Here is a 112742-nt window from a genome sequence, read left to right as displayed (position 1 = left end):
GCGCGAATCCGGCTGAAGGCCAACGCGATCGTCGACGAGCAGATCATCGACGCCCTCTACCGCGCCTCCCAGGCCGGGGTGCCGGTGGACATCGTGGTGCGCGGCATCTGCGGGCTGCGGCCCGGGGTGGCGGGTATGAGCGAGAACATCCGGGTGCGCTCGATTCTCGGCCGCTTCCTGGAACATTCGCGTGTTCTGCACTTCGAGGCGCAGAACGAGTACTGGATCGGCAGCGCCGACATGATGCACCGCAACCTGGACCGGCGCGTGGAAGTGCTGGCGCAGGTGAAGGATCCGAAGCTGACCGAGCAGCTGGGCCAGGTGTTCGACTCCGCACTGCACCCGGCCACCCGCTGCTGGGTGCTGCAGGCCGACGGCAGCTGGGCCGCCCAGCCCGGACCCGACGTCCCCGGCGATCAGATCCGCGATCACCAGGAGCACCTGATGCGGCTGCGACGTCCGGTGCACCAGTGAGCCCGGCCCACTTCGATCCTGCCGCCGATTTCGCCGACCCCCGCGTCGCCGCCAATATTCTGGCGGCGGGCGCGGTGCTGTGGCGTCCGGCGGCGGATGGCACGCTCGAGATCGCCCTGGTACACCGGCCCAAATACGACGACTGGTCGCTGCCCAAGGGGAAATTGGATCCCGGCGAGACGCCGGTCGTCACGGCCGTGCGCGAGGTGGCCGAGGAAACGGGCCTGAATTCGCGCCTGGGCCGCTATCTGGGCCACGTGACGTATCCGGTGACCGGGCATCGCAAGCTCAAGCGAGTGGACTACTGGGCCGCCCGGGTCCTGGACGGGGCGTTCGAATCCAATCCGGAGGTCGACGCCCTGGACTGGCGCCGTCTCGACACCGTGATGGACGCCCTGTCCTATCCCATGGACCGCAGCATCGTCCGGAACTTCCTCCGCCAGCCCGCCGAAACCGCCACCCTGCTGCTGGTGCGGCACGCCAAGGCCGGTCGCAGCGACCGTTTCGCCGGTGACGACGATCTGCGCCCGCTCGAAAAGGCCGGTCGCGCACAGGCTCGCGCCCTGGTGCCGAACCTGCTCGCCTTCGGCGCGGCCGAAATCCTCTCCGCCCCACCGGACCGCTGTGTCCAAACTGTGACCCCGCTGGCGGAAAAGCTGGGCGTGGACGTAGAACTCGAACCGCTGTTCTCCGAATCCGGTTATGCGGCAGCACCCGATGCCGCCCGCAAACGCGCCCGCGACCTGGTCTCCGCCGACACCGTGCGGGTGATCTCCAGTCAGGGCAAGGTGATTCCGGATCTGCTGGAGTGGTGGGCCGCCGACGACGGCGTCAGCCTGCCACCGGCCCGCAACCGCAAGGGCAGCGTCTGGGTGCTGTCCTTCCACGACGGCCGTCTGATCGCGGCCGACCATCTCGACCGCGCTCTCACCCCGGCCGATCTCCCCCGGGCCTGACGGCTTTCCGGCCCGTCGGCGGGCGTTTTCCCCCGCCGGCCGACGGCCCGGCCCCGGCGAGAACCCTTGGAACGCCGCCGTACCGGCCCCTGTCCGGCCGAATCCATCCGGCGCACTGCCGATTTCCGCCGGGCGTACCGCCGATTCCATCCCCATCGAACCCCCGATCCACCCCCTCACACACATGCGAGACGGCCCGGCGATGCCGGGCCGTCTCACGTGTTGTCCTGCTCGAAAACCCCCGTCAGCGACGGGTTGTGGCCTCGCTACCGGCGAGCGGTGCGCTTGGCCGCGGTCTTCTTGGCGGGAGCCTTCTTGGCCGTCTTCTTGGCGGTGGCCTTCGCAGCGGTGGCCTTGACGGCCTTCTTGGCGGCCGCGGTCTTCTTGGCAACGGTGGCCTTGACCGCAGTCTTCTTCGCGACCGTCTTCTTCGCCACCGTCTTCTTGGCCGTGGCCTTCTTGGCGGGCGCCTTCGAGGCGGCCTTCTTGGCCGTGGTCTTGGCCGGCGCCTTGGTGGCGGCCTTCTTGGCCGCCTTCTTGGCGGTGGTCTTCTTGGCGGCGGCCTTACCCGAAACCGGGGCGGCCACACCGCGCTTCACGGCCGGGCCGCTCGAAGCGATCTTCTGCTTGCCGGCAATGATCGCCTTGAACTGAGCGCCGGGACGGAACGCCGGCACCGAAGTCGGCTTCACCTTGACGGTTTCGCCGGTGCGCGGGTTACGAGCGACCCTGGCGGCCCGCTTACGCTGTTCGAAGACACCGAATCCGGTGATGGTGACGCTCTGACCTTTGTTCACAGCACGCACGATCGTGTCGACCATCTGCTCAACTGCAGCAGTAGCGGTGCGCCTGTCAGTACCCAACTTCTCGGTCAGAACATCGATCAGTTCCGCCTTGTTCATTGAATCCTCCGCAGACTAATGGCCCGTCGTCGGACCGACTAGGTACCACGGTAAACCCTTTCCGGGCAAGAGTCTATGTGCCACGCGGAAATACATGACGCATGGCACACGCTCAGCTACCTGGTTTGAGGGGGTTCAGCTAACGCCCATCAATGATTACGTCTGCGAAATACGGGCCGGAATGGTGGCGGGTTTCCAAGTCGGCCTTGCGTTTTCGAACCGGTCGATCTCATCACTGTGCCGCAGAGTGAGCCCGATGTCGTCCAGCCCTTCCAGCAGGCGCCACCGGGTGTAGTCGTCAATATCGAACGGCAACACGACCGTTCCGGCCGACACCGTTCGCGCCTCGAGGTCCACCGCCAATTCCAAACCCGGCTGTTCCTCGAGCAACTTCCAGAGCAATTCCACATCGCTCTGCGCCATCCGGGCCGTCAGAAGCCCGTCCTTGCCCGCGTTCCCGCGGAAGATGTCGGCGAAGCGAGACGAGATCACCACCCGGAACCCGTAGTCCTTCAAGGCCCAAACGGCGTGCTCACGTGAGGATCCGGTACCAAAATCCGGACCAGCGACCAGCACACTACCCCGGTTGAAGGGCTCGGTGTTCAGAATGAAGTTCGGATCCGTCCGCCACGCCGCGAACAGGCCGTCCTCGAAACCCGTTCGGGTAACGCGCTTCAGATACACCGCCGGGATGATCTGGTCGGTATCGACATTGGATCGGCGCAACGGAACGCCGATCCCCTTGTGGACCTTGAAGGCTTCCATCGGTGATTCTCCTGAGTCTGTGGGGGCAGCGGCATCTGGGCCGCTACCGGAATGTGATCAGTTCAGATCCGCAGGTGAGGACAGGGTTCCGCGCACCGCGGTGGCCGCGGCGACCAGCGGCGAGACCAGGTGTGTGCGACCGCCCTTGCCCTGTCGCCCTTCGAAGTTCCGGTTCGAGGTGGCGGCGCAGCGCTGACCGGGGGAAAGCTGATCCGGGTTCATACCCAGGCACATCGAGCATCCGGGCTGGCGCCATTCCGCGCCCGCGGCGGTGAAAATCTCGCCCAGACCCTCTTTTTCCGCCTGCAGCCGCACCCGCATCGAGCCCGGCACGATCAGCATGCGTACACCGTCCGCGACCTTTCGGCCCGTCAGAATGTCTGCGACCGCACGCAAATCCTCGATCCGGCCATTGGTGCACGAACCCACGAAAACCGTGTCCACGGTGACGTCCCGCAGCGGAGTGCCCGGCCGCAGGTCCATGTACTGCAGCGCTTTCTCGGCGGCCGCGCGCTCGTTCTCGTCGACGATCTGCTCCGGATCCGGCACCGAGTCGCCCAGCGGCGCACCCTGTCCCGGATTGGTGCCCCAGGTGACGAAGGGGGTCAGCGCGGAGGCGTCGATATGGACCTCCGCGTCGAAAACCGCGCCCTCATCGGTCTTCAGAGCGTCCCAGGCGGCCACGGCGGCCTCCCAGTCCGCGCCCTCGGGCGCGTGCGGGCGGCCCTTCAGGAACTCGTAGGTGACCTCGTCGGGCGCGACCATGCCCGCGCGGGCGCCGGCCTCGATCGACATGTTGCACATGGTCATCCGGGCCTCCATGGACATGCCGCGCACCGCCTCGCCGCGGTACTCCAGCACGTAGCCCTGGCCGCCGCCGGTGCCGATCTGCGCGATGACCGCCAGGATCACGTCCTTGGAGGTGACGCCCGCGGGCAGCTGCCCGTCGACATTGATGGCCATGGTCTTGAACGGGCGCAGCGACAAAGTCTGCGTCGCCAGCACGTGTTCCACTTCCGAGGTGCCGATGCCCATGGCCAGCGCACCGAACGCACCGTGGGTGGAGGTGTGCGAATCACCGCACACCACCGTGGTTCCCGGCTGGGTCAGGCCCAGCTGCGGGCCCACCACGTGGACGATGCCCTGATCGATATCGCCCATCGGGTGCAGGCGCACACCGAATTCCTCGCAGTTCTTGCGCAGGGTCTCGACCTGCAGGCGCGACACCGGATCCGCGATCGGCTTGTCGATGTCGATGGTCGGGACGTTGTGGTCCTCGGTGGCGATGGTGAGATCCGGGCGGCGCACCGGGCGACCCGCGGCGCGCAGTCCGTCGAACGCCTGCGGGCTGGTGACCTCGTGCACCAGGTGCAGGTCGATGTAGATGAGGTCGGGTTCGCGATTCGCGCCCTCGCCCGCGCCGCGGACGACGACGTGCTGGTCCCAGACCTTCTCCGCCAGAGTGCGTGGCCGGTCGGCCATAACTGCTCACCTCTCGATTGACATATCCACGCCCGGTGGTGTGCGCGGTGACTGGCGTCCGAGCTGGGAGCGGCTGGTTTGCATTTCCCAACATGCGAGACGCTAATATCGTTCTATGAGACAGCATAGCGGTATCGGGGTTCTGGACAAAGCGATGGCCGTCCTGCACGCCGTAGCCGAGCAACCCTGCGGCCTCAATGAGCTCTGCGCACGCACCGGACTGCCCCGCGCCACCGCACACCGCCTGGCCGTGGGCCTGGAAACCCACCGCATGCTGGCCCGTGACAGCCAGGGTCTGTGGCGGCCCGGCCCGGCCCTGTCGGAGCTGGCGACAACCGCCAGCGACCCGCTCCTCGACGCCGCCGCCACCATCCTGCCGCGCCTGCGCGAGATCACCGGCGAGAGCGTGCAGCTCTACCGGCGCGACGGCAATGCCCGCGTCTGCGTGGCCGCCATGGAGCCCGCCGCGGGCCTGCGCGACACCGTGCCGATCGGGGCGCGCCTGCCGCTCACCGCGGGCTCGGCCGCCAAAGTGCTGCTGGCCTGGGCCGATCCCGAGATGCAGCGCACGGTCCTGCCCGAGGCCGTCTTCGGCGAGCGGGCCCTGGCCGAGGTGCGCCGCCGCGGCTGGGCGCAGAGCGCGGCCGAGCGCGCGGCCGGCGTGGCCAGCGTGTCCGCGCCCGTGCGCGACGCCGCGGGCGGCGTGGTCGCGGCCGTCTCGGTATCCGGACCCATCGACCGCATGGGCCGCCGGCCGGGCGCCCGCTGGGCCGCCGATCTGGTGGCCGCCGCCGACGCCCTCCACAAGCGCCTCTGACGGACTTTGCGGGTCCGGGGCAACCCTGGGGGTGGCCACTGCCGTCACGACAGCCCCACGGGTCGCTCAGCCACCCGCCCGCAGTTGCTCGACTTCCCGACCGCAGCCCTCGCCGGATTCCGGCGGGGGCTGCGCTGGTTCCCGGGGCCCGGAGGTGCCGTTTCCAGGGCCGGATCGGCCGCTCCGGCTGTGAGCCAGGTGGCAGGAAATGGCCACTGTGACTGCGCTCATACGCCGTAAATTACAGTCGGCCCATGGGAGTTAATCAACGCGCGCAGATCGTGATGTCCGACCAGGAGATCACCGAATTCATCGAGCGCAGCCGCATCGCCACCATGGCCACGCTGGGCGCCACGGGCGCACCGCATCTGGTCGCCATGTGGTACGCGGTGATCGACGGCGAGATCTGGTTCGAGACCAAGGCCAAGGCCCAGAAGACGGTGAATCTGCGCCGCGATCCGCGCATCACCGTGATGATCGAGGCTGGCGACACCTACGACCAGCTGCGCGGCATTTCCATCGAGGGCCGCGCGGAGGTCGTCGACGACCCCGAGGCGCTGTTCAAGGTGGGAATCAGCGTCTGGGAGCGCTACACCGGGCCGTACAGCGACGAGGCCAAGCCGTTCGTGGAGGCCATGCTGAACAAGCGGGTGGCCGTGCGCGTGGTGCCCGAGCGCACCCGCAGCTGGGATCACCGCAAACTCGGCCTGCCCGCCATGCCGCTGGGCGGCAGCACCGCTGGTCAGCAACCGTAGGCACGGCCGGCCGGCAACCATGGAGGCCGTTGCCCGGCAACCGTGGTCATACAGAAAAGCGAAGGCCCCCAGCCGTTCGGCTGGGGGCCTTCGCTTTGTAGTCCCGACGGGATTTGAACCCGCGCTACCGCCTTGAGAGGGCGGCGTCCTAGGCCGCTAGACGACGGGACCAGGATGAGATTTCGGCAGACTTTGCGGTCCGCCGAAGCTTCTCGAATTCGAGAGCCGAAGCTCTCGCAGCTGGGGTACCAGGACTCGAACCTAGAATGGCTGAACCAGAATCAGCTGTGTTGCCAATTACACCATACCCCATTGACCTGGGCTTTCGGGTTCCTCCCGGGGGAAGCTCCCGACCGCTTTCCGGCCGAGAAGAAGATTAGCAGCATCCCCCGGAAGATACACAAACCGGCTGGTCAGAGGCCGGTTTGTGCATCATTTCGGACTACCCGCGGGCCTTCGCGCAATCGATCTCAGGCGATCCCGGCGAGCTCAGGCGATGCCGGCGAGCGCGGACCGCATGCGGTCCATGGTGAGCTCGCGGCCCAGCAGTTCCAGCGACTCGAACAGCGGCGGGCTGATGTGGGATCCGGTCACGGCCACGCGCACGGGCGCGAAGGCCTTGTTCGGCTTGAGGCCCAGTTCGTCGATGAGCGCGGCTTTGAGCGCCTCCTCCAGGGGCGTGACGGTCCATTCCGAAACGCCTTCAAGGGCTTTCACCGCCGCCTGCAGCACCGGAGCGGCATCGGGGCCCAGATTCTTTTTCTCCGCGGCGGGGTCGATGGCGAACTCTTCGGGCTTGATGAAGAGGAACTTCAGCAGATCCCAGGCTTCGCCGAGCACCTTGATCCGGGTCTGCACCAGATCTGCCGCGGTTTCGAACAGCTTCTCGTCGATCTCGGCGCCGATATGGCCGTGTCCGGTAAGGAACTCGCGCAGCCGGTGAGCAAAATCACCGGGCGTCAGCCTCCGAATATGTTCGGCGTTCAGCGCATCGGCCTTCTTCTGGTCGAATCGAGCCGGATTCGAATTCACCTTCGAGATATCGAAGGCTGCCACCATCTCGGTCATCGAGAACAGGTCATGATCATCGGCGATGCTCCAGCCGAGCAGTGCCAGATAATTCAGCAAACCCTCGGGAATGAACCCGCGGTCGCGGTGATGGAAAAGATTCGACTCCGGATCACGCTTGGACAACTTCTTGTTGCCCTGGCCCATCACGAAGGGCAGGTGACCGAACTCCGGGGTGAACTCCGCGACGCCGATTCGTTTCAGCGACTCGTAGAGCGCGAGCTGCCGGGGAGTGGAGGACAGCAGATCCTCGCCGCGCAGAACGTGGGTGATCTTCATCATGGCGTCGTCGACCGGGTTGACCAGCGTATAGAGCGGATCGCCATTACCCCGGGTGAGCGCGAAATCGGGGACCACGCCCGCGCGGAAGGTGGTCTCGCCGCGCACCAGGTCGTTCCAGGTGAGGTCCCGGTCGGGCATGCGCAGCCGGACCACCGCCGGGCGGCCCTCGGCCTTGTAGGCGGCGATCTGCTCGGCGGTCAGGTCGCGGTCGAAGTTGTCGTAGCCGAGCTTGGGATCGCGGCCGGCGGCCTTGTGCCGGGCCTCGACTTCGTCAGGGGCGGAGAAGGATTCGTAGGCCTCCCCCGCCGCCAGCAGTCGCTGCACCACATCGAGATGAATGTCACGCCGCTGCGACTGCCGGTACGGGCCGTAGGGGCCGCCGACCTCGGGGCCCTCGTCCCAGGTGAGGCCGAGCCAGCGCAGGGCGTCGAGGATGGCGTTGTAGGACTCCTCGGAATCGCGTGCGGCGTCGGTGTCTTCGATGCGGAAGACGAAGGTGCCGCCGTGGTGGCGCGCGTAGGCCCAGTTGAACAGGGCGGTGCGGACCAGACCCACATGCGGTGTGCCGGTGGGTGACGGGCAGAAACGAACCCGGACGTCAGTCATGGCTCTCTTTCGTTCAGCGTTTGGCGGCAACGGGATTGGACAGGGTGCCGATGCCGGAGACGGTCACCGACACGGTCTGGCCGGCCTGCAGCGGGCCGACGCCCTCCGGGGTGCCGGTGAGGATGACATCGCCCGGGAGCAAGGTCATTACGGCGGTGACCCACTCGATCAGCTTCGGGATATCGTGCAGCAGAAGTGAAGTGCGGCTGCGCTGCTTGACCTGGCCGTCGACCTCGGTGACGATCTCCAGATCCGAAGGGTCCAGCGCGGTCTCGATCCAGGGGCCGAGCGGGCAGAAGGTGTCGTAGCCCTTGGCCCGGGTCCACTGGCCGTCGTGGCGCTGCTGGTCACGGGCGGTGACGTCATTGGCGACGGTGTAGCCCAGGATCACCTCGTTGGCGCGGGCGGCGGGCACGTCCTTGCAGGGGCGGCCGATGACGATCGCCAGTTCGCCCTCGTAGTCGACCTGAGAAGAGCTGGGCGGCAGGATGATCGGAGCGTTGGGGCTCTGGATCGAGGTGCTCGGCTTCATGAAGATGACCGGGTCGGCCGGGGCCGGGCCGCCCATCTCCTCGGCGTGCGCGGCGTAGTTCTTGCCGATGCAGATCACCTTGCTGGCGAGGATCGGGGCCAGCAGGCGTACGTCGGCCAGCGGCCAGCTGCGACCGGTGAAGGTCGGGGTACCGAACGGGTGTTCGGCGATCTCCCGGACGACGGCGTCGGAACCGTCCCCTTCGATGCTGACGAAAGCGACTCCATCTGGGCTGGCAACTCGACCTAGGCGCATGGTTGGCATCCTATCGACCGGCCTCGACCTGCCCGAACGCGCCCAACCGCGGGGCGGGACCGGAGCCGTGGGCGAGGGCGGTCCGGGCGGGGGCGGTTCCCGCCGGGCGGAGTGGCATCCCGGCCCGCATCGCCCCGATCCGAATGTGGAAAGCCCTTATACGCAAGCGAACTCGGGTCCCGCGGGTGGACTCACAGATTCAGTGGGCGAGTGTGAGCAAACTGACAGCTCGTCCCAGAAATCGTCTTGCGCATCACGTGTACGGTGAGATTCGATGTTCACAGAGTAGGAAATATATTCCATATATTGAGACAGAGGTGAGGGCGATGGCCACCGTGACACAGATCGGGACAACACGACGGTGGACCATGCTGGCGCTCGGCGTCTTCGCCCAGAGCTCCAGCGCCGCGCTGGTGCACGGCACCGCCTTCCTGCTGCCCGCACTGACCCAGCGTGGAATGCCGCTGGCCACCGCCGGTCTGCTGGTCGCCATGCCCACCGTCGGCCTGGTCTGCACGCTGATCGCGTGGGGCTGGATCGTCGATCATGTGGGCGAGCACAAGGCCCTGGTGGCCGGTCCCGCGCTGATGTTCGCGGCGGGTGCGGCGGCGGCGACGGTCTCGAACTATGTTGCGCTGGGCGCATTGCTGTTCCTGGCCGGGGCCGGAGCCGGCAGCACCAATGCCGCCAGCGGGCGGGTCATCGTGGGCTGGTTCCCGCCGGATCAGCGCGGGATGGCCATGGGCATCCGGCAGGCCGCCCAGCCGCTGGGCGTGGCCGTCGGCGCCATGACCATCCCGGCCGTCGCTGCGGCACACGGGTTCTCGATGGCCGTCCTGGTCCCCGCGGCCATGGCGGGGGCGGCCGCGGTCGGCTGCCTGTTCGGGATCGTGGATCCGCCGCGGCCCGAATCCGCCGGGGGCGCAGGGCGTCCCGCCAACCCGTACCGCGGCGACTCCACGCTGTGGCGCATTCACGGGGTGTCGATTCTGCTGGTGATCCCGCAGGCCACCATTTGGACCTTCGGCCTGCTGTGGCTGCACCGGGATGTCGGCATGTCGCTGCCGGCGGCGGGCGCGCTGGTCACCGCCACCCAAATCCTGGGCGCGGGAGGGCGAATCGGCGCGGGGATCTGGTCGGATCGGGTGGGCAGCCGGTTGCGGCCGCTGCGCACGGTGGCGATCGCGGCCGTAATCTCCATGTCCGCCTTGGCCGTAGCGGCCTGGACATACCAGTGGTGGGCGGCCGTCCCGATTCTGGTCGCGGCCTCGGTCATCACGGTGGCCGACAACGGCCTGGCCTTCACGGCGGTGGCGGAGATCGCGGGTCCCTATTGGTCGGGTCGCGGGCTGGGTATCCAGAACACGGGCCAGAACCTGGCGGCGGCCGTGATCGCCCCGGCCTTCGGCGCATTGATCACCGCGGCCGGTTTTCCGATCACCTACCTGCTGGCGGCGGTGGTGGCGCTGGCGGCAGTCCCGTTGGTGCCCAGGGGTTCCCGGTGACCGGCGCATCGCCCGCAAATCCGGAAGAGCTGTGCCCGTTAAGTTTTCGCATCCGAATAAAAATCTGCGATATGCCTCACTGGCCCAGGAGGTTTCAATGAAACCCCTCCCAGGATTGCATTTCGGCGACGAGGAGGGAACGGACGAAGCGTGTGAAGTAGTCCGGTTTCGACGATTCGCCGGGTGGTACGGACCGGCGAATCACCTTGTCGGGCTCGATATCCGGGCTGTGAACAAGGAAAGCCCCCGTTCCCGCGGTCGCGGGAACGGGGGCTTGACCGTGGAAGGCTAGAGCGAGGCGGCGATCCGGTCGCCGACCTCGACGGTCGAGGCGGCGCCCGAGCGCGACGCCAGATCCTTGGCGACGGCGGCCTCGATGCGGGCGGCCTCCTCAGGCTTGCCGAGGTGGTTCAGCAGCAGGGACACCGAGAGGATCGCGGCAGTCGGGTCGGCCTTGGACTGGCCCGCGATGTCCGGGGCCGAACCGTGCACCGGCTCGAACATGGACGGGTTGGTGCCCGAGGCGTCGATATTGCCGGAGGCGGCCAGGCCGATGCCACCGGAGACGGCGGCGGCCAGGTCGGTGATGATGTCGCCGAAGAGGTTGTCGGTGACGATCACGTCGAAGCGGCCCGGGTCGGTGACCATGTGGATGGTGGCGGCATCGATGTGCTGGTAAGCGGTTTCGATGTCCGGGTACTCCGCGCCGACCTCGGCGACCGTGCGCGACCACAGCGAACCGGCGAAGGCCAGCACATTGTTCTTGTGCACCAGGGTCAGGTGCTTGCGGCGCTTGCGGGCGGTCTCGAAGGCGTAGCGGACCACGCGCTCGACACCGAAGCGGGTATTGGTGGAGACCTCGGTGGCCACCTCGTGCGGGGTGTTGACGCGGATCGCGCCGCCGGTGCCGGTGTAGGGGCCCTCGGTGCCCTCGCGCACGACCACGAAGTCGATGTCCGGGTTGGCCGCGAGCGGGCTGGTGACGCCCGGGTACAGCTTGGACGGGCGCAGGTTCACGTGGTGGTCCAGCTCGAAGCGGGTGCGCAGCAGCAGGCCGCGCTCGAGCACGCCGCTCTGCACCGACGGGTCGCCGATGGCGCCCAGCAGGATGGCGTCGTGCTGCTTGAGCTCCGGGATGACATTGTCCGGGAGGATCTCGCCGGTGGCATGGAACCGCTTGGCTCCCAGGTCGTATTCGGTCTTCTCGACACCGGGCACCACCACGTCGAGCACCTTGAGGGCCTCGGCGATGACCTCGGGACCGATACCGTCGCCCGGAATGACAGCCAGTTTCATGAAATCCATGCTCCGTTCGATAACACGCGCGGGTGATCCTCTCCGCGCTGGCAGGAGAGTCACCGGCCACCATAGCGGGTACGACCGCAACCCCTTTCACCAGGGCGAATCGCTCCCAACCAGTGGGATCACCGGCCGCTCGCACCGGGTTGCGCCGGCGGGCTACGGCGGCACGCGTGGGCTAGGGCCGGATTCCCGCGCGGCGGCACTCCTGTTGCACGCGCAGGGCGAGAGCGTCCTGCTGCCCCGCCACCGTCCGGCACCAGTCCTGCGCCTGCGTGCCACACGCCCGCTGCTGCTGACCACCCATCGTCCCGGCGGAAAGCACCGCGACACAACCATTCTCGGAGCGCGAGTAATCCGGCCGATGATCGAGCACCGCCCACGCCACCACCCCCGCCACGATCAGCGTGACGACGACAGCGCTCCCGATCAGCAGATTGCGCCGCTCCCGTGCGGACAGCGGCTCGGTCGGCGGCGTCTTTCCTCGCATTCATCAATCATGGCGGCGTCGATAGTGTTCGGTGGATGTTCGACAATCTCCGACTCGAGCGCAAACTTCATCGCCTGGAACGCAAGATCGATCTCATCATCGAGCATCTGGGTATCGCCGATCCGGGCGGCGCCATCGACTACCTCGCGATCGACGATCTCCTGCAGCGCGGCAAGAAGATCCAGGCCATCAAGCTGTACCGGGACCAGGACCCGACGGCCGGTCTGGCCGAGGCGCGCGACGCGATCGAAGCCCGGGATCGCCGGCCGGGTCGCTGATACCTCCCCCTCGAACCCATCGGGCCCCTTCCACTGTCCGTGGAAGGGGCCCTCATCGCGTTGCGCGAGGTCTATCTCAGTCCAGGTTGACCAGGGCGACCTTGGCCGCGCCGACGGCCTCGCCGATGGAGTTCTGGACCTCGGCCGGGACCTCCTTGTTGACGCGGAGGATGACGGTGGCGCCTTCGTCGTTCAGGTCCTGGGTGAGCTGGGCGGCGAGGATGTCGATGCCCGCGTCGCCGAGCTTGGTGGCCAGGCGGCCGAGCTGACCGGGCTTGTCCTCGTAGGCGAGCACGGCCAGGTTCAGGCCCTCGGCGCGCATGTCGTAGTTGCGGCCGTTGATGTTGACGATCTTCTCGACCTGGGCAGGCTCGGTCAGGGTGCCGGCCACGTTCAGGGTGCGGCCGTCGCCGAACACGGCGCGCAGGTCGACCAGGCTGCGGTGGGTCGGGCTCTCGCTGTGGGTGGTGACGGAGGCCTCGAGGCCGCGCTCCTTGGCGAGCGACGGGGCGTTGACGAAGGTCACCGGGTCCTCGATGAGGGCCGAGAACACGCCGCGCAGCGCCGAGAGCTCGAACACCGCAACATCTTCCGAGGACAGCTCGCCGCGCACCTGGACCTCGATGGAGACCGGCAGCTCGTCGGCGAGGGCGCCCAGCAGCGCACCCTGCTTGCGGACGATGTCCAGCCACGGGGCGACGATCTCGTTGACCGCGCCACCGGTCACATTCACCGCGCCGGGCACGAACTCGCCGGCGAGGGCGAGCTGCACGGACTTGGCGACATCGGTGCCGGCGCGGTCCTGGGCCTCGGCGGTGGAGGCGCCCAGGTGCGGGGTCACCACGACCTGCGGCAGGTTGAACAGCGGGCTGTCGGTGGACGGCTCGGTCTCGAAGACGTCGATACCGGCAGCGCGCACGTGGCCGGAGGTGATGGCATCGGCCAGGGCCTGCTCGTCGATCAGACCGCCGCGGGCGGCGTTGACGATGATGACGCCCTTCTTGGTCTTCGCGAGCGTCTCCTTGTTCAGCATGCCCTTGGTCTCAGGAGTCTTGGGCAGGTGAATGGAGATGAAGTCGGCGCGCTCGAGCACCTCGTCCAGGGTCAGCAGCTCGATGCCCAGCTGAGCGGCGCGGGCCGGGGAGGTGTAGGGGTCGTACGCGACGACCTTGGTCTCGAAGGCGGCGAGACGCTGCGCGAACAGCTGGCCGATGCGGCCCAGGCCGATGACGCCGACGGTCTTGCCGAAGATCTCGACACCGTTGAACTTGCTGCGCTGCCAGGTGTGCTCACGCAGGGTGGCGTCGGCGGCCGGGATCTGGCGGGCGGCAGCGAGCAGCAGGGTGACGGCGTGCTCGGCGGCGGTGTGGATGTTGGAGGTCGGCGCGTTGACGACCATGACGCCGCGCTCGGTGGCCGCGGGCACGTCGACATTGTCGAGGCCGACGCCGGCCCGGGCGACGATCTTGAGGTTCTTGCCGGCCTCGAGCACCTCGGCATCGACGGTGGTGGCCGAACGGACCAGCAGCGCATCGGCTTCCGGCACGGCCGCGAGCAGCTCGGGGCGGTTGGGGCCATCGACCCAGCGCACCTCGACACCGTCGCCGAGCGCGTCGACGGTCGACTGGGCGAGCTTGTCGGCGATCAGAACAACAGGACGGCCTGCTTGGCTCACGGTGGGGTACTCCTGAGGAAGGGTTCCGGGATTTACGGGCGATAGCTTAGTGCGCTGGGATCCGGGGTGTTTTACCGCCTGGTAGGCAACTGCCATCAAACCTGTGAACTGCGGGTTTACCCGTAGCGTGTGTCGGAGATCCCGGAAGCGACTCCGGGAGGACGGCTCGGGCGGTAACTTCGGCCGTCAGCATCGGATCTGCCACTACGCCGTCGGTCCAGATCAGCGCCAGTGACTGCAGCGCTTCGATATTCACAGTGACAGCCCCGATCCCGTTTCTCGCGTGGATCTTTCGGTGCGTCGGTTCTCACCTGCGGGTTCCACGCCGGCGGCTGGCAGGTCGGCGTACCAGCAGGCTGGGGTGTCGGCGGCCTGGTCCGCGGTGGCGATCATGATGTCGGCCAGGGCGTAGCCGAGAATAGGGCATTGCCGAGAAGGTGTCTCAGCGAAAATGCAACCTCGACCTTCGGCTGACTTCGGCGGACTTGCGCGCTCGGGAGGCGCAATTCAGGGCGTTGAGACACCCTTCACGGATAGCCGAAAGCCCGGCCTCGGAGCTACGGATTCCGAGACCGGGCTTTCCAAAGTCGAGTAATCGACGTCAGCAGTTCCTAGCGGCCGAAGGAGCCGGTCCACAGGGTGGACAGGATGCCGTGCAGCGCGGCCGAACCGGTGTCGAGCAGGCCGTTGAGGGCAGCGGAACCGGTGTCGATGATAACGGGGATCATGAAAATACCTCTTCTGAATTCCGTACGAACTTTCTGACGTGAAGCCTATCGAGCCGGTTTCACTGCCTGTTACGGCGGAATTACGTTATGTGACCGGCGTCACACCCTTGCGATTCTGTGGTCCCATTCATATGAATGTCGAATTCCCACCATATAACGCAGCTATCACGCCCCTATTTCTGGGGGCCTCGGCGCGCGGAAAAACGCATGGACCAGCGGGATCCCGGGGCGCTAACGTCGACCGTCATGACCCTGCGCTCGATCCCCGCTTCCATGGACCCGGCGGTGGTCGCCACGATCGACGGCGAACTGGACCGGATCGTGCGCGAACATCGCGTCGGCGTGCTGCTCGCCATCGAGAGCGGCAGCCGCGCCTGGGGCTTCCCCTCCCCCGACTCGGACTACGACTGCCGCTTCGTCTATCTCCGGCCGCCGGACGGCTACCTCACCCCCTGGCCCGGTCGCGATGTCATCGAGACGCCTTTGGTGGGCTTACTCGATGTCAATGGCTGGGACCTCGTGAAGGCGCTGCGACTGCTGGTGAACGGGAACGCGGTCCTCATCGAATGGCTCATGTCGCCGATCGTCTACCGTGGCGACGCGCAATTCCGGGACGAATTGCGCGCACTGGCCGACGAAGTCGCCGACCGCAACCGGGTGGCCCGGCACTACCTGCATCTGGGCCGCCGGCAGTGGCGCCTCTTCGACACCAATCGTTCGCTGAAAAAGGTGTTCTATTCGTTGCGGCCGGCCATGGCATTGCGCTGGCTACACGAATACCCGGATAAAGCAGTGGCGCCGATGCATTTGCCGACCCTGCTCGACGAATGCGACCTTCCCGACGATTTCACTACCGCAGTGAAAGAACTGACGGAGTTGAAATCCCGCACGCGGGAAATGGGCGCCGGCAGCGTGCCCGAACCGATCGCGACGTTCATCTCCACCGAATTCGAGCGAGCCGCCGCGGAATTCGTCGGGGACAATGCGGCCCATCGGCAACATGCACAGGCTCTATGCACGGAATTCTTCCGAAGGCGGCTGCACGGCTGACAGAATCCTCCCCAGCATCACACAGCGGCGGCCGCCCCGGTCATCTCGGGCGGCCGCCGCGCTGCGTGTTCGGCCGGATGCCGCGTCTCAGTAGTCGGCTCCCGCGATAACCCGCACGATCAGCGCCTCGGGCCCCGGCTTGGTGCGCCGCACCTCGAACTCGACCCGCTGCCCCTCCACGAGCGACCGGAAGCCCTCGCCCTCCACCGCGGTGTACTCCACGAACACGTCCGGTCCGCCACTGTCCGGGCTCAGGAACCCGAACCCCTTTTCGCTGTCGAACCACTTCACCGTGCCGTGCACCATTACCAAACCTTCTCGATCCGACCGGACTCCCACGCCCCCGCGCGTGCCGCGGTCCATGGTGTCACGCCCCCGGCCCACACGGTCGGCCGCCACGCCCGCCCCCGGCCACCGGCGTGGCCACGACGAGCCCGCGGCCCTACCTCCCAATCGAATTCCGCTGCCCCCGCGTATCACTCACCCGTCGCGCAGCAGGTGCCCGGACCGGCCCTTCTTCGGCCCGGGCACCGCGCCCCGCGTCGTGCCCTGCCGCGTCACGCGGGCCGTGCCCCTTCGGCCCGGCGCTGACAGTGCGTCGCGGGTGATCCCGACGGTCGTCCTCAGCCGGCGCGCATGTTTCGGGGCGGGGTGTTTTCGTCGGCTTCGGGATCCCGCATGGCGTAGACGCGTTCGAGGAAGTCGCGGTGGGCTCGGAGGGTGGCGTCGAGGAGTTCGCGCCAGGTGCGGCGGTCCACTCGCTGGTCGCTGACCAGGGAGGAGAGGGACGCGGGGCCGAGCTTGTCGATGTGGTCGACGATGAAAGTGAGGCGGCGGCGCGGGAATTGGGCGCCGATGCGGGGATTCTCGTCGAGGAAGTGATCGAGTTCGTAGAGATAGTTGACGGCGCGGTTGTACTCCTCGTCGGTGAGGTGGTAGTCCATGCGCTTGATCTCGACGATCCACAGTTCGCCGGAGTCGTGCAGCAGGACGAAGTCGGGTTCGCGCTTCTCGCTGCCGATGGACGTGGTCACCAGCGGCGTGCCGAATTTCTGTGCGTACCAGCGTTCGAAGCTGGCGCGCACGCGTTTGAGGGATTCGTTCATGCCCAGCGGGGTCCACTCGGGGGCGAGCAGCCAGGGGGCGGATTCGATGAGTTCCTGGAAGGGTCGTTCCAGGGAGCGGCGGTCGTCGATGAGCGAGCGCAGCCGGTTCACCACGGCGACACGCTCACTGGCGATCTGGCCCAGCGAGTAGATCTCGGCCACCCGGGCCCGCTCGAACAGCGCGACCACGACGTCCAGTGCGGGGTCGGCGTCCTCGGCGATCTCCTTGAGCGTGTCGAGCAGGCTGCGCTGCGGGCCCAGCGACAGCGCCAGCCGCAGCATGTTCTCGATGTGCGCGGGATCGTCCATCGAGGCACGATCCTTGTGCGCCACCAGGATTCGCGCCGCGTCCAGGACAGAGTCGCGGAACACGCGGTCGCCGGGCGCGATGGCGTCGAGGGTCTCGTGAATGCGGGAGCGCTCGACGAACTCCTCCCAGACCCGGCGGCGGATGGATTTCTCGCCGAGCCTGCCGATCTCCTTGATCAGCGCCCGGCCCCACTGCGCGAGCGCCTCACCGCGCGGGGAGCTCCACATGATGTCCTGGCGGTCGGAGCGGACGAGATCGTCGTCATCGTCGAGCCAGTCGACGTGGATGGCGCCGACCAGATAGGAGCGCAGTTTGAATTCGCCGGTGAATCCGGCGGAGATGCCGAAATCCCTTGTCTGCGCGACGATCTTGCCGCGCGCGTAAATGCGGACCCCGGCCATCGCCTCGTCCCGGTAGGGCTGCTTCGAATAGGCGATCCAGCCCGTCACCGGCAGGAATTGCCGCCCGAATCGCACCGGCACCCGGCCGGCGTCGATCCGGGTCTCCTCCATGACGTCGATCGGCAGCTGGCTGAGAATGAAGCTCTCCGGGCCGATGGCATTGCGCACCTCCACCCGCCAGTCCGCACGCTCGATGCCGAAACGGGCGGCCAGCTGCCGGTTCAGTTCGGTGCCCGTATTCACTCGCTTGCGAAAGAAGTTCCGCAGGATGACGGTGGTGCCCCGTTGGGAGGTGAAGGTGCCGTCCAGACGGCCCGGGCGGGGGAAGTAATCGCTTTCGGTGTCGGAGAGCATGTCGTCGAGGTCCATCACAATGTGGGAGACGATCCACCCCAAGGGTGTTCGGTCCTCGTCCCGGCTGCCGGCCGTGATCACCTCGATGGTGCGGCAGATGCCGAAGGCGGCCAGCTTGCCGATTCCCTTGCGCCCCATAACCGGCCGCCGCCGTTCCCGGGACAGATCGGACCCGGTGCGCACCCGCCGGTCGGACCCGACCATCAGGTAGTGCTCGTTTATCTCCTCGGCGGTCATCCCGTGCCCGTTGTCGGAGACGACGATCTCGTACACCGGTTCGTCTGCGGCCCTGACGGTTCCGGCCAGCATCGCGCCCCACGGCAGCACGACCTCCACCTCGGTGGCGTCGGCATCGTAGGAATTGGCGATGAGTTCGGCCAGGACCGCCGAGACCCTGTCGTAGAGCCGAATGCCGAGTTTGTCGATCGCCAGCCGGCTGATGCGCATCGTGTACTTGTGGTCGTCGCGATCATGCGCGCCCACACGCACTTCCGGATACATGTCAGGCCCCCATTGCCCTACCGGCAGCCTTCGTTCAGCTACCTCTGAATTCGATGCAACGCCGATTGATTAACAGCAGGCTGAACATTTACCGACCGCTTAGTCACGGTGTGATTCCAGGATTCACCAACCGATAGCCCACGGCAACGGCAAGGTCTCGGTTACCTACGCGAGTGTGCGAGCGCCCCTTGATAACCCGCTCCCTGGCGTTCACCCCACACGCCCGCCGCCCCGTTCCCACTGGCGTGGGACCAATCGGCGAGGCCGATGTCCGCCCCGAGATCCGGATGTCGGCCATCGAGCAGATGAGAATCCCCACCATTCCAGAACCCGGGCGACGACAACCAATTGGCTTCGGCCTCGGCCAATTCGGCCGATCGAAGGTCGGATGAGCGGCGTCCGCACCCCCGGCGGCGACTCCTCGCCCCGCAGCGCATCCGTCGTTCCAGGCATATCTGCCGCGGTCGGCACGAGGGCGACCGAACGACGATTGGCGACCACAGCACCCGCTCGGTCGTGCCGTACGACATCGTGCCGCACGACATATCGGAGAGGCTCGAGCAATACACGTCTCGAACAATTGCGTGGTCGCCGTGCGGTCCGCGGCATCACTGTCGGTAATAGTGCGACCGTGCTCGCGCCACCGAGCCAAGAGACGCCGCGAGCTGCGAGGTGAGGCCACGCTTCAGAACATATCCGCCGGGTGTTGCGCTCTGGGCCTCGGTGATACTGCTGCCTCGCTCACGCCTCCGAGCCGAGCGATGTGTCCGGCGACGGTGCGGCGTCGGGCAGGGCGGATACGCCGAGGGTTGTGCGGGGACCGGTGGTGAGGGCAGTCGGATGACAGGTCAGGCGGATGCGGGGCAGAATGCGGGGCGGCGGCGGGCGGCGTCCGCTGTGACGCGAGACAAAGGGGTACCGGGTGGCCAGTAGTCAGACCATTGCCGCACGTCAGCGCTTCTTCGGGGAGGCGGCGGTGGACCCGGTGAGCGGGGCGGTACGGGAGGATCAGGTGCTGGTTTCCTGGTTCGGGTGTGCCAGTTTCGCGGTGGCCATGGGTGGCGTGGTGTTTCTGCTGGACGCGTGGGTGCCGCGCGGGGCGACGTCCGGGTATGTGCCGACCGGACCGGAGGAGGTCGCGGCGCTGGATCCGGCGGCGATCTTCATCGGGCACGGGCATTTCGATCATGCGGCCGATACGGGGGCGATCGCGCGGGCGAGCGGGGCGGTGGTGCACGGGACAGCCGAGCACTGCGCGACGGCTCGCAAACAGGTCGACGGGGCCGAATTGGCTTGTCAGGAACTGGGTTCCGGCAAGTCCGCGCCGGGTGACCGCTACGACTTCGAGCTCGCGCCGGGGCTTTCGGTGACCGCGGTGCGCCATCTGCACTCGGCGCGGACACCGCGGCACGAGGGCGCGGATGCCTCCGCACCCGTGCGACCCAAGCCCTGCCTGTGCGATATCCGCGCCTATCCCCCGGGGCTGGCCGACGCCGGACACCTGGCGCGCAATCTGCTCGCGCCGGAGGGCGGAGTTCTGCTGTACCAGTTCCGGCTCGGCGATTTCGTGCTGACCTGGCACGATTCCTCCGGCCCGCTGCTGGACAAGGCGCCGCACGTTCTGGATGTGCTGCGCGCGCTGCCCGCCTCGGACGTGCACATCGGCGCGGTGCAGGGGTACAACCAGTTCACGAATGGGCTGCGGGACCCGCGCAGCTATATCGAGGCGCTGCGGCCGAAAGTGTTCGTACCCAACCATCACGACAACTGGCTGCCGCTGATCACCGCCCGGGGTGAGGCGTTCCGGACGCCGCTGCACGAGGAGGTGGCGCGGATACCGGAGGGTGAGCGGCCGGAGATCCGGATGCTGCTGGACCGCGACGACTATCTTGCGCCAGGGCGGCTGGCATTCGACCTCGCACCGCAGGACTGATCGGCTGGAGTCCAGGGCTGGTCGGCCGACAGGCGTACGGCGAATGGTCTACATCAACGGGCTGCGCTGCAGCCCGGTCAGAGTGGCGTTGTGTCGATCAGCCAGGGCCCGTCGATCAGCGGAGGCGGAGAAGCATTGTGATGCTGGTGGTTCCGGCCGGATTGATCTGCTCTGATCCCGGGACGTCGACGAAGGCGAAACGTTCGTAGAGTCGCCGGGCCGGATTCTCCAGGCGGACACTCAGACTCACGGCGTCGTACTGCTCGCGGGCGGCGTCGAGGAGTGAGGTCATCAGCTTCGTCCCGAGTCCTGTGCCACGGCCCTCGGGTGCGACACCGATTGCCAACTCTGGAGTGTCGTCATCGACGTAGCCGAAGGCGGCGTTCTCGGCGGTGAACCTGCGCAGCCAGGCGGCGCCCAGCAGCACCCCGTCGGTCCCTCCAACTACACCGAGATCGCCTGCCGCGCCCCAGTCTTGGACGTAACGCGCCACATTCGGCTGATCCATCAGTTGTTCGGGCGAGGTCAGGCCGCGGTCATGGGCGTGCGAAGCCTCGAACAGCATGGCCCACAGAAACTTCTCGTCGGCCACTTCGGCCGGCCGGGCAAATACCATGCCTCAGCCGACCACGAATTCCGCTGATGTTCCAGTGAATTCGTTGATCGTTCCGGCGCCGTCACGACTGTCGCCGATGTACCGAATGCGATAGCGGCCCGAAGGGGCAGTGTCGGGCACCGTCCACTGAATGGCGATGGTGGAGGCCGCGGGCTGGCCGTCCGGTCGGGACCAGTGCAGTTCGGTGCACCAGTCGTTATCGTCGTAGACGCGCCGCCAGTCGTCGCCGGAGCCCTGCTGGACCTCGAAGTAGGTGCCGTCCAGGTGGAAGTTGTTATTGGGGTGAGCGCCGACGAACTCCACCGAAACCGTCTGTCCTGCCGCGTAGTTCGCGTCCGGCTGGGTGAGGACATCACCGTAGGCGCGTCCGGCGTGCGGCAGGTCTGCCGGGACCGGCGGCAGCAGGTTCGGCTGCAATCCGAAGGCCCAGTCGAGCGGGGCCGGGCCGCGGCCGAGGTCGATGCGCGCCGCCAAAGCCTTTGCCAGCCGGTCGAATTCCTGCATGTGAGCGGAGAGTGTCCAACGCCCGTACAGGGTTTCGCCGCCCTCGTACTGCTGGGAGGCGTATTCCTCAGGGGTGGTGACGTATCCGCAGTAGCCATTGGCGTAGCCCTGCAGCAGCACGTTCTCCAGCGGCACGTTCAATGCCCGCGCCACCAGTCGCCGGATTCGCAGCCCCGACACGACCGTGTACTCCGACGGCCCCGAGGCCAGCACGAGATCGCCGATGCGCATCAGCTGCAGCGGCACGATCTGCGGCACCCACGGCCGCGGCGGCAGCACCCCCAGCGGGGCGAGAATCATCTTGGGCGCCTGTACATCTCGCATCCAGTCCTCGATCGGCGAGTTGAGTCCGCCGAGCGCGGCCACCATCGGATTGGCGTCGCCCTCCTGCAGGAACGACAGCTGCGAGTTCCAGTTGTCCTCGGTGCTGGTCGCCATGGCCGCCGCGCCCATCATGGCGGGCGAAGTACGGGCCGGCTTGCCATCCGGGGTGTAGTCGCCGTCGATGGCGGTGTCCGCGAGGTTCACGTAGTGCAGCACCGAATCCACGCCGGCACTGCCCATCGGCGTCGCGGCGTCGAAAGCCTTTCGGCCCGCCTGATATTGGCGCTCACCGATAATGGCGCAGTTGGTGCGATTGTCCTCGGTCGGTCCCGACGGATGCATGGGCCGAATCCACAGATTGGGCGTCATATCGCCGGCGTTGGTCTGCGGGAAGGCGGCCACGAACGACGGCGCGCCGTCCAGGTGCCGAACACCCATCTCGTCGTGCTCCCAGCGATAGCTGGCGTATCCCTTGTTGTCCGCCGAGATGAGGGTGTTGCGATCGGTCAGCGAGGTGCCGTGCGTCGCGAACCAGGTGATCGCCCCGACATCCTTACCGCCCTGCCGGAATCGCAGCACGGTGACCTGTGGATCGATGGCATCCGGAAACGCCGCCTTGTCCTCACCCGGATTGGCCTCGAACGCCACCCGCGACCGGTTCACGCTGGCATCGTGCAACTCTCCCCGCCCGAGCATGATCGACCCCGGCCCGAGATTCTCGTGCGCCGCAACGATCGCCTTCACGATCCCGTTCACCTCGGCATCATGCGAGTTCTGCTGAAACCCCATGGCCGCAAGGGAATACGCATACTCCCGCGCGGTACCACCACACGAGTTGTGGTTGTGCGTCGCATTGAGATTGACGTTCCGCTCGGTGTACAGATCCCCGAACCGCCGCTGAAGTTGCTGCATCACCACCAGATGCACCGACTGGAACAAGCAGGCATTGTCGGTATTCACGAACGCAACCCGATCCCCCGTAGCCTGATCCACCACGACGTAGGCCCGCGCATAACACCGCGTCAACAGCCCAGTAGTGACCTGATCGGCCTCGGAGTACCCCATCATCCCCTGCCCCGCAGGGGCCCCGGTGATATCCGCGATCCCCACCCCGACAAGGTAATCCTGCCCCGCAGCCCGATGCCTGATAGGTTGCGCCCCAACCATATTGGCACCGAACGCCGCCGCACCGGCCCCCACGCCGCCCACCGCAGCCCCCACCAGCACAGCCCGCCGGGACAGAGTCATCGCATCCTCACTTCCACACCCGCGACAATGCGAACCAGCCCGCACCCGCCAAAGAGTGAACCTGTTTCATTTCAGGTTTCCCGCAGACTAGTCGGTCACTTGACCAATTTCTAGCCATAGGAGCCGAACCGCGCCCGCCACCCTATCGCCAGCCGCCGCCTCACACCGCCGCACACGCCGGTTCCGCCAGGTCAACCCATGTTTCCTCGACTCCAGCAACCAACAGCACCTACTCCCATCCCCGAAAGAGTTTGAGCAGACGAAACCTCACCGGCACCGCGCCGGCCCGCCTCGTCGACGATTCCCGAGCAACCGCCGGCCGGTTCATCCGCAAGTGAAATGTCGGCACACTCGAACCAACTGATTTCCACAGCCGCACCACCATCCACAGACCCGACATAATCGCAGCTCGCCGTCACGGTTCTGCCCGGGCACAGTGACACGCTTGCCCGATGATTCGTACACGCAGCGAACTCCTCGCGGAGGGCATCCCGGTCGGCACGATCAACGACCGCTGTCGCCGCGGCGTCTACAGACGACTGCTCCCTCGTACGTATTGTCTCGGCGCGCCAACCACTCTCGATAGATGCCATGCGGTCATCGCCTGGCAGCCGCGCGCGATCCTCAGCCATCGCACCGCCGCCTGGTTGCACGGACTCCTTCCTGATGAGCCGGCCCGCGTGGAGGCGACCATCCCCAAGGATTCCGACCGCAGCACCCCGGACTGGCTGCGGCTCTACCGCCGCCGCCTCAGCGCCGAATGGATCGATGAGCGCTACGACCTGCCGCTCACGACAGCGACCTTGACCGTGTTCGACTGCGCCTCGGTCCTTCCTGAGCGTGAGGCCGATGCGCTGATCGATCTGCACGTGGGCCGGCACGTGTCCGGGCCGGCCTTGCTCGAATTGTGCGAATCCCACCTGCATGGGTCTTCCACTGTCCGTAGACAACTCCGCGAGGCCGCAATCCACGCGGCGTCGGAGCCGGAAGGCCTGTTCGCGCGAGCCCTGAACCGCCGGGGCATGCGCCTGCTCTGCAATCACCCGATCGGCCCGTACCGCTGCGACTTCGTCGACGAACGATCGCGCACCGTCATAGAGATCGACGGCCGCGAATTCCACAGCGAGTCGAGGGCCTTCCGTCACGACAGGCGTCGACAGAACGAACTCATGCTCGATGGGTGGCTCGTGCTGAGGTACGCCGCAGCCGATGTGTATCAATCGGTCGACAGATGCGTCGACGAAGCCACGGCAGCCATCAGACGCCGCAGACGGTAACCCAGTCAGACCCCGCACTTTCCCCGTCACCCACCACCATTTCGACCGGAAATCACCCACTAGTGCGAGCCTGCACCGGCCACATCACGCGGTCTCAGCAGCCAACTCGATCAGCCGCGCCCGCACCAGCTTCGGCCGCTCATCGACGATGAAATGCCCACACCCCTCCACCATTTCGAGCGTGTAGTCATCCGCCCGCGCCGTCTCCGCCGCAGCCATCGAGTAATGAATGGCCACATCCTCAACCCCGAAGACCGCCCGAATCGGCACCGTGGCCCGCCGCATCTCCGGCCTTCTCACCGCCGCCGGCATTTCCTTCAACAGAAATGTCCGATACGTGTCGGTCGCAGTCCGAGCCACCACCGGATCCCGGAACCGCTCGGAGAACACCCGAATCGTCTCCCGATCCATTCCGCTGTAAGCCCCGAACAGCCACTCCAAATACCGAGTTTGACGCAGCAGTGGCACACCGACGCTCGCCATCAACGGCTGATAGGTCAACAACCGCCAAGCATGCCGCGCCACCACTCCCTTCGGCGCCCATGGATGAACCATGTTGAACACGAGATACCCCCTGAACCGCCGAGGCTCCCGCAAGATCATCCGATACCCGATCCATCCTCCCCAGTCGTGCCCCACCAACAGCACGTCGTCAGCCAGCCCCATCACGTCCATCAAGGCCAGCAGATCCGATACGACATCTTCCTTGGCCCACCGATGCGGCGCAGCCCCCGACCACCCATACCCCGGCAGATCCGGCGCGATGATCCGCAAACCCTCAGGCGGATCCGCCAACAAGCCCCGATAGACATAGTGGTGCTGCGGCCACCCATGCAGAGCGAGCACCGGCCGCCCCTCCCCCGCCTCGGTCACATGAAACCGAACCCCACGCGCATCGATGTAGCTACGTCGCACATTCGGGATAGCCGGAACTTCCTGATCAGCACCCATAGCCCACGTTAACCCGCGATCCGATCCCAAAGAAGTACCTCGGCGGACTACAACCCTTCTTCGATCGAGCCGGCAGGACGGACGTGCATACCGCTTGCAACCCCGCGTATGAATGCGTCCCACGCATGGGGACCGAAAACCAAGACCGGCCCAGCAGCATTCTTCGAATCACGAACTCCAACAGAGTCGTCCGAGAGGAAGGCAACCTCGACACAGTCCGCCTTGTCAGCACTACGACTGCTCTTGAACCAATTGGCTCTGGATAGATCGGCAGTCACGCTGAGAACTCCTTCGCCACCTGCCGCAGCAGGGTCCTGCTTGCCGTCTCGTCCAGCGACGCCCGCTGGAGGCTCCCCAACACCCGATAGTACCGACGCACGTCGTCGTCCTTCTCCAAGTACATGCATCCGATAAACGACTCCAGATACACCACCGGCGGCCACACCGGCTCACCCTTAGCGTCAGTGTCGAACTCTAGAATCGCGAACTGGCCCACCGGATCTCCCAGCGGAGCTCCCGCCTCGAAAGGAAGGACTCGCACCCCGACGTTGGCCAACTTCCCAATCTCAGCGAGATGCCGCAGTTGCCCTGCCATGATCCCGGGTCCACCAACGCGGCTCCGCAGCACCGATTCATGCAGTACGACATCGAGGGCAGTCGCCTGATACTTCCTTGTCACAATGGCCTGGCGTCGACGGCGCAGCTCAACCCGACGATCATGCTCCACCGGACCCTCTTCCGGCTTCCCCTGACGAATTAGCGCCCGCGCGTAGTCTGCCGTCTGGAGCAGCCCGGGAACCAAGGCGGGTTGATATGTGCCAATCCGGCGAGCCGCGGTCTCCAGCCCGACGTAGACATCGAAGTTGGCCGGTATCACGCTGCCGTACTCGTGCCACCAACTCGTCTCGGCAGCCTGCCGAAGCAGCCCAACCATCGCCTCAGCGGCGTCCCCGGCCAGCTCAAGAACGTCGCAAATCGCCTGCAGATCCCGAACTTTCAGCCGCGTAGGTATGCCGCTCTCCAACCGCTGTAGCACCGACGTACTGACATCCGCAGCCTTCGCCACCCGATCCTGTGACATCCCGAGCGCGCTCCGCGCCTCCCGCAAATACCGCCCAAGCTGCCGCCTCGGCAAGGTCGAGCCGGTCTCCGACATGACGCGCTTCCTCATCAACATGCACCCGTACTGGGTGACGCGGACGCCCAAACTGCCAGCGGTCCAGGGCTTTCGACGAGAAGCCACTGGTTTACCCAGTTCAGGGTAACCACCCACCCACTCGAGTGATGCACTTTCTACATAACCCATCCCAACACCGAGGAGCCCACCATGTTCGACCAACTCACCATCGGAGCCTGGGTAATCACCACAGCCGACTGCCCAGTCCGATTCGTCCCCAACCCCCAGGAACACCGCGTCACCCTCGTCCTCGGCGACACCCACCGCGAGTTCGAGATCTGCCTGGACGCAACCACTCTCGCCGCGATCCTCCACCAGGGTCCGAAGGCCCTGGCCAGCATCTCAGCAAGCTCAGCAGACACAGCGCACTGAAACGTATCCATTGAAGATCAACTTTTCGGCCGCGGTCCATGCCAGACTTCCTCCATGAACAGGGATGCCGAGGCCATTCTCCGCGAGGAGATCTTCCGACACCTGGAGGAATTGGTCGGAGACACCGGAGTCGTTACCCGCGAACAACTGTGGGACTTCACCCTGAACGGCGCGACTCACCGCCTCATCGACCGCAACCGCGGCATTCGCAACCCAAAGGACATGCTGGCCACCCTGTCGATCCTGTCCGATCCCAAGGGCAAGTATGCCGATGAAGAACTACAGGACTCCCTCTTCGCCTACGCGTACCGCGAAGGCAGCGTGAACGGCGACAACAAGAAGCTCCGGGCTGCTCTGGACCTCGACCTACCGCTCCTACTACTCCGGAAGATCGCCGACGGCGTCTTCGTTCCGGTGCCGCGGGTCTACGTCGTCGCCGACGACCAAGAGAACCGGCAGTTTCTGATCGCGCTAGATAACAGCCTCCGCCTGGTCGACAACCCGCTCGAACTCCAGCCCCTGGAACGCGAATACGTCGAACGAGTGACCAAACAGCGACTGCACCAACCCGAGTTCCGAGGCCGAGTCCTCCGCGCCTACGAATGCCGCTGCGCCGTCTGCCATCTCAAGCACGCAAAGCTCCTCGATGCCGCCCACATCATCGCCGACGGGAAACCCAACGGCACCCCAACCGTCGATAACGGGCTGAGCCTCTGCAAAATCCACCACGCAGCGTACGACGAGAACTTCCTCGGAATAACCCCCGACGGTGAGATCCGAATCAATCGTGCGCTGTTGGAAGAGGTCGACGGACCGATGCTTCGCCATGGCCTTCAAGAGATGCACGGCCGATCGCTCCTCATCCCGGCAAAACGCCAAGAACGCCCGTCTGCGGATCGCTTGGCCATCCGTTTTGAAGAGTTTCAGCGCGCTAGTTAGCTCAAGATCCAGATCATGCTAATCGGCGGTGCACGACCGCTCACCTCGAACAACCTTCGATCCACGCTATCCGGGCGCAGCCTCGATTCAGGGTCTAATGTCTTCCTAGCCAGCAAGATTGGCCCATTCGGCTGTGGCCGGTTCCGCGGTCAAGGACGATGAGCGGTGATCAATGCATGCAGCTCATCCGGGCGGATCCAACGCGGTGGCTGATGGATCATCCGGTGGCAATTCGCGCATACCAATATCAGATCGACAGTCCGGGTGTTGGTCTCACCCGACACATGGAGGGGTACCACATGGTGACATTCGATATACCCTTTGCCGCGCACACCGTAGACCGCTTCGAAGTCGAACTTGCAAACCTCACAAAACACACGGTTGTGATGACGTAGGAACTCGTCGATCTTCTTTCGACGTAGTTTCGGATCTCGCTCGCGACGGGTGCGAAGTGCCGTGATGAGCCTGCCTTCTCGACCCGAATCCTCGTCGTCGAGCGCATTAGCTTCCGCGGCCACAGCTTCATCGAATCTGCCCGCGACAGCTGCTTCCCAAATCGCTCGAGCTACGGAGTCCATCTCGGTCGGCGAATCGATGAAGTCTTGCAAGACGACCTTGTCGAGCTTGCCGCCTCGAGTCGGTTTGCCGGCGTGGCCCGGGCGGCTGGTGGCGATGTCGGTTGTCTTGCGAGACACGCTGTTGACATTGCGGAAGCTGTCCGGCCGGATGCTCGTCGGGTGAATCGGCAGGGAGCGCAGGAGGTTTGACAATTCAGCTACTCGCCGATCGTCCTGACGCAACTCGCGCCAGCCATTCTGCACAACCAAATCGCAGGCCAGGATCAACTCGTCCCGGGTCCATGCCGGACTGCGAACCATGTGACCCAACGTAGCTTCACAAAACGCAGCTGGCAAACAGTCCAGTCTGATTTGAGGATGTTAGAGATCAGGCGTACTCGGCAATGTGTAGTTGCCGCATGCACCGAACGACCAGGTCCGCCGGCGAGCCCTGGCCTTCCGCCGGGCCGTTCTCGACGGCCCAAAGCTCAAGGGCCACACGGATTGCGCCGGCGGCGGCCGCAGCGGTGAGACGGAGTCGGAATGGATCCGACTGTGGGCCAGCCAGTTTCAGGAGGACGGCGTTGAGGTCTCGTTCGCTCTCCAGGTTGATGCGGTGCCAGATGGCGCGGAGGGCCGGGTCGGTTTCCATAGCTTGGAGGAGGCCTCGGGTGATCTCCAGATCCTCCGGGCTATCGCCGAGGGTGAGGGAGCGGACGGCGGCGGCTTCGAATTCTTCAGGGGTGGGGAGACGGTGGGGGCCTGCGGCTATGTCGGCGAGCCAGCGTTGGGCTCCCGCGGCGAGCATGGGCTCGACTGCCTCTTCCTTCGTGCGTGAGTACCGGTAGAAGGTGCGGAGGGCTACGCCGGATTCGGCGGCTATTTGGTCTGCCGTGACCTCGGAGGTGCCGTGTTCCGCGAACAACCGGGCTGCGGTTCGGGCTATGTCCATGCGGGTTTCTTGTTTGCGGCGTTCGGCGAGGGTGGGGCGGGGCGGGGCGGGTTGGGCGGACATTTTTCACCTCCTTTGGGCGGGCTCGTTGGGACAATCCTAGTTGACGGGATGACACGATGGCATGACGTGCCATGTAGGCGTAACGTGACAGGAGAGGCTGAGAACCTACGTAAGGAGAACCGCAATGGAGCGTTTTGACGGCCGTCGAGTAGTGATCACCGGGGCGGGGTCGGGGATTGGGCGGGCTACCGTGCATCGGATCCTGGCCGAGGGTGGGCAGGTTGTCGGGGCGGACGTGAATGAGGCCGGGCTGGCGGAGACTGCCAAGCAGGCTGCGGAGAACGGGAATGGGGATCGGCTCACCACGCTGGTGGTGGATATCGCTGATGAGGAGTCGGTGAAGGCCGGTGTTGCTGCTGCGGTCGAGGCGATCGGTGGGATCGATGCGCTGATCAATGCGGCCGGCATTCTGCGGTCGGCGCATACGCATGAGATGCCGCTGGCTGATTTCAACAAGATCATTGCCATCAACCTGACCGGTACGTTCCTGATGATTCGGGAGGCGCTGCCGAAGCTGCTCGCCTCGGACAAGGGCGTGATCGTCAACTTCACATCGACGTCCGCGTTCTTCGCGCACCCGTATATGTCCGCGTATGCCGCGTCCAAGGGCGGCATCATGTCCATGACGCACGCGCTCGCTGCGGAGTACTCCAAGCAGGGCCTGCGCGTGGTTGCTGTTGCGCCCGGTTCGATTTCGAGTGACATGACCTCCGGCCGTGGCCCGGGGCTGCCGGCGGATGCCGATCTGAGCCTGTTCATGAAGCTTGCGCCGGGAATCGGGCAGGGTTTCGCGTCACCGGATACCGTGGCGGGCGTGGTCGCGATGCTGGCGTCGGATGACGGTGCGTTCATCACCGGCACCGAGATTCGGATCGACGGCGGCACGCACTACTGAGTCATCTCGGCTCCTGAGTCACCTCATACCAACGAGTCGCCTCAACTACCGAGTCTCCATCACCGAATCGGCGCCACTACCGAAATATGCCGAACTCGGTCGCATTTGGAACGGCCCGGCGGGAGAATTCCTGCGGGGCCGTTGCTGCGCAATGGGTTTCAGGGGCCGCTCAGGGTCCACGTCATACATGAGGACCATTCGGCCCTGAATTCACAGGGAATCCGTATCGCAAACCAGTACCGGTCGGGCACAGTTGCTGACCATGAAGTCGACATCTCTACGCCGGATCACAGCCCGTGTGGCTGTCGCCGGTGCGATCGCCCTGGTTCCCCTTGCGGCAGTGACCATTCCGGCCTCCGCGGACGTTCCGCTGGACAACGCGCCCAGCGATGTGGCGTGGCCGCACCACCAGGACGGCTGGTGGGATCGCGACGATTGGCGCCACCGCCACGACCGTGACGACTGGAACCGCGACCGCGACGACTGCAACCCGGGCTGGTGGCCCAACCGCGGCAACGGCTGGTGGCGCAACGCGCTGCCGGATAGCTTCGGCAGCTGGTAAACCCGAGACACGACCACACCTCGCGCGATCCCCCTCACGCGTGAACAGCGAAGGCCTGCCAGGAGAAAGCCTGGCGGGCCTTCGCGGCTGAAATCCCGGAACCCTCAGGCCGTCACGGCGCTTGCAGGCTCTCGAACGTGACCGCAAGTGTGACCGGGGAATCGAGAACCAAGCCGGTTCGGTGGACGTGATGCGGTTCGTACCTCAGACCCGACCAGTCCAGACGGTATTCCTCGATGCGGTCGATGATCTCCCAGCTCTTGTCGAAATGCACGATGAGATAGACGGGAATTCTCGCGCGTGCGTAGAGGACCCGTTTGATACCGATATCCGTATCGACGGTTTCCTTCGAGGCCACCTCGATCACGAGCTGAATGTGGTCTCGCACGGTGTTGACGTCGTATGGCTCGCAGTCACGAACCATGATGTCGGGGTATCGGACATTCAGCCGACGGTCGGCACGCTGATCTTCGGAGTCCGGAAGTCGAACCGCGACATCGGAATCCACCACGAGGCACGGTCCTGTCGGGTGGCGCGCGGCTTCGATCAAAGATGCCAGTCGACGCACCACTCGGCTGTGTGCGCCGCTCTGGGACATCAGTCTGACCAGTCGACCGTCCACGATCTCGATATCACCGGCGGTTTCGCCGAACGCATCCGGTTCGGCGGCGAGAAACTCCTCGGCCGTCAGATAGCGGCTCTCATCTGCGGGCGATACGGTCACCGGCACCTCTCAGATCAAGCCAATGAATATCGAGGACATCGATATCGTAGTCCGCAGTATGCCAACGACCTGGTGACATGAAACGACCCGCCGGGCACTGGGTCCGGCGGGTCGCAGTCGCGAAACCCTTAGGCGGTTTCGGTGATCGGGCGATCGACCCAGCTCATCAGGCCGCGGAGCTTGGCGCCGGTGACCTCGATGGGGTGCTCGGCGTTGGCCTTGCGCAGGGCCTCGAGCTCCTTGTTGCCGCCCTCGACGTTGGCGACCAGGCGCTTGACGAAGGTGCCGTCCTGGATGTCGGCCAGGATCGCCTTCATGCGCTCCTTGGTGCCGGCGTCGATGACACGCGGGCCCGACAGGTAGCCACCGAACTCGGCGGTGTCGGAGACCGAGTAGTTCATGCGGGCGATGCCGCCCTCGTACATCAGGTCGACGATCAGCTTGAGCTCGTGCAGGACCTCGAAGTAGGCCATCTCCGGCGCGTAGCCGGCCTCGACCATGACCTCGAAACCGGTCTTGACCAGTTCCTCGGTGCCACCGCAGAGCACGGCCTGCTCACCGAAGAGGTCGGTCTCGGTCTCTTCCTTGAAGGTGGTCTTGATGACGCCGGCGCGGGTGCCGCCGATGCCCTTGGCGTAGGACAGCGCCAGCGCCTGGCCGGTGCCGGTCGGGTCCTGGTCGATGGCGATCAGGGCCGGAACGCCCTTGCCGTCGACGAACTGACGACGCACCAGGTGGCCCGGGCCCTTCGGGGCGACCATGCCGACGGTGACGTTGGCCGGAGCCTTGATCAGACCGAAGTGGATGTTGAGGCCGTGGCCGAAGAACAGCGCGTCGCCGTCCTTCAGGTGCGGCTCGATGTCGTTGGTGAAGATCGAGGCCTGCGCGGTGTCGGGCGCGAGGACCATGATCACGTCGGCCCACTCGGCGACCTCGGCCGGGGTGCCGACGGTCAGGCCGGCCTCTTCGGCCTTGGCACGGGACTTCGAGCCCTCCTTGAGGCCGATGCGCACGTCGACGCCGGAGTCGCGCAGGCTCAGCGAGTGGGCGTGGCCCTGGCTGCCGTAGCCGATGACCGCGACCTTCTTGCCCTGGATGATCGACAGATCGGCATCGTCGTCGTAGAACATCTCGACTGCCACTTTGGGTGCTCCTTCTTGGATTCTGTGATTAAGCGTGGTGGATCCCGGCCGAAAGCATGCCGGGATGGCGGGCGGATGGCCGCCGCGGCGGCCGGTTACTAGCGAGTCGCGGTGATGGACTTGGGTCCACGACCCACCGCGACGACTCCGGACTGCACGATCTCACGGATCCCGTAGGGCTCCATCATGCGCAGCAGCGCGTCGAGCTTGGAGCGGGTGCCGGTGGCCTCGATGGTCAGCGCGTCGGGCGACACGTCGATCACCTTCGCGCGGAACAGGTTCACGGCCTCGATCACCTGGGTGCGCACGCTGGCGTCGGCGCGCACCTTGACCAGGATCAGTTCGCGGGCCACGGAGCTGTCCGTGTCCTGCTCGACGATCTTGATGACGTTGACCAGCTTGTTCAGCTGCTTGGTGACCTGTTCCAGCGGCAGATCCTCGACCGTGACGACGATGGTCATGCGCGAGATCTCCGGGATCTCGGTGCCGCCCACCGCGAGCGACTGGATATTGAAGCCACGCCGGGAGAACAGGCTGGCCACGCGGGCCAGCACGCCCGGCTTGTCCTCCACCAGCACGGACAGGGTGTGGGTGGTCGTCATTCCTCGGTCCCCTTCTGGGAGGCACGCTCGTGGGCGGCCAGCGAAGCCTTCTCGTGTGACATCGCCTCGTGGATCACGGCGGGCTCGGCCGCCGACTCGTCGTCGTCGAACAGCGGGCGGATGCCACGCGCGGCCATGATCTCGTCGTTGGAGGTGCCGGCGGCGACCATCGGCCACACCTGCGCGTCCTTGCCGACGATGAAGTCGATCACCACGGGCCGGTCGTTGATCGACTGCGCCTCGCGGATCGCGGCCTCCACGTCCTCTTCCTTCTCCACGCGAATGCCGTGGCAGCCCAGCGCCTCCGCCAGCTTCACGAAGTCGGGGATGCGCAGGGTGTGGGTGCCCAGGTCGGTGTTGGAGTAGCGCTGCTCGTAGAACAGGGTCTGCCACTGCCGGACCATGCCCAGGTTGCCGTTGTTGATCAGCGCGACCTTGATCGGCACGCCCTCGACGGCACAGGTGGCCAGCTCCTGGTTGGTCATCTGGAAGCAGCCGTCACCGTCGATGGCCCAGACCTCGCGGTCCGGCATGCCCATCTTGGCGCCCATGGCGGCCGGCACGGCGTAGCCCATGGTGCCCAGACCACCGGAGTTCAGCCAGGTGCGCGGCTTCTCGTACTTGATGAACTGCGCGGCCCACATCTGGTGCTGGCCGACGCCGGCACAGTAGATGGCGTCGGGACCGGCCATCTGGCCCAGCTTCTCGATGACGAATTCCGGCGACAGCGAACCGTCGGACGGGGTCTTCCAGCCGAGCGGGTAGCTCTCGCGGACACCGCTCAGGTAGTGCCACCACTCGGTCAGATCCAGCAGCGGAGTCTTGCCCGCGGCGGCCGGATCGGCCTTGAGGGTCTCGATCAGCTCGGCGATGACCTCGCGGCAGTCGCCCACGATCGGCACGTCCGCGTGGCGGTTCTTGCCGATCTCGGCCGGGTCGATGTCGGCGTGGATCACCTTGGCGTTCGGCGCGAACGAGTCCAGCTGGCCGGTGACGCGGTCGTCGAAACGCGCGCCCAGGGTGATCAGCAGGTCCGAACGCTGCAGTGCCGCAACGGCTCCCACGGTGCCGTGCATACCCGGCATGCCCATGTTCAGGGTGTGGGTGTCGGGGAACGCGCCGCGCGCCATCAGGGTGGTGACCACCGGAATGCCGGTCAGCTCGGCCAGTTCCAGCAGTTCCTCGTTGGCGTCGGCCTTGATGACACCGCCGCCCACGTACAGCACCGGAGCCTTGGCATCCATGATCATCCGGGCGGCCTCGCGCACCTGCTTGCCGTGCGGCTTGGTGACCGGACGGTAGCCGGGCAGCTTCATCTCCGGCGGCCAGGAGAAGGTGGTCTGCGCCTGCAGCACATCCTTCGGGATGTCGACCAGCACGGCGCCCGGGCGGCCGGTGGAGGCCAGGTGGAACGCCTCGGCGATCATCCGCGGGATGTCGATCGGGTCGGTGACCAGGAAGTTGTGCTTGGTGCACGCCATGGTGATGCCGGAGATGTCGGCTTCCTGGAAGGCGTCGGTGCCGATCAGCGAGCGGCCGACCTGACCGGTGATGGCCACCAGTGGCACCGAGTCCATCTGCGCGTCCGCGATCGGGGTGACCAGGTTGGTCGCGCCCGGACCGGACGTGGCCATGCACACACCCACCTTGCCGGTCGCCTGCGCGTAGCCGGTCGCGGCGTGACCCGCGCCCTGCTCGTGGCGGACCAGCACGTGGCGGACCTTGGTGGAATCGAACAGCGGGTCGTAGACGGGAAGAATCGCACCGCCCGGAATGCCGAATACCGTGTCGACGCCGAGCTCCTCGAGGGAACGGACGACCGACTGCGCGCCGGTGACCCGCTCGGGCGGGACCTGGCGGCGGTTCGGAGTTGCGGCCGGAGCCGCGGTCGGCTGAGTGGCCGAAGGCGCGGGCCTGCGGGCCGAGGGCCCGGGCCGGGCGGTAGGTGCGCTCACCGTCTTGGTTCCTTACTGCTTGTCGTTCCAGTTCATGGACTTGCCTGAACACAAAAAAGCCCCCGACAGCCAGTGGCTGTTCGAGGGTGGCGCGTCGCAGCTGCGAGCTGACGTAAATGACCTACAGTCGTCGGCTCAGCGCTGGACGCGCCGGCCGATTACGAGCAACTCGGTTCGATTCACGCGCTCGACGGTATGCGCGCGTGAGTCGTCCAGTCAAACAGCTGACCTATTGGGTCTCATTATGTGAGACAGTGCGGTTGATCGGGTCCGTTCACCGTGATGCAAGGATGGGGGTGTGTCCTCACAGCATCAGTCCGTGCCACCTGCTCGATCGTCCCACACGCCCGAGTCCGAATCCGACGCGGGTCGCGTGATCCGTGTCCCCCGGCTCGCTCACCTCGGGGTGTTCATCCTGCTGTTCTGCGTGGCGTTCGCGTTCTTCGGGTGGCCGCAGGTGCTGTGGATCCTGTTCGCCATCCCGGCCGCCGTGGTGGTGTGGATCGAGCGGACCCGGACGACCGTCTCGGACAATGGCGTCGACACGCGCACCATGTTCAGCGGGCGGCACATCGACTGGGCCGATGTGCGCGGGCTGCGCATCCCCAAGCGGGGGTACCTGCAACTGCATCTGGCCGACGACTCCGATGTGACACTGCCCGCGGTCGGATACAACCGGCTCGCGGATCTCGTCGCGGCCTCGGGCGGGCGCATCCCGGATCCGTTCTTGGAGCCCGAAGAGGATGAGGGCGAAGACGGCGACACCGCGGCCGAATCCACCGAGGCTGTGTCCGAATCCGCCGACGCTGTGTCGGAAACCACGGAGCGCGAGGCCGAAACCACCGAGCCGACGGCCGAATCCACCGAGCACGAGGCCGATTCCGGCAAGTCGTAAGCGTTTCGGGAGTGCAGAGTTCTTACCGGCGGTGATCGAGGTCATGGCGCGGGAGTAACGTTGAGGCCCGCCGGAGAACGCCGCGAGACGTATTTCTGGACAGTCGCTCAACAGCCCACTGCGACACGACCCGAGGACCTGACCAATGCCACCGCTTCGCTCACGCACCACCACCGCCGGCCGTAATGCCGCGGGCGCACGCGCTCTCTGGCGCGCGACCGGTCTCACCGACTCCGACTTCGGGAAGCCGATCGTCGCCATCGCGAACTCCTACACCCAGTTCGTCCCCGGCCACGTGCACCTGAAGGACGTCGGCGAGATCGTGGCCGAGGCGGTCCGGGCGGCCGGCGGCGTGCCGCGCGAGTTCCACACCATTGCCGTGGACGACGGCATCGCCATGGGCCACGGCGGCATGCTGTACTCGCTGCCCTCGCGCGAGATCATCGCGGACTCCGTGGAATACATGGCCAACGCGCACACCGCGGACGCGCTCGTATGTATCTCCAACTGCGACAAGATCACTCCCGGCATGCTGAACGCCGCCATGCGGCTCAACATCCCGGCCGTGTTCGTCTCCGGCGGTCCGATGGAGGCCGGTAAGGCCGTGGTCGTCGGCGGCGTGGCCCAGGCCCCGACCGACCTGATCACCGCCATCTCCGCCAGCGCCTCGCCGAACGTCACCGAGGACGGGCTGACCGAGGTGGAGCGCTCCGCCTGCCCGACCTGCGGCTCCTGCTCGGGCATGTTCACCGCCAACTCCATGAACTGCCTCACCGAGGCGCTGGGCCTGGCGCTGCCGGGCAACGGCTCCACGCTGGCCACCCACGCCGCGCGCCGGGCGCTGTTCGAGAAGGCCGGCCGCGTCATCGTCGATATCGCCACCCGCTGGTACCGCGATGACGACGCCTCGGTGCTGCCGCGAAACGTGGCCAATGCCAAGGCCTTCCGCAACGCGATGGCGCTGGATGTGGCCATGGGCGGTTCCACCAACACCGTGCTGCACACCCTCGCCGCCGCGCAGGAGGGTGAGATCGAGTTCGATCTGCAGACCATCGACGAGATCTCGCGTTGCGTGCCCTGCCTGTCCAAGGTGTCGCCGAACTCCGACTACCACATGGAGGACGTGCACCGCGCCGGCGGCATCCCGGCCATCCTGGGCGAGCTGCGCCGCGCCGGCCTGCTCGAGACCGATGTGACCACGGTGCACACCGCGTCCTTCGACGAGTGGCTCGACACCTGGGACATCCGCTCCGGCAAGGCTTCCGACGAAGCCGTCGAACTGTTCCACGCCGCGCCCGGCGGGGTGCGCACCACCGTGCCATTCTCCACCGAGAACCGCTGGTCCTCGCTCGACACCGACGCCGAGGGCGGCTGCATCCGCGACAAGGAGCACGCCTACACCGTCGAGGGCGGGCTGTGCGTGCTGCGCGGCAATATCGCCCCGGACGGCGCGATCCTCAAGACCGCCGGTATCGACGAGGACCTGTTCACCTTCGAGGGCCCGGCCGTGGTGGTCGAATCCCAGGAGGAGGCGGTCTCGAAGATCCTGGGCAAGGAGATCAAGCCCGGCGACGTGGTCGTGGTCCGCTACGAGGGTCCCTCCGGTGGCCCGGGCATGCAGGAGATGCTGCACCCCACCTCGTTCCTGAAGGGCGTCGGCCTGGGCAAGGTCTGCGCGCTCATCACCGACGGCCGCTTCTCCGGCGGCACCTCGGGCCTGTCCATCGGCCACATCTCCCCGGAGGCGGCCAGCGGCGGGTCCATCGGCCTCATCGAGAACGGTGACCGCATCCGCATCGACGTGCACACCCGCGCGCTCGAATTGCTGGTCCCCGAAGACGTTCTCGCGGAGCGCCGCGTGAAAATGGAAGCGTCCGAACGGCCTTGGCAGCCCGTGAACCGCGAGCGCCCGGTGACGACCGCGCTGCGTGCCTACGCCGCGCTCGCCACCTCCGCCGACAAGGGTGCCGTCCGGCGCGTGCCGTAATCAAGAAAGCAAGGGAATGACAATCGAATACATCGGCAAGGCCGACTCCATGCTTGCCGACTACACGGCCATGCTCCAGCGGTCGGACGCCCGCAATGCCGAAGCGAAGGCGCTGCTCGCCGAGGCCGAGGAGCTGGCCGCCGAGGTGCGGGAACTCGACCACGCCGAGTTCATGGCCACGCCGGATGAGCAGGTACGGATCAACCAGCACCGGGCGATGCTGCACCAGGAGATCGACAGCAAGTCCGGCCGGGTCCTCCAACTCCATCAAGAGACCTTCCAGGAATGGGAATCCTGGACCACGCGTCAGTGGTGAAAGGTGGATGGGGGCAAGCCCCCACCACCTTTCGAGGAGAGGATTGCGGGGCAAGCCTGCAGCCTCGAAGGGGCTCGCGGGATCTTCCAGATCACACCTGAACGTCCCGCGGAGCCTCCCGCGCAACCGGAGGATGCAGGGTCTCGCCCACGCTGCTGAAGCGCGCGGGATTTACCACGGCCCATGCTGTACAGGCCGAGTTCCGGCGCGGGCACACCGTTCGAGGGTTTTCGCGCGGACCATACGACCAAGCGGCCGTATCGATCTTTCGGGATCGGTACGGCCGCTTGGTGGTTCGGGGGTCTCGGGGGTTAGTTGAAGGTGATGCCGGATAGGGGGTTGCCGCCGTGGAGGTAGGTGTAGGCGAGGATGGCGGCGGCTAGGGCGGCGGCGATGGCGGCGAGGGAGCCCCACAGGGGTCTGGTGGCCCAGCCTCGGTTGCGGTCGAGGGAGAGGCGGCCGGGGCCGGTGAGGATGAGGACGGTGGCGAGCGCAGCGAGGACGGATTCGAGTTCTACCGAGTTGCCCTTGGCGGAGTATTGGAAGCCGGGGACCATGGACTGCTTCCACATCCAGGCGTCGAGGATGATGGCGAGCAGGGCGCCGGCCGCCAGGGGGGTCGCCACGCCGAGGGCGACCATGATGCCGCCGCCGAGTTCGCCGGCGATGAGGAGGGGGGCGGCGAGGTCCACATGCTTCCAGCCGCCGTTCTCCATGGCGGTTCTGATGCCGTCGTAGCCGGGGCCGTGGAACCAGCCCGCGGCCTTCTGCAGGCCGTGGTAGACGAAGGTGCCGCCGATGACCAAGCGCAGCAACAGCAGTCCGAGGTCCAGCGTGCCGCGGCGGTCGTCGCGGCGGCGGACCCGGCCGTTGCTGTCGGCGGGGCTGGGCGGTGCCGGCGGGATGCTGGCGAAGGAGTAGGTCGGGGACGGCTCGGTGGTGGTGCCGTCGGCCGCACCGGGAATGGCGTTCTTGACCTGGTTGTAGAGCGGGACCTCGGGGTCGAGGCCCAGTTCCTCGTCGGTGCGGGGCAGCTTCTCGGTGGTTTGGACGCCGGACGGGGTGGCGAACTGTTCGGTCGGCGAATCGAAGGGGCTCCGGACCGGTTCACCGGCCGGTCGCGGAGCAGCGGGCGGCAGATCGCCCGCCACGGCGGACGGCTCGTTCGGCTTGTCTGTCACGCGGGCCAGACTATTAGCCAGAACCGCTCGGCACACAGCAGAACACGGGCGTGTCCACCGTCCGATTCACGCCACGGCGAAGGAAGGGACACCCCGTCCGAGCGTGGACGGCAGGTTTTCCGTAACGTCTCAACCATGAGTTTGGTTGCCGCAGGCCGTGCCGGGGTGGGTGCGCGGAGAGTTGTGCTGGGCGTGACGCTCGGCGCCGTGCTGCTGTCCGGCTGCGCCCGCTTCGATGATCGTGCCTCGAGCCCGTTCACCACGGAGCCGACCTGGCAGGACGCCGAGCCCAGCACCACGACGCCGAAGGTGCCGCCGACCAATGCCAAGCGCCCCGATCTGCCGTGCGTGGATCCCGATCTTGCGGTGGTGGTCTCGTGCCTGGACACCACCGCCGGCCTGGTCGCGCTGCCCGACGGCGGGAGCGCGCTGGTGGCCGAACGCACCACGGGGCGCATCCTGAAGGTGGTCGCCACCGACGAGGGTGAACCGCCCGCGCCCATCGAGATCGCCCGGCTGGATGTGGATCCGGCCGGCGACGGCGGTCTCACCGGCCTGGCGCTGTCGCCCACCTTCACCGAGGACGGGCTGATCTACGCGTACGTGACCACCGGGGGCGACAACCGGGTGGTGCGCATCTCCACCGACGGTGGCGCGCCCAAGCCGATCTTGACCGGAATTCCGAAGGGGGTCAACGGCAATCGCGGGTCCATCGATTTCGCCCCGCAGAACCGCATGCTGGTGCTCACCGGTGATGCCGGTAACCCGTCGCTGGCCGCCGACACCAACTCGATGGCCGGCAAGCTGCTCAGCGTCAGCTCCCCCGCGCCCGGCTCCTCCGCCGATGTGGTGGTGACCGGTATCGGCGTGGCGGGCGGGGTGTGCTCGGACGGCAAGGATTCCATCTGGATCACCGACCGCACCGCCACCGAGGACCGGTTACAGCGGGTCGGCCCCGACGGTGTCGCGGTGAAGGCCTGGACCTGGCCCGACCACCCGGGCGTGGCGGGCTGCGCCGCCGCCTCGGACGGTGTCGCGATCTCGCTGACCAACCAGCGGGCCCTGGCTCTCGCCACGGCCGACAAGAACACCCACGCCGTCACCGCGGCGCCTTCGCTGCTGGCCCAGGACAAGTACGGCCGCCTCGACGGCGCGACACTGGGCGGCGACGGCAATATCTGGGTCGGCACCGTGAACAAGCCCGACGGCAATCCCAACCAGTACGACGATCGCGTGGTGCGGATCCCGCCGCCGTCCGCGGGCCAGGGCAACGGACCGGACTAGCCACCGGCTTCCCCTGCGGCGCACAGCAACAGCTGTGCGCCGCAGCGTTTTTCGGGGAGTGCGAGTTCCGCCGGGTGCCGCCATCACTGCCACTACCGGCCAGTGCCAGCCATTTTCGAGTGCCGATACTGGCCCGTGCCCCCACGGATCCGGGGCCGGTTGCGATCTTCACGCCCGGGTCGAACGCCCCATACCGTGGATTGGGCAAATGGCCAGCAACACTGGAGGGACGTGATAGGGAATATCGACGGTGGCGGCAGCGTCGATCTGGGTTCTGCGGCTTTGAATTTCGCCGACGTGGTGACCTCGATCATGTCGAACATCACCTACCTGCTGCAGTCCTGGGGCAGCGTGTAGTCGAGAGGACACCGGATGCCGGTCGGGCCCGAGCCGTTCACACGGCAGGGGCGACCGGCATTTGCAGTTCCACGACCCACCCGTCCGAGGTCGGGTCCTCCGGCGCGTTGAGGTAGACCTCGCGGATGGGAGCATTGGGGGCGTAACGGTTCTCGTCGGCCCAGCGCCCCATGGCCTCGAAGGACACGCACAGTTCGGCCAGCTTCCCGCGATGCACCAGGGTCGCGGCCTGCGGAATCTCCGGCAGCAGGTGCAGGTCGAAGCTGCTGCCCGGCGCGGCGGTCCCCGCGACCTGGTGCGCGACGTGCACGCGCAAACCTTCTTCGAGCTCTTCGTAATACACGACGGGCGCGCCGGTGATGGTGAGCCCGGCCTCCGGGATCAGTTTCCCGAGCCGGGCGTAGATCCGCTCGATGATGGGCCCGACCGCAGCCTCCCCGGATTCGGCCGCGACCTCGCTCATTTCGGCGACGAGCGTGGCGGACAGCGGTTTCACGATGATTTCCTGCTCGGGCATGACGCCCTCCTTCTGGATGCGCAGGAGCCTCGCCTCGACGCTCGCGAGCCGTGCGGTGTCCGCGGCCACCTGATTGGCCAGCTGCGCGCGACGCAGTTGCAGCATGCCGTGCAACCGCTCCGCGGACAGCTGCCCATCGAGGAGCTCGGCCACCTGGTTCAGGGTGAAGCCGAGTTCCTTCAACGCGACGATCCGGTTGAGCCGTGCGAGCTGTTCGGCCGAATAGAACCGATAGCCGCTGCACGGATCCACCTCGGACGGCGGCAGCAGTCCGATCTCGTCGTAGTGGCGCAGCATTCGCACCGACACCGATCCGAACCTGGCGAAGTCTCCGATACTGAACATGACCCCTCCAGGTTTAGGACCTCACACGGTGTGAGGGTCAAGCCCATGATCACTCGAGAGCTCGGGGCGCGCGGCTGATGCCGCGCGCCCCGATTCCGAGAGTGGGTGGAGTCAGGACTGTGGCGCACCGCATCGATCGTGCGCCACAGGCTGTTTCGGAGGTGTCAGCCCTCGACTCCGCAGGCCGCGAGGACCAGTTCGCGGACGCGGGCGGCGTCGGCCTGGCCGCGGGTGGCCTTCATGACGTCACCGACGACCTTGCCGGCCGCCTGCACCTTGCCGGAGCGGATCTTCTCGGCGATGTCCGGGCTGGCGGCGAGGGCCTTCTCGACCTCGGCCTGCAGCGCGGAGTCGTCGGAGACCATGCCCAGGCCCTTGGCCTCGACGATCTGGGCCGGCTCGCCCTCACCCGCGAGGACGAAGTCGACGACCTGCTTGGCGACCTTGTTGTTGATTGTCTTGGCCTCGACCAGCCCGGCCACCTCGGCGACCTGCTTCGGAGTGATGGGCAGGTCCTCGAGCGCGACCTCGCGCTCCTTGGCCTTCTCGGTCAGGTAGGCGACCCACCAGGAACGGGCGGCGTCCACGGAAGCGCCCGCGTCGACGGTCGCGATGATCAGGTCCAGCGCACCGGCATTGACCAGGTCGCGGAACACCTCGGCGGACAGACCCCAGTCGGACTGGATGCGGGCGCGGCGCAGCCACGGGTACTCCGGGATGGTGCCGCGCAGTTCCTCGACCCAGGCGGCGTCGGGCGCGATGGGCTCGAGGTCCGGCTCCGGGAAGTAGCGGTAGTCCTCGGCGGTCTCCTTGATGCGACCGGGCGAGGTGGTGCCGTCGGTCTCGTGGAAGTGGCGGGTCTCCATCAGCACCGAGCCGCCGGCGGCCAGCACCGCACCCTGGCGGCGCATCTCGAAGCGCACCGCGACCTCGACGCTCTTGAGCGAGTTCACGTTCTTGGTCTCGGTGCGGGTGCCGAATTCCTTGGCGCCCTTGGGCATCAGGGAGACGTTGGCGTCGCAGCGCAGCGAGCCCTGCTCCATCTTCACGTCGGAGACGGCCAGGGACTTGAGCACCTCGCGCAGCGCGGTCACGTACGCGCGGGCCACCTCGGGGGCGCGTTCGCCCGCCCCCTCGATGGGCTTGGTGACGATCTCGATGAGCGGCACGCCGGCGCGGTTGTAGTCCAGCAGCGAGTGCGAGGCGCCGTGGATGCGGCCGGTCGCGCCACCGACGTGCAGCGACTTGCCGGTGTCCTCCTCCATGTGGGCCCGCTCGATCTCGACCCGGAAGGTCGAGCCGTCATCGAGCACCACATCCAGGTGCCCGTTGGTGGCGATCGGCTCGTCGTACTGGCTGATCTGATAGTTCTTGGGCTGGTCCGGGTAGAAGTAGTTCTTCCGCGCGAACCGGCCCCACGGGGTGATGGAGCAGTTCAGCGCCAGCCCGATGCGGATCGCGGACTCGACGGCCTTCTCGTTCACCACCGGCAGCGAGCCCGGCAGGCCCAGGCACACGGGGCACACCTGGGTGTTGGGCTCGGCGCCGAATACGGTCGGGCAGCCGCAGAACATCTTGGTCGCGGTGCCCAGCTCGACGTGTACCTCCATGCCGAGCACCGGTTCGTACCGGTCGATGACATCGGAGTAGTCCATCAAGTCCACGGTCGCTGCGCTCATGCGCTCCATCCTATTTACTCGCCGATCAGTCCACGGCGATGGCCTCCACGATGGGCAGCCGCGCCGCGCGCAGGGCGGGCGGGATGGCCCCGAGCAGGGACAGTCCGAGCGCGATGACGGCGTAGGCCACCAGCAGTGGGCTGGGCTGATAGCGAATGTACATGGCGATGGCGTGCCCGAGCGCGATGGTCGCCAGGTAGTGCACGGCCGAGCCGATCGCCAATCCGAGTGCCGCGCCGGTCACCCCGATACCGGCGGCCTCGGTGAGCACGGTGCGCAGCAGGAAGCGGCGGCTGGTGCCCATGGCCCGCAGCACCCCGAGTTCACGGCGACGGTCCAGCACCGACAGCATCAGCGTATTGAGCAGCGCGACCGCCGAGACCACGACCACGATCCAGAGGATGGCCGCGCTGATCGAGGTGCCCTGCCGGACACTGGACGAAATCGCGGTCACCGCATCGCGTCCGGTGCTGACGTGGATATCGGCGGGGACCGCGGCGCGCACGGCCGCCATCACCGCGGCATGGTCCGCGCCGGGCGCGAAGTCGATGCCGATGATGGTCTCGCCCGGCCGCTGGTACCACTCGCGCATGATGTTCAGGTCCAGCGCCACCACGCCCGCGATGGCGGAGAAGTAGGGCACCACCTTCAGCACCTGCACCCGGTGCTCACCGGTCGGGGTGGGCAGGGTCAGGTCGGACCCCTCGTGCACGCCGAGCGAGCGGGCCACATCCCGGGAGATGACGACGCCCGCACCGGCGGCCATGCGCGCCTGGTCGGCCTGGCTCACGCTGTCCAGCACCGAGGTCCGGGCCACGCCGCCCTCGAAGGCCTGCAGCATGACGCGGCCGCGGCCCAGGGTCGCGAAAGCCATTTGGGCCGAACCGACTCCGCCGACGCCGGGGATGGCGCTCAGTTTCTGCTTCAGGTCCGGCGGCAGCAGCGGGCCGGTGGGGAACTGCTCCATGGCGGTCGGGCTGACGAAGACGTCGGTGCGGGCCAGGCCCTCGAAACTGTCGGTCGCGGCGCCGACCATATTGCGGCTGGCATTGCCGATGGCGACGATGGCGGTGACGCCGATCGTGACGGTCATGACGGTGGCCCAGACCCGGCGCGGCGCCCGTTCGATGGTGGTCGCGCCCAGGGCGCCGGGCGCGCCGAAAAGCCGGGCCACCGCGGCGACCACGCGCACGATGGGCTCGGTGGCGGCGAAGCACAGCACGACCGCGCCGGCGATGGACAGCGAGATCGCCCCGATCGAGAGCCGGCCCAGATCCGCCTCGGCCACGACCACCGCACCCGACACCATGATCAGACCGAGAATCGCGGCGACCCAGCGGATCACCGGCTTCACGCTGTCGGCCGCGCCGACGCCGACGGGGGCCAGCGCCTCGATCGGCGCGACCTTGTACACCTGCCGCGCGGCGATCGCCGCCGCGGCGACGCTGGCCAGCACGCAGGCCAGAATCGCCACCGGCACCGCGTAACCGGGCACCTCGTACTCGGTGCGCGACTCGACGGAGTTCACGATGGCGGCGGGCAGCTGCCGGATCGCGGTGCGGCCCATGAAGATTCCGATGATGGATCCGCTGATCGCGCCGAACAGGCCGAGGATCGCGGCCTCGGCGAGCAGATCGCGCACCACGGGACCGCGCTTGCCGCCCATGGCCCGCAGCAGCGACAGCGTCGGGCGGCGTTGCGCCACGGCCATGCTCATGGCGTTGTAGATGAGGAACGAGGACACGATGAGCGCCGAGGCCGAGGAGGCCAGCGTCGAGTAGCGCACCAGCATCACCGCGCCGCCGGCCTGCGCGGTCCGCAGATCCGGATCGGCGACCACTGCCCGGCCGGCGATCGCTTTGGTGAGGCCGGAACGCAGTTGGCCCACATCGGTATTCGGTGCGGCGATGATCTGCACCGAGTCCAGCCGACCCTCCCGGCCGGTGATCTTCTGCGCCACCGGCAGCAGCGCGATCGCGATGTGGCCGCCGTTGATCTTGGCGGCGGTCGAGTCGTCGATGACGCCCGCGACGGTGGCCGTCACGGTGCCGAGCTGGAACTTGTCACCCTCCTGATAGCCCATGGCGGAGCCGACCAGGACACCGTTGGCGACCGTGAGCAGTTTGCTCGCCTGATCGGTGACCGTCCCGCCGAGGTCACTGCCCAGCTGGGCGGCGGAGGGGTCCGCACCGACCAGCAGGGCCCGTTTGTCGTCGGCCCCGATGGACTGCCGCACCATCGGCACCGCCGTGCCGACCCCGGGCACGGACCGGATCTGTTGCAGCAGCTGCTGATCGAAGCCGGCATCGGTGATGCCGCTGATCTCCAGCACCGCCCTGCCGCCCAGGCTGTGGGTGAGCTTGTCGACCGAGCCGGTGATGGAGCCGGAGATGCTGAACACCGAAACCAGCAGTCCCGCGGACACTCCCATCACCACCATGGCCATGGCGGTGCGGCCGCGGTGGGCGAAGAGCTCACCGATATTGAACAGGCGAAGCCGATCCAGCGCGGCGCGGATCATGCGTGCACCGCCCCGGCGTCGGCGGCGGTGACATCGCCGCCGGCGGCGGGCGCCGAACCTTTGCGGCCCGGCTCGGGAACGGTCCGCACCTCACCGTCATCACCGCGCTCGACCCGGTCGATGGACCCGATCTGCCCGTCGCGCAGGTTGATCACCCGGTCGCAGTAGCGCACCGCACCCATGTCGTGGGTCACCATGACCACGGAGTTGCCCTCCTCGGTGATGTCGGCGAGCAGCTGCAGGATCGAGGCGCCGGTCTTGGAGTCCAGGTTGCCGGTCGGTTCGTCGGCCAGGATCAGCGGCGGATCCATGATGAGCGCCCGCGCCACCGCGACCCGCTGCATCTGACCGCCGGAGAGTTCGGCAGGCCGGTGCTCGGCGCGCTCGCTGAGCCCGACCAGGTCGAGCAATTCCAGCGCGCGCGGCTTTGCCTTGCGTAATCCGGTGCCGTCCAGCAGTTTCGGGATGGCGACGTTCTCCCAGGCGGTCAGCGTGGGCAGCAGATTGAAGAACTGGAAGACGAAACCGACGCGGTGCCTGCGGAATTCGGATTGCCGGTCGTCGTCCAGGTCGCCGATCTCCTTGTCCTGGAATCGAATCGACCCGCTGTCCGGGGAATCCAGCGCGCCGAGCAGGTGCAGCAGGGTGCTCTTGCCCGAGCCGGAAGGACCGACGATGGCGGTGAACTCCCCCGTATCGATCCGCAGGCTGATCCCGTCCAGAGCGCGCACGGTCTGCTCGCCCACCCGGTATTCCTTGGTGACGTCGGTCAATTCCAGCATTGGTCGTTCCCCTCTGCAGATCAATACCAGCCGGTGTCTATCAGCTGGCCAGCGCTCGCGCACGCGGACGGCCGAAATACAGCCGGTCGGTGTCGTAGGTGTCGAGGATCGCGCGCAGGGCCGGCTGTTCGGCGCACAGCTCCGCGTACACCTCGATCGCCAAAGCACCCTTCTCCATTGCGTTTTCCATCTTCACGGTCAAATGGTTCTCCCAGCGATTGCGCAGTGCGAGCAGTACCCCGTCAGGGTCGCCGAACAGGCGCTGCAGCTCCGGGAGATTGTCGAACAGCTTGGGATCAGCTGGATTTCGTGCTGCCCGATCGAGAACGATGTGCAGGATGTCGGTACGAGCGTGTAGGTCTGCCCAGGACATGGCGCCAACCTTCCATTGAATTGGGTCCCAGCGTTGTATGCACCCGGGCTTTGTGGGCGGGCGCGTGTGCCGTTGCCCCAAAACTACGATCGCTCCGATACCCCTGTCTTCGTGCCGCGGACGCGACTTGACCTCCTACTCCGGTAGGAGACGTGCCCCTGCCGCCGGACGATGTACGCGGTCTGCTTCGACGGATAGCCTTGCAGAATGAACGTGACCAGCGCCACCCCCGAGGCGGTCGGGCACGCGTTGCAGGAATTACGGGAGTGGCTGCACGAAGCCGGTGTCCGGTCCCGGCGGTTCGTGCGCAACCCGGTCCGCGAATACCGGCGCTGGGTGGAGGAGACCGGTTTCGACTACCCGGTCTCGATGGTCGTGCTGGTGGACGTGATGCTCTACACGTTCAGCACGATCGCCTTCGCCCAGCGGGTGGCCGCGGGCTATTTCCCCGGCTTCCTCGCCCTGGCCGCGCTGCTCATCATCTATCTGACCGGGCCGCCGTGCGTGGTGCTCAACCTCCCGCCGCGCCCGGTCCTGCTCGCCTCGCTGACCATGGCCGGGGTGGCCCTGTTCCTGATGCAGCCGGTGCCGCTGGATGTGGCACCACTCATCCTGATCGTCGTGACCGGCGAGGTCGCGGCCATCACCCGGACATCCGTGAGCACGGTCATCGGCCTGGGCATGATCGCGGAGATCATGTTCTTCGGATACGTCGGGCACATCGACGGACTGACCTGGTTCACGCTCGGCATCCTCTTCGGGTGGTTCACCGGGCAGCTGCTGAACTACCAGCGCCGCTACCTGTATCAGGAACGCGACTACCAGGAGGTCCGCGCCCTGCAGGCCGCCGGCGAGGAGCGCCGGCGCATCGCCCGTGAGGTGCACGATGTCATCGCGCACTCACTGAGCGTCACCCTGCTGCACGTGACCGCAGCCCGGCACGCGCTGCAGACCGACCGCGATGTGGACGAGGCGATCGACGCGCTCGCCGACGCCGAGCGGCTGGGCAGGCAGGCCATGGCCGACATCCGCCGGACGGTCGGGCTGTTGGACGGGCACCATGCGCCCCAGACGCCCGAACCCGGCCTCGATGACATCGAGGATCTGGTATCGGACTTCCTCCGCGCGGGCATGGCGATCGACTTCCGCTCGGAAGGCGATCGCGGGCAGGTCTCGGCCGCCCTGGGGCTGGCGCTGTACCGGATCTGCCAGGAATCCCTCGCCAATATCGCCAAGCACGCCCCCGGCGCACAGGCTCAGGTTCGAATGATGGTCTGCGCCAGACATATTGATGTCACCATCACGAATACCCTGCCCCCCGGGGCACTGCTGCGGCCCGGTCGCGGCATGGGCATCTCGGGCATGCGCCAGCGCCTGGCCGTCCTCGGCGGCACCCTGACCGCGGGACCCCACGACGACGGCTGGCGGGTGTCCGCCCGGATCCCGACGACCGGGCAGATGCCCTGTATCGCCGCCGCGGAACAGAATCTGCGCTCCGTACTGCTGTCCATGACCCAGAAGACCCCGCAGGAGGGTACGTGATCGACCGATCCGACGACGAGCCGATCGGCGTGCTCGTCGTCGACGATCAGGAGCTGGTGCGCGGCGGGCTGCGCCGAATCCTGCGCCGCCGCGACGGTTTCACGGTGAGCGAGTGCGCGGACGGGGACGAGGTGCCCGCGGCCGTCACCGCGCACCGCCCGGACGTGGTGCTGATGGATCTGCGGATGAGGCGGATCGGCGGCATCGAGGCCACCCGGACGCTGCGAACGGTCGTGGACGCGCCGCCGGTGCTGGTGCTCACCACCTTCGACGACGACCAGTTGCTGTCGGGCGCGCTGCGGGCGGGCGCGGCCGGTTTCATCCTCAAGGACTCCCCCGCCGAGGATCTGATCCGCGCGGTGCGGACCGTGGCCACCGGCGGCTCCTGGCTGGACCCGACGGTCACGCCGCGGGTGCTGACCACCTATCGCTCGGCCCGTCCCACGCCGGCACCCGGCGGCGATCGCCTGTCCGAGCTGACCGTTCGCGAGCTCGAGGTGCTCGAGCTCATCGGCCGCGGCCGCCTCAATGCTGAGATCGCGCGCACACTCGGTATCTCGGAGGTAACGGTGAAGAGCCACGTGGGACATATCTTCGGGAAGCTCGGGTTACGCGACCGGGCAGCGGCCATCGTCTTTGCGTTTGACCACGGCGTAGTGGCACCGGGAGAATCCACCTCCTAGAGGGGTGGGTCGCGGGTCCTCGTCTGCTTCCCTCCTGAGAGTTGGAGGTTGGACGGGGTGGATGCACCGCCATCGCGGGCCGGAAGCAGGTTCGGGCCGTACGAGTTGCGCTCGCTGCTGGGCAGGGGCGGTATGGGAGAGGTCTACGAGGCCTACGACACCTCCAAGGATCGGGTCGTCGCCCTCAAGCTGCTACCGGACGAACTTGCGAAAGATCCCTCCTACCAGGAACGTTTCCGCCGGGAGTCGCAGGCGGCGGCACGGCTGGCGGAGCCGCACATCATCCCCATCCATGACTGGGGCGAGATCGACGGTGTGCTCTACATCGATATGCGGCTGGTGCGCGGGCAGGATCTGCGCTCGCTGCTGAACCAGTACGGCGCGCTGCCGCCGCTTCGGGTCATCGGGATCATCGAGCAGATCGCCGCGGCGCTGGACGCCGCGCACTACTCGGGGCTGGTGCACCGGGACGTCAAACCCGCGAACATCCTTGTGACTGATGCAGATTTCGCATATCTCGCGGATTTCGGCATCGCGCGCACCGAGGGCGATTCCACCATCACCGTGACCGGCACGGCCGTAGGGTCCTACGCCTACATGGCCCCCGAGCGCTTCGACGCCGGGCCGGTCTCCGGGCGCGCCGACATCTACTCGCTGGGCTGTGTGTTGCACGAGTGCCTCACTGGCGCCAAACCCTTCCCGGCGCACAACATGAGCGTGCTGATCCGCGCGCATCTGTCGGAGCCGCCACCGCTGACGAGCATGCTGCGCGGCGGGATTCCGGCCGCGCTGGATGCCGTGGTGGCCAAGGCGCTGGCCAAGGATCCGAACGACCGGTTCTTCACCGCGGGCGAATTCGCCCGGGCCGCGCGGGCGGCGCTGGCCGGTGGTCAGCCGGTGCCCGCGCCCGCGGGGCAGCCCCGGCCGGGCCGGACCGTGCCGCCGGGTCCGCCGGTCGGACCGCCACCGACGACCGTGCTGCCGACCGGCGCGCCCGCCGGGCCGCCGACCACGGTCGTGCCGGGCGGGACGCCCGCCGCGGGCCGCAATGCCGATCCCACTGTGCGGCACTCCGATCCCGCTGTGCGGCAACCTGATCCCACTGTGCGGCAACCCGGTTCCGGGCTCGGCCTGAACACCGGGGCGATCCCGGCCTACATCACCGGATCCTTCCCGGCCGCCGAGGAACCTTCGCCCACAGGGGATCTGCCGGTCATCCTGCCGTCGGATCCGACCCGGGTGCGGGTCAGCGATTTTCACTACACGCCGCTGCCGGCCGACGCCCACCAGCAGGCGGTCTGGGGCCATGCCCAGGCGCGGCAGCGGGATTTCCCGTACGCGCCGGCGCCCGATCCTTCGCTGTACCCGACCGCGGATCACCCCATCGTCCAGCCGCCGCCCCGCAAGCCCGGAAAACGGAGCAAGGGCAAGTCGATCGCGGCGCCACTGGCGATCGGCGTGCTGGTGGTCGCGGTGGCCGCCGTTGCCGGTGCGGTGGGCTGGCAAGTCCTGGACCGCTCCGGCAACGAAGCACCCATAACGACGGCGGCACAGGGTGTTCCGGGCACTACCGCCCCGCGGTCGCAGCAGGCGGGCCCGGCGGCGACGACCCCGGCGCCCACCACAGTGCAACTGCCGGCGGGAGCGACGTCGTGTCCACCGGTGTATGCGGCGCTCGGCGGTTACGCCAGTTCCGCGATCGGAAACACGGTCACTACCTGCCCTTTCGCGGAAGAGGTGCGCCGAGCCTATGCCGACGCGGCTTCTGGTCGGCAGGCTTCGGCAGTTAGTGTGATGGCAGTGAGCCCGGTGACCGGCCGGTCTTACACGATGAACTGCACGGCCGCAGGCAAATTGGTGACCTGCGTCGGTGGCGAGAACGCGGTGGTGTATGTCTATTGATCCAATTCCAGCCTGTCGCAAGGGGTTTGTGCGCGGGCTGGCGCTGGCGGCTGTCCTGGCCGTTTCCGCTTGTAGCCCGAATCTCGGTGCTGTACAGCGTCATTCGGCGCAGTCCGATGAGATCAAGCCGGTCGGCGACAGTTCCGCGCTACCGGTCCCGAGCATGATCGGACCGGATTTGCCGGAGCTGTTCGGGCTGCCGAAATCGGTCGCGTTCGCAGCGGATTTCAACGATCTGCAGGCCACCCTGGACGGCCGGGTCGGCGTGGCGGTGATGCCCGTCGGCGGTGGCGACATGACCCAGCTGGGTGAGTGGACCACCGGCATCGCCTGGTCCACCATCAAGGTGCCGCTGGCGCTCGCCGCGCTGCGCCACGATCCGGTGGGCATGCGCTCCACCGCCGAGGCCGCCATCACCTTCTCCGACAACGATGCGGCACAGACGCTCTGGAACTCGCTGGGCACCGGCAGCGAGGCCGCCGACGCGGTCGAGGCGGTGCTGCGCGAGGCCGGCGACGCCACCACCGACGTCGCCGCGCGCCACACCAAGCTGGCCGCGCTGGAGTCCGACGATCTGCTCGCCTTCGGCGCCACCGACTGGTCGCTGGCCGATCAGGTCCACTTCGCCTCCCGGCTGCCCTGCCTGCCGCGCGCCAATTCTGTGGTCTCGCTCATGAGTGAGATCACCCCCAGCCAGAGCTGGGGTCTGGGCCGGCTCATCGGCGCGGAATTCAAGGGCGGCTGGGGTCCCGACGACGACACCGGCAAGTACACCGTCCGCCAGTTCGGGCTGGTCCCGACGCTGAACGGACCGGTGGCGGTGGCGCTGGCGGCCGAGCCCACCTCGGGCAGTTTCGACGACGCCACGGACATGATGGACAAGCTCGCGCTGCTGGTCGGCGACCATCTGCCCGACCTGCACGGCGGACTCTGCTCGCGCTAACACATTCGGCGCGTATTCGTTTCAAAACGCCCAGCGTGCACCCCCAATCGGGCATGAGCCGGTGAAAAACGTCCATACCCACCGGGTTTGACCACCAGTGTCCCGACCCACAACAATCCTTGCGATTGACGGGTCCAGGTGCGTCCGCTAGGAACAGGGAACGCACCGGACACCGGGGCAGATGGAGGTTACGGGGTGCACGCACCGTGTTCGCGGAACGCTGACCAGCGCGACGCACTGGACAGCACACGCGATGCGGGGTACAGATCCCGTTGGCGCGGACGGCGGCTCGCGCGGGGATGCGGAGCGCTGGCCGTGCTGGTCGGGGCGCTGACCGCGTGCAGCAGCAAGCCGGTGCTGGTCCCGGACAAGACCACCGTGGCCGCGGCCGCGCCCAGCGCCGCCAGCCCCACCACCGTCATGGCGCTGCCGGGCTCGCTGGCCTGGGACTTCACCAATGACCTGAAGCCGTCGCTGGCCGGCAAGGTCGGGCTGGCCGTGATGCCGGTGGGCACCGATCGGGTGCTGGCCCTGGGCGATTGGAGCTCCGGGCCCGGCTGGTCGACCATGAAGGTCCCGCTGACCCTGGCGGCGCTGCGCAAGAGTGCGGGCAACCAGGTGGCGGCGGTCAACGCCATCGAATACTCCGACAACTCCGCCGCCGACACCCTCTGGCAATCGCTGGGGACCCCCGAGGTCGCAGCCCAGACCGTCCAGGACGTGCTACGCGAGGGCGGCGACACCGAGACCACGGTGCCCGCCACCCGCGCCCGGGCCGACTACTCCGCGTTCGGCCAGGCCGAATGGTCGCTGGCGAATCAGTTGAAATTCGCCGCCAAACTCCCCTGCCTGGCGCAATCCGACGACGTCACCTCGCTGATGGGCAAGATCAGCTCCACTCAGCGCTGGGGGCTGGGCAATCTGGACGGCGCCATCTTCAAGGGTGGCTGGGGACCCGATCCCAGCGGCAACTACCTGGTCCGGCAATTCGGACTGATCCCCGTGGACGGCGGCCAGATCGCCATCGCGGTTGCCACCCAGCCCAATTCCGGCTCCTTCGACGAGGGCACCACGATCCTCACCAAGATCGCCACCCTGATCGGCAAGCACCTCGACGAACTCAAGGGCGGTACCTGCACCGCCGGCTAGCGGAAACCGTAACCCGCGGTTCACGGGGGCGGGGATCACAGGCCGCCGATCTAAGGGCAAGATGGGGATCATGCGCATCGGAGTCTTGACCGGAGGCGGAGACTGCCCAGGCCTGAATGCCGTGATCCGTGCTGTCGTTCGTACCGCGAACGGCCGCTGGGGGGATGCGATCGTCGGCTTCCAGGACGGCTGGCGTGGCCTACTCGAGGATCGCAAGATCCAGATCCTCAACAATGACCGCACCGATCGGCTGCTCACCAAGGGCGGCACCATTCTGGGCACCGCGCGCACCAATCCGGACGTGCTGCGCGCCGGACTCCCCCGCATCAAGCAGACCCTAGACGACAACGGGATCGACGCGCTCATCCCGATCGGCGGCGAGGGCACGCTGACCGCCGCCTCCTGGCTGGCCGACGAGGGCGTGCCGGTGGTGGGCGTCCCCAAGACCATCGACAACGACATCGACTGCACCGATACCACCTTCGGCCACGACACCGCCGTCTCCATCGCCACCGAGGCCATCGACCGGATCCACACCACCGCCGAATCCCACCAGCGCGTCATGCTGGTCGAGGTGATGGGGCGGCACGCGGGCTGGATCGCCATCAACTCCGGCATCGCCTCCGGCGCGCACCTGACGCTGGTGCCCGAGGTGCCGTTCGACGTGGACGAGGTCTGCGCCATGGTGAAACGCCGCTTCCAGCGCGGGGATTCGCACTTCATCTGCGTGGTGGCCGAGGGCGCGCACCCCGATCCCACGTCCATGAGCCTGCGCGACGGCGGCATCGACGAATTCGGGCATGTGCGGTTCACCGGCGTGGCCCAGCAGCTGGCGCCGGAGATCGAGCGGCGCATCGGCAAGGAGGTCCGGGTGACGGTGCTCGGGCATGTGCAACGCGGCGGCACCCCGACCGCCTACGACCGCGTGCTGGCAACGCGTTTCGGCGTGCACGCCGCGGAAGCCGTGCACGCCGGGCGATTCGGGCAGATGGTGGCGCTGCGCGGCACCGAGGTGGAACTGGTGCCGCTGTCGGAGGCCACCAAGCAGCTCAAGCTGGTGCCGCAGGATCGGTACCGCGAGGCGGCCGCCTTCTTCGGTTGAGCCGGCTCGCTCCGAGTCGAAACACACTGCGGCATACGGCCCTCGCGCCTGTCGGTGCGAGGGCCGTTTCGCGTTGCGGGAGCCGGATAGACCGCAGCCCCGGACTCAGTCGCGCAGGACTCGACCCAGTAGCGGCGCTGGGCTCGGTCGCGCCGCTGAACTCAGCTGAACTCAGTCGCGCCGCTGGGCTCAGTCGCGGTGCTGGGCGTAATGGCGGGCGGCGCGGGCGCGGTTGCCGCAGGCGACCGAGCACCACTCCTGGCGCGGATGCGATTTCAGGAAATAGCGCACGCAGCGCGGGGCCGGGCAGACGCGGATCTGGGCGGCCTGGGTGCCGGAGAAGAACTCGATGGTGGCGTCGGCCAGACCGGCCATGACGGTGGCCAGGTCGTCCGAGGTCAGCAGCCGGTGGTCGGTGTGCGGACCGGTGTCGTCCCACGCCAGCAGCCGTAGCGCGGGGGCCGCCGCGCGGTTGACGGCGGCCAGTGCGTCCGGGAAGGCCGGCAGCACGGCGGCGTCGGCGGAGCTGGGTGGTTGGGGCGCAACGTATTCCGCGAACAGCGCGCGCACGTTCTGCCGCAGGTCCACCAGGGCGGCGCGCTCGTCCTCGGTGGGCAGGTACGCCTCGAGGTCCAGGTACACACCGACATTCGCGGCATTGGCGACCAGCCACTCACGGGTGGATTCGGGGGTGCCGAAGGCGTCCGTGAGGCCACGGCTGGTGGCGCGGATGGTGTTCGCCAAACGGAGTGCCAAGGGATCGACCATGGTCACATTCTAACGGGTATTGCGTTTTCGTTCCATGATGTTCTAACGTGTGAAAGCACAATCTTCCGTTAGAAAAATGAGGACGCCATGATCACCCCGATCGACAACGCACCCCTGCTGGACGAGGTCAAGAAGCGGATGGGCCGGGTGCCGAACATGACCAAGGTGATGGCCAACGCGCCCGTGGTACTGGAGGGTTACCTCGGGCTGTCCGGCGCGCTGAAGAAGGGCACGCTGCCGGCCCCGACCTCCGAGCGCATCGCGCTCACCGTCGGCGCGGCCAATGACTGCGGCTACTGCGTCGCGGCGCACACCTTCACCGGCAAGCGTGTCGCCAAGCTGAGCGACGCCGAGGTGGAGGCGGCCAAGGGCGGCGCCTCCGCGGACCCGAAAGAGGCTGCGGCCGTTGCCTTCGCCCGCGAACTGACCGAGAGCCGGGGCAAGGCCGATCCGGCCGCCGCACTGGCCGCGGGGTGGACGCAAGAGCAGGTACTCGAAATCGTCGCCCTGGTCGCCCTGCAGACCCTGACCAACTACGTCAACAAGGTCGGCGAGACCGAAAACGACTGGCCCGCCGCCTGATCTGTCCTATTCCTGGCGCGATCGGACCCCTCGGGGACCCGGCGCGAATCCTTAAGGTCGGAAATCATGAACGCCGTCAAGAACACCAGCCTCGTCGACGCGCAGGTGCTGCGCAGCCTGCTCCGCAACGGCATCGTCATCCGCGCGGTGGCGCTGGCCGTCGCCACCATCGTGCTGCTCGCCATCCACCACCCGACCTGGGTGCCCTACTCGGTGAGCGCCTACGCCATCTGGAACGCGGCCGCGATCACCCTCAACTCCGCCCGTGCCGCCACCGCCCGCACGGCCTGATTCCCGTTGCCGCCACCGGATTCCGCCGGGCCGAGGTTCAGTCGTCGAACCGCCCGGCGGCCAGGGCGGCGGTGAACCGATCCCAGTCCGCCGGCGGGAAGATCAAGGCCGGACCGCTGGGGTTCTTACTGTCCCGGACTCCGACGCCACCGGAGAGGAAGGCGACTTCCACGCATTCCTTCGCACCGGTACTGCGGACGCTCTTGAACCACCGGACGCCGGGTTCGACGCTCACGTCGCATACTCCTTCGCTGCCCTCCGCAGGAGGTCTCTGCTGGTCGTCTCGTCCAGCGCGGCGCGCAGAATCGCTTGGTAGGCCTCGCGGTATCGGTCGACCGCGGCCTGCTTCTCCAGGTAGAGGTCGCCGAGGAAGTTCTCCAGATAGACGACCGTGGGTTCGACAGGCCGGTTGCCCGCGTCCCGGCCGAAATCCAGGATCACGAACGGGCCGACGGTGTGGCCGATCGGTACGCCCGCCGAGAAGGGTAGTACACGAACAGCGATCGTCGGCAGTGTCGACATGTCCGCGACGCGTCGCAGCTGCGCGGCCATTACGCGCGGGCCGCCGACAACGCGGCGTAATGCGGTTTCGTGCACCACGACCTCGAAGGAGGCCGGACTTCGCTTGCGCGTCAAGAGGCTTTGACGACGCGTCTTCAACTGCACGCGGCGGTCCAGTTCGTCATGCGCAGCATCCGGCCAGTAATCATTGATCAGAACCCGGGCGTACTCAGCGGTCTGGAACAGTCCCGGGATGATCTCCGGCTGATAGGAGATGAGGGCGCGGGCCGAAGCCTCCAGGCCCACATACATATTGAAACCCTCGGGAATCAGATCGCCGTATTCGTGCCACCAGGACTTGACGCCGGCCTGTTGCGCGAGGCCGGTGAGCGCCGAGCTGAACTCGTCGTCGAAGTCGTAGATTCGGCACAGTTCCCGGACATCGAGGATTCGGATCTTCTCGGCATTACCGGTTTCCAGCCGCTGCAGCTTCGATTCGCTCCACTCCATCAGCGCCGCCGCCTCAGCGATCGTCATATTGCACTGCATCCGGCCTTCCCGCAGGTATCGCCCCAGTTGACGACGCGGCAGAGTCGAACCATGCTCCGACATCGAATCCTCCCCCACGAAGGCGGTTTTCGGTCACTGCGAATGATGCTCCCACGCGATATGAATGCTGACCTGGCGCTTTCGGAAAGTTTCCCACCGCGCCGGGGCTGCGATTGTCGGTTCGCCGAAACGGTGCTGGACTGGAGTCGCGCCCGGTGAGAACCGGAGCCCTGATATCTCTGGGCCCACTCGTCCCCGAGCCGGGCGCACCCAATCCCTCCCCGACCGCTCCGCGGTCGCTCGGTATGACCAGGCGTGACAAGGGATCCGAATGCGGTGTGGCACCTCACGAATCTCGGTAGGCTTGACGAGGCCCGGCGCGGATGCGCCGCATGCCGAGCACCAGCGCCGGACCGCGAATTGTCCAGCCTCCTGCGCTGCCCCCGGTGGACACCATGATGTATCTGTTCGACTGCACGATGGACCCCGGCGACCTGGCCCTGCCCCAGGCCCATCAAGCCATGCAGATCCACAAGTTCTGCACCGTGGACAACTGCCTGGTCCGCCGCCGCGCCCGCCAAATCCTGGTCGACAAGGGCCAAATGGTCCTCGGCCCCCGAGCCGACCCGAGCCCCGCGACCGAAATTCGATGGGCCCCGTAGCCCGACCTACGCCCGCACCTACCCCGACACCACGACAACGGCGACGATCACCAGCAGCACCAGCGCCACCACCGCCAGCCCCAGCACCACCACCGCGGTGAGCTGCGACGCCTCCGCCCGCTGCGACGTCGGAATCAGCCCGGGTCGCACCTGATTCCCCGGATAGGGCGGCACACCGTACCCAGGCCCACCCTGCGCCATACCCCCATAACCGCCATACCCCGGCATCCCGGCACCTGGGCTTCCGGAACCGGGCATGTCGGCCACACCGCCCGAAACCTGCTCGTACGCAGCGAACTCAGACGACGCCGAGTCGAACGTCGGCCCGCCAACGCTCTCCGCCCCGCCGCTGCTCCGCGCTCCGCTGACACCATCCGTGCCACCGGAGATGCTGGTCTCACCGGGCACGAACGCCCCCGAATCCCGATGCCGCGACACTCCGCCCGATTCATCCTCAGCGCCACCAGAATCCGCCGCGCCTACCCCGGCAGCACCGGACTCCACTTCTCCGGCGGCAGTACCGGACTCCATCTCAGCAGCGGCACCTGACTGCGTCCCTCCTGCAGCACCGGAATCCGTCCTCGCCGACTCCGATGCCTCGTCACGGCGGATCGGTTCACCGACCCACATCTCACCCGCACCGTCCATCACACCCGGTGGCGCACCAGCCGACTCCCCCTCCCCCACAGCCGCTGTCGGCTCGGTCACCGACCCACCAGGTGTGGCCGGCGGCACTACCTCCGTCCCGACGGGCTGCGCAAGCTCTGTCACCGGCTCGACGAGGATCTCCTCGAAGCCAGCCGACCCGGCGACCCCTCCGAGACCCCGCTCCCCCGAATCCGATTCGCCCGTTCCACCGGCAACCGACGGCTCCGAACCGCCGCCTCCCGCCGAACCCGGCGAATCCTCATCCGCCGCTGCGGATCCCGCTCGCTCCGGCCGGTCGGTATCCGACACGGGCCCGGCCGCACCCCCGGTCGAGAACTCCTCGGGCTGCCCCGCCGAAACCACCGGCTGCGGCACGACATCCGTCGGCCGCTGCGACGCATTCTGCGCATCCACATCCGCCAACCGATTCGCCCACCCGGCATCCGTTGGCTCGACATCCGGTGCCGCCTGCGGCGCTCGCGGCTGCTGCGAAATCTCGGGCGCGGGGGGCTGCGGTGCCGGCGCGGGGTAGGAGGACTGGTATGGGGGCGGGGGGTAGGCCGGGGCGGCATAGCTCGGGGCGGCAGCGGGCGCGGGGGCTGGTGGCTGCGGACCCGCCGACTGTGCCGGAGGCGGGTAGCCGGGGGCGCTGACGGGCTGCTGGGAGGCGGGAGGCGCGGACTGTGGTTGCGGCGCTGGGTAATTGGGCGCGGGCGGTTGCTGCGGGGGTGAGGGATAGGCCGCGGGCTGGGGTGGCAGAGCCGTGGCGGGGTAGGGCTGGGGTGGGGCCGGGTAGGCCTGGCCGGGGTAGGGCTGGGGAGCGTAGTTCGGTTGGGGGGCGGGGAGATTGGGGTAGGCGGGGTGGAGGGGCTGCTGGTGGACTGGGTGCTGGGCCGGCGGCCCGGAGAGGGCGCGGCGGGCGGCCTTGGCGAAATCGGTGCAGGTGGGGAAGCGGTCGGCGGGGCGTTTGGCCATGGCCTTGGTCAGGACGGCGTCCATGGCGGGCGAGAGGCCGGGGCGGCGCAGGGAGACGGGAGGCGGGAGGAGCTGGAGGTGGCCGCGGATGAGTTCGGCGGGGTGGGGCGAGTCGTAGGGGCCTGCGCCGATCAGGAGCCAGTAGAGGGCGCAGGCCAGGGAGTACTGGTCGGTGGTGGGGTCCAGGTGGGCGCCGGTCATCTGCTCGGGCGAGGCGTAGGCGAGGGTGGCGGTGAACATGCCGGCCTGGGTGAGGTGGGTGGAGTCCTCGCGCAGGCGGGCGATGCCGAAGTCGGTGAGAAAGACGCGCTCGCCGTGGCCGGCGACGGCGCGGGCCAGAATGATGTTGGCGGGCTTCACATCCCGGTGCAGCACCCCCATGCCGTGCGCGTAGTCGAGGGCGCTGGCCACCCCTTCGATCACCTGTACGGCCCGCTCGGGCGGCAGCGTGGCGACATTGATGCCGGCGGCGTCCACCCCGTCCACGTACTGCATGGAGATCCACAGCATCTCGTCCTCGGTGCCGCGGTCGTACACCTCGACGATATTGGGGTGGTCCAGCCGCGCGACCAGATCCGCCTCGCGTTCGAACCGGGCGCGAATCTCCCTGTCCGCGTACAGTTCCCGGTTCAGCAGCTTCAGTGCCGTCAACTTGCCCAGGCGGGGATGCCGGGCGAGATAGACCGAGCCCATCCCACCCTGTCCGAGCAGTCGTTCGATGGTGAACCCGGCGAACACGTCACCGCTATTCAGCACTGGCTACGACCCCCTTCCGGTGACGTACAAGTCCGTGAGCCTACCCGTCGAAACCCTGTCCGGGCAGGTCAGCCCGGGGTCACCAGTCCGGATTCGTAGGCCAGCACCACCGCCTGCGCCCGATCGCGCAGGTTCAGTTTGGTGAAGACCTTCGACACGTGCGTTTTCACCGTTTGTTCTGCGACAAAAAGGCTTTCGGCGATCTCGGCATTGGACATGCCGCGCGCCACCAGCTCCAGCACCTCACGCTCGCGCGGGGTGAGCACCGACAGCTGCGGCGCGGGTGCGCGCCGGGCCCGGCGACGCGTGACATCGGCGATGAGCCGGCGCGTCACGGTCGGCGCGAGCAGCGCGTCACCGGCGGCCACCACCCGCACCGCGCGCACCAGTTCCTCGGCGGGGGCGTCCTTGAGCAGGAACCCGCTGGCACCGATGCCCAGGGCCTCGTACACGTAGTCGTCGATATCGAAGGTGGTGAGCATGAGCACCCGCACCGGCGGTTCGAACCCGGCGGAGAGAATGGAGCGGGCGGCGTCGAGCCCGTTCATCTCCGGCATGCGCACGTCCATCAGCACCACGTCGGGGCGCAGCCGTTTCGCCTCGGCCACAGCGATTTTCCCGTCCGGCGCGTCCCCGACCACGCTGATGTCGGGCTGCGCCGCGAGCAACGCCCCGAACCCCTGCCGCACCATCGCCTGATCGTCGGCGATCAACACCGTTATCGCCACAGTCCCACCTCACGCACGACACCGAGTTTGCCATGCCCCGACCGGAACGGCCCGCGCGACGACGACTTCGCACCCCCCATCGCGGGTGCCCGGCCGGACCCGGCCCGGTGACCCCAACCCCGGACTCAGTGGCCGGAGCCGAGCGTCTCCGCGCTGGCCGCGGCACTCAGCACGGGCGCCAGCGGCAGCCGGGCCTGCACCTCGAACCCGCCGTCCGGCCGGGGCCCGGCGGTGAGCACGCCGCCGACCGCTGCCGCACGGGTCTGCATACCGGCGATACCGCTGCCGGGCGTGCCCGAGTGATCACCCGGCCGCACCGCGATCGGCCGATCATTGGCGACGGTCAGGGTCAGCTCGCCCGCGCAGGCGAGGTCCACGCGCACCGCCGCCCCGGGCGCGTGCCGGGACGCATTGGCCAGTGACTCCTGCACGATCCGGTAGAGCGCCAGGCCCGTGGTCTCGGGCACGGTGTCGAGGCTACCGTCGACGGTCCAGGTGAGCGGCACTCCGGCGCGCTGCGCGCCCTCGAGCAGACCCGGGATGTCGGCGGCCGAGGGCTGCGGCGCGTGCTCGGGCAGCTGCCCGTCACTGCGCAGCACGCCCAGCATGCCGCGGATCTCGTTGAGCGCCGCCCGCGCGCCGACGCCGATGGACTCGAATTCGGCTCGGGCATCGGCCGACAGCCCGCTGATCCGATACGGCGCGGTCTGCGCCTGCACCACCACCATCGACATGTGGTGCGCCACCACATCGTGCAGGTCGCGGGCGATGCGCGCCTTCTCCTCCAGGATGGCGCGGCGGGCCCGCTCCAGCTCGGTCTCCTCCTCCGACTTGAGCAGCGCCTGCCGCGACAGCACCACCCACCGGATGAGCAGGCCGAACACCACCAGGCCGGTGATGGCCAGCGGCCAGCCGAACCCGGATTCGGCGAAGCTGTCCCCGGTCTGGGCCATGGCGGTGGCGAACAGCAGCGAGGTCGCCACCCACACCACGGCCACGATCCGGATGGGGGCGCGCACGGCCACCGCGAACACCAGGGCGAACAGCACCAGGATGTGCACCACCTGGAACGGGATCGAATTGCCCGGCTGATGCGGCACCGCGAGCGCGATCATCAGTGCCGAACCGGCCGAAACCGCCCATCCCAGTGGCGGATTCACCCGCAGCAGCAGAATCGGGAACGCGGCGAAGCCCGCGATGAACGGCGCGGCCGCCGCCGGAACCTTGTGCGTCAGATGCAGCGTCGGCCAGGCCACCGCGATGAAGACGATCGCGAGCAGGACCGTGAACCCGTCGAACACCTGCCGCGCCCGTGCGACACGGGCCTGCCCAGACATATTTCCGACCATGCCCTCGACGGTAGAGACTCCGCGCCGCCCCCACCTCATACCCCTGAGTGATCTCCCACCCCCTACCCCGGTACGAGACGTCGGCACGCCTCCCCCGCCTCGCCCACCGCGGAACCGCCCCGCAGGCTGAGGCCCCGGTCGGAGCCCGATTCCTAGCGTCGAGATCCATGAGAGCGTTCCCGACTTCCCGCCGGATCTCGACCCGTTCCACCGCACCCGTAGCGGCTGCCGGCCGCGCAGCGGACACCACGTGAGAGACCTCGCGCCCCGCGACCGCTGACCTACTGGCGGCCGATGACTCGACGAGTGCCATGTCCCCCGGCCCTGGCGTGTCAGGCCACGACCGCCGGGCCCGGCAGCGCCGATATGGTGCGCTCGCGGCGGCCGCGGCGGCGATGTGCTCGGCCGGTGTGGCTTTCGCCCCGGGCGCTGGGGCCGTGATCAGCGGGCCGGACACGCCCGAGAACGCCGCCGCCCGCAGCGGAATCCTGGAATCGGTTGCCGAGCAGCCGGATCCCGCGCTCATCCCCGAGGATTTCGTCACCACGGCCGGATACCGCCCGGTGGTCGAGGCGGGCATGCTCATCAACCCGAACGGTGACTGCTCCTCCCCTGTCCCGCTGCCCGCCGAATTCGATCCGGCCTGCAAATCCCACGATCTCGGCTACGACCTGCTGCGCTACGCGGCCGCGCACGGCCAGACGCTCGGCCCGTGGGCCCGGCAAACCGTGGACGCCGCCCTGGAACGACGCATGCACGCGGCCTGCGACGCCCGCGAGAACCCGGTCTCGCGCGCCCAATGTCAGGTCATGGCCAGCGTGGCCACCACCGCCGTGGACCTGAACTCCATCCGCCAGGACTACGGCAACCCCATCTACGAGCCCTTCTTCGAGCACTCCGGCTACGCCCCCTCCCCGGCCACCCTCACCCTCGCGGGCCTCGGACTCGCCGCTGGACTGGCCACGGCGACAACCATTCTCGTGCGCCGCACACGCGACCGCCGGACCACCCTCGCGCATTTGCGCGGTCCCGACGCACTCGATGGCATGGCGGTGGCACTGTGACCCGCCCACCCGAGACCACCGGCGCCCGCGAGGTCGAGCGCTCGCTCCCGTCGGGACACCGGGACGAACCACCCACTGCGGCAGATCAACTCGGATTCGTCCCGACTCATGCGGTGGATCAGGCAATTCCTGCTGCCAGCCTCCCACCCCACGGTCAGGAAGGCCCCGGCGGCGACGTGCGTGCGGAAGTGGTCCCCACGGCGAACGGAGAGCCGACCGGACCTCGGGCGGGAGGCCCCGCTGCCGTGTTCCGGGGTGCGCCTCGAATGTGGCTCGGGCGGGCGAAATTCCATGTCCCACGAGTGGGGACCAGTGCCGCGGTGGCGGGCGGAACCATGATCTCGCTGGCGCCGGGGCTGCTACCGCGGACACCGTCGGCGCAGGCGATCCTGACCGCACTCGTGGTGCTGATCGGATTGGGGCTGGCGGCGATCATCCGAACGGTACTGCGGTGGACGCGGTTCGGGATCGAGCATCTGACACGCGGCCGAGTTCCGGCGCTGATCGCGGGGATGGTGCTCGTCGGGGCCGCGATGGGCTACGCCGAACATTGGCAGAACACCTTGCGCGCCGCCATGGGAGTCGCGGGTATCGGACCCGGGTACTGGGTACGGTGGCTGACCTGGACCGTGCCGCTCGTCGTCGCCGTGGTCACCCTGGCGCGCGGAGTGGGCTGGGCGGTGCGGAGATTGGGGCGGGTGCGCAGTATCGCGGCGGGGGTGGCGCTGCTGGTGGCGGGGCAGCTGGTGGTCGTGCCGACCGTGGTGGAGTGGCGTCGGGCGGCCTATGCGGCGGCCAATTCGTATGTGGATCCGGATTTGGTGCAACCGGATTCGCCGACGCGGTCGGGTAGTCCGGTGTCGATGGCGAGCTGGCCGTCGCTGGGGGCGGAGGGCCGCCGGTTCGTGGCGGGGGCTCCGGCGCGGACCGTGCGGGTGTACGTCGGGTTGAACTCCGCGCCCGATCTGGATTCCCGGGTGGCGCTGGCGATCCGGGAGCTGGAGCGCACCGGCGGACTGCAGCGCCGCAATCTGGTGGTGACGGTGCCGACCGGTTCGGGCTGGATCGACAGCGATGCGTCCAAAGGTCTCGACGCCCGCTTCGGCGGCGATGTCGCCCTGGTCGGTCTGCAGTACTCCGATGCCCCGAGCTGGGTCACCTTCGTCTTCGGCCGCAGCGCCGCCGAGCAATCCGCCCGCGCCCTGTTCCGGGCCGTGGAGCAGCGGATCGCGGCGCTACCGGATCCGCCGAAGCTCTATATCTACGGTCAGAGCCTGGGCGCGCTGGGCGGCAGCGCCGTCTTCACCGATGCCGCCGACCAGGACCGCCGTGTCTGCGGCGCGCTCTGGGCGGGCCCGCCCGCCGGGCAGGTGCAGCACGGCCGCGCGGCGGTGCTGGCCAATGCCTCCGATCCGGTGGTGCATTGGTCGCCGGCGCTGCTGTGGCGCGCACCGGATCTCACCGGCACCCGCCCGGACGCGCCGGTACCGCACTGGCTTCCGGTGATCAGCTTCCTGCAGACCACCGCCGACCTGCTGGGCGCGCTCGACGCCCCGCCCGGTCACGGTCACCGCTACGGCGCCGACCAGGGCACGGTCATGCCGGACTGCTGAGCGGCGCCGCGGAATTCGCGGGTGAAGTCGGCGGCCAGCCGTTCGATGGCGGCTGCCGCGTCGAGGCCGGCGCGCCAGGGCGCGGGGATGGCGTGCACCCCGAGCCGGGCCCCGAGCAGCGCGCCGCAGACGGCCCCGGTGGAGTCGCTGTCCCCGGAATGATTCACCGACAGCAGCACGCCGTTGCGGAAGATCTGTTCCGGTGTGCCGCCCACGTTTTCGGCACATACCGCCGCGCACACCCCCAGCGCCAGCGCCTCGGACCCGATGACGCCGGTGCCCAGCGGTTCCAGTAGTCCGGGCGGCGGCATGGGCCGGCCCCGGAAGGCCACGGTGTCGGCCAGCCGCACGGCCGCGTCGAGTGCCTGGGTGGTTTCCTCGTGATCGCGGTTGCGAACCAGCTGCGTCCGAGCCTGTTCCACCGCCGCCCGCACGTCCAGTCCCCGGCAGAGCCCGTACACGATGGCCGCGAACGCGCCCGCCGGCAGCCAGCCGCTCGGATTGCCGTGGGTGAGTGCCGCCGCGTCACAGGCCAATTCGAAGGCGTACTCCAGCGAGGGCATGAACCCGCACGACGCGGATCGCACGGTGGCCGCACAGCCCTTGGAGTCGTTGATCGGATGATCGCGGGTGCCCAGCGGAATTCCGGGCTGCTGCCGCGCCGCCACCCGCAGCATGGCCGAGATGGTCGTCTGTGTCGGCCCCCGATAGGTCATCAGCTCCGGGTATCCGGTCAGCCCGCTCTGCAATGGCACCGGCTGTTCCGGCACCGCCGCCTGTCCCTGCCCGCGCAGCCACACCAGCAGGTTCTCCTGGATCATGCCCACCGCGGCGGCGGTGCCGCGCTCGCGTGCCCGCGCGCTGCGGATGAGCGCCTCCATGGTGAACAGCGCCAGCTGCGTCTCGTCGGAGATGCGGCCCCGATAGCCGCTGCCCGCCCCGGTGACGCCCTGGATCCCGTAGCGCTGCTGGATGTTCGGCAGCAGCATGGTCTCGATCGGCGCGCCCAGCGCGTCTCCGACGGCGCCGCCGAACAGGCAGCCGAGCACGGTGTCCGGACGCGGTAGCCGGTCCGCGACCGGCCCGCGCGGCCGCCGCACCAGCGACACCGGTTCGGCCACCGTCTCCCAGGCGGTCTGCGCGAATTCGAAACAGGTGTCGTAACGGTCGCGCGGATCCTTGGACAGTGCCTTCCGCAGCACCGCGTCCAGTTCCGCGGGCAGCTCCGGCCGCAGCAGGCTCACATCGGGCGGCGGGGATTGCAGATGCCCGAGCATGACGGTCGCGATATTCGGTGCGTCGAACGGCCCGCGCCCGGTGAGCAGCCGAAACAGCGTGCACGCCAGGGAATACTGGTCCGAGCGCGGCCCCATGGGCGCCGAGGTGAGCTGTTCCGGCGAGGCGTAGGCCAGGGTGGCATTGAGCATGCCGGTGCGGGTCAGGTGCGCGGTGTCGTCGAGCACCCGGGCGATGCCGAAGTCGCTGAGCAGCGCCCGCTCGGCGAATCCGGCGCCGATGCCGCCGGAGCGGGACAGCAGGATATTGGCGGGCTTCACATCCCGGTGCAGCACGCCGCGCCCGTGCGCGTAATCCAGTGCGGCCGCGGTCTGCACGACGATCTCGACCGCCCGGTCGGGGCTGAGGTCGTAGGGGTCGATGGAGGCGCAGTCGACTCCGTCCACGTACTGCATGGCGATCCACAGCTGCTCGTCGTCATCGCCGCGGTCGTAGACGGTGATGATGTTGGGATGGTCGAGCTGGGCGATGACGTCGGCCTCGCGTTCGAACCGGAGGCGAGTCTCGTTCTCGCCGAACATCTCCCGGTGCAGCAGTTTGAGCGCGATGAGCCGCGGGAGCCGAGGGTGGCGGGCAGCGTAGACCGAACCCATTCCGCCACGGCCCACTTCGCGCTCGATCACGTAGCCCGCGAAGACTTCGCCGCGTCGCAACATCCCCAAGAAAACCCTTCACACACGCCGAACCGCTGCCAGCCTACCGGTCTGGGCCGACAGGCCGCAGGCATTGCCCGATCGGCCGGACGCCGATCGAGCGGAACCCGACAAGTCCGGCAGTGAGAGTCGGGCAACCGGACGGACAGCGCAGGGTCCGGGCCGGTGGACAGGAACGGCCCCCGCCGGTGGATACCGGCGGGGGCCGAATTCGCTTGTGGGACCGCCTCGATCAGGCTGTCGCCATGGCCTGGATCAGGCTGCCTTTATGCCTTCGCGCTCAGGCGATGGGCCCGCGGGCCGCCTCGTAGGCCGCGCCGACCCGGTAGAGCCGGTCGTCGGCCAGCGCCGGAGCCATGATCTGCAGACCGACCGGCATGCCGTCGTCCGCGCTCAGCCCGGACGGCACCGACATGGCGCAGTGCCCGGCCAGGTTGGTGGGCAGCGTGCACAGATCCGAGAGGTACATGGCCAGCGGGTCGTTGACCTTCTCGCCCAGCTTCCACGGGGTGAAGGGGCTGGTCGGCGAGACCAGCACGTCGACGGTCCGGTAGGCCTTGTCGAAGTCCTGCGCGATCAGGTTGCGGACCTTGTTGGCCTGACCGTAATAGGCGTCGTAGTACCCGGCCGACAGCGCGTAGGTGCCGATCATGATGCGGCGCTTGACCTCCGGGCCCAGCCCGGCCTCACGGGTCATGGACATGACCTGCTCGGCCGAGTGCGAGCCGTCGTCGCCGACGCGCAGGCCGTACCGCATGGCGTCGAAGCGCGCCAGGTTCGACGACACCTCCGACGGCAGGATCAGGTAGTAGGCGGGCAGCGCGTATTCGAAGTGCGGGCACGACACCTCGATCACCTCGGCGCCCAGTTCCTTCAGCTGCGCGACCGCGGCGTCGAAGGAGGCGATGACGCCCGGCTGATAGCTGTCGGAGTGAAGTTCCTTCACCACACCGACTTTCAGGCCCGTCAGGTCACCCTTGGCGCCCGCGCGGGCGGCGGCGACCACCGGCGGCACCGGCACATTGCGGGAGGTGGAGTCCTTCGGGTCGTAGCCCGCGATCACCTCGTGCAGCAGCGCGGTGTCCAGCACGGTGCGGCCGCACGGGCCACCCTGGTCCAGCGAGGACGCGCAGGCGACCAGGCCGAAGCGGGACACGGTGCCGTAGGTCGGCTTGGTGCCGACGGTCGCGGTGACCGCGGCGGGCTGGCGGATGGAACCGCCGGTGTCGGTGCCGATGGCCAGCGGCGCCTGATACGAGGCGAGCGCCGCGGCGGAGCCACCACCCGAACCGCCCGGAATCCGGTCGGTGTCCCAGGGATTGCGGGTCGGGCCGTACGCCGAGTTCTCGGTGGACGAGCCCATGGCGAACTCGTCCATGTTCGTCTTGCCGAGGATCGGGATGCCCGCCTCGCGCAGCTTGGTGGTGAGCGTCGCGTCGTACGGCGACACCCAGCCCTCCAGGATCTTCGACCCGCAGGTGGTCGGCATGTCCGTGGTGGTGAAAACGTCCTTGAGCGCCAAGGGAACACCGGCCAGCGCCGAGACCACCTTGCCGCCGGCGACCTGACGGTCCACCTCGGCGGCGGTCAGCAGCGCCTGCTCGCCGGCCACGTGCAGGAAGGCGTTGATCTCCCCGTCGACCTCGGCGATGCGCTGGATGTGGGCCTCGGTGACCTCGACCGAGGAGACCTCGCGCGCGTGGATCTTGTCCGCGAGTTCGGCCGCGGACAGCTTGGTCAGGTCTGTCATTCGCCCTCTCCCAGAATCTGCGGAACCATGAACCGCTGCTCGTCGACGGCCGGCGCCATGGCGAGCGCCTGCTCCGGAGTCAGGCAGGGCTGCTCCGCGTCCGGGCGCGTCACATTGGTCTCCGGATTCGGGGATGCGGTGGCGGGCACGTCCGCGGCGGCGACCTGCGAGATCTGTGCGACGTGGGTCAGGATGGAATCCAGCTGACCGGCGTACAGATCGAGTTCGTCGTCCGTCAAAGCGAGCCGGGACAGCCGGGCGAGGTGAGCGACCTCGTCCCTGGAGATGGCGGGCACCGCGGGACCCCTTTCGGCATGGTTCGAGCTTGGTGATTGGCCATTCGACAGCCTAGTGGGTCGCCTCGAGCCAGCGGTCGCAGGTGTGCGCCAGAACTGGCACCATCAATGTGTAACCGATGGGTAAGTGGCCCGCGTCACACGGAATGGTTCGATTCGATAACGAGCTCTCGAGGGTGTAAGTATTGCGGGACTCGGGTACCCGTCCGAAAGTTTCGGTCGCACAGTAAAGAAAGGAAGGCACGTGTCTTATCTGCTTCGCGTGCAACTTCCGGATCGCCCAGGGAGTCTCGGATCGCTGGCATTGGCGCTGGGTTCCGTCGGCGCGGACATCCTCTCGCTGGATGTCGTCGAACGAGGCGACGGCTTCGCGATCGACGACATCGTGGTGGAGGTGCCCTCGGGCGCACTGCCCGACACCCTCATCACCGCGGCCGAATCCCTGCACGATGTGCAGGTCGATTCGCTGCGCCCGTACTCCGGGATGCTGGACACTCACCGCGAACTCGAGCTCATCGATCAGGTCGCCAATGCGCGTGACGATCGTTTGCAGGTGCTGGTCGACGGCGTGCCGCGGGTGCTGCGGGTGGGCTGGTCGATCGTGATCGACATGGGCCCGCAGGGCGCGTATCGCGTGGTCGGCTCGCAGAGCGCCCCGTCGACCCAGGCGGCGTCGGCGCCATGGATGCCGTTGGAGAAGCCCACGGTCCTCGACGGCGAGGCCGACTGGCTGCCGCAGCTATGGAAGGACATGGACACCAAGCTGGCCGCGGCGCCGCTCGGCAATACCGGCAAGGTGCTGCTACTGGGCCGTCCGGGTGGTCCGGATTTCCGGCCGTCGGAGGTCGCGCGGCTCGGCTACCTGGCCGGCATCGTCGCGACCGCGCTCGGCTGAGCCGCACCACCTTTCTCGCACCGCGTTTCACGCCCCGCCGGCGATCCGGTGGGGGCGTTCTCACCAGTACCCGTCGCCTCGGGCGTGTGGCCGCTGCGCCCCTCGCAGCCGCGGCGCCGGCGGTCGCCGGTCTTCCACTCACTGCGGCCGCCGAGGCCGAACCGAGCGAGCGCAAGTCGCGTGCCGGCGCCGGATGTCTCTGGGCGGGAACGACTCACCCACAGGGCAGCACCGTGGTCGCGGGCGGCGCCACCTTCCGCTGCGGAACCCGGTCGGGCGCGCCGTACTGGTTCGCCGGGGCCGCCACCGATCGGCCGAGCACCGTTCCTACCCCGGGCGCGACCGCCAGCCCGGTCGGCAATTCAGCGCCGGTGCAAGACAACCCGGCACCAGCTACACCGACTTCTGCGTCGGCAATCAGCTCATCCCCGGCACCGACGATGTGTACCAGGTGGTCCGGCTCCCCGGCGACGTCATGCTCTGGAAGGCCGCACACCCGATCTCGCAGTGGGACTTCGACACCGCCCGCCCCGCGCCGACCTGGCGCGCCGCGTCGCTCTGCATCGACGGCGTCCTGACCTGAGCGGGTACACCCGGCAATCCCGGCGCGTTCTCGGACGAAATCCACCGCCCGAGATCGCGGCCCGAACATGCCGGGATGGCAGACACTTCCGTCGCCGCTTCCCCGGGGCATCGCCCGCGAACCCGTCGCGGGCCCGCGAGGTTGGCCGGTTCGACCGCGTGACGGTCGAGCCGGTCCGCCGCGGCCGGTCGGTGAGGCCGCCGCCCTTTGCCCAATCGACGATGCCGGGCATCCGACCCGGCCAGGTCAGCGTGGCGCAGCGATCTCCAGGCGCATCACCGTGAGCTGCAAGCCCGAGTCGGTGCGCCAATCTCGTTCCGGGGCATGGGCGAAACCCAGCCGGTCGTACATGCGGCGGGCGTCCTGCATGGTCGGCATGGTGGTGAGCACCACCGCGTCGAAAACTTCGGCGCGGGCGGTATCGATCACCCGCTCCATCAGGGCGGTCCCGATTCCCAGCCCGCGGGCGCCCTTGGACACCGCGAGCATCCGGAACTCCAACTCCCCCGGCCGGGCGATATCCGCGAACGGCGTGCCGGGCCGGGCCATGGTCAGCGAGCCCAGGAGCTCGCCGTCGCGGACCGCCACCACAATCTCGGCCGCCGCCGCCCGGGTGGCCGTATCCGCGAGCTCCTCGACGTAGGGGCTGCGGGGATTCACGTGCCCCTCACCGACATACACCTCGACGGTCAGCTCACCGATGGCCGGGTAATCCCCAGGCTCGGCCACCCGAATCTCCACGCGGCCGTCCCGCGACCGCTCAGTGCGCACATTCATCACCACAACTCCATCTTCAATACCGCCCCGCTTTACGCGATTGCCTTTACCGATCACCCCGCCCGGATGGCGGTATCGGCGAGCTCCCCGGCACAGAGGCCCGGCATTCGCGCACACTCACCGGCATACACCTCAACGATCAAGTCGCTGATGGCCGGGTAATCCCCGGACTCGGCCGCCCGAATCTCCACGCTCCCCCGACCGCCTTACCGATCCGCACCTGGCACGTACGCGGTTGCCCGAGGCGCCGCGCCGGTGCGAATCGATCTCTAGGACACCGCCTCCGGGCTCACTCCGGTTTCGGGACTTCCGACACCGCCTCCGGGCCGCCCTCGAGTAGTTTCACGAAACCCGCCTCGTCGAGGATGGGGACACCCAGTTCCTCGGCCTTGGCGGCCTTCGAGCCGGGTGCGTCGCCGATCACCACGAAAGCGGTCTTCTTGGAGACGGATCCGGCCGCCTTGCCGCCGCGGACGAGGATGGCCTCCTTCGCGCCGTCACGGGTGAAGCCCTCCAGCGAGCCGGTCACCACGATGGACAGGCCCTCCAGGTTGCGCTCGATGGACTCGTCGCGCTCGTCCTCCATCCGGACGCCGGCGGCGGTCCACTTGTCGACGATCTCGAGATGCCAGGGCACGGTGAACCATTCGGTGACCGCGGCGGCAATGGTGGGGCCGACGCCGTCGGTGGCGGCCAGTTCCTCGGCCGAGGCCTCCCGGATGCGGTCCATGCTGCCGAACGCGGTGGCCAGGGCGCGGGCCGCGGTGGGGCCGGCATGGCGGATGGAGAGCGCGACCAGCACGCGCCACAGCGGACGGTCCTTGGCGGACTCCAGGTTCTCCAGCAGGCGTTTGCCATTGGCCGACAGGGTGCCGCTCTTGTTGGTGAACAGCGTGGTGGTGAGCAGCCTGTCCTCGTCGAGGGAGAACAGGTCGCCCTCGTCGGCGATGGCGCCCGACTTCAGCAGGTCGATGGCGGCCTCGTAGCCCAGCGCCTCGATATCGAACGCGCCGCGCCCGGCCACGTGGAATACCCGCTCCCGCAGCTGCGCCGGACAGTACTGCTGGTTGGGGCAGCGGATATCGGCGTCGCCCTCCTTGGCCGGGGCCAGCTCGGTGCCGCATTCGGGGCAGTGCGTGGGCATCACGAATTCCCGCTCGCTGCCGTCACGGGCGTCCACCACCGGGCCGAGCACCTCGGGAATCACGTCCCCGGCCTTGCGGATGGTGACGGTGTCACCGATGAGCACGCCCTTGCGCTGCACCTCGGAGGCATTGTGCAGGGTGGCCATGGCGACGGTGGAGCCCGCCACGGTGACCGGCTGCATGACCGCGAACGGCGTAACCCGGCCGGTGCGACCGACATTCACCTGAATGTCGAGCAGCTTGGTGGTGGCCTCCTCCGGCGGGTACTTGTAGGCGATGGCCCAGCGCGGCGCGCGCGAGGTGGAGCCCAGGCGGCGCTGCAGGCTGAACTCGTCGACCTTGATGACCTGGCCGTCGATCTCGTGCTCGATATCGTGGCGGTGCTCGCCCCAGTAGTCGATGCGGTCGACCACCGCGTCCGCGCCCTGCACCCGGATCGTGTGCGCCGACACCGGCAGACCCCAGGAGGCCAGCGCGCGGTAGGCCTCGAACTGCGATTCCGCCGCGAAGCCCTCCAGCCGGCCGAAGCCGTGGCAGATCATGCGCAGCCGCCGCCGCGCCGTCACCGCGGGATCCTTCTGCCGCAGCGACCCGGCGGCGGTATTGCGCGGATTCGCGTACGGCGCTTTGCCTTCCGCGACGATGGCGGCGTTGAGCGACTCGAAGTCGGCCAGCGTCATGAACGCCTCGCCGCGCACTTCCAGGAGCTTCGGCACCGGGAACTCGTCGCTGTGGATGAGCTCGTGCGGAATGTCCTCGATGGTGCGCGCATTGAGGGTGACATCCTCACCGGTGCGGCCGTCGCCGCGGGTGGCGCCGCGCACCAGCTTGCCGTCCTCGTAGACGAGGTTGAGGGCGACGCCGTCGATCTTCACCTCGCACACGTAGTGCAGATCGGTGCCGGCATCGGCCTCCACCTTGGCGATCCACTGCCGCATCTCGTCCTCGTTGAAGACGTTGTCCAGCGAGTACATCCGCTCCAGGTGATCCACGGGCTGGAACTCGGTGGTGAAGCCGCCGCCGACCAGCTGGGTGGGCGAATCCGGGGTGCGGAGATCCGGATGCGCCTCCTCGAGCGCCACCAGCCGGTTGAACAGCTCGTCGAACTCGCCGTCGGAAATGATCGGCGCGTCCCGCACGTAGTAGCGGAACTGGTGGTCGCGAACCTCCTCCGCCAGCCGCTGCCACTCGACGCGCTCGTCCCCGCTCGCCGCGGTGATCTCCATGCCCGATTCGCTCACACCAGGCACTCTATCCCGCCCCACCGACAGGTTCGATCAACATTCCCGCACGTCGCACGCCTGATGCGAGGTTTTTCCGGCCTCGGGAACACGCCCGCAACCGGCCGGGTTCCACTCGGTATGGACCTCGCCAAGGCAGTCGATTTCGCGCGCTCCCACCGCAAGTCGGTGCTCACCACGATTCGCCGCGACACCCGTCCGCAGCTGTCCAATGTGCTGCACTGGGCCGGCGAGGACGGCATCGTCCGGATCTCCATCACCGCCGACCGTGCCAAGTACCACAATCTGGTCCGGGACCCGTGGGCCGCGCTGCACATGAGCAGCGACGACTTCTGGTCGTACGCGGTCATCGAAGGCGAGGCCGAGGTCTCCCCCGTCGCCGCCGATCCCGGCGACGCCACGGTCGACGAATTGGTCGCCTACTACCGCGCCCTCAGCGGCGAGCACCCCGACTGGGACGACTACCGCCGCGCCATGGTCGCCGACCGCCGCGCCGTCGTCCGTCTCACTCCCGCCCGCGCCTACGGTCTGCTCCGCTGAGGTTCGCGCACTCTCCGCTGCGGTTCGTGCACACCGTCATTCGGCCGCGGCGCGGTCCGTGCCGGTCGCCCCGATTTCGAACCCGGATATCGTGAAAGTTGCCCTCCGGGTGCCGCCCACGCGGAATGCCCGAATAAGGTGAGTCGCATTTCCGACCCGCGACCGGCAGGATGTCCAGGGTGTTGCGTAGTTTTCAGGTGTCGAATCATCGGTCCCTCGCCGAACCGCAGGAACTGCGGCTGACCCGGGGTAGCGGACCGGTCGCCACACCGGTCACCGCCGTCTACGGGACGGCCGCCACCGGCAAGACGGGCCTCATCGACGCGCTCGATCGCATGCGCGACGCCGTACTGAATTCGGTCACCGGGTGGGATCCCTACTCCGGTCCGGTTCGGACGCCGCACCTCGGATTCTCCGATCGCCCTTCGGAATTCGTGGCGAACTTCGTCGCCGAGGGGTGCCCGTACACCTACGGGTTCCGGCTCGACAATGCCGACGTGGCCGCGGAATGGCTGCACTCGCATCCGCACAATCGCAAACGCGTGGTGTTCGAGCGCGCCGGCGACGACATCCGCATCGGGCCCATGTTCGAGGCCGCGCGCTACGGGCTGGGTGCCGTGGTGCCGCTGGTGCGCCCGAATGCCCTGCTGCTCAGCCTGTCCGGGCAGCTGTACGCCGAGCCGCTGGTCCCGGCCTACCGCTGGTTCCAGTCGCTGCTGGAGGTGCAGTGCGGGCAGCCGGATCCGCAGGAGGTCGCGCACCGGGTGGGCTCGCACATCTCCCGGTCGACCGACCACGCGGTGCGGCTGCTGACCCTCCTGCGCGCCGCCGACCTCGGCATCACCGATCTGCTGCTGCCGTCCGACGACCCCATGTACGCCGACTACCTGCGTGATCTGGACACCGATATCGCCTCCACCACAAAGGAAATCGAGTCCTGCACGGTCTCGGCGAACTACGCCGAGGAGATGTTCCTCGAACACGGCATCACCGTCACGCTGCTGCAGCGCGAACTGGCCAACCTCTATGCCGCCCGGGACGCGCTGTACTCCCGGATGGTGGCCCGCCGCGGCGTCGGCCTGGGCCTCACCCACGAGAGCATCGAAACCGCCTTCGACATCACCGACGAGTCCAGCGCCACCCTGGCCATGCTGCGCCTGCTGCCGCCCATGCTCGACGCCCTCGACACCGGCGGCGTGCTGGCGGTGGACGATATCGACGCCGCCCTCACCCCCGAGACAGCCGACAGCCTCATCCAGCTTTTCCAGAATCCCGAAACCAATACCCAGGGCGCGCAATTGGTCTTCACCACCGCCAACCGCACCCTCATCGACCGCGGCAACGGCCGCTCCCAGTCCAAGCGCACCACGGTCTGGCAGCTGCGCCGCCATAACGGCATCTCCGAACTCACCGCCCACTAGCCGCACCGGTCGTCACACGGCCCCGACCGGGCATGAACTCCACGCCGCCTAGCATGGAGTTCATGCTCCTGCAGCTCATGTTCGTCCTGCTGATCGGCGGCGCACTGGCCGCGGCCCTGGTGTACTACCGCCGCGGCAACGGCGGCGGCTCACGAGCCTTCCCCGGCGACCCGCTCGCCGCCTCCTGGAACTCCTCCCCCGCCGGCCTCGAATCCGGCACCCTGCACGTCACCGGCGTCAGCCCCCGCCCCGACGACCTCGGCGAGCAGTACGTCACCATCTCCGGCAGCATCTCCGGCCCCACCGTGTTCGCCCACGAGGTCTACGGCCGCTTCGCCTGGGACGTCGACAACTGGCCCTCCATCGGCGACCAGATCCCCGTCACCTACCCCTCCGGCAAGCCCGACAACTGGCAACTCGACCACCCCGGCGCCCGCCCCTACTTCGGCTCCAAACGCCCGAAGAACCAGGGCTACTGAGCCTTCCCGATTCTTCTGGGCGGGACTCAGCGGCGGACGGCGGCGATGGTGCCGATGCGGGGGTCGAGGAGGGTGGCGGGGCGGGGTAGGTGGGAGGTCACGTCGTTCCAGGTGCGGAATTCAGTGGTCCAGCCGATGTTGGTGAGCCACTGTTCGATGTCGTAGTCCGGGGTGGGTGGGGTTGGTTGTGGGGTCTTGTCGCCGGAGACGAGGCGGCGGAGGTCTTGGTACTGAGGGGCTTCGGGGTCGATGGGGACGCGGGCTGCGCCGAAACGGCTTGCGGGGGCGGACAGTTCGGTGAGGGTCTGGACCACCTGGCGGTTCCAGTCCTGGTTGAGGTAGCCGAGTGAGCCCTCGTCGACCCAGCAGGTCGGGACGGTTGGGTCGAAGCCGGTGTCGAGCAGGCTTTTTCGCCAGTTCTCGCGGAGGTCGGCGATGACTACGTGGCGGTGGCAGGTGGGGGTGGCGGCGATGGCCGCCAGGACCGGTTCCTTGAAGGCGAAGAGTTCGGGCAGGTCGATCTCGTAGACGTGCAGGGTGGGTGGGAGGTCGAGGCGGTAGGCGCGGGTGTCCAGACCGGCGCCCAAGAGGACGATCTGGCCGCAGCCCGCATCGATCGCCTCGCGGAAGCGCTCGTCGACGAGGCGTACACCGATGGTGCGGCCGTCGTAGAACTGGTCGGCCAGGGCTTCCATGCGCGCCCAGCGTTCGGGGGTGAAACCTTTGCGGGCCGCAGCCACGAAGTCCTTCGCCTGCGGGTCGTCGTAGAGGCGATCGTCACGTCCGGATTCCCGCGCCCGGATGATGGCGACCCCGATGGCGGTCACGGCGACGCCGTCGACGGGCACTGTCACTGCTGTCTCGGTCATGTCCTGCTCCCCACTGCGCAAAGTAACTTGCCGACCGGCTAGGCATCTGCCGGTGACGGAGACGCTAGGCTTCACCTTGCCGGTCGTCAAGCAAGGGGCCGGTCGTCAAGAAACAAAGGCGGGGTACCGAGGGAAGGACTCGATGGACGGGCGTCGCAGTGATACGCGGGAGCGGATTCGGTCCGTCGCCATGGAGCTGTTCTCCGAACGCGGCTATGAGAAGACCTCGCTGCGCGAGATCGCCGAGCGCCTGGGCGTCACGAAAGCCGCGCTCTACTACCACTTCCGGACCAAGGAAGACATTGTCGCCAGCCTGTCGGAGGATCTGCGCGGCGGCATCGACGAGATCGTGCAGTGGGCCGAGGCCACGCCGCCGGGGCCGGATCGAGCCCGCGAGATCGTGATTCGCTACGGCGCGCTGCTGCACAGCCTCGGCAAGGACATGATCCGGTTCTGGCACGAGAACCAGCCCGCGTTCCGGGACCTCGGCTTCGGCACCAGCCTGCGCTACCAGTTCCGGGTGCTGGCCGACCTCATGACCGCGCCGAGCACGGAGCCGCTGGCCACCTTTCACGCCCGGCAGGCACTGCTGGCCATCAGCTGGAGCCTGTCCATGATGGGCGATCTGGAGCTCTCCGACGAGGAGAGCAACCAGGCGTCGGTGGCGATCGCGCTGGACATCCTGACCCGGATGTAGCCGCGCCCGCCGAAACACCCTGCGGCACAGCGTCACGCCGCCACACAGCGTCACGCCGCCACATGGCGTCACGCTGCGGCACGGCGTCACTCGAAGGTGAGCGACTCCGGCTCCTCGGCGTACGCGCGTGCGGTCTCGGCGGCCAGGCTCAGCGCGCGGCGCGCCCAGGGCAGCGGGGCTTCGGCCAGGCCGCAGGCCGGGGCGACCAGAATCCGCTCGGCCAGCAGGCGACGCGGGAAACCGAGCCGATCCATCAGGCGCACACCGGGTTCCGCGATATCGCGCCAGGTGACGGGCGCGGCCGGCGCGGTGGTCGGCACCAGCCCGAGCACCAGGTGCTTTCCGCTGTCCAGCAATTCGCCGATCCGGTCGAGGTCGGGGGTGCCGACGGCGGCCATGTCGAAGCCGACCGCGGCCGCCCCGCTCTTGCGCAGGAACCCCAGCGCGGGCCGGTCGGCACAGGTGTGCACCAGCACCGGGACGGACTGGCTGCCCGCGACGATGTCCAGGATGTGCAGCGCCTCGGGTTCGGGCATGGCGCGCACCGTATTCAGGACGCTCACGCCCTTCAGCGTGCCGTTCAGCACGGCCGTCAGGTCCGGCTCGTCGATCTGGAGCACGACCTGCGCGCCCAGCCGCTTGCCCACCTCCGCCACATGATTCGCGATGCCCTCGGCCAGCGATTCCGAAAGATCGCGCAGCGCACCGGAATCGGTCAGCACGCGATGCCCACCCGGCAGCTCCACCTCCGCGGCCACCGACAGCGGCCCGGCCACCTGCACCTTCACCGGATGGCCGGAGCCCGCGAAACCGCCGGTCTCCCAGGCCTCTTCGAGCGCGTCCAGATCGGTGCGCAGCAGATCGTGGGCCCGGCGCGCGACCGCGCCCGGCCGCGCCGCCAGCCGATATCCGCGCGTGGTGCTGTCGAACTGCATGTCCACCAGCAGGCCCGACACCCGTCCGACCATGTCCGCGCCCACGCCACGACCGGGCAGTTCGACGAGATGCGGCAGCTGTCCCAGCTCCCCCACCACGGTCGCCGCCGCCTCCCGCGGATCGGTCCCCGGCCACGAGCCCACGCCGGTCGCGATACCGCCGCGCAGTACCGCCGCGTTCGTGTCGTCAGTCATCCCAGCCATCCCGTATCACTCGGCCGTCCGTTCCGAAAACCCCGCGCACCAACCGAACTCGTCACCTCGACGTCGACCCGGCCACCCGGCATCCACTCGCCCCGTTTCAGCGGCGTCGACGAACTCCCGCCTGGACCGAACCGGATCGCGTGCGAGCCGTCGTGCACCGCTCGGCGAAGCGGGCTGCCGAGCCGCGCGAGGTCACTCGTCGGCATCGCCGCGTTCGGTGCGGCTGCTCGAATTCGTGTACCAGTCCCAGCAGGTCGCGTTGACGAACCAGTCCCAGGTCTTGCCGGCCCGCTCGGCCGCGTCGGCGGGCCCGGTCGTGGGGCGGCCGCGCTCGGCATACGGGGTGACCCGGACGACCACGCCGGTCCGTGCCCGGCTGCGGCCGGCACCGTTCGCCGCGTCCGTTTTCCCGTCCGGGCCGGGTTGCGGCTCGCCGGGCCGGAATTCGCCGGTATCGGTGCGGGCGATCTGCTCCGGCGTGGCGCTGCCCGCAGCGTTCCGGCCGAGCCTGGCCCGCCCCGGCGCGCGGCGCGGGCGCAGACGCAGCGGCTGCGGCATTCCGGTGCGCCAGACGACCCGGGAAGTCGATCGAATCTGCGCCGCTACATATGATTTCGCGCGTCCGCGCGTGTGGCGGTCGCTCACCGGGCGCTATCCGAGACCAGTTCGCTTGCGTACGAATGCGGTTCGCGTTCGGTGCCGGAGATGGTGCCGCTGCCCAGCACCTCGTCCCCCGCCGGGTCGGGGCGGTAGAGGACCACGGCCTGGCCGCGGGCCACACCGGTGAGCGGTGCGCGCAGGCGCACCACCAGGCCGCCGTCCACGGCCTCGGCGACGGCCGGGGCGATGCCGCCGTGGGCACGCACCTGGGCCACGCATTCCACAGGGCCGGAAGGACTTTCACCCGAGGTCCAGATGGCGCGGTCGGCACGCACCGTCCACACCTCGAGGTCCTTGGCCGAACCCACGTGCACGGTGCCGGTGTCCGGGTCGATGCCGGTCACGTAGCGCGGCTTGCCGTCGGCGGCCGGGCCGGGCAGGCCCAGGCCCTTGCGCTGGCCGATGGTGAAGCCGTGCACGCCCTCGTGGTCGGCGAGCTTGGTGCCGTCGGCGTCGAGCACCGCGCCGGGGCGGATGCCGATCTTGGCGCCCAGGAAAGCCTGGGTGTCGCCGGAGGGGATGAAGCAGATGTCGTGGCTGTCGGGCTTGCCGGCCACCGCCAGCCCGCGCTCGGCGGCCTCGGCGCGGATCTGCGGCTTCGGGGTGTCGCCGACCGGGAACATGGCGCGCGAAAGCTGTTCGGCGGTAAGGACGGCCAGCACGTAGGACTGGTCCTTGTCCTCGTCCACGGCCCGGCGCAGCACGCCGTCCGCGAGCCGCGCGTAGTGCCCGGTGACGACGGCGTCGAAGCCCAGCGCCACCGCGCGGTCGGCCAGCGCCGAGAACTTGATCTTCTCGTTGCAGCGCAGGCACGGGTTGGGGGTCTCACCGGCGGCGTACGCGGCGACGAAGTCGTCGATCACGTCCTCCTTGAACCGGTCGGCGAAATCCCAGACGTAGAACGGGATTCCGAGCACGTCGGCCGCCCGCCGGGCGTCACCGGCGTCCTCCTTGGAGCAGCAGCCGCGCGATCCGGTGCGGAGCGTGCCCGGGTTCGCCGACAGCGCCAGGTGCACGCCGACCACCTCGTGTCCGGCGTCCACCGCGCGGGCGGCCGCCACGGCGGAATCCACGCCACCACTCATCGCGGCAAGTACTCGCATCTAGAAGCCTCCCTTCGCTCCGGCCAGTCCGGCCGCCTTCGCCCGTTCCACCACCTGCGGCAGCACGGCCAGCAGGGCATCGATATCGGCGTCGTTCGAATTGTGTCCCAATGAGAATCGCAGGGATCCGCGCGCCAGCGCCGGTTCCACGCCCATGGCCAGCAGCACATGGGAGGGTCCGGCCACACCGGCATTGCACGCGGATCCGGTCGAGCATTCGATCCCGGCGGCGTCCAGCAGCATGAGCAGCGAGTCGCCCTCGCAGCCGGGGAACGTGAAGTGGGCGTTGCCCGGCATGCGCTGTGTGCCGGTCGCCCCGTTGAGCACCGCGTCCGGCACGACGGCGCGCACGCCCTCGATCAGCCGGTCCCGCAGCCGCTCCAGGTCCACCGTGCGCACGGCCAGGCCGGCCACGGTCTCGCGAATCGCGGCGGCCAGGCCGGCCGCCGCGGGTACGTCCGAGGTACCCGAGCGCAGATCCCGCTCGTGCCCGCCGCCGTGCAGCAGCGGCACCGCCGGCACCTGCCGCCCCAGCAGCAGCACGCCCGCGCCGTGCGGCCCGCCGACCTTGTGCCCGGCGAAACTGGCCGCGGCCAGCCCGCTGGCGGCGAAGTCGATGGGCAGCTGCGCCGCGGCCTGCACCGCGTCGCTGTGCATGGGCACGTCGAATTCCTGTGCCACCGCGGCCAATTCCTGGATCGGCTGGATGGTGCCGACCTCGTTGTTGGCCCACATGACGCTCACCAGCGCCGTCTCGGCGGCGTTCTCGGCCAGCGCGTCGCGCAGCGTGCGCGGCGAGACGATGCCCTGGGCATCGCACTCCAGCCACGTGATGCGCGCGCCCTCGTGCTGCTCGAGCCACTCCACGGTGTCCAGCACCGCGTGATGCTCCACCGCGCTCACCAGGATCCGGTTCCGCCGCGGATCGGCGTCACGCCGGGCCCAGTAGATGCCCTTGACGGCGAGATTGTCACTCTCGGTCCCGCCCGAGGTGAAGATCACTTCCGACGGCCGCGCCCCCAGCCCCGCCGCGATCGACTCCCGCGCCTCCTCCAGCACCCGCCGGGCGGCCCGCCCGGACCCGTGCAACGACGACGCGTTCCCCGTCATCCCCAGCGCAGCACACATTGCCTCGACAGCGACCGGGAACATGGGTGCCGTGGCCGCGTGATCGAGGTAGACCGTCTGGGCACCGACCGGACCCGGGAAAGCCGACTTCATGACCGTCCAAGGATAGCCGCCACCGTCGAGACGATATTCCCGCCATGCCCGCAGCAGCTCCCGCCCCCATCGTCGCGACCGCCGCGCCCGCACGCTCCGCCTCCACTCCCGACGCCGCCCGCCCGCCGCCGACCGCCCTGCTCGAGTCCTCCATCAAGGCCACGAATCGGCGACGGGCCGGGTTCGCCCGCGTCCCGCCCGGTCCGTTGATTCACCCGTCCGGCCGGGTGCGGAACGGCCCGCCGGGGCGGACCGGCGGGCCGTCGTGGTCGCGTGATCCGAATCGGATCAGCCCAGGTTCGGCAGTTCGCGCACGCCGTGGGCTTTGGCGGCGTCCAGCTTCTGCGGGTTCTCGTCCAGCAGCTTCAGGATGGTCGGGGCGATCTGAGTGGTCCGCACGGCGTCGGTCACGACCGCCTTCTTGGCACCCGGGCCGGAGACGATCAGCGGGACATTGCGGTCGGCCGGGTTCGCGCCGCCGTGCTCGGCGATCTTGCCCTTGCCGCCGGTGTAGACGGTGCCGACCTGTGCGACGCCGACCAGGTCGGGGTGGCGGGGGTCGTTCTGCGGGGCGCCCAGGTACGAGGCGGCGTCGGCGCCGGCGTGCACCTCGGTCAGGCCGGACTTGGTGTACGCCCTCGGGTTTCCGTTGATGTCATTGCCGGTGCCGTTGTTGGCCAGCAGCCACTGCTCGGCGAAATCGGCGGCGGCCTGCGAACGGTCGTTCAGCCACAGCAGCATGGCGTCGTCGTTCACGCTGAAGGCGACCAGGTCCTTGGTGGCCTCGGGGTGCTTGGCCTTCCAGGCGGCGTTGAGGGCGGTCATGATCGGGCCGTCGTCGATGCGAGTCAGGTCGCTCGGCTTGGTGGGCGACTGGCCGTGCTTGGCGGAGACGATGACGGTGGTGTTCTTGTCCTCGCCCTTGGTCTTCAGCTCGCCGAGCAGCTTGCCCAGCTGGCCGTCGACGTAGTCGAGCGCACCGGACAGCAGCGCGCCGGGGGTCACGCCGTCGGCCTGGTAGCCACCGGTCATGCCGTCGGAGGTCGGCAGCTTCTGCGCGACGGAGACGGTCTGGAAGTTCATGCCGAAGACGGCCGGCTCATCGACCTGCCTGATGTGGCCGTGGTCGTAGCCGTCGATCTCGTTGAGGACGGCCTGCACCTTGTAGCCGTCGTACTGCTGGGTGGACTTGTCGTCCTTGGTCCAGTCCTGGCCCGCGATCGGGGAATTGGAGTTGATCTCCGGGGTGAAGAGGTCGTCGATGGCGTTGCCTGCCTTGCCCTCGAGGATCGAGTAGGCGGGGTGCTTGTCCGACCAGGCGGTCAGCTTGCCCGCGGCGTGCAGGACGTCGAAGACCGAGTTCACCTGGAGGTACTGGCTCGGGTAGACAGGCTTGCAGGTGGCCGGGTCGACCGGCATGGCCGCCGGGTTCAGCAGGGAAGCCGGATTGCCCGTCATGCCCAGGATGCTGTCCGGCAGGCCCGCCAGGCCCTGGCCGGCGTCGATCGAGTTCTGGTTCTTGTCCATCGCCTCGGTCATCGCGACCTCGGCGCCCTTCGGGGTGTGGGCGCAGTCGGTGGTGCCGGCGGGCAGCAGGTCGTGATTGAAGGTGTCGTCGTAGTAGACGCCCGACTGTCCCGCGGTCGCGCCGGTGAACTGCGCGACCATGCCCGGGAAGGAGTCCGACGGGTTGGTGGTCTGCGCGTTGGTGTACTCGGCGCCGTTGTTCGCCAGCGTGGCCAGCGCGGAGTTCGGATGCTGCTTGACGTACCACGCCAGGTCCGCCTGGTGCATCCCGTCGATCGAGATCAGCAGCACATGGTCGGCGTCCTTGCCCTGACCGGTCTTGCCGCCGGGGGCGGCATGGGCGATACCGGCACCGGTACAGACCAGCGCCACCGCACCGGCGGCAGCGGCGACCCGAATGCTCTTACGGGACATGGATTCCTCCTGATCACGCGACACAGAACTCCTGTGTCACGGCGTTATTGCGAATGAAGCGAATCGAAGGACAGCGATCAGGCGTCGTAACCGGTTGCGGCAGTGCGCACTTGGCCGACATAGACCGAGGAATGGTTGTAGGCGAGGATGGCCTGCCGCCAGCCCGCGGCGGTGGCCAGATCGCCGCCGGCGGCGCACAGGTAGCGGCCCGCGGCCAGCGCGGCGTCGTCGATATTGTCCGGGTTGCCCGACAGGTCGCCGGTGGCAACGGGTTTGGCGGCCTCGAGCGCATCGGCGAGGACGCGATAGTCGGCACCGGCGCGAACGCCCCAGTGCTTCCAGGTGTCCGGGATGAACTGGAACGGGCCCATGGCGCGGGCGTAGACGGCGCCTCCGGCCCGGGCGGTCGAGGCGGGATCGAGGATGACGGCATTGCCGCCCGTGCCGTTGAGGGCCACGCCACGAATCGGCGGCCGCACCAGGCCGTCGGCCGCGATGGTGGCGCCGCCGAAACGGGCGTGATCGCTTTCCACGCGGGCGATCCCCGCCAGCGTGGTCCAGCCGAGGTGGCAGCCGGGCTGGGCCTTCGCCAGCACGACCGTGGCGTATCCGTACGCCTCCAGCGCGCGGAGCGGGATGCCGTCCTTGTCGGCCCGTGGGCGAGCCCACTCGCGGAGCTGGTCGAGCTTGTTGTCCATCGCGTCGAGCCGGATTTTCGGGACTGGGCCGCCGGAGCCCGGAGGAGCGGGTTCCGGCGCCCGGCCCGGCCCTGCGGCACACCCGGCCACCGTGAGCGCGACCGCGGCGATGAACAGGGGCAACCGAGCCCAGCCCAGCGCCCGGCCACCCGTGCCGGGCACGTACGAATTCGTCATGATTTCGCGAAATTCACTGGTGCGAACAAGGTTTCTTTCCGCACGTCTAGCCGCACGGACGAGGGGCGGACGGGGGTGCCGGCGCCTTGGATGTCGGGGGCGTGGCCGGCTTCGAGGTCGCGGGCACCGGTGGCTTCGACGTCGCGGGCACGGGCGGCTTCGGCGCCGGGGCGGCTGGCGGCACGGGCTGCGGCTTCGCGGTCGGCGGATGCGCGGGGGTCGCGGATGCCAGCGGCTGCATCGCATTCCGCGGCGGCGTCGCGATGCAGTGGGGCGAGGTCGGCGGCGGGGCGGTCGTCGTCACCGGGGCGGGCGTCACCGCCGGCGTGGTCGTCACGGGAACCGTGGTCGTCACCGGCGATGTCGTCGTGGGTGCCGTGGTCGTGGTGACCACCGGAACCGTCGTCGTTGTCGACGGGGGCGTGGTGACCGGAGCTGTGGTGGTGACCGGAGCTGTGGTGGTGGACGGAATGGTCGTGGACGGGACGGTAGTGGTCGTCGAGGGGCCGGTGGTCACCGTGACCGTCGTTGTGGTGGTGGCAGGGTCCGAGGCAGGAGTCACCGACTGCGAAACGGTTTGCCCCGGATCGGAAGACTGATCCGCCTGGAACGAGAGGGTCGCGCTCGCGTCGATGGAGAGGCTGGGCGCGGCGGTCGCGGTCGGCGTATCCGTGGTCGTGACCGGCGTATCCGTGGTCGTGACGGGGGCGCTGGTGGTCGTATCAGGGGTGGTGGTGTCCTGGGCGGGATCCGTTGTCGCGGACGCGGCATCGGTGCCCGGATCGGTCGCGGCGATCGGATCGCCCGCGGCATCGGGTGTGGAGCCGTCGGTGGGGACCGGAACGTCGCTCGGGGTCAGTGAGCTGTCGGCGAGACCGATCTCCGGCGTGGTCGCCCCGGACTGCGCGGCCGTCAGATCGGCGTAGCTCTGCGAATCCGGTGCCTTCGCCGCCTCTGTCGACGCGGCACTGGTCGCCGCCGGATCGGTCCCGTGCGTTTCGGCCGCGGCGACCACGCCGACGACGAGGCTCGCCAGCGCGGCGCCGGCCGCCACCTTCGGCAGATGGCGGCGGACTGGACGCGACGCGATCAGGCGAGCCATCAGCTGCCATTTCCCCGGGGTCTCAGCGAGTTCCCCCGGGGCCTCGATGAATTCGGTCGGCACCGCATCGACGGCATCGGCGTTCGGCTCGATGGTCGGTTCGAACGTGTCCGCTTCGTCCCGATCGGGTTCATTGCTGTCCAAGGCTGTCCCCACTGTGGATTCCTTCTCCGCGATAAGTCGCCGCACCAGCGCCCGTGCGGAGGACGAACTGGATGGCCACCGGGGCCGGAAATTCAAAACTCGTTGCGAAACGGCTTTCTGGCGACCAAGACTGTGCAATGCGCTCGGACAGCATGCAACTCAGCCCCGCACCGCACACCACAACTCACCGGTGCCCCCGCAACACAGCAGCGACAATGTGGCCGAGATCAGGCAGAAATCTTTGCGCAACAGGGAAATCGAGTATTACCAGCGGGATGGACCAGCCAATCGGTACGTCGAAGGACGCAGCAGCACCCATCTGATGGGAAAAAAGCAGCTATCACCGATCAGGCGCGCCGAGTCGCCCCTCGACGGTTCCGCCGGAGATCACCAAACCAGTTGTACCAAAACATGTTTCACGCCGAACCCAACACCAGAACGCGAGCTGAACGATTAACCGAGCGACACAAATTGTCACACCTTCCGTCCGAACGCCCACACCCATCGCCTGCACAACCAGGCAGCGCGAAACATGAGCTTCGGAACTCTGTTAACGATTTTGCCCCATTACCCAAACTTCGATGAACAAGCGGTGCATGAAAGGTGTCGGAAAACCGTTGGCATCAGCGAATATTCATGTTGCAAACGCTGTGATCTTTCCGACAGTGCGCCATTTCTGCCCGTCGGGTAAAAGTTCTTCAGCGAATCCGATTCACACCGCTCGGCCGCGCAAGGCTTCGTAGGACGTTCGATAGAGAGGCTGGCCGTGCAGATCGCCGCACCGCTCCCCCACCCCGGTCAGTCGGCGTTCCCCCCGATCCCACCCACCCAGGTCCGCCGCGGCGCCGGCCGGCTCTCGTGGGTATGCGAGCGACCCGAGATCGGGGGATATCTCCGCGGGCAGCGCGAGGCGCTGGGATTGACCCAGGAGGAGGTGGCCCTGGCCGCGTCGACCACGCTCTCGTCCCTGCGGAAGTGGGAGGCGGGTCTGCGCAACCCGAGCACCGAAGGTCTGGCGGCCTGGTGTCGCGCGCTGAATCCACCGGACTGGATGTTGCGCAAGATCATGTCGCTCGCGCTCGGTGACATGGATGCGCTGCGCACCGAACCATGGCCCCGGACCATCGGCCGCGAGGATCTCGCTCATCTCGAATCATTCTCCGGGCCCGCCTTTTTCATGAGATTCCCCCATTTGGATGTCGTCGCCGCCAACGGACACGCGCGCCAACTGATTCCGAGCTTGACGCCGGCCGACCTCGGTCCGGCCCGCCCGGTCAATCTGGTCGAATGGATCATGACCGACGCCGCACGAGAACTGCTGGTCGATTGGCGCGACGTCGCCGTTCGCGTGATCCATGCCCTGCGGGTCATGGGTCCCGGCATCGTTCCGCAGCAGCGCCTCGACGAGATCTTCAACACCTGCTATTCGCGATCACCGAAGGACTTCAAACGATTCTTCGCCACCGACCCGGTCGAGGACGAACAGGACGGCGACGCGCTATTGATGCGAAACCTGGAGCAGGGCACGGTCGATCGGTATACCTACCGATCCTTGCGCTCGACCCAGCCAATGCGCCCGTACGACGTCGTCCACCTGATCCGGAGCACCGCACCGCGCGACGCGGGCGCGTAGCCCGCACCGGGTCGACCACACCGAACACGTTCCCGCCGCCCCCATTCCGGGGGTTCCGATCGTGCCAGACTGCGGACCACACGTGCCGATCTCGGACACCGGTGGTGCAGCGCCGGGCCGGGTGCACCAGAATTCGGTGCGGCCGACACCAACTCGCGGACCGGCCCTGGTTTTCAACGCGGTCGACCGCACACGCACCGGTACATGGGCAATGGGGTGGTGTGCGGCGCGGCCGCGACCGATTCACACGGAAGGTCGATACGTGCCCAAGCACCTGATCACAGTGGCGTCGATTGCGCTGGCGGCGGTGGCCCTCGCGGGCTGCGGCAGCCACCACAGCAGTCCGCTCACCCCGCCGACTTCGACGTCCTCGGTACCGGTTTTCGGCGGCGGCCAGATACCGGATGTGATCGATGTGCCGACCACCACCCCGTCCACGACCAAGGCCAGGTGATGGCCGGGCGGTGACCACGACCGGTTGCCGGCCGCGCCGGAGGCGACGCTCACGCCCATACAGCCGAGCCTCTGCGCGGAGACCGTGGGGCGCTGGGCGCCCGGCAGACCTTCCGTCCCGCTGGCTCGGGTCCGCACTGAATCGTGGTCAGCGGCGCCACCACCTCGTTCGTCGATCCGGACGGCCTCGAATGGGAAGCATCCGCGAATCGCCCGTGACGCCTTCGGGTTACCGATCGGCCGGGCGGGCGCGACTAGGATTACGGCGGCCTGTCCGAGAGCACCGTCCGACCTGATCGGACATTCGTGTGAAGGAATTCGCCATGCCGTATGTTGTTGATTTCGTGAACGTCTCGACCGAGGGACTGGAGTCGTCGCCGGTCGCACCCGCGCTCGCCGGATTGCGGGCGAACGAGGCCCGGTACTTCAAGAACAAGTACGACCATGTCTTCACGGTGGAGCCGGCGGAGGACGCCCAGCAGACCATCGAGTGGGTGAACCGGATCCTCGCGGAGGAGCGGTCCCTCGTCATCTCCTCGAAGCCGCTCGAGGCGACGGCCTTCCAGGTCGAGGACATTCGAATCGCCTACGTGTTCTATCAGAACGGCCTGTCGATCAATGTGATGTACACCGTCGACGACGCCAAGAAACGAGCGGTCGGGTTCAAGCTCTCCGACGGGATGGAAGTCCCCGCGGAGCTCGCCTCGCAATTCAAGTTCGCGCGGCAGAAGTCGAAGCTGGCCGGCACCATTCGCGGCTCGTACTTCGTCATCAAGGGCGAGTACTGACCCCGGTGGGCCTTACCGCCCCGCAGCCGACGAAGACCTGCGGGACGGTTCGGCCACTGCCCGATCAGCCGAACGGGTACTGACCGGCGCCGGCGTAGCCGGTGCCACCCATACCGATGATGTCGGTGAGCAGCACGAGCATTCCCTGCCCGATCGACAACGCGTCGTTGCCGATCGTTCCGAGGTTCTGCGCAAACGTCTGCATGTCCACCTCCACTGTCGGGCGATCCGAATGGTGCGCACGGGAACGTAGCCAATCCGTGTCACCAGGGGCAAGTCCGGTGTGGCGTGATCTGCCGCACCCGGGTTCACCGAAATATCTTCTCTGCCAACAACATTGCCGAGTATCAACGGACGCGACAGCGCGACACGCCGACATTCGGACAATCAGGGCCACAGCAGACTCACAGGACCGCCGCGCGCCCCGAACGCGGCTAGGTCACCGAATCGAGGGACGAGAAGACCACCACGTTGGACTCGTAACTCTTGGCCGCCTGGTCGAACTGGCCGCCGCACGTGACCACCTGCAGCGTCGCGCCGCCGCGGGGACCGAAGACGAGCTGGTCGGGAAACTGGGATTTCAGGTACATGCGGACATCGGTGACCTTGAAATGCGCGGTCTTGCCGTCCGCGCGCTTCACGTCGATCATGTCGCCCGGCTTCACCTTCTTCAGGTAGAAGAAGACGCCGGTGCCCTTGTAGGAGTCGACGTGGCCGAGGATGACCGCCGAGCCCTGCTCGCCCGGCGCGGGACCCTGCTGATACCAGCCGGCCTGCAGGTAGTCAGAAGGCACCTGGACCGAGCCATCGGCATTGAGCCCCACCGCGATCAGCGACCCCGAGGCCTTGATCGAGGCGATGTCGAACGACACCGGAGTGGACCGGCTGATCGCGGCCGCCGTCTTCACCCCGGAGGCGGACGCGGCCGCGGTGGTCGTGCTCGCGGCCGAATGGGTCGCGCCGGAAGACGAACAACCGGTCACCAGGGCCAGGATGATCGCCACCACGGCGACGAGCGCACCGCGTCGTGGTCTACGGATTCTCAACGCGCCCACGGCGTTTCCCTTCACGGTGGTCACTGCGCACTCACCTGGGCGGCCATGCCGCCCGCGCCGGTTTCGGGCGCGCCCTTGGGGATCACGTAGCCGCCCGGCGGAACCTGATCGGTGACCGCCGTGCCGCCCGGGATGCCGGTGGTCGCACCGACCGGAATCGCCATGCCGTACACCGTGTCCGCACCGGCCGCCGCGGCTCCGGCCGTCACCAGATCGATGCCACCCAGTGCGCTACCACCGATGGCGGTGTTCCCGCCGGCCTGTACTCCGCCAGCGGCATTGCCACCGACCTGCGTACCGCCACCGACCTGCACCCCACCACCGGCATTGCCACCGATCTGCGTACCGCCGCCAATCTGCACACCGCCATTCGCGTCACCGCCGACCTGCGTACCGCCGCCGATCTGCACGCCACCGTTGGCATTGCCGCCGGTCTGCGTACCGCCGCCGACCTGCACACCGCCATTCGCGTCACCGCCGACCTGGGTGCCACCGCCGATCTGCACGCCACCATTCGCGTCACCGCCGACCTGCGTACCGCCGCCGATCTGCACGCCACCATTCGCGTCACCGCCGGTCTGCGTACCGCCACCGACCTGCACCCCACCACCGGCATTGCCACCAGTCTGCGTACCGCCGCCGACCTGCACACCGCCATTCGCATCTCCGCCGGTCTGCGTACCGCCACCGACCTGCACCCCACCACCGGCATTGCCGCCGGTCTGCGCGCCACCGCCGACCTGCACGCCACCGCCGGCATTGCCGCCGGTCTGCGCGCCACCGCCGACCTGCACACCACCACCGGCATTCGCGCCGGCGCTGGGCTGGACGGACGCACCGGCATTGCCGCCGCCTCCGCCTTGGACGCCGACGCCCACGTTCACCCCGCCGGGTCCGATGCCGACGTCCACACCGAGGCCGGCGCCCGGGGCGGGTTGTGTAGTCGCGGTCGGGTCCGCGCCGGCCAGCGGCGCCCATAGTGCGACTGCGGCCGCGGCGATCACCATGACCGGGAATGTCCTAGCCGACATTTTCGAATTCGCTTCCAGACGTTGTTGTTCGGTTGCCTTCCCGTCGAACAGACGGGTTGGTGTGTTACCGACAAGTCGCCCCTGACCGCGAGAACTATGCCGTTTCAGGCGCGTTTGAAACTGGACGCCTGCACAAGCCCCTAATGCACCGAGCCCCCACCCGAAGCCCCTAATTTGCTCCACTTCACCGACCATGCCGACGGCACTCCGGTAAGGCGGGCAACCGCCCGTGGAACGGTGACGAGTCAGCGGGCGGCATGCTGGGGCGTGGTCTCCCAGGCGAATCCGTCCGGATCGGTGAAGGTCGCAGCGCCGCCCACCACAAGGCGGTGAGACCCGCTGCCCTCGGAGGAGATCCCGGCGTCCTTGGCCAGGGCGCGACGCTTGTACAGGGCCAGCTTCACCGGGCTCGAGCCGGTGTCGAACTCCACGTACATCGGCCCGAAGCTCTTGGCCACCGGCAGCCCGTGATCGACATAGAAGCGCTTGCTCGCGCCGATGTTCTCCACACCCAGCAGCAACACCATGGAGTCGAAGCGCTTGGCCGCCGGACCGCTGTTCTTCTTCGAGGAGGTCGCGACCTTCCAGATCGCGCCGTCCGGGGCCTGGACGACGCCGCCGTAACCCCACATCGACTTGGCCGCGGGCTCGAGCGAGGTCGCACCCGCCGCCAGCGCCGCATCCAGATAGGCGTCGGCGTCGGCCGGCTGGGCCACCGTCAGCGACAGCGTGTACCCGCGGAATCCGGTGCTGGGCTCCTCGGTGGCCCGGAAGCCCAGCAGCTGCGAGTCCAGCCCGAACGCGGTGGAGTAGAAGGTGGCCGAGGCGTCGATGTCCGCGACGCCGAGGGTGATGTTCTCGATGGAAGTCATGCCGGCAACGCTACGGTCGCGCCACTGACCAGCGCTTCTCGATTCCTGATCAGTACCGGGCCACTCGCGGGCGAGTCACTTCCCGGCGGTCGCCCGCGGTGTCTCCGCACGTCGGACCGCACCCGTGCCGACGGCCTCGAGGTGCTCGGAGCCGTGGATGACGTCGGTGAAGGCGCGGGTGACGGTGTCACCCTCGAGGGTCTGTTCGCAGCGTCGGGCCAGCTCGTGGCGGTCGGCGTCGGGGAGCAGCTGCGGCTGCAGGGCGATCTCGGCGACGACGCCCTTGGAGCGCAGGACGCGGCGGAACGAGTCGGCTAGCGAGTCGATGCCGACGAAGCCGGGGATGGTGGACAGGTCGCCGGCGCAGCCGAGGTAGCGCAGGCGGATGGGCTGCACCGGGGTATCGGAGTCGATGGCGGCCTGGAACAGGGCGGGACGCAGGCTGCCGTGGGCGCGGCCGCACCAGGTGGTGCCCTCGGGGAAGAAGGTGACGCGCTCGCCGGCGCGCAGGCGGTCGGCCATGGTGGCGATGACCGACGGCAGCTGCCGCAGGCGTTCGCGCTCGATCGGGATGACGCGGACCCGCTTGGCGACATCGCCGAGCATCGGCCACTCGACCAGGTCGGCGCGGGCCACGAAGGACATGGGCTCGACGGCGGTGAGGGCCACGATGTCGGTCCAGCCGATGTGGCGGGCCGCGATCAGCACACCGCCCTCGCGACGGTCCTCGGGGGCGCGGTTGTCGACGATGCGGACGCGAATTCCGCAGCAGGCCAGCAGGGCTCGCGCATAGCGGCGCTGCAGCCCGGCGCGACGGCGGCGCGGGGTGGCGTAGTGCGCGATGGGGAAGCTCAGCAGGACCCCGGCGATGCCGGCGATCCGGGCGGCCACCCGCAGCGTGCCCGCCTCAGCGGGAGCGTCGACACACGAAGGGCCGCAGGGACTGTGGGGCATCCAGGCGTGGGCGGAGGCCTCGGCCGGCGGGCACGAGAGAGATCCGGTCTCCGGGGAGAGCAGTGCGGGCATCATGGGGCATCACCGGGCATCCAGGCTGTTGGCCGCGCCCTGCAGGCGCTCCAGGTAGCGGGTGTTGATGGTCTCGAGGCCGAGCAGGGCGACGAAGTCGGCGACCGCGAAGTCCGGGTCGTGGGCGGGCTCGCCGCAGATCTGCGCGCCCAGGCGTAGGTAGCCGCTCAGCAGCGGTGGTAGCTTGGGGCGGGCGGGAGCTGCCAGCTCGTCGAGGGTGCGGCCGTCCACCACCACCGGGTTGTACGGGCGCACATGGCGTTCCGTGTCCAGCGCGTGCTTGCGCAGCAGCATGTCGCGCACGCCGCGCACGTTCACGCCGGGCTCGTCCTCGGGCGTCATCCGCATCGGCACCGAGACGCAGCCCATCACCCAGTCGTATCCGGTGAGCTGGATGTAGTGCAGGATGCCCGCCCACATCAGCGTCAGCACCGAACCGTTGCGGTGATCGGGCACCACGCAGGCGCGGCCCATCTCCACGATCCGATGACCGACGGGATCCAGTGCGGCCAAGTCGAATTCGGTGGCGGTGTAGTATCCACCGGCGGCGGCCACCTTGTCCGGGGGCAGCATGCGGTAGCAGCCGACGAACTGGTCGGTGAGCTCGTCGCGCACCAGCAGGTGATCGCAGTGGTCGTCGAAACGGTCGGCGTCCAGGCCCGTTCCGTTGTCGGGAACGGTGAAGCCCGGCTCATTGGCGAACACCTGGTAGCGCAGCCGCTGTGCGGCCTCGCGGTGCTCGGCATCGGAGGAGACGACCAGGGAGTACTGGGACCGTCCGGTGGTGCGGGGCGCTTCCGGGGCGGGCTTCGACGCGGCTGCCAGCAGGGTGGAATTCGACGCTGCCATGGTGGTCATAGGCTTGATCAAGCCAGTCCCAGACTGCGATGGAGCGACCGCCGGATTACCTGCCGATGCCAGTCCGGTGAACGCGACACAGACCACACCGGGAGTTCATCCGACCGCCTCGCAACGTTCTCTACCAGGACAAATGCTCGTATCCCGGTGGGGTACCGGCGGCTCTGGAAGGCCGCGCGGCGAGCCCGGAAGACGTTGCGGCGAGCCCGGACCCGCGTCCGCGAGCGGTCGGCAACGCGGAAGAAATCAGCCTACGCTCCCCGGGTAAGCCTTGCATCGCCGGGGTCCACATCCGGAACGACGGCGGGTCAGTTCCGGAAGAGCAAGGCGGAATCGCCGAATTCGTGCCAGAGATACCCGGAGTCGAGTGCCACCCGATACGCCTCCCGCACCACCGCCCCGCCCGCCACGGATTCGAGCAGCCGCAGATGCGAGGCGCCCGGCCCGTGCCAGCCGGTGATCAGCCCGTCCACCGCCCGCGCGGGACGATCCCCGTCGAGCACCAGCTCGGTCCAACCGGCCATCGGACGCACCAGACCGTCTGCGGCGGTGGCGGTTTCGAGCGCCCGGGTGACCGTGGTGCCCACCGCCACCACCCGCCCGCCCGCCGCACGCGTGGCATTGACCAGCCGCGCCGTCATCTCCGGGACCGCGAACCGCTCCGGACTCGGCGGCTCCCCGGACTCCGGCGACGACACCCCGGTATGCAGCGTGATCGGCGCGAACCCCACCCCGCCCGCCACCAGCTCGGTCACCAGCGCCTCGGTGAAAGGCCGCCCTGCACTGGGCATTTCGGCACTGCCCGGCTCGAGCCCGAAGACCGTCCGATAGTAGGCGGCCGACCACCGACCCGTGAGGTAGGAGTAGGAGATCGGGCGGCCATACCGTGCCAGCAGCGCCCGCACATCCGCCCCCGCTCTCTCGCCCCCGTCGTCAGCACGCTTCTCGGCCAGTCCGCCACCCACCCGGTCGTCCTCCACTGCTGCGCTGCCGGTCCTTGCGGCGTCACCGCGTCCCGCAGCGGCAGCACCACGGACCCCAGCGGCAGTCGGATTCCCTACGGCATCATGATCGGACGCGGCTTCGACGTCCGCGGCCCACAGGCGGTCGCCGCCGCGCAGCCAACGGGTACGCACGGTGGCGATGCGACCGGCCGGAAGGGTAATGCGCGCACCGGGTTTCAGCGCCCGCCCGCGCCACGGCACGCCCGCGGGGTCGCGCAGTTCGACCACCCAGCGCCCGTCGTCGAGCCAGGTCGAGAAGTGCAGCACCGCGGCCGCATCGCCGTACCGCGCATCCACCGCGGCGCTGAGCATGGCCGAATTGTTCACCACCACAAGGTCTCCGGCGCGCAGGAATCTCGGCAGCTCCCGGAACCGCGCGTGGGTGACCGTCCCGGCATCGCAGACGAGTATCCGGACCTCGTCACGCGCCAGGCCGCGCGCCTCGGGCGGGCTGGTCGCCGACAGCTCGCCGGGCAGCGTGAACGCGAGCTCCTCCATACCGAGGGTCATGACGCCACCGACAGTTCGGACGCGAGGTAGCGGCCGCTCGGCGGGCGCGACTCGAGGAGGTACAGCAGCGCGGGCACAACGGTTTCCGGCTCGGGGCGATCGGAGATGTCCTCACCGGGGAAGGCGGCCTGGTGCATCTCGGTGCGCATGTCGCCGGGATCGAAGCTGTAGATGCGCAGCTGGGGATTCTCGGCGGCGAGCACGTTGGTGAGCTGGTCCAGTGCGGCCTTGGAGGCGCCGTAGCCGCCCCAACCCTGGTAGCCGCCGACGGCGGCGTCGGAGCTGATGTCCACCACCACGCCGTCGGAGGCTCGGAGTGCGGTCAGGGTGAGCTGCAGAATCGCCAGGGGTGCAATCACATTGGTGTCGAGGACGGTGGCGAGTTCGCCCAGCGGGTAGCGGTCCAGGGCCGGGAGCGGGCTCGGGCCCAGTGCGCTGGCATTGTTGAGCACCAGATCCAGCCGGCCGGGGCCGACGGCCTCGGCGATGCGCTCGCGCACCGCCGGGTCGGCGACATCCCCCGCGATGGCGTGCGCGCCGGTCGCGGCCCGCACCCGGTCGAGCCGATCCGCGCCGCGGGCGACGAGAATCAGCTCCCAATCTCGTTCGGCGAGCGCGAGCGCGACCGCCCGGCCGAAGCCCGCCGACGCCCCGGTGATCAGGGCTCTTTTCGTGTTTTCAGGCATACAGCCATCGTGAAACCTGAACCTGTGTTCAGGTCAACAACTTTTCGCCGGCAGCGAAGAACCGCCCGGTGCCGAAGCCGACGAACAATGCTCCGAACAAACCGATCTGGATGACCAGCGCCGGGGTGAGGATCTTCCACGGATCAGCGCCCGGGCCCAGTGACGGGGCGATGCCCTTCACCAGGGGGCCGAACAGGACCAGGTAGATGATCGGCTGCATCAGGCCGATGATCACTCAGACCGGATTGCGCAGATTGGCCCGGACCTGGGACCAGTAGATCAGTCCGGTGTCGCGCAGGAATGTCATGATCGGTCTCCTTCCCGGAGTGAACGCCCGGTGAGCGTGAGGAACACATCGCCGAGGCTGGGACGCTTGACCGTGAGCGAGCCGCGCGTGATGCCCTTGTCACCGAGCGCCTGCAGCAGCGGAACCACCGTGCCCCACAACGGGAACGAGCCGCCCGGCGCTAGCACCGGGCGGCTCGTTGCGTTGGTATGGTCAGGCCGCTACCGGCGACTTCTCCGGAGTCTTTGCGGCAGGAGCCTTTTCGACCTCGTTGAAGCCGGGCCGGCCGCTGCCGATGAAGGCGACCAGCCACGACACGACCGCTGCGAAGCGGTTGCGGAAGCCGACCAGGTAGTAGATGTGCACCGCGAGCCAGGCCACCCAGGCGATGAGGCCGGTGAACTTGACCTTGTCGTTCAGCTTGGTGACCGCGCTGAAGCGGCTGATCACCGCCATCGAGCCCTTGTCCCAGTACTTGAACGGGGTGGCCGCGGCCTTCTTGCCGCGGATGATGTCGGCGACGTGGCGGCCCTCCTGCATGGCCACCGGCGACTGGCCGGGGTAGCCGTTGAGGTAGGTCATGTCACCGATGGCGAAGATGTCGGCGTGACCGCCCACGGTGCAGTCGGGGTTGATGAGCAGGCGTCCCGCGCGGTCGGTCTCGCAGCCGGTGGCCTCGGCCAGCACCCGGGCGAAGCCGCCGGCCTGCACGCCCGCCGACCACACCACGGTCTCGGCGGCGATCCGGCGCTCCACGCCGTCCTTGCTCTTGACGGTGACCTTGCCGTCCTCGATGTCGGTCACGAAGGTGTCGACCAGCACCTCGACGCCGCTGCGCTCCAGCGACTCCTTGGCGTATTCCGACAGCCCGCCACCGAAGGGCGGCAGCACCACGCCCGCGCCCTCCACCAGGGTGACGGTGTCCTCCTGGTGGTAATACCGCTTCGCGAGCTCCTTCAACTGACCGGCGACCTCGACGCCGGTCGCGCCCGCGCCGACCACCACGAAGCTCAGCAACCGGCGGCGGGTCTCGGGGTCGGCATCCTTGGCCTGCTCGAAGACGCGCTGGATCTGCGCGCGCAGGTTGCGGGCGTCGTCGATGGTCTTGAGCGAGAACGTCTTGTCGGCGAAGTCGTCACGGCCGAAGTACGACTGGCTGGCGCCGGTGGCGGCGATGAGCTTGCCGTACCGGATCCGGCGCGGACCCTCGGATGTCTCATAGGTGAGTACCGCATTGGGGGCGTCGATGGCGGTGACCTTACCCAGCCGCACCTCGCCGTTCTTGTGGTTGCGCAGGATATTGGCCATGGGAGGCGCGATCTCGTCCGAGGCCAGCACACCCGTCGCTACCTGATAGAGGAGTGGCTGGAAGAGGTGCTCGGGCGTACCCGAGATCAGGACGTAACGGACACCCGACTTGTTCAACTGCTTCGCAGCGGCGAGACCACCGAAGCCCGATCCGACGATGACGACATCGGCGGTTTCGATACCCGCCTCCACGTGTTGCATGACTGCTCCCTTCCGTCATGACTAACCGTGATTCGGAACGCGGTTGTTCCACGTGTCAGGGCGCATAATCAAGATGACTCTTATCTACGTTGATCATGAATTGGAGAATGCCGTGGAGCTGCGCCAACTGGCCTACTTCGTGGCGGTCTGTGAGGAGCTGAGCTTCAGCCGGGCCGCGAGCCGATGCTTCATCTCGCAGTCGGCTATCAGTCATCAGATCGCCCGGCTGGAACGCGACCTCGGCGTGAACCTCTTCGAACGGTCCACACGCTCGGTCGTCCCGACCGACGCGACCACTCGGCTACTTCCCCTTGCGAAGCAAATGCTGAGCCTGGAATCGGCCATTCGCGCAGCTGTGCGGGCCTCCGGGCCACGCATTCGCTTGGCGGCTAATATGAGCTTTGCAACTAGATCACTGTCCGCCATCGCGGGCGCGCGCGCGGCGCACCCGGGCGCGGAGATCGAATTCGTCATCAAGCCCTTCCGGCAGCGCATCCAGGCGGTGGCCGACGGCGACTGTGACCTTGCTCTCATCCGGGGCAGTGTGGACCAGCCGGGGCTGACCGTCGAGAAGCTCTGGGACGAGGATCCGGTCATCGCCACCTCCACCGCGCATCCGCTCGTCATGCGCGGCGGCGATGTCACCCTCGCGGAATTGGGGGCCTATCCCCTGCTGCTCCCACCAGAGTCGGAACAGGTGCTGCTCCACAATGTGGTGCGGGCCGCCTTCGCCGACCTCCCCACCGGGCCGGTCTTCGGCCCGCCCATACCGCCGGACCACACCGCGACCATGGAACTCATCAACCGGCCCGACGCCTGGACCATCCTCTACGCCGACAGCCAGACCGAGGGCATCGCCACCCTGCGACTGACGGGGCACCCGCTGCGCATCCCGGTCTCGGCCGTGACCCGCAGCGAGGGCCGCACCTCCCCCATCGTGACCACCCTGCTGGCGGCGCTGCACTGCGCGTGACACACCACCCTCAACCGGGATGCGCCGCGGCGAACTCGGCGAGACCGGCCGCGAAGGACTCGAACATCGGAGTCAGCATCGAGCGCACGAACCGCGCCTCGACCGGAGCGAGCGCCGGGGCGGGGTCCAGATGGACCTGCCAGGTCAGTGTGCAGTGCCCGGCGTCGATCGGCGTGAACGAGATGTCCTCGATCATGCGGCGGGCCAGGGGAATAGACATGGCGTCCGCGCCGAAGGTGAAGCGCGCGGCCGGTTCCCAGGCCAGGAAGCGTTCCCGCACGGTGATCCAGCGCAGGTGGATATCGCGGATCGCGCCCGCGGCACGGGCATTCGAGTACCAGGTGGTGGCGCGATAGCCGTTCGCCCACTCGGTCTGCCCCTCCCCCGCGGCGAGGATCTCGAAGGTGCGCGCCGCCGAGGCCGCCACCGTGCGCTCGCTGTGCAGGTGCAGGCGCATGGCGTCGATATCGCCGAGTTCGCTCGGGCGCAGTGCGAACATCATTTCGCCCCCACCAGACGCCTGGTCACGCGGATGGTGGTGCGGCGGGGGAGGATTCGCGGCAGACCCGACGAGACCGCATTGGCGGTGCCGGACACGATGCTCGGCGGCGGGTTGCGTCGATCCAGGGCCCGCAGGGCGGTGGCCACCACCTGCTGTGGTGTCTGCCGGCTGCCGACACTCGCCGCCTCGCCTGCCACATCGAAGAATTCGGTGTCGGTCGCGCCCGGGCAGACCGCCAGCGCGGTGACGCCCGACCCCTCCAGCTCGCCCCACAGCGCCTCGGTGAAGGAGAGTACGAAGGCCTTGGTCGCGCCGTAGACGGCCATGAACGGAATCGGCTGGAAGGCCGCCGTCGAGGCGATATTGACGATCACCCCGCGATCGCGGGTCACCATGGCCGGCAGTGCGGCGTGGGTCAGCTCAGCCAGTGCGGCCACATTCACCGCGATCTCCTCGCGGACCTTCGCGGCCGCATGGTCGGCCAGCGCGCCGTGGGTGGCGAAACCCGCGTTGTTGATCAGGATGCCGACGGGATGCAGCGGATCGGTGCAGACCTCGGCGACCCGGGCCACCCCGACCGGATCCGCGAGGTCCGCGGCGAGTACGCGCACCGAAACCCCGTGCGCGGCTTCCAATTCCTTCGCCAGGTCCCGCAGCCGCGGCTCGCGCCGGGCCACCAGGATCAGATCGCAGCCGCGGGCGGCCAGGGCGGTGGCGAAGGCCGCGCCGATGCCGCTGCTCGCGCCGGTGACGACCGCGGTCGCCGCATACCACTCGGTCATTTCTCCTCCTAGGTGAACAGATGTTCAGCTATGTATACTTAACAGCTGTTCAGCCATCTCTGTCAAGGAGGACTTCGTGCCGGGTACCCGACAGCGCCGCACCCGCGGCGAAGGCGAGCGGCTGCGTGCCGAACTCGTCGCCGCGGCCATCGACCTGCTGCTCGAACCACAGCCGCTGCCCGCGCCGTCACTGCGCGCCATCGCCCGCGCCTGCGGCGTCGCACCCAGCGCCGTCTACATGCACTTCGCCTCCCAGGACGCGCTGAACTACGCGGTGATCGCCGAGCTGTTCGGCCGGCTGCGCGCCGACCTCGACGCCGCCGACCCGGAAGCCGCGAGCCCCGCCGAACGGCTCGACGCTCTGCTCGGCGCCTACCTGACCTGGGCCGAAAACCACCCGGGCGCATACCAATTGCTGTTCGAGCGGCCCGATCCGCTCGACACCGAGGGCGAGGGCCCCGGCCTGGATCTGCTCGACCGGCTCGCCCGGCTGCTGCCCGGCGCCGACCCGCAGGCCCGCCGCGCCACCGCCCTGCGCATCTGGTGCGCAGTGCACGGGGTGACCTCCCTGCGCATCCACAAACCGAGCGCGCCGTGGGCCGCGACCGCCCGCGCCGACGCCCGGGCGCTGGTGGCGGGCCTCGCCGGACTGCCCGCCGACACCTGACCACCGCGCGAAAGTCGCGGCGGCCGAATACCGCCGACACACCCGGCGGAACCGAATTACCCTGGCATCGTGGGGCAGGAGAACATGCGGGCCTCCGACCGGGACCGCGAACAGATCGTCGACCGGCTACGCGTGGCCATGGGCGAGGGGCGCATCACGCTGCACGAATTCGACGAACGGTTGCAGCAGGTGTACTCGGCCCGGACCTACGGGGAACTGGCGCCGATCATGTCCGACCTACCGGTCCCGCGGGGTCCGGGGCGACCAGTGGGCCGTCCCGACGACGGCGGCAGCGTGCCGGTCTGGATCAAGATCCTCTGGGCGCCGTGGGTTTTCGTGAATCTGATGTGCGTGGTGATCTGGGTCGCCACCGGGATGGGCTACTTCTGGCCGATCTGGGTGGCGGTGCCGTGGGGACTCGCCCTGCTCATCCCCACCTCCATCGGCATGGTGGTCCAGCGCGACGCGCAGCGGCGGCGGGCGGCCCGCGAACGGTATCGGCCGCAGTAGATTTCGGCCGCCGCGATCAGGCCAACGCCGTCGCAACCGCGAGATGCAACCGAATCCGGCATCGAACGCCGCCTCCCCCAGATACACCTTCGGGTCGATGAGCAGCCACGGCTCCCGTTCCGCCGCAACGATATTCCCCAGATGGGTATCCCGATTCACCACCGGCAGCGGCCCGTCCGGCACCGTCAGCTCACCACACCGCTTCGCCGCCCGATCCAGTAGCGCCGCGTCAGCGGGATCCGTGAGCTCGAGAATGTCGGCGATGCGAACGGCCGCAGGGCGGATCCCGGCTGGTTCGGCGGTGCGATAGCGCTCGGGGGCTCGGTGCTCGCGCAGGATTCGCCGCACGTCCTCGTCCCCGCTTCCGGGCTCGCGGACAGCTATCGGTCCGGCCGCGTGATGCTGGCCGGAGACGCCGCGCATGCCATCCCGCCCACCGGCGGGCACGGGATGAACGTGGGCGACGGATGTCGGCGAGCGTCTCCCGCACGCCTGGCTAGCCGACGGCCACTCCACTCTCGATCTGGTCGGGCCCGGCCACGTCCTCCTCACCGGATCCCAACTCCCCCAATCCCTCCGCGACCTCGGCGGGCTCTCCCCCACCACCGCTCTGCTCATCCGCCCCGACGGCCACATCGCCGCCCGCCTCTACGGCCGAGCACTCGGCCGGCTCCTCGTCGACGGTTCCGGCCCGCTCGAGCGGCGCACCAGCAGGTGGCTCCGTGGTGATGGGCTGGGCGGTTTCGGGAACCGGCGTCTCATGCACGGTGCGCCACAGGTAGGTTCGTCCGTCCGTCACCAGGACGGCCGTCACCGTGCGTCCGCCGGTCTTCACCGCACCGATGCGGTTCTCCGCGACGAAGCGGACCACGATCAACTGCCCGCTGCGGGCGATCTCCGCGACCTCGGAGACCTCGATCTCCGCCCCCGCCAGCGCATTCCGGGCCGACCAGATCCCCGCCAGGAACGTCTCCCGATCCACCGTCTGCCCGGTGGTAACCACCGAGGTGAAGCCCTCGTCGAGCGCGCCGGAGATCCGGTCGAACACCTTCGGCGGCGCATCCGACCCCAGCCATTCGGCCAGATCGAAATGCAAGGCCGCAACGATATCGGTCAGATCGACATCGTCTGCCGCATCGGCCTTCTCAGAGGCAACCGGCTCAGCCTGCCGACGCCGAGGAACGAATCGCCCGAGCACCGCGCCACTTTACGACGCACGCCCCGCCTCACCCGATCAGGCCGACCCCTTGGTGGCGAGGGCGGAACCTCCGGCCCCCGAACGGACGAATGTCCCCCGGCCGCTCGGACCGGGGGACATTCAGAGTGCTTTCACCAGGGGCGAATCAGCCCTTGTGGGCCTTCACGGCCTCGGTCAGCTGCGGAGCGACGTTGAACAGGTCGCCGACGATGCCGTAGTCCGAGATCTCGAAGATCGGGGCCTCTTCGTCCTTGTTGACGGCCACGATGGTCTTCGAGGTCTGCATGCCGGCGCGGTGCTGGATGGCGCCGGAGATGCCGAGGGCGATGTACAGCTGCGGGGAGACCGTCTTACCGGTCTGACCGACCTGGAACTGGCCCGGGTAGTAGCCGGAGTCGACGGCGGCACGGGACGCACCGACGGCGGCACCGAGGGCGTCGGCCAGCGGCTCGACGACCTTGCCGAAGTTGTCGGCCGAACCGACACCACGGCCACCGGAGACCACGATCGCGGCCTCGGTGAGCTCGGGGCGGTCGCCGCCCACGATCGGCTCACGCGAGACGACCTTGACGACGCCCTCTTCCTGCGCGGGCAGCTCGACGGCGACCTTCTCGCCGGCGGCGGCCTGCGGGGCGGCCTCGATGGCACCCGGGCGCACCGAGATCACCGGAACATCGCCGGTGGCCTTGGCGTCCACGGTGAACGCGCCACCGAAGATGGAGTGCTGCACCGAACCGTCACCGTTCACGGCGATGGCGTCGATGAGCAGACCGGAACCGATGCGGGCGGCCAGGCGACCCGACACCTCCTTGCCCTCCGCGGTGGCGGCGACCAGGATCGCGGCCGGGGCGGCGGACTCGGACAGGCCGGCGAGCACGTCGACCTTCGGGGTGACGAGGAAGCCCTCGGCGTCGTCGCCCTCGGCGACGTAGATCTTCTCGGCGCCGGCGGCGGCCAGGGCGTCACCCAGCTTGTCGGCGGTGCCGGCCGGGCCGACCACGACGGCGGCCGGGGTGCCGAGCGAGCGGGCGGCGGTGAGGAGTTCGGTGGTCACCTTCTTGGGCGCACCGTCAGCGTGCTCCACGAGCACCAGAACTTCTGCCATTTTTCTATCTCCTGAAAGTCGTTGGGCTCGGGGGCTTTAGATGATCTTCTGGCCGACCAGGTAGGTGGCGATCTGGTTGCCGCCCTCGCCCTCGTCGACGATCTTCTCGCCCGCCGTGCGCGCCGGCTTCGGGGTCACACCGGTCACCTGGGTGCCGGCGTTCGCAACGCCCACGGTCTCCGGGTCGACGCCCAGATCCGCCAGGGTGAAGGTCTGAACTTCCTTCTTCTTGGCGGCCATGATGCCCTTGAAGGACGGGAAGCGCGGCTCGTTGATCTTCTCGGTGACCGAGACGATGGCCGGAAGAGTGGCCTCGAGCTTGAACACGCCCTCGTCGGTCTCCCGCTCGCCGGCGATGCGCTCACCGTCGACGGTCAGCTTGCGCAGGTGGGTCAGCTGCGGCAGGCCCAGGTACTCGGCGATGATGGCCGGAACGGCGCCGGCGCGACCGTCGGTGGCCTCGTTGCCCGCGATGACCAGCTCAATGCCCTCGATCTGGCCCAGCGCCGCGGCCAGGATGTAGGCGGTCTGCACGGCGTCGGAGCCGTGGATGGCCGGGTCGTTGATGTGGATTGCCTTGTCCGCGCCCATGGACAGCGCCTTGCGGATGGCCTCGGTGGCCCGATCGGGGCCTGCGGCCAGCACGGTGACCTCGCCGCCCTGCGCCTCCTTGATCAACAGCGCCTCCTCGACGGCGCGCTCGTTGATCTCATCGAGGATGGCGTCGGCGGCCTCGCGGTCGAGGGTGTAGTCACCGCTGGTCAGCTTGCGCTCGGACCAGGTGTCGGGAACCTGCTTGATCAGTACGACGATGTTCGGCATTGGTCTTCGTCGACCTCCTGTTCTGGTGGCACTGGGTATGGCGGTCGCACGAGTTCGTCACGTACGTCCACAAGTAGCTCGTCCGGGAGATTACCCTACGTTAAGTTACTCGTGGGTAACTTAACGTGTGACTTTCTGCATCGGCTGATCCGGTCGCGGGTGTGATATGGACAACCGCTAACGTCGGAGCAATGAGCGAGGCCGTGAGTCCTGTTGAAAACCCCACCGATCCCTTGCCTTTGACCGGTGAGCGGACGGTGCCCGGCATCGCCGAGGAGAACTACTGGTTCCGGCGGCACGAGATCGCCTATGTGCGCATGCTGGAGCACTGCGCTGGCAAGGTCGTGCTCGAGGCCGGCAGCGGAGAAGGCTACGGCGCCAATATGATCGCCGACGTCGCCGCGCAGGTCACCGGCCTGGACTACGACGACAGCGCGGTCGCGCACGTGCGCGCCAAGTACCCGCGGGTGCGGATGGTGCAGGGCAATCTGGCCACGCTGCCGCTCGACGACGCCTCGGTCGACATCGTGGTGAACTTCCAAGTGATCGAGCACCTTTGGGACCAGGCGCAGTTCCTGCGCGAATGCCTGCGGGTGCTGCGGCCCGGCGGCAGGCTGTTGATCTCCACCCCCAACCGGATCACCTTCTCCCCCGGGCGCGATACGCCGCTCAACCCTTTCCACACGCGTGAGCTGAATGCCGCCGAGATGACCGAACTTCTCGTCGAGGCCGGTTTCACGGTGGAACTGATGGCGGGCATCTTCCACGGGCCCGAACTCGTAGCGCTGGACGCGAAGTGGGGCGGGTCGATCATCGACGCGCAGATCGAGCGGGCGCTCGCGGGCGAGCCGTGGCCGGCGGAGCTGGCGGCGGACGTGGCCGCCGTGCGCATCGACGATTTCGAACTGATCGCCGACACCGAGCGGGATGTCGACGCCAGCCTGGATCTGCTGGCCATCGCGGTGAAGCCGTGACGGACCAGCTTTCCGCGGTGCCAGGCCAGTTCACGTTGGTCCTGCACTCACATCTGCCGTGGCTGGCCCATCACGGGCGCTGGCCGGTCGGCGAGGAGTGGCTGTACCAGTCGTGGGCGGCGTCCTACCTGCCCGTGGCGAAGGTGCTGAGAACCCTTGCGGCCGAGGGCCGTTCGCACCTGATCAGCCTGGGGATCACGCCGGTGCTGGCGGCGCAGCTGGATGATCCGCACTGCCTGAAGGGCATGCACCACTGGCTGGGCAACTGGCGGCTGCGCGCCGACGAGGCGTCCATGGCGGGCAATACCGCGCTCGGCGGGCACGAACACCGGCTCGCCGCAACGGCTCTCGACGATTTCGAGACGCGCTGGATGCACGGGGCCTCGCCGGTGTGGCGCGAGCTCATCGACGCCGAGGCCATCGAATTGCTGGGCGGGCCGCTGTCGCATCCGTTCCAGCCGCTGCTGGATCCGCGGCTGCGCGAATACGAACTGACCGAGGGGCTGGCGGACGCGCGGGCCCGATGGGGGCACACGCCCTCCGGCATCTGGGCCCCCGAGTGCGGGTTCACGCCCGGGATGGAACGGACCTACGACAAGGTCGGCATCTCGCACTTCATGGTGGATGGTCCCGCGCTGCGCGGCGACACCACACTCGGGCGGCCGGTGTGGGATTCGGATGTGGTGGCCTTCGGCCGCGACCTGACGGTCAGCTACCGGGTGTGGTCACCGAAATCCGGGTACCCGGGGCAGCCCTTCTACCGTGATTTCCATCACTACGATCACGCCACCGGACTGAAGCCGGCGCGCGTCACCGGCAAGACCGTCGCGGGCCCCGACAAGGCCCCCTACGATCCCGAACTCGCCGCCGCGGCCATCGAGAAGGACGTCGCGGACTTCGTGGCGACCGTGCGGGAGCGGCTGATCTCGGAGTCGGAACGGATCGGTCGCCCGGCCCTGGTGGTGGCCGCGTTCGACACCGAACTGTTCGGGCACTGGTGGCATGAGGGCCCGCAGTGGCTCGAACAGGTGCTGCGCGCACTGCCCGAGGCGGGGGTCACCGTCGGCACCCTCGCCGACGCGCGGGCCCGTGGCTACGTGGGCGAACGCGTCGAATTGGCCGATTCCTCCTGGGGTTCGGGCAAGGACTGGCGGGTGTGGGCCGGGGACCAGGTCGCCGATCTGGTCGAGCTCAACGCCGAGGTGGTGCGGCTGGCCCTGGACACCCTCGACAAGATGCGGGTGGACGCCGGATCGATGCACAACGACCGATTCGGGCTCCGCGACACGGTTGCCGACCAGCTGCTGCGGGAGGCGATCCTCGCCGTCTCCAGCGACTGGGCGTTCATGGTGTCCAAGGATTCCGCGGCGGGATACGCGCGTGACCGCGCCCATGAGCACGCCCACGCCGTGCGCGAGATCGCCGCGGCGGTGGCGGCCGGGCAACTCGCCAAAGCGGGGCAGTTGGCGGCAGGATGGTACGCGGCCGACGGACTCTTCCCCGCGCTCGATGCGCGCAGGCTCGGCCCCGCTTCAGAAGGACCCGCATGAAGATCTTGATGGTGTCGTGGGAGTACCCACCCGTCGTAGTCGGTGGGCTGGGCCGCCACGTGCATCACCTCGCCGTCGAACTGGCCGCCGCCGGGCACGAAGTCGTCGTGCTGGCGCGCCGTCCGATGGGCACCGACGCCACCACCCACCCGACGCACTCCTTCATCGAGGAGGGCGTGCTGGTGGTGGCGGTCGCCGAGGATCCGCCGGCCTTCGATTTCGGCGAGGACATGCTGGCCTGGACGCTGGCCATGGGCCACGCCATGGTGCGGGCCGGGATCGCATTGAACAAGCCGGGCATCGGCGAGGGCTGGACGCCCGATGTGGTGCACGCCCACGACTGGCTGGTCGCGCACCCTGCGATCACCCTGGCCGAGTACTACGACGTGCCGCTGGTCTCGACCATTCACGCCACCGAGGCGGGCCGCCACAGTGGCTGGGTCTCGGGACGGGTGAACCGGCAGGTGCACTCGGTGGAGTGGTGGCTGGCGCACGAATCCGACGCGCTGATCACGTGTTCGGAGTCGATGAAGGACGAGGTGCACCGGCTCTACGGCGCCGAGAAGGTGCCGATGACGGTGATCCGCAACGGTATCGACGTGGGCGCGTGGACCTTCCGCGAGCGCGCGCCGCGCTCCGGGCCGGCGCGACTGCTGTATGTCGGCCGCCTCGAATACGAGAAGGGCATCCAGGACGCCATCGCGGCCCTGCCGCGTATCCGCAAGGCGCACCCCGGTACCACCCTCACCGTCGCCGGTATCGGCACCCAGTTCGATTGGCTGCGTGAGCGGGCCCGCGCGCATCGCGTCTCGCGCGCGGTCAGCTTCGTCGGCAAGCTCGACCACACCGATCTGCTCGGCTGGCTGCACAGCGCCGACGCCATCGTGCTGCCCAGCCGCTACGAGCCGTTCGGCATCGTGGCGCTGGAGGCGGCGGCGGCGGGTACCCCGCTGATCACCTCCACCGCGGGCGGGCTCGGCGACCTGGTCACCGATGGCGTCACCGGCGCGTCCTTCGAACCGGCCGACGTGAACGGCGTTGCGGAAGCGGTCATCTCGGTCCTCGACGACGCGACCGCCGCACAGGAGCGCGCCTGGGCCGCCCGCGAGCGGCTCACCGCCGACTTCGCGTGGGACGTGGTGGCGCAGGAGACCGCGCTGGTCTACCAGGGCGCCAAGCGCCGGGTCCGCAACCCGGTCGGCCGCCCGGTCATCTCGGAACGTCCACTGCCCGAACGGGATCCGAACCAGCCGTACTGAGCGGCGCCGGTCGGATTCTCCCCCGGACACGTCTGCGCCTCGAATTGGAACGAGTTCTAATTCGAGGCGTTTCCTTGCCACGCCGGTCAGTTGAACGGACAGCCCGGATTCGGAGCATTCTCCGACAGGGGACTCCCCGCGGGCAGGACATAAAGCACATCCAGAATCTGCGCCTCGGCGCCCAGATTACGTTCCAGATGCACATTGCCCGACCCGGCCCGCTCCACGAATGCGGTCCCCGCCCCGCCGACCTGATCCACCGCGCAATCCGAGTCGTAATGACTCAGCTGCCCCTGTCGCAGCACCGCGTACAGCGTCCCATCGTGGTAGTGCCAGCCGGTGGAACCGCCTGGCGCAATGGTGATTTCACGCAGGATGTAGTCGGTGTCGCCGATGGTGGTCCGCGAGATGATCACCCCGGTGACCCCGTCGGAGGGCGTCGCCTGCGCGGTCGCGGCGAGCGAGGCCACCAGCGCGCAGGACGCCAGACCGGTCAGCACAGCTCGAAAACCGACAGTCACCCGGCCACGGTAGCGCGCACGGGCCCGCACCGCAGCCGATGCGCGGTTCAGTTCTCCTTGACGATCGGACGAATACCCAGGTCGCGGGCGGTGTCGACGAAGGCGCGGACGGCGGCGTTCTCGGCGGCGGTCAGCCAGACCAGCGCCCATTCCGTGAGGGGCGCGTCGACGATCGGGACATAGGCGATGTTCGGCGGGGTATAGGTCCAGGCGACGTGGGCGTTCATCGGGGAGACGACGGCGCCGGACATGATCAAAGGAAGGATCTCGAAGAAGGACGCCGCTTCGGGGCCGCGGGCGATCGGGACGCCGCTGGGCGTGGTGGCGGGCAGCATGCCTTCGGCCCAGTACTTCGGGACATTGCCCAGACTCGGGAAGACACATTCGGCGAGGTCTTCCATCGTGAGCGAGGCGCGGGCGGCGAGTTCGGAGGTGGTCGTGGTGGCCAGGACCCGCCCCTCGGTCATCAGCACCGGTCCGACGGTGAGGTCCGGCTCCCGGACGGGCAGCCAGATCAGGCCGAGGTCGACCTCCTTGGCGCGCAAGGCGGTGAACGGTTCACTGTGCGGGAAGTCGACCAATTCGATTGCGCAGTCGGGGTATCGGACGTTGAAGGCCTCGATGACGGGGCGCAGGTACAGGCCCAGGATGCTCATGACGGCCACCCGCAGCGTGCCCTGCACGCTGCGGCTCGCGGCGCGGGCGCGGGTGAGTCCGGTGTCGATCAGACTCTGCGCCCGCTTCAGGTCCTCGTACAGCTGACGCCCGATCGGTGTCAGGCTGACCGAGCGGGACGTGCGCTCGAACAGCGTGGCCTGAACCTGCCGCTCCTGCTTCTTGATCGCCTGACTGACCCGGGCCGGGGTGATTCGCAGCTTCTCGGCGGTTCGGCCGAAATGCAGTTCCTCGGCCAAGGTCACGAAGATCTCGATGTCCCGCAACTCCACAACGATCTCCGCTCGGTAGCTCCGCTCACCAGCATTCGATGAACGAAGCCAGTGTAACCCATAACAGAGCGCTTGCTCTGTTATGGGCGGCGCACAGCCCCGCCCGGTCCCCGCCGCGGCGCGTTCGTAAACCTCTGACTTAACCGACCTTTCGATCTCTGTCGTTGTTCCCACCTGCGGAAACTCCGAAGCTTGGAACTGTCGCCGAACACGGTGACCGAACCCAGAGGAGGGAGTGGGGGCATGAAGATCCTCGGCGCGGCAATCACCTTGACCGTCTCCGACCCCGCGGCATCGAGCGAGTTCTTCTGCACGCATCTCGGATTCCACGCCACGGTGACGAACGAGGACTTCACCTACCTCGAACGCGACGACCTGGACGTGGAAATCGTGCTGCGGCACCGCGATCCGGAAAGACCCCCGGCGACCGCGGGCCCCGGGCCCAGTGGCGTCGAACTGTCCTTCGACGTGCCGAACCTCGCCGCCGAACAGGATCGGCTGCTCGACGAGGACGCACCCGTCACCACACCGCTGCGCCGCGAAGCCGGCGGCCTACTGCGGCTCCGGCTCACCGACCCGAACCAGGTCGACGTCCAGCTGACCGAGTGGACACCCCCCGCCGGCTGCCCGCCAGAAGATTGACCCGAGAAGAGAATTCGATGGATACGACACAGATTCCGGCGGCAGCGACGCCGGACCCGACCATTCCCCGCGATCCCCGGCGCTGGTGGATTCTGGTGGCGCTCTGCCTGGCCACGATCATCCTCGTCATCGACAATATGGCGCTGTCGGTGGCGGTGCCCGCCCTGACCGAGGACCTGCACGCCAGCGCCCAGGACATGCAGTGGATCCTGGACTCCTACCTGCTGGTGTTCGCCGGGCTGCTGCTCACCTCCGGCAGTCTGTCGGATCGATTCGGGCGCAAGCGGATCCTGACCATCGGCCTGGTGCTGTTCGGTGCGGCTTCCGCGGTGGCCACGCTGGCGGCGAGTCCGGGCGAGCTGATCACCGCCCGCGTGGTCATGGGCATCGGCGGTGCGCTCATCATGCCCGCCGGATTGTCCATCGTGATCAATTTGTTCGACACCGAGGAGCGGCACCAGGCCATGTCCGCCCTGGGTGGCGTGAGCATGCTCGGGCTGATCGGCAGCCCGGTCCTCGGCGGCCTGCTCATCGACCAATTCTGGTGGGGCGCGGTCTTTCTCATCAATATCCCGATCGTGATCGTCGCCCTGGTCGCGGTGGTGACACTGGTGCCCGAATCACGCGGCCCGTGGCGGCGACCCGACCCGCTCGGCGCGGTGCTGTCCGCCATCGGCATGGTCGCGCTGGTCTGGACGATCACCGAATTGCCCGCGGACGGACTGCATTCCACCGGTACGTTCCTCGCGCTGCTGGTCACGATCGGCAGCCTGGTCGCGTTCCTGGTGTGGGAATCGCGCATCGACCACCCGATGGTGCCGTTGCGGCTGTTCCGCGATCGCGATTTCGCCGGCGGCAGCGTGGCGCTCACGCTGGTGCAGATCGGCAATGGCGGGTTACTGCTGGTCCTCACCCAGTATCTGCAGTTCGGACTCGGGTATTCGCCGCTGCGGGCCGGTACCGCCTTCCTGCCCATGGCGATCGCGGCGCTGGTGGCCAGCGGGGCGGGCGCGGGGCTCGGGCCCAAGGTCGGCAATCGCATGCTGACCGTGATCGGCATGCTGATCATGGCGGCCGGGTCGCTGCTGCTCGCGACGCTGAACGCGGACAGCGGCTTCGGGATGGTCTCGGTCGCCCTGATCGTCTTCGGACTGGGTGGCGGGCTGGCCATGCCCGCGGCCATCGCCACCATCACCGGCGCGGTGCCGCCGGAGCAGGCCGGGGTGGGGTCGGCGCTCAACGACACCATTCAACAGTCCGGCGCGGCGCTGGGCGTCGCGGTGCTGGGCAGCCTGGTGTCGTCCGTCTTCGCACACAAGATGCCCGAGTCCGCACCCGCGGCGGCCCGGCATTCGCTCGGCGACGCGCTCGCCACCGCGGCGCGCACCGGCGACCACGGATTGGCGCACACCGCCCGCGACGCCTTCGCGGGCGCGATGTCGGTCAGCTTCGGGGTGAGCGCGCTGGGCGTGCTGGCCGCGGCGGTGCTGGCGCTGGGCGTGCTGCGCGGCCGGCAGCCCACACCGGCCGCCGAGGCCGATCCGGAGCGCGGGGACACCGTGGCCGCGAACGTGTCAGCGGCGTATCAGGTCGACATCAGCCCGGCCCGCGAGGGTCTTCCCCAGCAGAACTCAGCAGCAGACCAGTACTGATCGGAAAGGAATCCTCCCGATGTTCGCTCTACTCGGGCGCATTGCCGTCAATCACCCGTGGAAGGTGATCGCCCTCTGGGTCATCGCCACCATCGCGGTGGTGGGGCTGGCGCCGAAGCTCACCGCGACCACCGACCAATCCTCGTTCCTGCCTTCGCATTACGAGTCCATTCAGGCGATGGAACTGCAACAGCGGGCATTTCCCGACGATGTGACACCCGCGGCGCTGATCGTGGTGGAACGCGCCGACGGCGCCGCGCTCAGTGCGGACGACGCGGCGCGCGTCACCACGGTGGCGACCGACCTGAGCAGTCGCAATATCAAGGGCGTCACCGGAATTCAGGCGACTCCCCCGGCGGCGAACCGCTCGATCCAGGTCATCGCGGTGCAGATGACCAAGACCACCGACCCGAGCGACAAGACCCAGACCGACGCCGTGAAGGAGCTGCGCGACGCACTGCACGGGCAGGTGTCGGGCACCGAGCTGAAGGCCGGAATCACCGGCACCGCGGCGCAGACCCTGGATCAGACCGAATCCGGCAACAAGGGCATGGCCATCATCGGCATCGCCACCGTCGTACTGATCCTGGTGCTGATGCTCGTCATCTTCCGCAGCCCGGTGATCGCGCTGCTGCCGGTCATCACCATCGGCGCCATCTCGAGCACCGTCGG

The 112742-nt window shown here is 68.1% G+C and carries 113 protein-coding genes, 2 tRNA genes and 1 pseudogene (2 of these 116 cut by a window edge); 51 read left to right on the top strand and 65 right to left on the bottom strand.

Annotated features, from left to right (window positions below; all coding sequences use genetic code 11):
* A protein-coding gene (locus tag AB0L60_RS16000; RefSeq protein ID WP_364613598.1) for an RNA degradosome polyphosphate kinase crosses the window boundary here: on the top strand, positions 1-474 show its final stretch. The gene continues 1731 nt to the left of window position 1, outside the view; 474 of the gene's 2205 nt are visible here — the last part of the coding sequence; the start codon falls outside the window, past its left edge; its stop codon occupies positions 472-474.
* Positions 471-1430, top strand: a complete 960-nt coding sequence (locus AB0L60_RS15995; RefSeq protein WP_364613595.1) for a bifunctional NUDIX hydrolase/histidine phosphatase family protein — start codon at positions 471-473, stop codon at positions 1428-1430. The genes AB0L60_RS16000 and AB0L60_RS15995 overlap by 4 nt, the downstream gene beginning before the upstream one ends.
* Positions 1431-1696: 266 nt before the next feature.
* On the opposite strand, the gene AB0L60_RS15990 is transcribed toward AB0L60_RS15995, so the two are convergent.
* From AB0L60_RS15990 to leuC, 3 genes are all read right to left on the bottom strand, one after another.
* A complete protein-coding gene (locus AB0L60_RS15990) occupies positions 1697-2332 on the bottom strand; it encodes an HU family DNA-binding protein (protein WP_364613592.1) in 636 nt (211 codons plus the stop codon).
* Between the two features lie 156 nt (positions 2333-2488).
* Positions 2489-3097, bottom strand: coding sequence for a 3-isopropylmalate dehydratase small subunit (leuD, locus tag AB0L60_RS15985; protein WP_354837884.1), 609 nt, complete (start codon positions 3095-3097; stop codon positions 2489-2491).
* Positions 3098-3154: 57 nt separating this feature from the next.
* Entirely contained in the window at positions 3155-4579 is a 1425-nt protein-coding gene (gene leuC, locus AB0L60_RS15980; RefSeq protein WP_364613587.1) for a 3-isopropylmalate dehydratase large subunit, read from the bottom strand.
* A 115-nt stretch (positions 4580-4694) separates the two neighbouring features.
* Between leuC and AB0L60_RS15975 the strand changes: the two genes are divergently transcribed.
* Both AB0L60_RS15975 and AB0L60_RS15970 read left to right on the top strand, forming a co-directional pair.
* Positions 4695-5396 carry an IclR family transcriptional regulator gene (locus tag AB0L60_RS15975; protein WP_364613585.1) on the top strand — a complete coding sequence of 234 codons (702 nt, stop codon included), beginning with the start codon at positions 4695-4697 and terminating at the stop codon, positions 5394-5396.
* 254 nt (positions 5397-5650) lie between these two features.
* Positions 5651-6151, top strand: coding sequence for a PPOX class F420-dependent oxidoreductase (locus AB0L60_RS15970; protein ID WP_364613582.1), 501 nt, complete (start codon positions 5651-5653; stop codon positions 6149-6151).
* Between the two features lie 98 nt (positions 6152-6249).
* On the opposite strand, the gene AB0L60_RS15965 is transcribed toward AB0L60_RS15970, so the two are convergent.
* From AB0L60_RS15965 to AB0L60_RS15950, 4 genes are all read right to left on the bottom strand, one after another.
* A tRNA-Glu gene (locus AB0L60_RS15965) sits at positions 6250-6322 on the bottom strand.
* A 69-nt stretch (positions 6323-6391) separates the two neighbouring features.
* Positions 6392-6463: transfer RNA gene (locus AB0L60_RS15960), tRNA-Gln, on the bottom strand.
* A 177-nt stretch (positions 6464-6640) separates the two neighbouring features.
* Positions 6641-8107, bottom strand: coding sequence for a glutamate--tRNA ligase (gene gltX / locus AB0L60_RS15955; RefSeq protein ID WP_364613579.1), 1467 nt, complete (start codon positions 8105-8107; stop codon positions 6641-6643).
* A gap of 13 nt (positions 8108-8120) precedes the next feature.
* Positions 8121-8894 (bottom strand): fumarylacetoacetate hydrolase family protein, encoded by a 774-nt coding sequence (locus tag AB0L60_RS15950; RefSeq protein ID WP_354837894.1) that lies wholly within the window; start codon positions 8892-8894, stop codon positions 8121-8123.
* Between the two features lie 326 nt (positions 8895-9220).
* Here AB0L60_RS15950 and AB0L60_RS15945 point away from each other — a divergent pair, with 326 nt between their 5' ends.
* Positions 9221-10399, top strand: a complete 1179-nt coding sequence (locus AB0L60_RS15945) for an MFS transporter (RefSeq protein WP_364613574.1) — start codon at positions 9221-9223, stop codon at positions 10397-10399.
* Between the two features lie 288 nt (positions 10400-10687).
* Here AB0L60_RS15945 and AB0L60_RS15940 read toward each other — a convergent pair whose 3' ends face one another.
* Together AB0L60_RS15940 and AB0L60_RS15935 are read right to left on the bottom strand one after the other, a co-directional pair.
* Positions 10688-11695 (bottom strand): 3-isopropylmalate dehydrogenase, encoded by a 1008-nt coding sequence (locus AB0L60_RS15940; RefSeq protein WP_364613571.1) that lies wholly within the window; start codon positions 11693-11695, stop codon positions 10688-10690.
* A 181-nt stretch (positions 11696-11876) separates the two neighbouring features.
* On the bottom strand, positions 11877-12188 hold the full coding sequence (locus AB0L60_RS15935) for a hypothetical protein (protein WP_364613568.1): 312 nt from the start codon (positions 12186-12188) through the stop codon (positions 11877-11879).
* A 35-nt stretch (positions 12189-12223) separates the two neighbouring features.
* Here AB0L60_RS15935 and AB0L60_RS15930 point away from each other — a divergent pair, with 35 nt between their 5' ends.
* The gene (locus AB0L60_RS15930; RefSeq protein WP_364613565.1) at positions 12224-12466 is read left to right on the top strand and encodes a hypothetical protein; all 243 of its coding nucleotides are present in this window, start codon (positions 12224-12226) and stop codon (positions 12464-12466) included.
* Positions 12467-12542: 76 nt separating this feature from the next.
* On the opposite strand, the gene serA is transcribed toward AB0L60_RS15930, so the two are convergent.
* Positions 12543-14141 (bottom strand): phosphoglycerate dehydrogenase, encoded by a 1599-nt coding sequence (serA, locus tag AB0L60_RS15925; protein WP_364613562.1) that lies wholly within the window; start codon positions 14139-14141, stop codon positions 12543-12545.
* Between the two features lie 863 nt (positions 14142-15004).
* Between serA and AB0L60_RS15920 the strand changes: the two genes are divergently transcribed.
* Positions 15005-15919: a nucleotidyltransferase domain-containing protein gene (locus AB0L60_RS15920; protein ID WP_364613560.1), complete on the top strand. Its 915-nt coding sequence runs from the start codon at positions 15005-15007 to the stop codon at positions 15917-15919.
* 87 nt (positions 15920-16006) lie between these two features.
* Here the strand turns inward: AB0L60_RS15920 and AB0L60_RS15915 are convergent, their stop codons facing one another.
* Complete coding sequence (locus tag AB0L60_RS15915; RefSeq protein WP_354837910.1) at positions 16007-16225, bottom strand: cold-shock protein; 219 nt, start codon at positions 16223-16225, stop codon at positions 16007-16009.
* Between the two features lie 317 nt (positions 16226-16542).
* Positions 16543-18573, bottom strand: coding sequence for an ATP-binding protein (locus AB0L60_RS15910; protein WP_364613556.1), 2031 nt, complete (start codon positions 18571-18573; stop codon positions 16543-16545).
* A 940-nt stretch (positions 18574-19513) separates the two neighbouring features.
* Here AB0L60_RS15910 and AB0L60_RS15905 point away from each other — a divergent pair.
* Positions 19514-20524 (top strand): MBL fold metallo-hydrolase, encoded by a 1011-nt coding sequence (locus AB0L60_RS15905; RefSeq protein ID WP_364613553.1) that lies wholly within the window; start codon positions 19514-19516, stop codon positions 20522-20524.
* A gap of 115 nt (positions 20525-20639) precedes the next feature.
* On the opposite strand, the gene AB0L60_RS15900 is transcribed toward AB0L60_RS15905, so the two are convergent.
* On the bottom strand, positions 20640-21140 hold the full coding sequence (locus tag AB0L60_RS15900) for a GNAT family N-acetyltransferase (protein ID WP_364613550.1): 501 nt from the start codon (positions 21138-21140) through the stop codon (positions 20640-20642).
* A 3-nt stretch (positions 21141-21143) separates the two neighbouring features.
* On the bottom strand, positions 21144-23216 hold the full coding sequence (locus tag AB0L60_RS15895; RefSeq protein ID WP_364613547.1) for a neutral/alkaline ceramidase: 2073 nt from the start codon (positions 23214-23216) through the stop codon (positions 21144-21146).
* Positions 23217-23668: 452 nt separating this feature from the next.
* Between AB0L60_RS15895 and AB0L60_RS15890 the strand changes: the two genes are divergently transcribed.
* On the top strand, positions 23669-24493 hold the full coding sequence (locus tag AB0L60_RS15890) for a DUF559 domain-containing protein (RefSeq protein ID WP_364613544.1): 825 nt from the start codon (positions 23669-23671) through the stop codon (positions 24491-24493).
* 84 nt (positions 24494-24577) lie between these two features.
* On the opposite strand, the gene AB0L60_RS15885 is transcribed toward AB0L60_RS15890, so the two are convergent.
* The 3 genes from AB0L60_RS15885 to AB0L60_RS15875 are packed head-to-tail and all read right to left on the bottom strand — an operon-like array spanning position 24578 to position 26600.
* Positions 24578-25444, bottom strand: a complete 867-nt coding sequence (locus tag AB0L60_RS15885; RefSeq protein WP_364613541.1) for an alpha/beta hydrolase — start codon at positions 25442-25444, stop codon at positions 24578-24580.
* Between the two features lie 47 nt (positions 25445-25491).
* The gene (locus tag AB0L60_RS15880; protein ID WP_364613538.1) at positions 25492-25722 is read right to left on the bottom strand and encodes a DUF397 domain-containing protein; all 231 of its coding nucleotides are present in this window, start codon (positions 25720-25722) and stop codon (positions 25492-25494) included.
* Positions 25719-26600, bottom strand: a complete 882-nt coding sequence (locus AB0L60_RS15875) for a helix-turn-helix transcriptional regulator (protein WP_364613535.1) — start codon at positions 26598-26600, stop codon at positions 25719-25721. The genes AB0L60_RS15880 and AB0L60_RS15875 overlap by 4 nt, the downstream gene beginning before the upstream one ends.
* Before the next feature lie 171 nt (positions 26601-26771).
* Between AB0L60_RS15875 and AB0L60_RS15870 the strand changes: the two genes are divergently transcribed.
* Positions 26772-26993 (top strand): hypothetical protein, encoded by a 222-nt coding sequence (locus tag AB0L60_RS15870; RefSeq protein WP_364613532.1) that lies wholly within the window; start codon positions 26772-26774, stop codon positions 26991-26993.
* 54 nt (positions 26994-27047) lie between these two features.
* The gene (locus AB0L60_RS15865; RefSeq protein ID WP_364613529.1) at positions 27048-27932 is read left to right on the top strand and encodes an HNH endonuclease; all 885 of its coding nucleotides are present in this window, start codon (positions 27048-27050) and stop codon (positions 27930-27932) included.
* A gap of 149 nt (positions 27933-28081) precedes the next feature.
* On the opposite strand, the gene AB0L60_RS15860 is transcribed toward AB0L60_RS15865, so the two are convergent.
* Positions 28082-28810, bottom strand: a complete 729-nt coding sequence (locus tag AB0L60_RS15860; protein WP_364613526.1) for an HNH endonuclease — start codon at positions 28808-28810, stop codon at positions 28082-28084.
* Between the two features lie 67 nt (positions 28811-28877).
* Positions 28878-29441, bottom strand: a complete 564-nt coding sequence (locus AB0L60_RS15855; RefSeq protein ID WP_364613523.1) for a helix-turn-helix domain-containing protein — start codon at positions 29439-29441, stop codon at positions 28878-28880.
* A gap of 187 nt (positions 29442-29628) precedes the next feature.
* On the opposite strand from AB0L60_RS15855, the gene AB0L60_RS15850 reads away from it, so the two are divergent.
* A complete protein-coding gene (locus AB0L60_RS15850) occupies positions 29629-30399 on the top strand; it encodes an SDR family oxidoreductase (protein WP_364613520.1) in 771 nt (256 codons plus the stop codon).
* Between the two features lie 262 nt (positions 30400-30661).
* The gene (locus AB0L60_RS15845) at positions 30662-30961 is read left to right on the top strand and encodes a hypothetical protein (RefSeq protein ID WP_364613516.1); all 300 of its coding nucleotides are present in this window, start codon (positions 30662-30664) and stop codon (positions 30959-30961) included.
* 112 nt (positions 30962-31073) lie between these two features.
* On the opposite strand, the gene AB0L60_RS15840 is transcribed toward AB0L60_RS15845, so the two are convergent.
* The 4 genes from AB0L60_RS15840 to AB0L60_RS15825 all read right to left on the bottom strand — a co-directional run bounded on the left by AB0L60_RS15840 (position 31074) and on the right by AB0L60_RS15825 (position 35384).
* Positions 31074-31685 carry a Uma2 family endonuclease gene (locus AB0L60_RS15840; protein ID WP_364613513.1) on the bottom strand — a complete coding sequence of 204 codons (612 nt, stop codon included), beginning with the start codon at positions 31683-31685 and terminating at the stop codon, positions 31074-31076.
* 128 nt (positions 31686-31813) lie between these two features.
* A complete protein-coding gene (gene ilvC, locus AB0L60_RS15835; RefSeq protein WP_364613988.1) occupies positions 31814-32815 on the bottom strand; it encodes a ketol-acid reductoisomerase in 1002 nt (333 codons plus the stop codon).
* A 110-nt stretch (positions 32816-32925) separates the two neighbouring features.
* A complete protein-coding gene (gene ilvN, locus AB0L60_RS15830; RefSeq protein WP_040860049.1) occupies positions 32926-33429 on the bottom strand; it encodes an acetolactate synthase small subunit in 504 nt (167 codons plus the stop codon).
* On the bottom strand, positions 33426-35384 hold the full coding sequence (locus tag AB0L60_RS15825) for an acetolactate synthase large subunit (protein ID WP_364613508.1): 1959 nt from the start codon (positions 35382-35384) through the stop codon (positions 33426-33428). Before AB0L60_RS15825 ends, ilvN begins: the two co-directional genes overlap by 4 nt.
* 319 nt (positions 35385-35703) lie before the next feature.
* On the opposite strand from AB0L60_RS15825, the gene AB0L60_RS15820 reads away from it, so the two are divergent.
* The 3 genes from AB0L60_RS15820 (at position 35704) to AB0L60_RS15810 (ending at position 38582) form a co-directional block, all read left to right on the top strand.
* Entirely contained in the window at positions 35704-36279 is a 576-nt protein-coding gene (locus AB0L60_RS15820) for a PH domain-containing protein (protein ID WP_364613505.1), read from the top strand.
* Positions 36280-36424: 145 nt separating this feature from the next.
* Positions 36425-38266 (top strand): dihydroxy-acid dehydratase, encoded by a 1842-nt coding sequence (gene ilvD, locus AB0L60_RS15815; RefSeq protein WP_364613502.1) that lies wholly within the window; start codon positions 36425-36427, stop codon positions 38264-38266.
* Between the two features lie 16 nt (positions 38267-38282).
* The gene (locus AB0L60_RS15810) at positions 38283-38582 is read left to right on the top strand and encodes a hypothetical protein (protein ID WP_364613499.1); all 300 of its coding nucleotides are present in this window, start codon (positions 38283-38285) and stop codon (positions 38580-38582) included.
* 311 nt (positions 38583-38893) lie between these two features.
* Here the strand turns inward: AB0L60_RS15810 and AB0L60_RS15805 are convergent, their stop codons facing one another.
* Positions 38894-39763 carry a DoxX family protein gene (locus AB0L60_RS15805; RefSeq protein ID WP_364613496.1) on the bottom strand — a complete coding sequence of 290 codons (870 nt, stop codon included), beginning with the start codon at positions 39761-39763 and terminating at the stop codon, positions 38894-38896.
* A gap of 135 nt (positions 39764-39898) precedes the next feature.
* On the opposite strand from AB0L60_RS15805, the gene AB0L60_RS15800 reads away from it, so the two are divergent.
* Both AB0L60_RS15800 and AB0L60_RS15795 read left to right on the top strand, forming a co-directional pair.
* Positions 39899-41047, top strand: a complete 1149-nt coding sequence (locus tag AB0L60_RS15800) for a PQQ-dependent sugar dehydrogenase (protein ID WP_364613493.1) — start codon at positions 39899-39901, stop codon at positions 41045-41047.
* Positions 41048-41278: 231 nt separating this feature from the next.
* Complete coding sequence (locus tag AB0L60_RS15795) at positions 41279-41404, top strand: hypothetical protein (protein WP_364613490.1); 126 nt, start codon at positions 41279-41281, stop codon at positions 41402-41404.
* A gap of 37 nt (positions 41405-41441) precedes the next feature.
* Here the strand turns inward: AB0L60_RS15795 and AB0L60_RS15790 are convergent, their stop codons facing one another.
* From AB0L60_RS15790 to AB0L60_RS15770, 5 genes are all read right to left on the bottom strand, one after another.
* Positions 41442-42266 (bottom strand): MerR family transcriptional regulator, encoded by an 825-nt coding sequence (locus AB0L60_RS15790; protein ID WP_364613487.1) that lies wholly within the window; start codon positions 42264-42266, stop codon positions 41442-41444.
* A gap of 164 nt (positions 42267-42430) precedes the next feature.
* Positions 42431-43945 (bottom strand): Asp-tRNA(Asn)/Glu-tRNA(Gln) amidotransferase subunit GatB, encoded by a 1515-nt coding sequence (gene gatB / locus AB0L60_RS15785; RefSeq protein ID WP_364613484.1) that lies wholly within the window; start codon positions 43943-43945, stop codon positions 42431-42433.
* A 25-nt stretch (positions 43946-43970) separates the two neighbouring features.
* Positions 43971-46466: an FtsX-like permease family protein gene (locus AB0L60_RS15780; RefSeq protein ID WP_364613481.1), complete on the bottom strand. Its 2496-nt coding sequence runs from the start codon at positions 46464-46466 to the stop codon at positions 43971-43973.
* Positions 46463-47248 (bottom strand): ABC transporter ATP-binding protein, encoded by a 786-nt coding sequence (locus tag AB0L60_RS15775; RefSeq protein WP_364613478.1) that lies wholly within the window; start codon positions 47246-47248, stop codon positions 46463-46465. The genes AB0L60_RS15780 and AB0L60_RS15775 overlap by 4 nt, the downstream gene beginning before the upstream one ends.
* Before the next feature lie 40 nt (positions 47249-47288).
* Positions 47289-47621 carry a hypothetical protein gene (locus AB0L60_RS15770; protein ID WP_364613475.1) on the bottom strand — a complete coding sequence of 111 codons (333 nt, stop codon included), beginning with the start codon at positions 47619-47621 and terminating at the stop codon, positions 47289-47291.
* A 207-nt stretch (positions 47622-47828) separates the two neighbouring features.
* Between AB0L60_RS15770 and AB0L60_RS15765 the strand changes: the two genes are divergently transcribed.
* The 6 genes from AB0L60_RS15765 (at position 47829) to AB0L60_RS15740 (ending at position 54942) form a co-directional block, all read left to right on the top strand.
* Entirely contained in the window at positions 47829-49163 is a 1335-nt protein-coding gene (locus AB0L60_RS15765; protein ID WP_364613472.1) for a histidine kinase, read from the top strand.
* A 29-nt stretch (positions 49164-49192) separates the two neighbouring features.
* On the top strand, positions 49193-49846 hold the full coding sequence (locus tag AB0L60_RS15760; RefSeq protein ID WP_364613985.1) for a response regulator transcription factor: 654 nt from the start codon (positions 49193-49195) through the stop codon (positions 49844-49846).
* 57 nt (positions 49847-49903) lie between these two features.
* Complete coding sequence (locus tag AB0L60_RS15755; RefSeq protein ID WP_364613469.1) at positions 49904-51748, top strand: protein kinase; 1845 nt, start codon at positions 49904-49906, stop codon at positions 51746-51748.
* Between the two features lie 163 nt (positions 51749-51911).
* Positions 51912-52691, top strand: a complete 780-nt coding sequence (locus tag AB0L60_RS15750; RefSeq protein ID WP_364613466.1) for a hypothetical protein — start codon at positions 51912-51914, stop codon at positions 52689-52691.
* 315 nt (positions 52692-53006) lie between these two features.
* Positions 53007-53840 (top strand): hypothetical protein, encoded by an 834-nt coding sequence (locus tag AB0L60_RS15745; protein ID WP_364613463.1) that lies wholly within the window; start codon positions 53007-53009, stop codon positions 53838-53840.
* Positions 53841-53910: 70 nt separating this feature from the next.
* Positions 53911-54942, top strand: coding sequence for an ATP-dependent 6-phosphofructokinase (locus AB0L60_RS15740; protein ID WP_364613460.1), 1032 nt, complete (start codon positions 53911-53913; stop codon positions 54940-54942).
* Positions 54943-55131: 189 nt separating this feature from the next.
* Here the strand turns inward: AB0L60_RS15740 and AB0L60_RS15735 are convergent, their stop codons facing one another.
* Positions 55132-55710, bottom strand: a complete 579-nt coding sequence (locus tag AB0L60_RS15735) for a CGNR zinc finger domain-containing protein (RefSeq protein ID WP_364613457.1) — start codon at positions 55708-55710, stop codon at positions 55132-55134.
* A gap of 87 nt (positions 55711-55797) precedes the next feature.
* Here AB0L60_RS15735 and AB0L60_RS15730 point away from each other — a divergent pair, with 87 nt between their 5' ends.
* Together AB0L60_RS15730 and AB0L60_RS15725 are read left to right on the top strand one after the other, a co-directional pair.
* On the top strand, positions 55798-56292 hold the full coding sequence (locus tag AB0L60_RS15730) for a carboxymuconolactone decarboxylase family protein (RefSeq protein ID WP_364613454.1): 495 nt from the start codon (positions 55798-55800) through the stop codon (positions 56290-56292).
* Between the two features lie 66 nt (positions 56293-56358).
* Positions 56359-56583 (top strand): hypothetical protein, encoded by a 225-nt coding sequence (locus AB0L60_RS15725; RefSeq protein WP_364613451.1) that lies wholly within the window; start codon positions 56359-56361, stop codon positions 56581-56583.
* Between the two features lie 37 nt (positions 56584-56620).
* Here the strand turns inward: AB0L60_RS15725 and AB0L60_RS15720 are convergent, their stop codons facing one another.
* The gene (locus tag AB0L60_RS15720) at positions 56621-56818 is read right to left on the bottom strand and encodes a DUF397 domain-containing protein (protein WP_364613448.1); all 198 of its coding nucleotides are present in this window, start codon (positions 56816-56818) and stop codon (positions 56621-56623) included.
* Complete coding sequence (locus AB0L60_RS15715) at positions 56815-57696, bottom strand: helix-turn-helix transcriptional regulator (protein WP_364613445.1); 882 nt, start codon at positions 57694-57696, stop codon at positions 56815-56817. Before AB0L60_RS15715 ends, AB0L60_RS15720 begins: the two co-directional genes overlap by 4 nt.
* 329 nt (positions 57697-58025) lie before the next feature.
* Here AB0L60_RS15715 and AB0L60_RS15710 point away from each other — a divergent pair, with 329 nt between their 5' ends.
* On the top strand, positions 58026-58295 hold the full coding sequence (locus AB0L60_RS15710; protein ID WP_364613442.1) for a hypothetical protein: 270 nt from the start codon (positions 58026-58028) through the stop codon (positions 58293-58295).
* 18 nt (positions 58296-58313) lie between these two features.
* On the opposite strand, the gene AB0L60_RS15705 is transcribed toward AB0L60_RS15710, so the two are convergent.
* The 3 genes from AB0L60_RS15705 to AB0L60_RS15695 form a co-directional block, all read right to left on the bottom strand.
* Positions 58314-60674: a protein kinase gene (locus tag AB0L60_RS15705; RefSeq protein ID WP_364613439.1), complete on the bottom strand. Its 2361-nt coding sequence runs from the start codon at positions 60672-60674 to the stop codon at positions 58314-58316.
* 68 nt (positions 60675-60742) lie between these two features.
* Positions 60743-61402 carry a response regulator transcription factor gene (locus AB0L60_RS15700; RefSeq protein WP_364613436.1) on the bottom strand — a complete coding sequence of 220 codons (660 nt, stop codon included), beginning with the start codon at positions 61400-61402 and terminating at the stop codon, positions 60743-60745.
* A 125-nt stretch (positions 61403-61527) separates the two neighbouring features.
* Positions 61528-62751: a histidine kinase gene (locus tag AB0L60_RS15695; RefSeq protein ID WP_364613433.1), complete on the bottom strand. Its 1224-nt coding sequence runs from the start codon at positions 62749-62751 to the stop codon at positions 61528-61530.
* A gap of 311 nt (positions 62752-63062) precedes the next feature.
* Here AB0L60_RS15695 and AB0L60_RS15690 point away from each other — a divergent pair, with 311 nt between their 5' ends.
* Both AB0L60_RS15690 and AB0L60_RS15685 read left to right on the top strand, forming a co-directional pair.
* Complete coding sequence (locus tag AB0L60_RS15690; protein WP_364613430.1) at positions 63063-63815, top strand: hypothetical protein; 753 nt, start codon at positions 63063-63065, stop codon at positions 63813-63815.
* Positions 63816-64117: 302 nt separating this feature from the next.
* Positions 64118-65428 carry an alpha/beta-hydrolase family protein gene (locus AB0L60_RS15685; RefSeq protein ID WP_364613427.1) on the top strand — a complete coding sequence of 437 codons (1311 nt, stop codon included), beginning with the start codon at positions 64118-64120 and terminating at the stop codon, positions 65426-65428.
* Here the strand turns inward: AB0L60_RS15685 and AB0L60_RS15680 are convergent.
* The 3 genes from AB0L60_RS15680 to gatC all read right to left on the bottom strand — a co-directional run bounded on the left by AB0L60_RS15680 (position 65389) and on the right by gatC (position 69423).
* Positions 65389-67380: an ADP-ribosylglycohydrolase family protein gene (locus AB0L60_RS15680; protein WP_364613424.1), complete on the bottom strand. Its 1992-nt coding sequence runs from the start codon at positions 67378-67380 to the stop codon at positions 65389-65391. The two genes, AB0L60_RS15685 and AB0L60_RS15680, sit on opposite strands and share 40 nt — an antisense overlap.
* A 277-nt stretch (positions 67381-67657) precedes the next feature.
* Positions 67658-69127, bottom strand: coding sequence for an Asp-tRNA(Asn)/Glu-tRNA(Gln) amidotransferase subunit GatA (gene gatA / locus AB0L60_RS15675; protein WP_364613421.1), 1470 nt, complete (start codon positions 69125-69127; stop codon positions 67658-67660).
* On the bottom strand, positions 69124-69423 hold the full coding sequence (gene gatC / locus AB0L60_RS15670) for an Asp-tRNA(Asn)/Glu-tRNA(Gln) amidotransferase subunit GatC (protein WP_354835250.1): 300 nt from the start codon (positions 69421-69423) through the stop codon (positions 69124-69126). Before gatC ends, gatA begins: the two co-directional genes overlap by 4 nt.
* A gap of 244 nt (positions 69424-69667) precedes the next feature.
* Between gatC and AB0L60_RS15665 the strand changes: the two genes are divergently transcribed.
* Together AB0L60_RS15665 and AB0L60_RS15660 are read left to right on the top strand one after the other, a co-directional pair.
* Positions 69668-70318: an amino acid-binding protein gene (locus tag AB0L60_RS15665; protein ID WP_364613416.1), complete on the top strand. Its 651-nt coding sequence runs from the start codon at positions 69668-69670 to the stop codon at positions 70316-70318.
* Between the two features lie 193 nt (positions 70319-70511).
* Positions 70512-70901: a hypothetical protein gene (locus AB0L60_RS15660; protein ID WP_364613413.1), complete on the top strand. Its 390-nt coding sequence runs from the start codon at positions 70512-70514 to the stop codon at positions 70899-70901.
* A 246-nt stretch (positions 70902-71147) separates the two neighbouring features.
* Here the strand turns inward: AB0L60_RS15660 and AB0L60_RS15655 are convergent, their stop codons facing one another.
* Both AB0L60_RS15655 and ligA read right to left on the bottom strand, forming a co-directional pair.
* On the bottom strand, positions 71148-71678 hold the full coding sequence (locus AB0L60_RS15655; protein WP_364613410.1) for a GNAT family N-acetyltransferase: 531 nt from the start codon (positions 71676-71678) through the stop codon (positions 71148-71150).
* Positions 71679-71967: 289 nt separating this feature from the next.
* A complete protein-coding gene (ligA, locus tag AB0L60_RS15650; protein WP_364613982.1) occupies positions 71968-74049 on the bottom strand; it encodes an NAD-dependent DNA ligase LigA in 2082 nt (693 codons plus the stop codon).
* Positions 74050-74184: 135 nt separating this feature from the next.
* Here ligA and AB0L60_RS15645 point away from each other — a divergent pair, with 135 nt between their 5' ends.
* The 3 genes from AB0L60_RS15645 (at position 74185) to AB0L60_RS15635 (ending at position 76504) form a co-directional block, all read left to right on the top strand.
* Positions 74185-74604: a PPOX class F420-dependent oxidoreductase gene (locus AB0L60_RS15645; protein ID WP_364613407.1), complete on the top strand. Its 420-nt coding sequence runs from the start codon at positions 74185-74187 to the stop codon at positions 74602-74604.
* A 197-nt stretch (positions 74605-74801) separates the two neighbouring features.
* Positions 74802-76025, top strand: coding sequence for an ATP-binding protein (locus AB0L60_RS15640; RefSeq protein WP_364613404.1), 1224 nt, complete (start codon positions 74802-74804; stop codon positions 76023-76025).
* A 62-nt stretch (positions 76026-76087) separates the two neighbouring features.
* On the top strand, positions 76088-76504 hold the full coding sequence (locus AB0L60_RS15635; RefSeq protein WP_364613401.1) for a hypothetical protein: 417 nt from the start codon (positions 76088-76090) through the stop codon (positions 76502-76504).
* Positions 76505-76530: 26 nt separating this feature from the next.
* Here the strand turns inward: AB0L60_RS15635 and AB0L60_RS15630 are convergent, their stop codons facing one another.
* Positions 76531-77373 carry an SAM-dependent methyltransferase gene (locus tag AB0L60_RS15630; protein WP_364613398.1) on the bottom strand — a complete coding sequence of 281 codons (843 nt, stop codon included), beginning with the start codon at positions 77371-77373 and terminating at the stop codon, positions 76531-76533.
* A gap of 142 nt (positions 77374-77515) precedes the next feature.
* On the opposite strand from AB0L60_RS15630, the gene AB0L60_RS15625 reads away from it, so the two are divergent.
* The gene (locus tag AB0L60_RS15625) at positions 77516-78070 is read left to right on the top strand and encodes a helix-turn-helix domain-containing protein (protein WP_364613395.1); all 555 of its coding nucleotides are present in this window, start codon (positions 77516-77518) and stop codon (positions 78068-78070) included.
* A gap of 86 nt (positions 78071-78156) precedes the next feature.
* Here the strand turns inward: AB0L60_RS15625 and AB0L60_RS15620 are convergent, their stop codons facing one another.
* The 6 genes from AB0L60_RS15620 to AB0L60_RS15595 all read right to left on the bottom strand — a co-directional run bounded on the left by AB0L60_RS15620 (position 78157) and on the right by AB0L60_RS15595 (position 85009).
* Positions 78157-79200, bottom strand: coding sequence for a methionine synthase (locus AB0L60_RS15620; protein WP_364613392.1), 1044 nt, complete (start codon positions 79198-79200; stop codon positions 78157-78159).
* Positions 79201-79401: 201 nt separating this feature from the next.
* The gene (locus tag AB0L60_RS15615) at positions 79402-79767 is read right to left on the bottom strand and encodes a hypothetical protein (RefSeq protein ID WP_364613389.1); all 366 of its coding nucleotides are present in this window, start codon (positions 79765-79767) and stop codon (positions 79402-79404) included.
* An 83-nt stretch (positions 79768-79850) separates the two neighbouring features.
* Positions 79851-80972 carry a tRNA 2-thiouridine(34) synthase MnmA gene (mnmA, locus tag AB0L60_RS15610; protein WP_364613386.1) on the bottom strand — a complete coding sequence of 374 codons (1122 nt, stop codon included), beginning with the start codon at positions 80970-80972 and terminating at the stop codon, positions 79851-79853.
* On the bottom strand, positions 80973-82193 hold the full coding sequence (locus tag AB0L60_RS15605; protein WP_364613383.1) for a cysteine desulfurase family protein: 1221 nt from the start codon (positions 82191-82193) through the stop codon (positions 80973-80975).
* Positions 82194-82481: 288 nt separating this feature from the next.
* On the bottom strand, positions 82482-84134 hold the full coding sequence (locus AB0L60_RS15600; RefSeq protein ID WP_364613380.1) for an alkaline phosphatase family protein: 1653 nt from the start codon (positions 84132-84134) through the stop codon (positions 82482-82484).
* Between the two features lie 77 nt (positions 84135-84211).
* Entirely contained in the window at positions 84212-85009 is a 798-nt protein-coding gene (locus AB0L60_RS15595; RefSeq protein WP_364613377.1) for a murein transglycosylase, read from the bottom strand.
* A gap of 86 nt (positions 85010-85095) precedes the next feature.
* Here AB0L60_RS15595 and AB0L60_RS15590 point away from each other — a divergent pair, with 86 nt between their 5' ends.
* The 6 genes from AB0L60_RS15590 (at position 85096) to AB0L60_RS15565 (ending at position 89129) form a co-directional block, all read left to right on the top strand.
* Positions 85096-85608, top strand: coding sequence for a hypothetical protein (locus tag AB0L60_RS15590; RefSeq protein ID WP_364613374.1), 513 nt, complete (start codon positions 85096-85098; stop codon positions 85606-85608).
* 33 nt (positions 85609-85641) lie between these two features.
* Positions 85642-85935 (top strand): hypothetical protein, encoded by a 294-nt coding sequence (locus AB0L60_RS15585; protein WP_364613371.1) that lies wholly within the window; start codon positions 85642-85644, stop codon positions 85933-85935.
* A 222-nt stretch (positions 85936-86157) separates the two neighbouring features.
* Entirely contained in the window at positions 86158-86712 is a 555-nt protein-coding gene (locus AB0L60_RS15580) for a hypothetical protein (protein WP_364613368.1), read from the top strand.
* A 309-nt stretch (positions 86713-87021) separates the two neighbouring features.
* Positions 87022-87888, top strand: coding sequence for a helix-turn-helix domain-containing protein (locus AB0L60_RS15575; protein ID WP_364613365.1), 867 nt, complete (start codon positions 87022-87024; stop codon positions 87886-87888).
* Between the two features lie 262 nt (positions 87889-88150).
* Entirely contained in the window at positions 88151-88342 is a 192-nt protein-coding gene (locus tag AB0L60_RS15570; protein ID WP_364613362.1) for a hypothetical protein, read from the top strand.
* Between the two features lie 322 nt (positions 88343-88664).
* On the top strand, positions 88665-89129 hold the full coding sequence (locus tag AB0L60_RS15565) for a phage tail protein (protein ID WP_364613359.1): 465 nt from the start codon (positions 88665-88667) through the stop codon (positions 89127-89129).
* 64 nt (positions 89130-89193) lie between these two features.
* Here the strand turns inward: AB0L60_RS15565 and AB0L60_RS15560 are convergent, their stop codons facing one another.
* The 11 genes from AB0L60_RS15560 to AB0L60_RS15510 form a co-directional block, all read right to left on the bottom strand.
* On the bottom strand, positions 89194-89346 hold the full coding sequence (locus AB0L60_RS15560) for a hypothetical protein (RefSeq protein ID WP_364613356.1): 153 nt from the start codon (positions 89344-89346) through the stop codon (positions 89194-89196).
* Between the two features lie 217 nt (positions 89347-89563).
* Positions 89564-90208 carry a class F sortase gene (locus tag AB0L60_RS15555; protein ID WP_364613353.1) on the bottom strand — a complete coding sequence of 215 codons (645 nt, stop codon included), beginning with the start codon at positions 90206-90208 and terminating at the stop codon, positions 89564-89566.
* Complete coding sequence (locus AB0L60_RS15550; protein ID WP_364613350.1) at positions 90205-91215, bottom strand: hypothetical protein; 1011 nt, start codon at positions 91213-91215, stop codon at positions 90205-90207. Before AB0L60_RS15550 ends, AB0L60_RS15555 begins: the two co-directional genes overlap by 4 nt.
* Before the next feature lie 245 nt (positions 91216-91460).
* Positions 91461-92087 carry a glyoxalase gene (locus tag AB0L60_RS15545; protein WP_364613347.1) on the bottom strand — a complete coding sequence of 209 codons (627 nt, stop codon included), beginning with the start codon at positions 92085-92087 and terminating at the stop codon, positions 91461-91463.
* A 75-nt stretch (positions 92088-92162) separates the two neighbouring features.
* Positions 92163-93116, bottom strand: a complete 954-nt coding sequence (locus tag AB0L60_RS15540; protein ID WP_364613344.1) for a lysophospholipid acyltransferase family protein — start codon at positions 93114-93116, stop codon at positions 92163-92165.
* Between the two features lie 6 nt (positions 93117-93122).
* On the bottom strand, positions 93123-93971 hold the full coding sequence (locus AB0L60_RS15535) for a GNAT family N-acyltransferase (protein ID WP_364613341.1): 849 nt from the start codon (positions 93969-93971) through the stop codon (positions 93123-93125).
* A 308-nt stretch (positions 93972-94279) separates the two neighbouring features.
* The gene (locus tag AB0L60_RS15530) at positions 94280-95485 is read right to left on the bottom strand and encodes an S-adenosylmethionine:tRNA ribosyltransferase-isomerase (RefSeq protein ID WP_364613338.1); all 1206 of its coding nucleotides are present in this window, start codon (positions 95483-95485) and stop codon (positions 94280-94282) included.
* A complete protein-coding gene (locus tag AB0L60_RS15525) occupies positions 95482-96171 on the bottom strand; it encodes an SDR family oxidoreductase (RefSeq protein WP_364613335.1) in 690 nt (229 codons plus the stop codon). The genes AB0L60_RS15530 and AB0L60_RS15525 overlap by 4 nt, the downstream gene beginning before the upstream one ends.
* A 28-nt stretch (positions 96172-96199) precedes the next feature.
* Positions 96200-96391 carry a hypothetical protein gene (locus AB0L60_RS15520; RefSeq protein WP_364613332.1) on the bottom strand — a complete coding sequence of 64 codons (192 nt, stop codon included), beginning with the start codon at positions 96389-96391 and terminating at the stop codon, positions 96200-96202.
* A gap of 83 nt (positions 96392-96474) precedes the next feature.
* Positions 96475-96645: a hypothetical protein gene (locus tag AB0L60_RS15515; RefSeq protein WP_364613329.1), complete on the bottom strand. Its 171-nt coding sequence runs from the start codon at positions 96643-96645 to the stop codon at positions 96475-96477.
* A 25-nt stretch (positions 96646-96670) separates the two neighbouring features.
* On the bottom strand, positions 96671-97966 hold the full coding sequence (locus AB0L60_RS15510) for an NAD(P)/FAD-dependent oxidoreductase (protein ID WP_364613326.1): 1296 nt from the start codon (positions 97964-97966) through the stop codon (positions 96671-96673).
* A 112-nt stretch (positions 97967-98078) separates the two neighbouring features.
* Between AB0L60_RS15510 and AB0L60_RS15505 the strand changes: the two genes are divergently transcribed.
* Positions 98079-98939: a LysR family transcriptional regulator gene (locus AB0L60_RS15505; RefSeq protein WP_364613979.1), complete on the top strand. Its 861-nt coding sequence runs from the start codon at positions 98079-98081 to the stop codon at positions 98937-98939.
* 10 nt (positions 98940-98949) lie between these two features.
* Here the strand turns inward: AB0L60_RS15505 and AB0L60_RS15500 are convergent, their stop codons facing one another.
* A complete protein-coding gene (locus tag AB0L60_RS15500) occupies positions 98950-99441 on the bottom strand; it encodes an SRPBCC family protein (RefSeq protein WP_354835185.1) in 492 nt (163 codons plus the stop codon).
* On the bottom strand, positions 99438-100223 hold the full coding sequence (locus AB0L60_RS15495) for an SDR family oxidoreductase (RefSeq protein WP_364613322.1): 786 nt from the start codon (positions 100221-100223) through the stop codon (positions 99438-99440). The genes AB0L60_RS15500 and AB0L60_RS15495 overlap by 4 nt, the downstream gene beginning before the upstream one ends.
* 76 nt (positions 100224-100299) lie before the next feature.
* Here AB0L60_RS15495 and AB0L60_RS15490 point away from each other — a divergent pair, with 76 nt between their 5' ends.
* The 3 genes and pseudogenes from AB0L60_RS15490 to AB0L60_RS15480 all read left to right on the top strand — a co-directional run.
* The gene (locus AB0L60_RS15490) at positions 100300-100890 is read left to right on the top strand and encodes a TetR/AcrR family transcriptional regulator (RefSeq protein WP_364613319.1); all 591 of its coding nucleotides are present in this window, start codon (positions 100300-100302) and stop codon (positions 100888-100890) included.
* A gap of 69 nt (positions 100891-100959) precedes the next feature.
* Entirely contained in the window at positions 100960-101400 is a 441-nt protein-coding gene (locus AB0L60_RS15485; protein WP_364613316.1) for a DUF1707 domain-containing protein, read from the top strand.
* 360 nt (positions 101401-101760) lie between these two features.
* Positions 101761-101862: pseudogene (locus AB0L60_RS15480) on the top strand (FAD-dependent monooxygenase); the annotation flags it as partial.
* A gap of 34 nt (positions 101863-101896) precedes the next feature.
* On the opposite strand, the gene AB0L60_RS15475 reads toward AB0L60_RS15480, so the two are convergent.
* From AB0L60_RS15475 to AB0L60_RS15465, 3 genes are all read right to left on the bottom strand, one after another.
* Complete coding sequence (locus tag AB0L60_RS15475) at positions 101897-102496, bottom strand: hypothetical protein (protein WP_364613313.1); 600 nt, start codon at positions 102494-102496, stop codon at positions 101897-101899.
* A gap of 247 nt (positions 102497-102743) precedes the next feature.
* Positions 102744-103703, bottom strand: a complete 960-nt coding sequence (locus tag AB0L60_RS15470) for an electron transfer flavoprotein subunit alpha/FixB family protein (protein ID WP_364613310.1) — start codon at positions 103701-103703, stop codon at positions 102744-102746.
* Positions 103704-103739: 36 nt separating this feature from the next.
* Positions 103740-104525: an electron transfer flavoprotein subunit beta/FixA family protein gene (locus AB0L60_RS15465; RefSeq protein WP_326309084.1), complete on the bottom strand. Its 786-nt coding sequence runs from the start codon at positions 104523-104525 to the stop codon at positions 103740-103742.
* Positions 104526-104716: 191 nt separating this feature from the next.
* Between AB0L60_RS15465 and AB0L60_RS15460 the strand changes: the two genes are divergently transcribed.
* From AB0L60_RS15460 to AB0L60_RS15450, 3 genes are read left to right on the top strand one after another with little or no spacing between them, the layout of a single operon-like run.
* A complete protein-coding gene (locus AB0L60_RS15460) occupies positions 104717-105499 on the top strand; it encodes a methyltransferase domain-containing protein (RefSeq protein WP_364613306.1) in 783 nt (260 codons plus the stop codon).
* Positions 105496-107049, top strand: coding sequence for a glycoside hydrolase family 57 protein (locus AB0L60_RS15455; RefSeq protein WP_364613303.1), 1554 nt, complete (start codon positions 105496-105498; stop codon positions 107047-107049). Before AB0L60_RS15460 ends, AB0L60_RS15455 begins: the two co-directional genes overlap by 4 nt.
* Positions 107046-108308, top strand: a complete 1263-nt coding sequence (locus tag AB0L60_RS15450; protein ID WP_364613300.1) for a glycosyltransferase family 4 protein — start codon at positions 107046-107048, stop codon at positions 108306-108308. Before AB0L60_RS15455 ends, AB0L60_RS15450 begins: the two co-directional genes overlap by 4 nt.
* An 86-nt stretch (positions 108309-108394) precedes the next feature.
* Here AB0L60_RS15450 and AB0L60_RS15445 read toward each other — a convergent pair whose 3' ends face one another.
* Positions 108395-108829, bottom strand: a complete 435-nt coding sequence (locus tag AB0L60_RS15445; RefSeq protein ID WP_354835167.1) for a cupin — start codon at positions 108827-108829, stop codon at positions 108395-108397.
* 47 nt (positions 108830-108876) lie between these two features.
* On the bottom strand, positions 108877-109776 hold the full coding sequence (locus AB0L60_RS15440; protein WP_364613296.1) for a LysR family transcriptional regulator: 900 nt from the start codon (positions 109774-109776) through the stop codon (positions 108877-108879).
* A 243-nt stretch (positions 109777-110019) separates the two neighbouring features.
* Here AB0L60_RS15440 and AB0L60_RS15435 point away from each other — a divergent pair, with 243 nt between their 5' ends.
* The 3 genes in view from AB0L60_RS15435 to AB0L60_RS15425 are tightly spaced (at most 19 nt apart) and all read left to right on the top strand, a layout consistent with a single transcriptional unit that may run on beyond the window.
* The gene (locus AB0L60_RS15435) at positions 110020-110418 is read left to right on the top strand and encodes a VOC family protein (protein WP_354835163.1); all 399 of its coding nucleotides are present in this window, start codon (positions 110020-110022) and stop codon (positions 110416-110418) included.
* Between the two features lie 17 nt (positions 110419-110435).
* Positions 110436-112070 carry an MFS transporter gene (locus AB0L60_RS15430; protein ID WP_364613292.1) on the top strand — a complete coding sequence of 545 codons (1635 nt, stop codon included), beginning with the start codon at positions 110436-110438 and terminating at the stop codon, positions 112068-112070.
* A 19-nt stretch (positions 112071-112089) separates the two neighbouring features.
* On the top strand, positions 112090-112742 hold the 5' portion of the coding sequence (locus AB0L60_RS15425; RefSeq protein ID WP_364613289.1) for an MMPL family transporter. Its footprint extends 1504 nt past the window's final position; 653 of the gene's 2157 nt are visible here — the first part of the coding sequence; it begins with the start codon at positions 112090-112092; the stop codon falls past the right edge of the window.

It is taken from the genome of Nocardia sp. NPDC051981, from assembly GCF_040680715.1.
Lineage (GTDB): Bacteria > Actinomycetota > Actinomycetes > Mycobacteriales > Mycobacteriaceae > Nocardia.
This window is presented reverse-complemented; position numbering and strand designations above follow the sequence as displayed.

Excerpts from the sequence above, each read along its gene's own strand:
- AB0L60_RS15940 (WP_364613571.1), bottom strand. The coding sequence starts at position 11,695 with ATGAAACTGGCTGTCATTCCGGGCGACGGTATCGGTCCCGAGGTCATC.
- AB0L60_RS15920 (WP_364613560.1), top strand. The coding sequence starts at position 15,005 with ATGTCGAATTCCCACCATATAACGCAGCTATCACGCCCCTATTTCTGG.
- AB0L60_RS15450 (WP_364613300.1), top strand. The coding sequence starts at position 107,046 with ATGAAGATCTTGATGGTGTCGTGGGAGTACCCACCCGTCGTAGTCGGT.
- AB0L60_RS15730 (WP_364613454.1), top strand. The coding sequence starts at position 55,798 with ATGATCACCCCGATCGACAACGCACCCCTGCTGGACGAGGTCAAGAAG.
- AB0L60_RS15890 (WP_364613544.1), top strand. The coding sequence starts at position 23,669 with ATGATTCGTACACGCAGCGAACTCCTCGCGGAGGGCATCCCGGTCGGC.
- AB0L60_RS15645 (WP_364613407.1), top strand. The coding sequence starts at position 74,185 with ATGGACCTCGCCAAGGCAGTCGATTTCGCGCGCTCCCACCGCAAGTCG.
- AB0L60_RS15500 (WP_354835185.1), bottom strand. The coding sequence starts at position 99,441 with ATGATGTTCGCACTGCGCCCGAGCGAACTCGGCGATATCGACGCCATG.
- AB0L60_RS15770 (WP_364613475.1), bottom strand. The coding sequence starts at position 47,621 with ATGTCCTGGGCAGACCTACACGCTCGTACCGACATCCTGCACATCGTT.
- AB0L60_RS15495 (WP_364613322.1), bottom strand. The coding sequence starts at position 100,223 with ATGACCGAGTGGTATGCGGCGACCGCGGTCGTCACCGGCGCGAGCAGC.
- AB0L60_RS15625 (WP_364613395.1), top strand. The coding sequence starts at position 77,516 with ATGGACGGGCGTCGCAGTGATACGCGGGAGCGGATTCGGTCCGTCGCC.
- AB0L60_RS15740 (WP_364613460.1), top strand. The coding sequence starts at position 53,911 with ATGCGCATCGGAGTCTTGACCGGAGGCGGAGACTGCCCAGGCCTGAAT.
- leuD (WP_354837884.1), bottom strand. The coding sequence starts at position 3,097 with ATGGAAGCCTTCAAGGTCCACAAGGGGATCGGCGTTCCGTTGCGCCGA.
- ligA (WP_364613982.1), bottom strand. The coding sequence starts at position 74,049 with ATGGAGATCACCGCGGCGAGCGGGGACGAGCGCGTCGAGTGGCAGCGG.
- AB0L60_RS15550 (WP_364613350.1), bottom strand. The coding sequence starts at position 91,215 with ATGTCGGCTAGGACATTCCCGGTCATGGTGATCGCCGCGGCCGCAGTC.
- AB0L60_RS15875 (WP_364613535.1), bottom strand. The coding sequence starts at position 26,600 with ATGTCGGAGACCGGCTCGACCTTGCCGAGGCGGCAGCTTGGGCGGTAT.
- AB0L60_RS15655 (WP_364613410.1), bottom strand. The coding sequence starts at position 71,678 with ATGAATGTGCGCACTGAGCGGTCGCGGGACGGCCGCGTGGAGATTCGG.
- AB0L60_RS15775 (WP_364613478.1), bottom strand. The coding sequence starts at position 47,248 with ATGCTGGAATTGACCGACGTCACCAAGGAATACCGGGTGGGCGAGCAG.
- AB0L60_RS15750 (WP_364613466.1), top strand. The coding sequence starts at position 51,912 with ATGATCGGACCGGATTTGCCGGAGCTGTTCGGGCTGCCGAAATCGGTC.
- AB0L60_RS15800 (WP_364613493.1), top strand. The coding sequence starts at position 39,899 with ATGAGTTTGGTTGCCGCAGGCCGTGCCGGGGTGGGTGCGCGGAGAGTT.
- AB0L60_RS15930 (WP_364613565.1), top strand. The coding sequence starts at position 12,224 with ATGTTCGACAATCTCCGACTCGAGCGCAAACTTCATCGCCTGGAACGC.
- AB0L60_RS15735 (WP_364613457.1), bottom strand. The coding sequence starts at position 55,710 with ATGGTCGATCCCTTGGCACTCCGTTTGGCGAACACCATCCGCGCCACC.
- AB0L60_RS15915 (WP_354837910.1), bottom strand. The coding sequence starts at position 16,225 with ATGGTGCACGGCACGGTGAAGTGGTTCGACAGCGAAAAGGGGTTCGGG.
- AB0L60_RS15435 (WP_354835163.1), top strand. The coding sequence starts at position 110,020 with ATGAAGATCCTCGGCGCGGCAATCACCTTGACCGTCTCCGACCCCGCG.
- AB0L60_RS15600 (WP_364613380.1), bottom strand. The coding sequence starts at position 84,134 with ATGTCCCGTAAGAGCATTCGGGTCGCCGCTGCCGCCGGTGCGGTGGCG.
- AB0L60_RS15520 (WP_364613332.1), bottom strand. The coding sequence starts at position 96,391 with ATGCAGCCGATCATCTACCTGGTCCTGTTCGGCCCCCTGGTGAAGGGC.
- AB0L60_RS15895 (WP_364613547.1), bottom strand. The coding sequence starts at position 23,216 with ATGACTCTGTCCCGGCGGGCTGTGCTGGTGGGGGCTGCGGTGGGCGGC.
- AB0L60_RS15470 (WP_364613310.1), bottom strand. The coding sequence starts at position 103,703 with ATGGCAGAAGTTCTGGTGCTCGTGGAGCACGCTGACGGTGCGCCCAAG.
- AB0L60_RS15715 (WP_364613445.1), bottom strand. The coding sequence starts at position 57,696 with ATGTCGGAGCATGGTTCGACTCTGCCGCGTCGTCAACTGGGGCGATAC.
- AB0L60_RS15950 (WP_354837894.1), bottom strand. The coding sequence starts at position 8,894 with ATGCGCCTAGGTCGAGTTGCCAGCCCAGATGGAGTCGCTTTCGTCAGC.
- AB0L60_RS15545 (WP_364613347.1), bottom strand. The coding sequence starts at position 92,087 with ATGACTTCCATCGAGAACATCACCCTCGGCGTCGCGGACATCGACGCC.
- AB0L60_RS15900 (WP_364613550.1), bottom strand. The coding sequence starts at position 21,140 with ATGGTATTTGCCCGGCCGGCCGAAGTGGCCGACGAGAAGTTTCTGTGG.
- AB0L60_RS15585 (WP_364613371.1), top strand. The coding sequence starts at position 85,642 with ATGGAGAGGCTGGGCGCGGCGGTCGCGGTCGGCGTATCCGTGGTCGTG.
- AB0L60_RS15620 (WP_364613392.1), bottom strand. The coding sequence starts at position 79,200 with ATGACTGACGACACGAACGCGGCGGTACTGCGCGGCGGTATCGCGACC.
- AB0L60_RS15850 (WP_364613520.1), top strand. The coding sequence starts at position 29,629 with ATGGAGCGTTTTGACGGCCGTCGAGTAGTGATCACCGGGGCGGGGTCG.
- AB0L60_RS15525 (WP_364613335.1), bottom strand. The coding sequence starts at position 96,171 with ATGCCTGAAAACACGAAAAGAGCCCTGATCACCGGGGCGTCGGCGGGC.
- AB0L60_RS15460 (WP_364613306.1), top strand. The coding sequence starts at position 104,717 with ATGAGCGAGGCCGTGAGTCCTGTTGAAAACCCCACCGATCCCTTGCCT.
- AB0L60_RS15565 (WP_364613359.1), top strand. The coding sequence starts at position 88,665 with ATGCCGTATGTTGTTGATTTCGTGAACGTCTCGACCGAGGGACTGGAG.
- AB0L60_RS15855 (WP_364613523.1), bottom strand. The coding sequence starts at position 29,441 with ATGGACATAGCCCGAACCGCAGCCCGGTTGTTCGCGGAACACGGCACC.
- AB0L60_RS15845 (WP_364613516.1), top strand. The coding sequence starts at position 30,662 with ATGAAGTCGACATCTCTACGCCGGATCACAGCCCGTGTGGCTGTCGCC.
- AB0L60_RS15990 (WP_364613592.1), bottom strand. The coding sequence starts at position 2,332 with ATGAACAAGGCGGAACTGATCGATGTTCTGACCGAGAAGTTGGGTACT.
- AB0L60_RS15810 (WP_364613499.1), top strand. The coding sequence starts at position 38,283 with ATGACAATCGAATACATCGGCAAGGCCGACTCCATGCTTGCCGACTAC.
- AB0L60_RS15780 (WP_364613481.1), bottom strand. The coding sequence starts at position 46,466 with ATGATCCGCGCCGCGCTGGATCGGCTTCGCCTGTTCAATATCGGTGAG.
- AB0L60_RS15540 (WP_364613344.1), bottom strand. The coding sequence starts at position 93,116 with ATGATGCCCGCACTGCTCTCCCCGGAGACCGGATCTCTCTCGTGCCCG.
- AB0L60_RS15790 (WP_364613487.1), bottom strand. The coding sequence starts at position 42,266 with ATGTTCAGTATCGGAGACTTCGCCAGGTTCGGATCGGTGTCGGTGCGA.
- ilvN (WP_040860049.1), bottom strand. The coding sequence starts at position 33,429 with ATGACGACCACCCACACCCTGTCCGTGCTGGTGGAGGACAAGCCGGGC.
- AB0L60_RS15615 (WP_364613389.1), bottom strand. The coding sequence starts at position 79,767 with ATGCCGCAGCCGCTGCGTCTGCGCCCGCGCCGCGCGCCGGGGCGGGCC.
- ilvD (WP_364613502.1), top strand. The coding sequence starts at position 36,425 with ATGCCACCGCTTCGCTCACGCACCACCACCGCCGGCCGTAATGCCGCG.
- AB0L60_RS15695 (WP_364613433.1), bottom strand. The coding sequence starts at position 62,751 with ATGGTCGGAAATATGTCTGGGCAGGCCCGTGTCGCACGGGCGCGGCAG.
- AB0L60_RS15725 (WP_364613451.1), top strand. The coding sequence starts at position 56,359 with ATGAACGCCGTCAAGAACACCAGCCTCGTCGACGCGCAGGTGCTGCGC.
- AB0L60_RS15635 (WP_364613401.1), top strand. The coding sequence starts at position 76,088 with ATGCTCCTGCAGCTCATGTTCGTCCTGCTGATCGGCGGCGCACTGGCC.
- AB0L60_RS15595 (WP_364613377.1), bottom strand. The coding sequence starts at position 85,009 with ATGACGAATTCGTACGTGCCCGGCACGGGTGGCCGGGCGCTGGGCTGG.
- AB0L60_RS15605 (WP_364613383.1), bottom strand. The coding sequence starts at position 82,193 with ATGAAGTCGGCTTTCCCGGGTCCGGTCGGTGCCCAGACGGTCTACCTC.
- AB0L60_RS15660 (WP_364613413.1), top strand. The coding sequence starts at position 70,512 with ATGTCTCTGGGCGGGAACGACTCACCCACAGGGCAGCACCGTGGTCGC.
- AB0L60_RS15465 (WP_326309084.1), bottom strand. The coding sequence starts at position 104,525 with ATGCCGAACATCGTCGTACTGATCAAGCAGGTTCCCGACACCTGGTCC.
- AB0L60_RS15710 (WP_364613442.1), top strand. The coding sequence starts at position 58,026 with ATGCCGAGCACCAGCGCCGGACCGCGAATTGTCCAGCCTCCTGCGCTG.
- AB0L60_RS15580 (WP_364613368.1), top strand. The coding sequence starts at position 86,158 with ATGAATTCGGTCGGCACCGCATCGACGGCATCGGCGTTCGGCTCGATG.
- AB0L60_RS15690 (WP_364613430.1), top strand. The coding sequence starts at position 63,063 with ATGTCCCCCGGCCCTGGCGTGTCAGGCCACGACCGCCGGGCCCGGCAG.
- AB0L60_RS15510 (WP_364613326.1), bottom strand. The coding sequence starts at position 97,966 with ATGCAACACGTGGAGGCGGGTATCGAAACCGCCGATGTCGTCATCGTC.
- ilvC (WP_364613988.1), bottom strand. The coding sequence starts at position 32,815 with ATGTTCTACGACGACGATGCCGATCTGTCGATCATCCAGGGCAAGAAG.
- AB0L60_RS15970 (WP_364613582.1), top strand. The coding sequence starts at position 5,651 with ATGGGAGTTAATCAACGCGCGCAGATCGTGATGTCCGACCAGGAGATC.
- AB0L60_RS15630 (WP_364613398.1), bottom strand. The coding sequence starts at position 77,373 with ATGACCGAGACAGCAGTGACAGTGCCCGTCGACGGCGTCGCCGTGACC.
- AB0L60_RS15430 (WP_364613292.1), top strand. The coding sequence starts at position 110,436 with ATGGATACGACACAGATTCCGGCGGCAGCGACGCCGGACCCGACCATT.
- AB0L60_RS15860 (WP_364613526.1), bottom strand. The coding sequence starts at position 28,810 with ATGGTTCGCAGTCCGGCATGGACCCGGGACGAGTTGATCCTGGCCTGC.
- gatB (WP_364613484.1), bottom strand. The coding sequence starts at position 43,945 with ATGAGCGCAGCGACCGTGGACTTGATGGACTACTCCGATGTCATCGAC.
- AB0L60_RS15885 (WP_364613541.1), bottom strand. The coding sequence starts at position 25,444 with ATGGGTGCTGATCAGGAAGTTCCGGCTATCCCGAATGTGCGACGTAGC.
- AB0L60_RS15945 (WP_364613574.1), top strand. The coding sequence starts at position 9,221 with ATGGCCACCGTGACACAGATCGGGACAACACGACGGTGGACCATGCTG.
- AB0L60_RS15530 (WP_364613338.1), bottom strand. The coding sequence starts at position 95,485 with ATGACCCTCGGTATGGAGGAGCTCGCGTTCACGCTGCCCGGCGAGCTG.
- AB0L60_RS15870 (WP_364613532.1), top strand. The coding sequence starts at position 26,772 with ATGTTCGACCAACTCACCATCGGAGCCTGGGTAATCACCACAGCCGAC.
- mnmA (WP_364613386.1), bottom strand. The coding sequence starts at position 80,972 with ATGCGAGTACTTGCCGCGATGAGTGGTGGCGTGGATTCCGCCGTGGCG.
- AB0L60_RS15935 (WP_364613568.1), bottom strand. The coding sequence starts at position 12,188 with ATGCGAGGAAAGACGCCGCCGACCGAGCCGCTGTCCGCACGGGAGCGG.
- gltX (WP_364613579.1), bottom strand. The coding sequence starts at position 8,107 with ATGACTGACGTCCGGGTTCGTTTCTGCCCGTCACCCACCGGCACACCG.
- AB0L60_RS15680 (WP_364613424.1), bottom strand. The coding sequence starts at position 67,380 with ATGTTGCGACGCGGCGAAGTCTTCGCGGGCTACGTGATCGAGCGCGAA.
- gatA (WP_364613421.1), bottom strand. The coding sequence starts at position 69,127 with ATGACAGACCTGACCAAGCTGTCCGCGGCCGAACTCGCGGACAAGATC.
- leuC (WP_364613587.1), bottom strand. The coding sequence starts at position 4,579 with ATGGCCGACCGGCCACGCACTCTGGCGGAGAAGGTCTGGGACCAGCAC.
- AB0L60_RS15535 (WP_364613341.1), bottom strand. The coding sequence starts at position 93,971 with ATGACCACCATGGCAGCGTCGAATTCCACCCTGCTGGCAGCCGCGTCG.
- AB0L60_RS15975 (WP_364613585.1), top strand. The coding sequence starts at position 4,695 with ATGAGACAGCATAGCGGTATCGGGGTTCTGGACAAAGCGATGGCCGTC.
- AB0L60_RS15865 (WP_364613529.1), top strand. The coding sequence starts at position 27,048 with ATGAACAGGGATGCCGAGGCCATTCTCCGCGAGGAGATCTTCCGACAC.
- AB0L60_RS15765 (WP_364613472.1), top strand. The coding sequence starts at position 47,829 with ATGAACGTGACCAGCGCCACCCCCGAGGCGGTCGGGCACGCGTTGCAG.